The sequence below is a fragment of the Caulobacter sp. AVps18 genome (assembly GCF_058681425.1).
In genome coordinates, this window is record NZ_CM178737.1 from 449831 (window position 1) to 564399 (window position 114569).

General features: G+C 67.0%; 98 protein-coding genes, 1 tRNA gene and 4 pseudogenes (1 of these 103 cut by a window edge). 56 read left to right on the top strand and 47 right to left on the bottom strand.

From position 1 onward, the window contains the following. The first annotated feature begins 85 nt into the window (after positions 1-85). The 3 genes from ACW179_RS02100 to ACW179_RS02110 all read left to right on the top strand — a co-directional run bounded on the left by ACW179_RS02100 (position 86) and on the right by ACW179_RS02110 (position 3742). Complete coding sequence (locus tag ACW179_RS02100; protein ID WP_492062489.1) at positions 86-1228, top strand: epoxide hydrolase family protein; 1143 nt, start codon at positions 86-88, stop codon at positions 1226-1228. Between the two features lie 121 nt (positions 1229-1349). Next, positions 1350-2645: an O-acetylhomoserine aminocarboxypropyltransferase/cysteine synthase family protein gene (locus tag ACW179_RS02105; RefSeq protein WP_492062491.1), complete on the top strand. Its 1296-nt coding sequence runs from the start codon at positions 1350-1352 to the stop codon at positions 2643-2645. A 71-nt stretch (positions 2646-2716) separates the two neighbouring features. Next, positions 2717-3742 (top strand): beta-eliminating lyase-related protein, encoded by a 1026-nt coding sequence (locus ACW179_RS02110; RefSeq protein ID WP_492062493.1) that lies wholly within the window; start codon positions 2717-2719, stop codon positions 3740-3742. A 44-nt stretch (positions 3743-3786) separates the two neighbouring features. On the opposite strand, the gene ACW179_RS02115 is transcribed toward ACW179_RS02110, so the two are convergent. Then, on the bottom strand, positions 3787-5973 hold the full coding sequence (locus tag ACW179_RS02115; RefSeq protein ID WP_492062495.1) for a putative bifunctional diguanylate cyclase/phosphodiesterase: 2187 nt from the start codon (positions 5971-5973) through the stop codon (positions 3787-3789). Between the two features lie 153 nt (positions 5974-6126). Further along, positions 6127-6483 carry a phage holin family protein gene (locus ACW179_RS02120; protein WP_492062497.1) on the bottom strand — a complete coding sequence of 119 codons (357 nt, stop codon included), beginning with the start codon at positions 6481-6483 and terminating at the stop codon, positions 6127-6129. A 213-nt stretch (positions 6484-6696) separates the two neighbouring features. Between ACW179_RS02120 and rpoH the strand changes: the two genes are divergently transcribed. Beyond that, positions 6697-7584 carry an RNA polymerase sigma factor RpoH gene (rpoH, locus tag ACW179_RS02125; RefSeq protein WP_492062499.1) on the top strand — a complete coding sequence of 296 codons (888 nt, stop codon included), beginning with the start codon at positions 6697-6699 and terminating at the stop codon, positions 7582-7584. Positions 7585-7703: 119 nt separating this feature from the next. On the opposite strand, the gene ACW179_RS02130 is transcribed toward rpoH, so the two are convergent. Further along, a complete protein-coding gene (locus tag ACW179_RS02130) occupies positions 7704-9632 on the bottom strand; it encodes a TonB-dependent receptor domain-containing protein (protein ID WP_492062501.1) in 1929 nt (642 codons plus the stop codon). Between the two features lie 323 nt (positions 9633-9955). Between ACW179_RS02130 and ACW179_RS02135 the strand changes: the two genes are divergently transcribed. After that, positions 9956-10675 (top strand): alpha/beta fold hydrolase, encoded by a 720-nt coding sequence (locus ACW179_RS02135; RefSeq protein ID WP_492062503.1) that lies wholly within the window; start codon positions 9956-9958, stop codon positions 10673-10675. Positions 10676-10755: 80 nt separating this feature from the next. On the opposite strand, the gene ACW179_RS02140 is transcribed toward ACW179_RS02135, so the two are convergent. The 5 genes from ACW179_RS02140 to ACW179_RS02160 form a co-directional block, all read right to left on the bottom strand. Next, positions 10756-13446, bottom strand: a complete 2691-nt coding sequence (locus tag ACW179_RS02140) for a TonB-dependent receptor (RefSeq protein ID WP_492062505.1) — start codon at positions 13444-13446, stop codon at positions 10756-10758. 175 nt (positions 13447-13621) lie between these two features. After that, the gene (locus ACW179_RS02145) at positions 13622-14431 is read right to left on the bottom strand and encodes a response regulator (RefSeq protein ID WP_492062507.1); all 810 of its coding nucleotides are present in this window, start codon (positions 14429-14431) and stop codon (positions 13622-13624) included. An 87-nt stretch (positions 14432-14518) separates the two neighbouring features. Further along, positions 14519-15658, bottom strand: coding sequence for a hypothetical protein (locus tag ACW179_RS02150; protein WP_492062508.1), 1140 nt, complete (start codon positions 15656-15658; stop codon positions 14519-14521). Between the two features lie 215 nt (positions 15659-15873). After that, positions 15874-17160, bottom strand: coding sequence for an adenylosuccinate synthase (locus ACW179_RS02155; RefSeq protein WP_492062510.1), 1287 nt, complete (start codon positions 17158-17160; stop codon positions 15874-15876). A gap of 123 nt (positions 17161-17283) precedes the next feature. After that, positions 17284-17892 carry an acyloxyacyl hydrolase gene (locus tag ACW179_RS02160; protein ID WP_492062512.1) on the bottom strand — a complete coding sequence of 203 codons (609 nt, stop codon included), beginning with the start codon at positions 17890-17892 and terminating at the stop codon, positions 17284-17286. A 101-nt stretch (positions 17893-17993) separates the two neighbouring features. Between ACW179_RS02160 and ACW179_RS02165 the strand changes: the two genes are divergently transcribed. The 3 genes from ACW179_RS02165 (at position 17994) to ACW179_RS02175 (ending at position 22178) form a co-directional block, all read left to right on the top strand. Then, positions 17994-18971: a threonine ammonia-lyase gene (locus tag ACW179_RS02165; protein WP_492062514.1), complete on the top strand. Its 978-nt coding sequence runs from the start codon at positions 17994-17996 to the stop codon at positions 18969-18971. Positions 18972-19067: 96 nt separating this feature from the next. Then, on the top strand, positions 19068-20315 hold the full coding sequence (locus ACW179_RS02170) for an alanine racemase (protein WP_492062516.1): 1248 nt from the start codon (positions 19068-19070) through the stop codon (positions 20313-20315). Positions 20316-20525: 210 nt separating this feature from the next. Beyond that, the gene (locus ACW179_RS02175; RefSeq protein WP_492062518.1) at positions 20526-22178 is read left to right on the top strand and encodes a M28 family metallopeptidase; all 1653 of its coding nucleotides are present in this window, start codon (positions 20526-20528) and stop codon (positions 22176-22178) included. Between the two features lie 43 nt (positions 22179-22221). Here the strand turns inward: ACW179_RS02175 and ACW179_RS02180 are convergent. Next, positions 22222-22305, bottom strand: a pseudogene (locus ACW179_RS02180) (hypothetical protein); the annotation flags it as partial. A 46-nt stretch (positions 22306-22351) separates the two neighbouring features. On the opposite strand from ACW179_RS02180, the gene ACW179_RS02185 reads away from it, so the two are divergent. The 4 genes from ACW179_RS02185 to ACW179_RS02200 all read left to right on the top strand — a co-directional run bounded on the left by ACW179_RS02185 (position 22352) and on the right by ACW179_RS02200 (position 26088). After that, a complete protein-coding gene (locus tag ACW179_RS02185) occupies positions 22352-23740 on the top strand; it encodes an L-serine ammonia-lyase (RefSeq protein WP_492062520.1) in 1389 nt (462 codons plus the stop codon). Positions 23741-23901: 161 nt separating this feature from the next. After that, positions 23902-24897, top strand: coding sequence for a hydroxyacid dehydrogenase (locus ACW179_RS02190; protein WP_492062522.1), 996 nt, complete (start codon positions 23902-23904; stop codon positions 24895-24897). A gap of 67 nt (positions 24898-24964) precedes the next feature. After that, on the top strand, positions 24965-25720 hold the full coding sequence (locus ACW179_RS02195) for a DUF72 domain-containing protein (protein ID WP_492062524.1): 756 nt from the start codon (positions 24965-24967) through the stop codon (positions 25718-25720). Between the two features lie 71 nt (positions 25721-25791). Beyond that, on the top strand, positions 25792-26088 hold the full coding sequence (locus tag ACW179_RS02200; protein ID WP_492062525.1) for a hypothetical protein: 297 nt from the start codon (positions 25792-25794) through the stop codon (positions 26086-26088). Between the two features lies 1 nt (position 26089). Here the strand turns inward: ACW179_RS02200 and yihA are convergent, their stop codons facing one another. The 5 genes from yihA to ACW179_RS02225 form a co-directional block, all read right to left on the bottom strand. Further along, complete coding sequence (gene yihA, locus ACW179_RS02205) at positions 26090-26776, bottom strand: ribosome biogenesis GTP-binding protein YihA/YsxC (protein WP_492062527.1); 687 nt, start codon at positions 26774-26776, stop codon at positions 26090-26092. Next, the gene (yidC, locus tag ACW179_RS02210; protein ID WP_492062529.1) at positions 26776-28626 is read right to left on the bottom strand and encodes a membrane protein insertase YidC; all 1851 of its coding nucleotides are present in this window, start codon (positions 28624-28626) and stop codon (positions 26776-26778) included. Before yidC ends, yihA begins: the two co-directional genes overlap by 1 nt. A gap of 7 nt (positions 28627-28633) precedes the next feature. After that, a complete protein-coding gene (rnpA, locus tag ACW179_RS02215) occupies positions 28634-29095 on the bottom strand; it encodes a ribonuclease P protein component (RefSeq protein ID WP_492062531.1) in 462 nt (153 codons plus the stop codon). 114 nt (positions 29096-29209) lie between these two features. Further along, positions 29210-29344, bottom strand: a complete 135-nt coding sequence (rpmH, locus tag ACW179_RS02220) for a 50S ribosomal protein L34 (protein WP_012284717.1) — start codon at positions 29342-29344, stop codon at positions 29210-29212. Between the two features lie 240 nt (positions 29345-29584). Further along, a complete protein-coding gene (locus ACW179_RS02225) occupies positions 29585-30571 on the bottom strand; it encodes an NADPH:quinone oxidoreductase family protein (RefSeq protein WP_492062533.1) in 987 nt (328 codons plus the stop codon). A gap of 22 nt (positions 30572-30593) precedes the next feature. Between ACW179_RS02225 and ACW179_RS02230 the strand changes: the two are divergent. Beyond that, a pseudogene (locus ACW179_RS02230) lies at positions 30594-30683 on the top strand (hypothetical protein); the annotation flags it as partial. A 39-nt stretch (positions 30684-30722) separates the two neighbouring features. Here the strand turns inward: ACW179_RS02230 and ACW179_RS02235 are convergent. The 3 genes and pseudogenes from ACW179_RS02235 to ACW179_RS02245 form a co-directional block, all read right to left on the bottom strand. After that, positions 30723-31790 (bottom strand): annotated as a pseudogene (locus tag ACW179_RS02235) (alpha/beta hydrolase); the annotation flags it as partial. 10 nt (positions 31791-31800) lie between these two features. Next, complete coding sequence (locus tag ACW179_RS02240; protein ID WP_492062534.1) at positions 31801-32436, bottom strand: TetR/AcrR family transcriptional regulator; 636 nt, start codon at positions 32434-32436, stop codon at positions 31801-31803. A 129-nt stretch (positions 32437-32565) separates the two neighbouring features. Further along, positions 32566-33945: a flavin-containing monooxygenase gene (locus ACW179_RS02245; RefSeq protein WP_492062537.1), complete on the bottom strand. Its 1380-nt coding sequence runs from the start codon at positions 33943-33945 to the stop codon at positions 32566-32568. Between the two features lie 189 nt (positions 33946-34134). Here ACW179_RS02245 and ACW179_RS02250 point away from each other — a divergent pair, with 189 nt between their 5' ends. After that, on the top strand, positions 34135-34632 hold the full coding sequence (locus tag ACW179_RS02250) for an ASCH/PUA domain-containing protein (protein ID WP_492062539.1): 498 nt from the start codon (positions 34135-34137) through the stop codon (positions 34630-34632). A 61-nt stretch (positions 34633-34693) separates the two neighbouring features. On the opposite strand, the gene ACW179_RS02255 is transcribed toward ACW179_RS02250, so the two are convergent. The 4 genes from ACW179_RS02255 to ACW179_RS02270 all read right to left on the bottom strand — a co-directional run bounded on the left by ACW179_RS02255 (position 34694) and on the right by ACW179_RS02270 (position 38181). Beyond that, positions 34694-35146 carry a chemotaxis protein CheW gene (locus ACW179_RS02255; RefSeq protein ID WP_492062541.1) on the bottom strand — a complete coding sequence of 151 codons (453 nt, stop codon included), beginning with the start codon at positions 35144-35146 and terminating at the stop codon, positions 34694-34696. Between the two features lie 187 nt (positions 35147-35333). Further along, on the bottom strand, positions 35334-35453 hold the full coding sequence (cydX, locus tag ACW179_RS02260; protein WP_419252411.1) for a cytochrome bd-I oxidase subunit CydX: 120 nt from the start codon (positions 35451-35453) through the stop codon (positions 35334-35336). 10 nt (positions 35454-35463) lie between these two features. Next, the gene (gene cydB / locus ACW179_RS02265) at positions 35464-36612 is read right to left on the bottom strand and encodes a cytochrome d ubiquinol oxidase subunit II (RefSeq protein ID WP_492062543.1); all 1149 of its coding nucleotides are present in this window, start codon (positions 36610-36612) and stop codon (positions 35464-35466) included. Positions 36613-36624: 12 nt separating this feature from the next. Beyond that, on the bottom strand, positions 36625-38181 hold the full coding sequence (locus tag ACW179_RS02270; protein ID WP_492062545.1) for a cytochrome ubiquinol oxidase subunit I: 1557 nt from the start codon (positions 38179-38181) through the stop codon (positions 36625-36627). A 123-nt stretch (positions 38182-38304) separates the two neighbouring features. Here ACW179_RS02270 and cydD point away from each other — a divergent pair, with 123 nt between their 5' ends. The 7 genes from cydD (at position 38305) to ACW179_RS02305 (ending at position 46855) form a co-directional block, all read left to right on the top strand. Beyond that, positions 38305-39957 (top strand): thiol reductant ABC exporter subunit CydD, encoded by a 1653-nt coding sequence (gene cydD, locus ACW179_RS02275; RefSeq protein WP_492062547.1) that lies wholly within the window; start codon positions 38305-38307, stop codon positions 39955-39957. Continuing rightward, the gene (locus ACW179_RS02280) at positions 39954-41573 is read left to right on the top strand and encodes an amino acid ABC transporter ATP-binding/permease protein (protein WP_492062548.1); all 1620 of its coding nucleotides are present in this window, start codon (positions 39954-39956) and stop codon (positions 41571-41573) included. Before cydD ends, ACW179_RS02280 begins: the two co-directional genes overlap by 4 nt. Positions 41574-41878: 305 nt before the next feature. Next, complete coding sequence (locus ACW179_RS02285) at positions 41879-43357, top strand: PAS domain S-box protein (RefSeq protein ID WP_492062550.1); 1479 nt, start codon at positions 41879-41881, stop codon at positions 43355-43357. Continuing rightward, positions 43354-43959, top strand: coding sequence for a response regulator FixJ (gene fixJ, locus ACW179_RS02290; protein WP_492062555.1), 606 nt, complete (start codon positions 43354-43356; stop codon positions 43957-43959). Before ACW179_RS02285 ends, fixJ begins: the two co-directional genes overlap by 4 nt. Before the next feature lie 132 nt (positions 43960-44091). Continuing rightward, on the top strand, positions 44092-45144 hold the full coding sequence (locus ACW179_RS02295) for a sensor histidine kinase (protein WP_492062557.1): 1053 nt from the start codon (positions 44092-44094) through the stop codon (positions 45142-45144). Further along, positions 45141-45755: a response regulator transcription factor gene (locus ACW179_RS02300; protein ID WP_492062562.1), complete on the top strand. Its 615-nt coding sequence runs from the start codon at positions 45141-45143 to the stop codon at positions 45753-45755. The genes ACW179_RS02295 and ACW179_RS02300 overlap by 4 nt, the downstream gene beginning before the upstream one ends. Before the next feature lie 110 nt (positions 45756-45865). After that, positions 45866-46855, top strand: coding sequence for an alpha/beta fold hydrolase (locus tag ACW179_RS02305; protein WP_492062566.1), 990 nt, complete (start codon positions 45866-45868; stop codon positions 46853-46855). Between the two features lie 112 nt (positions 46856-46967). Here the strand turns inward: ACW179_RS02305 and ACW179_RS02310 are convergent, their stop codons facing one another. Next, positions 46968-47816 (bottom strand): aldose 1-epimerase, encoded by an 849-nt coding sequence (locus ACW179_RS02310; protein WP_492062568.1) that lies wholly within the window; start codon positions 47814-47816, stop codon positions 46968-46970. Positions 47817-47922: 106 nt separating this feature from the next. On the opposite strand from ACW179_RS02310, the gene ACW179_RS02315 reads away from it, so the two are divergent. Further along, the gene (locus tag ACW179_RS02315; RefSeq protein WP_492062571.1) at positions 47923-49128 is read left to right on the top strand and encodes a winged helix-turn-helix domain-containing protein; all 1206 of its coding nucleotides are present in this window, start codon (positions 47923-47925) and stop codon (positions 49126-49128) included. 28 nt (positions 49129-49156) lie between these two features. Here ACW179_RS02315 and ACW179_RS02320 read toward each other — a convergent pair whose 3' ends face one another. Together ACW179_RS02320 and ACW179_RS02325 are read right to left on the bottom strand one after the other, a co-directional pair. Continuing rightward, the gene (locus ACW179_RS02320; RefSeq protein WP_492064242.1) at positions 49157-49285 is read right to left on the bottom strand and encodes a hypothetical protein; all 129 of its coding nucleotides are present in this window, start codon (positions 49283-49285) and stop codon (positions 49157-49159) included. A 108-nt stretch (positions 49286-49393) separates the two neighbouring features. Further along, positions 49394-50842 carry a protein adenylyltransferase SelO gene (locus ACW179_RS02325; protein ID WP_492062574.1) on the bottom strand — a complete coding sequence of 483 codons (1449 nt, stop codon included), beginning with the start codon at positions 50840-50842 and terminating at the stop codon, positions 49394-49396. A 256-nt stretch (positions 50843-51098) separates the two neighbouring features. On the opposite strand from ACW179_RS02325, the pseudogene ACW179_RS02330 reads away from it, so the two are divergent. Together ACW179_RS02330 and ACW179_RS02335 are read left to right on the top strand one after the other, a co-directional pair. After that, positions 51099-53595: pseudogene (locus ACW179_RS02330) on the top strand (TonB-dependent receptor). 156 nt (positions 53596-53751) lie between these two features. Next, complete coding sequence (locus ACW179_RS02335) at positions 53752-56169, top strand: M20/M25/M40 family metallo-hydrolase (protein WP_492062577.1); 2418 nt, start codon at positions 53752-53754, stop codon at positions 56167-56169. 6 nt (positions 56170-56175) lie between these two features. Here the strand turns inward: ACW179_RS02335 and ACW179_RS02340 are convergent, their stop codons facing one another. Then, entirely contained in the window at positions 56176-58053 is a 1878-nt protein-coding gene (locus tag ACW179_RS02340; protein WP_492062579.1) for an AMP-binding protein, read from the bottom strand. 208 nt (positions 58054-58261) lie between these two features. Between ACW179_RS02340 and ACW179_RS02345 the strand changes: the two genes are divergently transcribed. Further along, on the top strand, positions 58262-58573 hold the full coding sequence (locus tag ACW179_RS02345) for a DUF3892 domain-containing protein (RefSeq protein WP_492062581.1): 312 nt from the start codon (positions 58262-58264) through the stop codon (positions 58571-58573). Between the two features lie 790 nt (positions 58574-59363). Here the strand turns inward: ACW179_RS02345 and purD are convergent. Next, a complete protein-coding gene (gene purD / locus ACW179_RS02350) occupies positions 59364-60647 on the bottom strand; it encodes a phosphoribosylamine--glycine ligase (protein WP_492062584.1) in 1284 nt (427 codons plus the stop codon). A 216-nt stretch (positions 60648-60863) separates the two neighbouring features. Here purD and ACW179_RS02355 point away from each other — a divergent pair, with 216 nt between their 5' ends. Both ACW179_RS02355 and ACW179_RS02360 read left to right on the top strand, forming a co-directional pair. Next, positions 60864-61130 carry a type II toxin-antitoxin system Phd/YefM family antitoxin gene (locus ACW179_RS02355; RefSeq protein ID WP_492062586.1) on the top strand — a complete coding sequence of 89 codons (267 nt, stop codon included), beginning with the start codon at positions 60864-60866 and terminating at the stop codon, positions 61128-61130. 6 nt (positions 61131-61136) lie between these two features. Next, on the top strand, positions 61137-61565 hold the full coding sequence (locus ACW179_RS02360) for a hypothetical protein (RefSeq protein WP_492062588.1): 429 nt from the start codon (positions 61137-61139) through the stop codon (positions 61563-61565). 39 nt (positions 61566-61604) lie between these two features. Here ACW179_RS02360 and ACW179_RS02365 read toward each other — a convergent pair whose 3' ends face one another. Continuing rightward, positions 61605-61973 (bottom strand): energy transducer TonB, encoded by a 369-nt coding sequence (locus ACW179_RS02365; protein ID WP_492062590.1) that lies wholly within the window; start codon positions 61971-61973, stop codon positions 61605-61607. Positions 61974-62774: 801 nt separating this feature from the next. Here ACW179_RS02365 and ACW179_RS02370 point away from each other — a divergent pair. Together ACW179_RS02370 and ACW179_RS02375 are read left to right on the top strand one after the other, a co-directional pair. Then, positions 62775-63974 carry an IS256 family transposase gene (locus tag ACW179_RS02370; RefSeq protein WP_492059584.1) on the top strand — a complete coding sequence of 400 codons (1200 nt, stop codon included), beginning with the start codon at positions 62775-62777 and terminating at the stop codon, positions 63972-63974. A 445-nt stretch (positions 63975-64419) separates the two neighbouring features. Beyond that, a complete protein-coding gene (locus ACW179_RS02375) occupies positions 64420-65664 on the top strand; it encodes a serine/threonine-protein kinase (protein WP_492062592.1) in 1245 nt (414 codons plus the stop codon). Between the two features lie 54 nt (positions 65665-65718). Here the strand turns inward: ACW179_RS02375 and phoB are convergent, their stop codons facing one another. From phoB to pstC, 5 genes are all read right to left on the bottom strand, one after another. Further along, positions 65719-66411 (bottom strand): phosphate regulon transcriptional regulator PhoB, encoded by a 693-nt coding sequence (gene phoB / locus ACW179_RS02380; protein WP_421736339.1) that lies wholly within the window; start codon positions 66409-66411, stop codon positions 65719-65721. Between the two features lie 10 nt (positions 66412-66421). Beyond that, positions 66422-67111 carry a phosphate signaling complex protein PhoU gene (gene phoU / locus ACW179_RS02385; protein ID WP_492062594.1) on the bottom strand — a complete coding sequence of 230 codons (690 nt, stop codon included), beginning with the start codon at positions 67109-67111 and terminating at the stop codon, positions 66422-66424. Between the two features lie 95 nt (positions 67112-67206). Then, the gene (pstB, locus tag ACW179_RS02390; RefSeq protein ID WP_492062596.1) at positions 67207-68049 is read right to left on the bottom strand and encodes a phosphate ABC transporter ATP-binding protein PstB; all 843 of its coding nucleotides are present in this window, start codon (positions 68047-68049) and stop codon (positions 67207-67209) included. Between the two features lie 50 nt (positions 68050-68099). Beyond that, positions 68100-69422 (bottom strand): phosphate ABC transporter permease PstA, encoded by a 1323-nt coding sequence (pstA, locus tag ACW179_RS02395; RefSeq protein ID WP_492062597.1) that lies wholly within the window; start codon positions 69420-69422, stop codon positions 68100-68102. Next, positions 69415-70857, bottom strand: coding sequence for a phosphate ABC transporter permease subunit PstC (gene pstC / locus ACW179_RS02400; RefSeq protein ID WP_492062599.1), 1443 nt, complete (start codon positions 70855-70857; stop codon positions 69415-69417). Before pstC ends, pstA begins: the two co-directional genes overlap by 8 nt. A gap of 250 nt (positions 70858-71107) precedes the next feature. Between pstC and ACW179_RS02405 the strand changes: the two genes are divergently transcribed. Continuing rightward, positions 71108-71599: a cupin domain-containing protein gene (locus ACW179_RS02405; RefSeq protein ID WP_492062601.1), complete on the top strand. Its 492-nt coding sequence runs from the start codon at positions 71108-71110 to the stop codon at positions 71597-71599. 9 nt (positions 71600-71608) lie between these two features. Here ACW179_RS02405 and ACW179_RS02410 read toward each other — a convergent pair whose 3' ends face one another. Then, positions 71609-72160, bottom strand: coding sequence for a TetR/AcrR family transcriptional regulator (locus ACW179_RS02410; RefSeq protein WP_492062603.1), 552 nt, complete (start codon positions 72158-72160; stop codon positions 71609-71611). 65 nt (positions 72161-72225) lie between these two features. On the opposite strand from ACW179_RS02410, the gene ACW179_RS02415 reads away from it, so the two are divergent. Both ACW179_RS02415 and ACW179_RS02420 read left to right on the top strand, forming a co-directional pair. Next, a complete protein-coding gene (locus tag ACW179_RS02415; RefSeq protein WP_492062605.1) occupies positions 72226-72639 on the top strand; it encodes a hypothetical protein in 414 nt (137 codons plus the stop codon). Between the two features lie 2 nt (positions 72640-72641). After that, entirely contained in the window at positions 72642-72986 is a 345-nt protein-coding gene (locus ACW179_RS02420; protein WP_492062607.1) for a hypothetical protein, read from the top strand. A 4-nt stretch (positions 72987-72990) separates the two neighbouring features. On the opposite strand, the gene ACW179_RS02425 is transcribed toward ACW179_RS02420, so the two are convergent. Continuing rightward, a complete protein-coding gene (locus ACW179_RS02425; RefSeq protein WP_492062609.1) occupies positions 72991-74397 on the bottom strand; it encodes a sensor histidine kinase in 1407 nt (468 codons plus the stop codon). A gap of 260 nt (positions 74398-74657) precedes the next feature. On the opposite strand from ACW179_RS02425, the gene ACW179_RS02430 reads away from it, so the two are divergent. The 11 genes from ACW179_RS02430 (at position 74658) to ACW179_RS02480 (ending at position 88151) form a co-directional block, all read left to right on the top strand. After that, on the top strand, positions 74658-77828 hold the full coding sequence (locus tag ACW179_RS02430; RefSeq protein ID WP_492062611.1) for an autotransporter outer membrane beta-barrel domain-containing protein: 3171 nt from the start codon (positions 74658-74660) through the stop codon (positions 77826-77828). Positions 77829-78210: 382 nt separating this feature from the next. Beyond that, complete coding sequence (locus ACW179_RS02435) at positions 78211-79740, top strand: OprO/OprP family phosphate-selective porin (protein ID WP_492062613.1); 1530 nt, start codon at positions 78211-78213, stop codon at positions 79738-79740. A 28-nt stretch (positions 79741-79768) separates the two neighbouring features. Further along, positions 79769-80821 carry a sulfate ABC transporter substrate-binding protein gene (locus ACW179_RS02440; RefSeq protein ID WP_492062615.1) on the top strand — a complete coding sequence of 351 codons (1053 nt, stop codon included), beginning with the start codon at positions 79769-79771 and terminating at the stop codon, positions 80819-80821. Positions 80822-80974: 153 nt separating this feature from the next. Then, complete coding sequence (gene lovK / locus ACW179_RS02445) at positions 80975-82108, top strand: photosensory histidine protein kinase LovK (protein ID WP_492062617.1); 1134 nt, start codon at positions 80975-80977, stop codon at positions 82106-82108. Positions 82109-82126: 18 nt separating this feature from the next. Further along, positions 82127-82591 (top strand): response regulator, encoded by a 465-nt coding sequence (locus tag ACW179_RS02450; RefSeq protein ID WP_492062620.1) that lies wholly within the window; start codon positions 82127-82129, stop codon positions 82589-82591. Positions 82592-82734: 143 nt separating this feature from the next. Continuing rightward, positions 82735-83649 (top strand): acetylglutamate kinase, encoded by a 915-nt coding sequence (argB, locus tag ACW179_RS02455; protein ID WP_492062622.1) that lies wholly within the window; start codon positions 82735-82737, stop codon positions 83647-83649. Further along, positions 83646-84323, top strand: a complete 678-nt coding sequence (locus ACW179_RS02460; protein WP_492062624.1) for a pyrimidine 5'-nucleotidase — start codon at positions 83646-83648, stop codon at positions 84321-84323. The genes argB and ACW179_RS02460 overlap by 4 nt, the downstream gene beginning before the upstream one ends. Further along, on the top strand, positions 84320-85168 hold the full coding sequence (dapD, locus tag ACW179_RS02465) for a 2,3,4,5-tetrahydropyridine-2,6-dicarboxylate N-succinyltransferase (RefSeq protein WP_492062626.1): 849 nt from the start codon (positions 84320-84322) through the stop codon (positions 85166-85168). The genes ACW179_RS02460 and dapD overlap by 4 nt, the downstream gene beginning before the upstream one ends. A gap of 4 nt (positions 85169-85172) precedes the next feature. Then, positions 85173-86450 carry a leucine-rich repeat-containing protein kinase family protein gene (locus tag ACW179_RS02470; protein ID WP_492062628.1) on the top strand — a complete coding sequence of 426 codons (1278 nt, stop codon included), beginning with the start codon at positions 85173-85175 and terminating at the stop codon, positions 86448-86450. Between the two features lie 44 nt (positions 86451-86494). Then, positions 86495-86980: a transcriptional repressor gene (locus ACW179_RS02475; protein WP_492062630.1), complete on the top strand. Its 486-nt coding sequence runs from the start codon at positions 86495-86497 to the stop codon at positions 86978-86980. Positions 86981-87203: 223 nt separating this feature from the next. After that, positions 87204-88151, top strand: a complete 948-nt coding sequence (locus ACW179_RS02480) for a thioesterase family protein (RefSeq protein WP_492062632.1) — start codon at positions 87204-87206, stop codon at positions 88149-88151. A 192-nt stretch (positions 88152-88343) separates the two neighbouring features. Here ACW179_RS02480 and ACW179_RS02485 read toward each other — a convergent pair whose 3' ends face one another. Together ACW179_RS02485 and ACW179_RS02490 are read right to left on the bottom strand one after the other, a co-directional pair. Further along, complete coding sequence (locus ACW179_RS02485; protein WP_492062634.1) at positions 88344-88637, bottom strand: GIY-YIG nuclease family protein; 294 nt, start codon at positions 88635-88637, stop codon at positions 88344-88346. 340 nt (positions 88638-88977) lie between these two features. Next, positions 88978-89367: a response regulator transcription factor gene (locus ACW179_RS02490; protein WP_492062636.1), complete on the bottom strand. Its 390-nt coding sequence runs from the start codon at positions 89365-89367 to the stop codon at positions 88978-88980. A 163-nt stretch (positions 89368-89530) separates the two neighbouring features. Here ACW179_RS02490 and fixK point away from each other — a divergent pair, with 163 nt between their 5' ends. Continuing rightward, a complete protein-coding gene (gene fixK / locus ACW179_RS02495) occupies positions 89531-90172 on the top strand; it encodes a transcriptional regulator FixK (protein WP_492062638.1) in 642 nt (213 codons plus the stop codon). Positions 90173-90241: 69 nt separating this feature from the next. Here the strand turns inward: fixK and ACW179_RS02500 are convergent, their stop codons facing one another. Continuing rightward, entirely contained in the window at positions 90242-91558 is a 1317-nt protein-coding gene (locus tag ACW179_RS02500) for an MFS transporter (protein WP_492062640.1), read from the bottom strand. A gap of 121 nt (positions 91559-91679) precedes the next feature. On the opposite strand from ACW179_RS02500, the gene motA reads away from it, so the two are divergent. From motA to mnmC2, 4 genes are all read left to right on the top strand, one after another. Next, a complete protein-coding gene (gene motA, locus ACW179_RS02505; protein WP_492062642.1) occupies positions 91680-92549 on the top strand; it encodes a flagellar motor stator protein MotA in 870 nt (289 codons plus the stop codon). A 161-nt stretch (positions 92550-92710) separates the two neighbouring features. After that, positions 92711-93046 (top strand): hypothetical protein, encoded by a 336-nt coding sequence (locus ACW179_RS02510; protein ID WP_492062644.1) that lies wholly within the window; start codon positions 92711-92713, stop codon positions 93044-93046. Positions 93047-93220: 174 nt separating this feature from the next. Then, a complete protein-coding gene (locus ACW179_RS02515) occupies positions 93221-94930 on the top strand; it encodes a hypothetical protein (protein ID WP_492062645.1) in 1710 nt (569 codons plus the stop codon). Positions 94931-95005: 75 nt separating this feature from the next. Continuing rightward, positions 95006-96823, top strand: coding sequence for a tRNA (5-methylaminomethyl-2-thiouridine)(34)-methyltransferase MnmC2 (mnmC2, locus tag ACW179_RS02520; protein ID WP_492062646.1), 1818 nt, complete (start codon positions 95006-95008; stop codon positions 96821-96823). Between the two features lie 71 nt (positions 96824-96894). Here the strand turns inward: mnmC2 and ACW179_RS02525 are convergent, their stop codons facing one another. Next, positions 96895-98106, bottom strand: coding sequence for an outer membrane beta-barrel protein (locus ACW179_RS02525; RefSeq protein WP_492062647.1), 1212 nt, complete (start codon positions 98104-98106; stop codon positions 96895-96897). Positions 98107-98371: 265 nt separating this feature from the next. Between ACW179_RS02525 and ACW179_RS02530 the strand changes: the two genes are divergently transcribed. Continuing rightward, positions 98372-99649 (top strand): flagellin N-terminal helical domain-containing protein, encoded by a 1278-nt coding sequence (locus ACW179_RS02530; protein WP_492064243.1) that lies wholly within the window; start codon positions 98372-98374, stop codon positions 99647-99649. 116 nt (positions 99650-99765) lie between these two features. After that, positions 99766-100887 (top strand): 2OG-Fe(II) oxygenase family protein, encoded by a 1122-nt coding sequence (locus ACW179_RS02535; RefSeq protein WP_492062649.1) that lies wholly within the window; start codon positions 99766-99768, stop codon positions 100885-100887. A 91-nt stretch (positions 100888-100978) separates the two neighbouring features. Here the strand turns inward: ACW179_RS02535 and ACW179_RS02540 are convergent, their stop codons facing one another. The 6 genes from ACW179_RS02540 to ACW179_RS02565 form a co-directional block, all read right to left on the bottom strand. Next, complete coding sequence (locus ACW179_RS02540; protein WP_492062651.1) at positions 100979-101821, bottom strand: class I SAM-dependent methyltransferase; 843 nt, start codon at positions 101819-101821, stop codon at positions 100979-100981. A 53-nt stretch (positions 101822-101874) separates the two neighbouring features. Further along, the gene (locus tag ACW179_RS02545; RefSeq protein WP_492062653.1) at positions 101875-102498 is read right to left on the bottom strand and encodes a class I SAM-dependent methyltransferase; all 624 of its coding nucleotides are present in this window, start codon (positions 102496-102498) and stop codon (positions 101875-101877) included. A gap of 235 nt (positions 102499-102733) precedes the next feature. Continuing rightward, the gene (locus tag ACW179_RS02550; RefSeq protein WP_492062655.1) at positions 102734-103999 is read right to left on the bottom strand and encodes a TolC family outer membrane protein; all 1266 of its coding nucleotides are present in this window, start codon (positions 103997-103999) and stop codon (positions 102734-102736) included. After that, the gene (locus tag ACW179_RS02555) at positions 103996-104199 is read right to left on the bottom strand and encodes a YgaP family membrane protein (RefSeq protein WP_492062657.1); all 204 of its coding nucleotides are present in this window, start codon (positions 104197-104199) and stop codon (positions 103996-103998) included. The genes ACW179_RS02550 and ACW179_RS02555 overlap by 4 nt, the downstream gene beginning before the upstream one ends. Positions 104200-104201: 2 nt before the next feature. Continuing rightward, a complete protein-coding gene (locus ACW179_RS02560) occupies positions 104202-104663 on the bottom strand; it encodes a thioredoxin domain-containing protein (protein WP_492062659.1) in 462 nt (153 codons plus the stop codon). A 17-nt stretch (positions 104664-104680) separates the two neighbouring features. Further along, positions 104681-105961: an NAD(P)/FAD-dependent oxidoreductase gene (locus tag ACW179_RS02565; RefSeq protein ID WP_492062660.1), complete on the bottom strand. Its 1281-nt coding sequence runs from the start codon at positions 105959-105961 to the stop codon at positions 104681-104683. Positions 105962-106182: 221 nt separating this feature from the next. On the opposite strand from ACW179_RS02565, the gene ACW179_RS02570 reads away from it, so the two are divergent. Genes ACW179_RS02570 through ACW179_RS02585 form a run of 4 tightly spaced genes read left to right on the top strand, consistent with a single transcriptional unit; the run spans position 106183 to position 111164 of the window. Further along, positions 106183-106512, top strand: coding sequence for a rhodanese-like domain-containing protein (locus ACW179_RS02570; RefSeq protein WP_492062662.1), 330 nt, complete (start codon positions 106183-106185; stop codon positions 106510-106512). A 30-nt stretch (positions 106513-106542) separates the two neighbouring features. Further along, entirely contained in the window at positions 106543-107577 is a 1035-nt protein-coding gene (locus ACW179_RS02575) for an efflux RND transporter periplasmic adaptor subunit (RefSeq protein ID WP_492062664.1), read from the top strand. After that, positions 107574-110783: an efflux RND transporter permease subunit gene (locus ACW179_RS02580; protein ID WP_492062665.1), complete on the top strand. Its 3210-nt coding sequence runs from the start codon at positions 107574-107576 to the stop codon at positions 110781-110783. The genes ACW179_RS02575 and ACW179_RS02580 overlap by 4 nt, the downstream gene beginning before the upstream one ends. A gap of 45 nt (positions 110784-110828) precedes the next feature. Further along, the gene (locus ACW179_RS02585) at positions 110829-111164 is read left to right on the top strand and encodes an ArsR/SmtB family transcription factor (RefSeq protein ID WP_492062667.1); all 336 of its coding nucleotides are present in this window, start codon (positions 110829-110831) and stop codon (positions 111162-111164) included. Positions 111165-111261: 97 nt separating this feature from the next. Here ACW179_RS02585 and ACW179_RS02590 read toward each other — a convergent pair whose 3' ends face one another. Continuing rightward, positions 111262-112251, bottom strand: a complete 990-nt coding sequence (locus tag ACW179_RS02590) for a TauD/TfdA family dioxygenase (protein WP_492062669.1) — start codon at positions 112249-112251, stop codon at positions 111262-111264. 125 nt (positions 112252-112376) lie between these two features. Here ACW179_RS02590 and ACW179_RS02595 point away from each other — a divergent pair, with 125 nt between their 5' ends. Beyond that, on the top strand, positions 112377-113420 hold the full coding sequence (locus tag ACW179_RS02595) for a hypothetical protein (RefSeq protein WP_492062671.1): 1044 nt from the start codon (positions 112377-112379) through the stop codon (positions 113418-113420). Between the two features lie 49 nt (positions 113421-113469). Here ACW179_RS02595 and ACW179_RS02600 read toward each other — a convergent pair. Both ACW179_RS02600 and cpdR read right to left on the bottom strand, forming a co-directional pair. Continuing rightward, positions 113470-113544 (bottom strand) — tRNA-Val (locus ACW179_RS02600). Positions 113545-113643: 99 nt separating this feature from the next. Continuing rightward, entirely contained in the window at positions 113644-114000 is a 357-nt protein-coding gene (gene cpdR / locus ACW179_RS02605) for a cell cycle two-component system response regulator CpdR (protein ID WP_492062673.1), read from the bottom strand. Positions 114001-114144: 144 nt separating this feature from the next. Between cpdR and ACW179_RS02610 the strand changes: the two genes are divergently transcribed. Further along, on the top strand, positions 114145-114569 hold the beginning of the coding sequence (locus ACW179_RS02610; RefSeq protein WP_492062675.1) for an N-formylglutamate amidohydrolase. It continues 496 nt past the right edge of the window; 425 of the gene's 921 nt are visible here — the first part of the coding sequence; it begins with the start codon at positions 114145-114147; its stop codon lies beyond the right edge, outside the window.

Sequence of the window (114569 nt, forward strand, 5' to 3'; positions counted from 1 at the left end):
CGCGCGGGACGCAGAGCGCGGAGTTCGCCTTGACCTCCCCCACGTCACCCGACTGACCCTCTGCGCAAAACAGGGAGAGAAGGCCATGGCCACGCCGTTCAAGGTCGAGTGGAGCCCGCAGGCCATCGACAAGGTCCGCGACCAGATCCGCGCCTACGAGTTCCCGCCTGCGCCGGTCGGCGGCGGCTGGAACCATGGCTGTGACGCCGACACGCTGAAGCGCCTGACCGCCTACTGGGCCGACGGGTTCGACGCCGGCAAGGCGCAGGAGACCCTCAACCGCCATCCGCAGTTCACGGCCAAGATCGAGGACCTCGACATCCACTACGTCCACGTGATCGGCGAAGCAGGCGGCAAGCGGCCCCTGCTGCTGACCCACGGCTGGCCCGGCAGCCACTTCGAGTTCTGGGACGCCATCGAGCCCCTGGCCTTCCCCTCGCGCCATGGCGGCGATCCGGCCGACGCCTTCGACCTGGTGATCCCGTCCCTGCCCGGCTTTGGCTTTTCGGGAAAGCCCAAGGCCCCGATCGGCCAGCGCGCCACGGCGCGGCTGTTCAACACCCTGATGACCCAGGAACTCGGCTACGACCGCTATTTGGCCCAGGGCGGCGACTGGGGCGGTCTGGTCACCTCGTGGCTGGGGCTGGACCACGCAGCGCACGTGAAAGCCATCCACCTGAACATGATCGGCTTTCGCCCGGCCGGCCCGCCGCAGGGCGAGGCCGAGATCGCCTGGATCCAGCGCACCGGTTTCGCCATGGACGTGATGGGGGCCTATTTCCGGCTGCAGGCCTCCAAGCCCCAGTCCCTGGCCTGGCTGGGCGCGGGCAATCCGGTGGGCCAGGCCGCCTGGATCCTGGAGCGCTTCCACGACTGGGCCGACCTGTCGGGCAAGCCGTTCGAGGAGGCCTTCAGCGACGACCAGCTGCTGACCAACATCATGCTGTACGTGATGACCGGCAGCTTCACGACGGGCGCCTGGTATTATCGCGGCCTGATGGAGGAAGGCGGCATCGTCCTGCCGGCCGGGACCCGTTGCGAGACCCCCACCGCCTTCGCCAACTTCCCCGGAGAAGCCCTCTATCAGGCCCCGCCGCGCAGCTGGTGCGACCGCGCCTACAACATCATCCGCTGGACCGACATGCCGCGCGGCGGTCACTTCGGCGCGATGGAGGAGCCGGGGCTGTTTGTCGATGATGTGCGGGCATGGGGACGGGAGGTGGGCTGACGGGGCCAGGTCGCGGGCCTCAAATTTTCTGAGGCGCCGACAAGAATATTCGGCGTTTTGCCTCAGCGCAGCCGCACTAGGGTCACTCAGTCCTTGTCAGGAAAATGAGCAGGAAACGCCGATGTCTGACCGCAAGCTTCACCCCGAAACCCTGGCCCTGCACGCCGGCTGGCGCGCCGATCCCGCGACGGGGGCGGTAGCGCCGCCGATCTATCAGACCACCTCGTACCAGTTCGAAAGCACCGAGCACGCCTCGGACCTGTTTGCCCTGCGCAAGCTGGGCAACATCTATACGCGCCTGGGCAACCCGACGACCGACATCCTGGAACAGCGCCTGGCGGCCCTGGAAGGCGGCGCCGCAGCCCTGGCCGTCGCCTCGGGCCAGGCGGCCTCGGCCTTCGCAATCCAGAACCTGGCCCGGGCCGGCGACAATATCGTCAGCTCGACCGACCTCTATGGCGGCACCTGGAACCTGTTCGCCAACACCCTGCGCGATCAGGGGATCGAGGTGCGCTTTGTGGATCCGCAAGATCCGCAGGCCTTCGCCCGCGCCACCGACGAGCGCACCCGCGCCTACTATGCCGAGACCCTGCCCAATCCGAAACTGACCGTCTTCCCGATCGCTGAGGTGGCCGAAATCGGCCGCAAGCTGGGCGTTCCCCTGATCGTCGACAACACCGCCGCCCCGCTGCTGGCCCGGCCGCTGGAGCACGGCGCGGCGATCGTCGTCTATTCGACCACCAAATATATCGGCGGCCACGGCACCTCGATCGGCGGCATGATCATCGACGGCGGCAATTTCGACTGGACCGCCCATCCTGAGCGCAGCCCGACGCTGAACACCCCCGACCCCAGCTATCACGGCGCGGTCTGGTCGGAGGCCGCCAAGCCGCTGGGCCCCATCGCCTATATCCTGCGGGCCCGCACGGTGTTGCTGCGCGACCTGGGCGCGGCCCTGTCGCCGTTCAACGCCTTCCAGATCCTGCAGGGCGTCGAGACCCTGCCGCTGCGCATCACCCGCCACAGCCAGAATGCGGCGGCCGTCGCCAAGGCGCTGTCGGCGGCGGCGGGCGTGACCCGCGTGATCCACCCCAGCGTCCAGACCGGGCTGCAGCGCGAACGCGCCGACCGCTATCTGTCGGGCGGCTATGGCGGGCTGGTCGGGTTCGAACTGGCCGGGGGCCGCGAGGCCGGACGCAAGTTCATCGACAGCCTCAAGCTCTTCTATCACGTGGCCAATATCGGCGACGCCCGCAGCCTGGCCATCCATCCGGCCTCGACCACCCACTCGCAGCTGAGCGCCGACGAGCAGCGCGCGACCGGGGTATCGGACGGCTATGTGCGCCTGTCGATCGGCCTGGAGCACATTGACGACATCCTGGCCGACCTGACCCAGGCCCTGGCGGCGGCTCAGTAGGAGGCCGCGAGGCCGCTTGCGACGTGGGTTCCGGCTTGCCCGGAGCCCACGCCTGCCCCTATCCAGAGGGCATGACACACGCCCGCTACGACTTCGCCTCCGACAATGTCGCCGGCGCCATGCCCGAGGTGATTGAGGCGCTGATCGCCGCCAATGCCGGGACGGCCTCGGGTTATGGAACCGACCATGTCAGCGCTGCGGCCGCCGATCGCATCCGGGCGCTACTGGATGCCGACGCCCAGGTGCGGTTCACCGCCTCGGGCACGGCGGCCAATGCCTTTGCCCTGACGGTCCTGGCCCAGCCGCACGAGGCGGTGCTGGCCCATGAGCACGCCCATATCTGCACCGACGAGACCGGAGCCCCCGGCTTCTTTGGCCAGGGCGTCGGCCTGATCGGCCTGCCGGGGGCCTCGGGCAAGATCGAACGGGCCGGGCTGGAGGTGGCGCTGGCGCGGCCTGAAGTGTCCTACAACCAGCCGGCGGCGGCCCTGTCGCTGACCACGGCCACCGAGTACGGCACGGTCTATGATGCGGCGCACCTGGCCTCCCTGATCGCGCCGGTGAAGGCCAAGAGTTACGGCGTCCACCTGGACGGGGCGCGGCTGGCCAATGCGGTGGCGGCGGGCTTCGACCTGAAGTCCGTGGCAAAGATGGGCGTCGATATCCTGGTGATGGGCGGCACCAAGGCCGGCTCGACCCCGACCGAGGCTGTGGTCTTCCTCAATCCCGATCATGCCCGCAGGCTGGACGCCCGGCTGAAGCACGCCGGCCAACTGGTCAGCAAGGGCCGGTTCCTGGCTGCCCCCTGGCTGGGCCTGCTGGGCGAGGCCGATGACGGCGGCCCGTGGGTAGCGCGGGCGGCACACGCCAACGCCATGGCCCAAAAGCTGGCCGCCCTGATGCCCTTCCCCATCCGCCACCCGGTCGAGGCCAACGGCGTTTTTGTCGACATGGATGACGCAGCGCTGGCGCGTCTGCAGGGTGAAGGCTGGTTCGTCTACCGCTTCCTGGACGGCACAGCGCGGTTCATGTGCTCGTGGGCGACGACGCCGGAGATGGTCGAGGAGTTGGGCGCGGCGCTGAAGGCCATCGCCTGATCACCGACTACCGGCGCATCAGCGCGAAAACCGTTTCCAATGGCTCAGGCGGACCGCTTCAGACGGGGTGCCTGCGGCTTGGCCTGGACCTTAAGCGATACTACGGGCGCGGCCGGCCCCGGCGTCGCCACCGTCACAGCCAGCATGCGGGCGATCTCGCTGGCTGGAGACGGACGGCTGATGAAATAGCCCTGGATCTCGGCGCAGCCCTGTCCGCGCAGAGCTTCGAGCTGTTCGATCGTCTCTACGCCCTCAGCCGTGGTCACGATGCCCAGGCTGGCGCCCAGATCGAGCACCGCCTTGATGATGGCCAGGGCGTCGCTGTCCTTGAGGATGTCGCGCACAAAGGTCTGGTCGATCTTGATCTTGTCGAACGGAAAGCTGCGCAGATAGCTGAGGCTGGAATAGCCGGTTCCGAAGTCGTCCATCGAGATGCGCACGCCCAGGGCCTTGAGGTCGTGCAGCATGGTCATGTTGGCGGCATTGTCCTGCAACAACACCGACTCGGTGATCTCCAGTTCCAGGCGTTCGGCAGGCAGGCCGGACGTGGCCAGGGCCGAGATCACAGTGCTCACCAGGCCCCGGTCGCGGAACTGGGCCGGCGACAGATTGACCGCCAGCCGCACGTGGGCCGGCCAGCCGGCGGCTTCGGCACAGGCTGTGCGCAGAACCCACTCGCCCAGCGGCACAATCAGGCCGATCTCCTCGGCCAGGGGGATAAAGTCAGCGGGCGAGACCATACCGCGTTCCGGATGCTTCCAGCGCAACAGGGCCTCGCACCCCGTCACCCGCTCATGTCCCAGATTGTAGAGTGGCTGGTAATGCAGCTGAAACTCGCCGGCCGCCAGGGCCCGGCGCAGATCAAGCTCCAGCGCCCGGCGTGCCTGAAGCTGCTCGTCCATCGCCTTTTCAAAGAAGTGAAACGCGCCGCGGCCGTCGGCCTTCGCACGATAGAGGGCCATATCGGCCTTTTTCAGCAACTCGTCGGCATCCTCGCCGTCAGAGGGTGCCACCGACACGCCGACGCTGGCACCGATCATCACCTGGTGACCTTGCAGCTCAAACGGGGCGGCCATGGCTTCGACAATCCTCTGAGCCAGCCGCGTGGCTCCGGTCAGGTCCGTCAGCCCCGTCTGCACCACCGCGAACTCGTCGCCGCCCAGACGGGCCACGGTATCGCCGTCGCGCACACAGCCGCGCAAACGTTGGGCGGCAGTCCGCAGCAAGGCGTCGCCCAGGGGGTGACCCAGCGTATCATTGACGGTCTTGAAGCGATCCAGGTCGACGAAATGTACGGCCAGGCCGTCGCCGGCGCGGCTGCGACGCGAAAGGGCCTCGCCCAGGTGCTTTTGGAACAGCACCCGGTTGGGCAGCTCGGTCAGCGGATCATAGTGGGCCATTCGGGCAATCTGCGCCTCGGCCCTTTTGCGCTCGGCGATATCCTCAGAAACCCCCAGGAGGTACTCAGGTTTGCCATCGACATCGAGAATGGAAATTTTCTTGGTCCGGAGGATTGCCGTTGATCCGTCCCTGCGCGGCACCAGGTCTTCCTCAATCACCTGCACCACGCCGGACATGACGACCTCCCGGTCGCGGGCGGCATAGATCTGCGCCTGCTCGGGTGCGTAGAAGTCGGCGTCGGTGTGACCGATCATCTCCTCGCGGGAAAAGCCCAGGGTCTTTTCGCCGGCCCGATTGAGCAGGACATAGCGGTGATCGTCTGCACGCTTGACGAAGACCATCGATGGCATGGCCTCGACGACGGCGGTCATGAAGGTTTCGGCGCGCTCGGCGGCGGCCTTGGCCCGGGCCAGTTCGGCAACGCCGCGCCGGTTGCTCTCGTTGGCCGCCTGCAGCAGCGCCAGCACCGTGCCGACCCCGAGATAGCGGCCACCGTCCGTGACGATGAACCCCCGCAGCAGATCTGACGCGCAGTAGGACAGGCTGTCGCTGGTGAATTCGGCCAGGGCCATGCCCGCATCGACCACCAGGGGCGCAGCATCCATCAGGGCGGAGATGGGGCGGTTGGCATAGAGCGCCCGACCATATTCGGCCGCCATGCGCAGGATGAAGGCGTTTCGCTCGACCAGACCGATGGGCCGATCCTCGTCGTCCAGTACCGGCACGATCAGGGTATCGGGCTCCTCGCGGAAGCGCTCATAGAGCATCTTTCCCAAATCGTCACGCCGCACCGGCGCCAGGAAAGAAACGGTGTCCCGCAAGGTCAACATTGGTACGCCTCCACTCAGGAGACAGAACCATTTCCGACCTAATGGCTCCCTAATTTGCGTATTGCACGTCCCGATTTCGTCAAAACTTCATGAGGGCGTCACAGTGATTTCCCGGCGTTCACCATGACTTGCTTGATGATCCAGTCTACGGCGCTACTCTTTTGAATTTCCGTCGCCGATAAGGACCTGGCCCGCCCAGCTGACCGTACCCACGATGATCGAGCCCAGTACCCCGGCCAGCAACCCCCGAACCACCAGGCCGTCAAGTAACCAGGCCACCAGGCCCAGCATGGCGGCGTTCACCACCAGCAGGAACAGGCCCAGGCTGAGGATGGTGATCGGAAAGGTCAGTACCACCACCACCGGCTTGACCACGGCGTTGACAATACCCAGCAGCAAGCCGGCGAAGATCAGGGTCATCCAGCCGTCGGCCGAAATACCGGGCACCAGACGGTCCGCAAGCCACAGGCCAACGGCGGCGAACATCACCCGGAAGATGAAACGGACCATCGCGACTCTGCCATCCTTGAGAACTTTCGAGGCGAAGATCGCCGCGATGAGCGTTCGGTACAAGGCAAGAGCCCTGCCGTTCAATGCCCCAGCCCGGCGCTCGGACATTACAAATGCGTTACCGGACTTAACTTGGCCGCAACCGCTTCCTATCTCAGCTGTTGTGAGGGGATAAGGCGGGCGACCCGCCAGCCCAAGGGGATCGTATTTCGAATGGCCGTTAGCTCTTTGTCGGTGATGTCGCCTGACGGCGGCCTGTCGCGCTACCTCACCGAGATCCGCAAGTTTCCGATGCTTCCCAAGGACGAGGAGTTCATGCTCGCCCAGCGCTGGAAGGAGCATCAGGATTCCGAAGCCGCCCACAAGATGGTCACGTCGCATCTGCGTCTGGTGGCCAAGATCGCCATGGGCTATCGCGGCTACGGCCTGCCGATCGGCGAAGTGATCTCCGAAGGCAATGTGGGCCTGATGCAGGCCGTCAAAAAGTTCGAGCCCGACAAGGGCTTCCGTCTGGCCACCTACGCCATGTGGTGGATCCGCGCTTCGATCCAGGAATACATCCTGCGCTCGTGGTCGCTGGTGAAGATGGGCACGACGGCCGCACAGAAGAAGCTGTTCTTCAACCTGCGCAAGGCCAAGAGCCAGATCGAGGCCTTCCAGGACGGCGACCTGCGGCCTGACCAGGTCAGCGCCATCGCCACCAAGCTGGGCGTGCTGGACAGCGAGGTCATTTCGATGAACCGGCGCCTGTCGGGCCCCGACGCCTCGCTCAATGCGCCCCTGCGCAGTGACAGCGAGAGCGAATGGCAGGACTGGCTGGCCGACGACGACCAGGTCTCGCAGGAGACGGTGGTCGCCGAGAACGAAGAGAAGTCCCTCCGCATGGGACTGCTTGAGGAGGCCATGGTCGAACTGACCGACCGCGAACGCCACATCCTGACCGAGCGCCGCCTGAAGGACGACCCCACCACCCTGGAAGACCTGGCCACCCACTACGGCGTCAGCCGCGAACGGGTTCGCCAGATCGAGGTGCGGGCGTTCGAAAAGTTGCAGAAGACCATGCGCCAGGCGGCCATCGCCAAGAACATGGTCGAGGCCTGAAGCGACCACTAAGCTCCGGTCTCGGGGCGACGATGACGATCAAGGGAGCGCCGCAGCGCTCCCTTTTTTGTTGGCCCCGTTTGCCGGTCCCTGATGAAGCCATCAGGTCGGGAAGGGCTCTAGAAGTCGACGGTCAGGAATACCGTCGCCGTCCGGGGGGCGTTGACCTCGAAGGCACCGCTGCTGATCACCTTCCAGTCGAAGGTGTCGGCAAGATTGGTCACCTGGGCGCGCAGCAGGGCCGGCTTGTCGCCGATGTCGAAGCGGTAGCGCAGGCCGGCGTCCAGGATCGTCGCCGCCGGCGTATGGGTCCGGTTCAACTGGTCAGCGGCGCGGCGGCCGTGGTTGTTGGCCGCGAAGGTAAATGCCAGCCCCTCGACGGGCAGGGCCCAGGTTCCGCTGAGGGTCAGCACCCGCTGGGTCTGGCCAACCGGCTCACGGCCGATCCGCCCTTCCCGCACCGGCGCGCCAGTGACGCGCGGCCGCATCAGCACCGCCCCGGCCACCACCGACAGGCCTTCGACAGGCGAACCGGTCAGGCTGACCTCGACGCCGCGATGGCGAACCGATCCCATCTCGCGAAAGACGTTGGCGTCGTCGGCCGCGAAATAGGGCTTACGCACCTGGAAGCCGCCCGCCACCATGCGCAGATTACGCGGCAGCACCCAGCGCACGCCCGCGTCCCACTGGTCGGTGATGATCGCCGGCAGGGCCTGGGTGCGATTGGCCGCGCTGTCGGGCGCGACGCCGCTCTCTTCCAGGCCTCGGGTCACGCTGCCATAGAGCGCCAGGCGCGGCGACACAGTCCACGAGGCGGCGGCGTTGTAGAGCCAGGCCGGGTCATGGGCCACAGCGCGGACGCCGTCAGGGCGCTGGACGGTCTTGCGATAGTCGGCCCGCTGCAGGCCCAGGCTCAAGGACCAGCGTCGGCTCCAGCGCAGATCATAGGCCAGCCCGCCCGTCCATTGCTCGACCTCGTCCCGCGTCCGCGTGCCCAGGGCAAACACGGGCTCGACGATGTCGACGCGATCTTCGACATGGGTCGCGCCCAGGTTCAGACTGGCCCCGCCGCCATAGAGGCTTTCCCGCTGGCGGCCGCGCAGGGACGCGTGAAGGGCGTGCGCCCAATCGCCCCTCACCAGCGCGCGGCTGAGCCGGATCTCCCCGCTGGTCGAGGCCAGCTTCTGGCGCGGATCGCGGCTGATCCGTCGCAGTGCCGACCCGTCGGCCTGAACATTGGTCAGCACCAGGGCATGGTTCTCGCGCGTGTCGTTCACCGACCGGAACAGCCCGGCCGCGAGATCGAAACCGCCCGGCAGCGCCGCGCGGGTCAGAACGCCGGCGTTCGTCGCGATGTTTCGATAGTCGGCCCAGGCCGGTCCTGCATAGCGACGACGGGCGACGGGCTCGGGGAGGACGCCAGGCGCGGCGACATGGAGAGCCGTGGCCTCGCGATCCCAGGTATCAACCCGGCTCCAGAACGGCAGGACCAGCACCTTGTCCATCGGTCGCCAGCGCGCGGCCAGGGCGTAGGAGCCGTAGACCGCGTCCGCCCCGCTGGCGAACTCGTCGTCGAAGCCGGCGATGCCGGCGACCAGGCTGAGGGTGTCGCTCAGCGGGAGCTGGCTGTCGATCTCGATCCGCCCGCCGCCCATGGGCCCATAGCCAGCCACTAGGCTGACCACGCGCTGATCGCCCGCCGGACGAATGCGGTAGTCGACGATGCCCGTCGGCGCGGGGAACAGATAGTTCTGGGCGGCCAGGCCCACACGCACCACATTGCTCTCGACCAGCCGGTCGGTGAACGAGGCCGGACGGTCCATGTACAGCCCCTCCATCCGGATGTTGCCCGCCGTGATGGGCGAGAAGCCCCGAACCTCGCTGCTGCTGTAGAGGCCCACCCGCTCGTTGCCGATGCTGGCGCCGAAGGCGTCCTCGGCGCCGGCCACGGCGTTGTCATTGACCCGCTGGGCCATGGCCTCGCCAGGCGCACCGAGGGCGCAAGCCGCCAGAACGACCCGCACGGGAGCCAGCTTCAGGAAACGCATCGATCTTTTACTCAGGCTTTGGGAGAGTGACGACGGACCGGCCAGGCGTTTCCACCCGCCGGATCGCTGTTGGCGGACATCCCGTCGAAGGGGCCTCCAGGAACCAGCGCGTGCGCCCAGACGTCACCGACCGTGAAGGGCGAAACAGACAGGCGAGAAGTCGGCGGTCGGGCCATTCCGGGTCGATTCTGTGACGTTACGATATAACATCTCCGATGCAAGATCGGCAACGGCTTGGCAAGGCCCGGGCACTGCCCGCTTTGGGAGAGGCCCGCCTGCTTTGGGAGAGGAAAGGCGGCGGGGCATGATGCTATGATCGGTCGATGACCGCCGCCGCTCTCCCCCAGCTCATCCTCCTGCCCGGCCTGCTGAACGACGCCGAACTGTGGCGCGACCAGATCACCGGCCTGGCCGATGTCGCCCGACCGCACGTACCCGATCTGACTCGCGGCGAAACCCTCGGCGAGCTGGCGCGGCAGGTGCTGGAGATCGCCGAACCGACCTTCGCCCTGGCCGGCTTTTCGATGGGTGGCTATGTGGCCCAGGAGATCGCCCGGATCGCGCCGCAGCGGATCGAGCGTCTGGCCCTGCTGGACACCTCAATCCGCGCCGACAGCCCCGAACGTGCCGCGCGGCGTAAGGCCCTGACGCAAGCCGCTCGCAAGCCCGGCGAGTTCCTTGGCATCAGCCACACGATTCTGAAGAGCTATATCGACCCCTCGCGCCTGGACGACGCCGACCTGACCGGCCGCATCATCGCCATGACCCAGCGCCTGGGCCGCGAGGTATTCATCCGCCAGAACAGCCTGGAGCGTTTCGACGGCGAGGCGGCGGTGAAGGCCCTGCGCTGTCCCCTGATCATCCTCTGCGGCGAAAGCGACCAGATCACGCCCGCCACAGACCATCGCGAGATGGCCGCCGCCATCGGCTGCTCGCACCTGCTGGTGATCCCGAACGCCGGTCACATGACGCCGATGGAGGCACCAGGGCCGGTCAACGGCGCCCTGCGACACTGGCTGGAGCGCCCGGCCGGAACCCGATAGTCCGATCACGGATCTATAAAACATCAATGGCCGGCTGATTGCTCAGCCGGCCATTTTCTGTCGCGCGTTAGGGATCGGACTTAGAAGTTGAAGCGCACGCCCGCGATATAGCGGCGGCCGAAGGTTTCATACTCGATCGGATAGCGCTTCTTGTCGGCATAGCGACGGGCGCCCTGGTCAGTCAGGTTGACGCCGTCGAGATACAGTTCGAAGTGCTTGTTGACCTGGTAGCGGACCGACAGGTCGAGCTCTTCGTCGGCATCCCAGAAGACGTCGCCGTTGTCGGTCGGATAGATGCCGCCGTTCACGTCGCGATAGGTGCCGACCGATTCACCCCAGGGGGTGCGGTACTGGTAGGCGAGACGGACGGTCAGGCCGTACTTTTCGTAGATGGCCTGCAGATTGTAGACCGCGTCAGAGGTGCCCAGGACGCTGATCGTGCGGGCAGGAACGGTGCCCACGGCCGGCAGGGTCACTTCCGAAGTGGTCCAGGTCCCCGACAGACGGGTGCCGAAGCCTTCCATCCATTCCGGCAGCTTCAGGTCGCTGACCAGTTGCTTGGCCGTGCCGGAGAAGAACAGTTCCAGGCCCTGCAGGTGGCCGTCGCCGCCGTTGTCGATGCGGGAGAAGACATAGCTCGAGCGGTCCAGACCCGCGACGTCAAGGGTGTCGAGGCCGAAGGTGTTCGACTTCTGAACCAGCACGTCGGAGATGTCCTTGTAGAACACGCCGGCCGAGAAGAAGCCCTCGGGCGTCATGTACCACTCGACATAGGTGTCCAGGCCGATCTGCTTTTCGGGCTTGGCCAGGGGATTGCCGCCCGAGATGGTCTGGGCCGAGTCGTTGATCGAGAAGTTCGGACGCAGGTCGTCGAAGTCGGCGCGCGAGGCCGAGGTGGTCACGCCCACCCGCAGCTTGACGTTCTCGCGGACGTTCCAGTTCAGGTGGACGCTGGGATAGACCAGGGTCTCGTCGCTGGAGGTGTTGACCAGGCGGGTCTCGGCCGCCGTGGTGCCGACGGCCGGGAAGTTCACATAGGCTTGGCCGGTGTTCTCGATCATCTCGACGCGGGCACCGTAGACAACGTTACCCCAGTCGAATGTCGTGGTGGCCATACCGTAGGCGGCAGTGATCTTTTCCGACACCTTCCAGAAGTTGCCGCGGGTGTCGTTGCGAACTGCCGCGCCGCTGGCCACCTGGGCGTCCATATAGGCCGTGGTCGCGCCCGCATTGGTGTAGCGGAAGCTGTAGTTGAGGTTCTGGGTGCCCATATAGGCGTCGTCGATGGCGAAGAACGACCAGGGCAGCGCGGTGCTGGAGGTGAAGCTGCGCGTGTAGCTGGTCTCGCGCGACTTCTTGGTGCGGTCGGTGAAGAGGCCGCCAAATTCCAGCTTGGTGGGCAGGCCGAAGAACTCGGTCTCGTGGTCCAGATCGAACTTGCCGGTCCAGGCGCTGGTGATGTCGCCGCCGGTGAGGTTGCCAATGGACTGGGCGGGGAACTGGAAGGCTTCGATATTGGTGACCTGCGCGCCCTGGGTACGGGCCGAGGTCGTGCCGCCGGTGGTGAACAGCTTGATGGTGTTCACGTCGCCGTTGCGGAAGTCATATTCAACGGTCGGACGCAGCAGGAAGCTGGACGGGCTCTGGAACGCTGCCGTCACCGGGGTGTCGCGGCCGTCGTCGGTGAAGGTGTAATTCAGGCGCCAGGACGCGTTCCAACCCGACAGGGTGTGCTCGCCACCCACCGTATTGGTGGTCATGAACTCCTTGGTGTCGCGATAGTCGACGCGTCCGTTGATCCGCGCGCCATACACCGTGCCGAAGGTCGGGTTGTTAGCGTTGATGTAAGCGGCGGAATTGTACGCGTTACCCGCAGCATCCGTGCCCTGGTCCAGACGGAAGATGAAGTTATCGCGCAGTTCGTCATCATGATAATAGGTGTTGATGGTGCTGGCGAAGATCGAGTTGTTGTCGTCGAACTTGTAGTCAATGCGGGTCGAGCCCGAATAGTTCGATCGGTTCAGACGGTAGTGCTTATTCTCGTGTTCACGCGCGAAATGCTTGGTCGGATCCGTCGTGTTGGTGATGTAGGGATCGGTTTCCCAGTTATTGGTGACCATGTCGCGGCTGTAGAACGAACCCTGGGCCACGATGCCCAGCTTGCCGTCCATGAAGATGTTCGAATAGACGAGGTTGGTGTCCCACTCGGTGCCGCCGCCCAGCTCGACCTTGCCGACCCCGACCTTGCCGGTCAGCTTTTGGCCTTTGTAGTCAAAGGCGCGGCGCGTACGGATGTCGATATTGCCGGCCACGGTGTCGCCCGGCATCGACGGCACGATGGCCTTCTGAACCGTGATCTGGCTGGCGATGGCAGAGGGGATGTTGTCAAAGCGCGAGTCGCGGCCCTGCGGGCTCACCACGCTCAGACCGTCGAAAGACAGGGTGGTCCAATAGACCGGCGCGCCGCGCAAGTTGATGTAACGGGCTTGGCCCTGGTCGCGCTGGACGGCGACGCCCGGCAGGCGGCCTACGGCGAAGGCGATGTTCTGGTCGGGCAGGTCGCCGACGGCGTCGGCCGAGAGGACGCTGACCAGCGAGTCCGAGTTGCGCTGCACCTGAAGGGCGGTGGCTTCGCTTTCCGCGAGCGGGCGACGGGCGGTGACCAGCAGCTCGCTGACTTCTGCGGTTTCAGCACCTGCAACCTGGGCGTTGGCCATCGACGCCAAGCCGAGCGCCGAGACGGCGCCCATCAGAAGAACCCGGAATTTCATTGTAGTCCCCTCAGTGAGTTGGGGGACCGTTAGTTAGGCTCTGTGAAACATTTTTAGGATTTGCATTGTCGAATTGTGACGGTCGAGTGATAGCCAAGCCCTGTCACACGAGGGACACACCCGCCTCGCCCGGCAGATCTCATCGATCCACCCTTGAACCGCGCCACTCGGCCAACTAGGCCGCGCCGCGACCGCCGTTGTCATCGGCGCCCATGAAGCCCATCAGGGCGTCGATGCGGCCCAATAGCTGAGCGCGGACTTCAGCGCCGGAGAGATCGCTGAGCATGCATTCCTCAAGGGCCGCAGCCGCAGCGACCAGACGCGGCTCCTTGACCGCCTCACCGACCTTGCGCAGTTCCACAGCCTGAGCAGCCAGAGCGCGGCGGGCCTGGGCGGGGTCGCTGTCCAGCGCCTGGGAAGCCGAGCGAACGATACGCAGGGCCTGGGACAGGCGCGCGGCGATCGAGCCCTTGGCGTCGGCCTTGCGCTTGCGAGGCCCCTTGTAGTCGGCCGAGTTGAACCGACGACGGTCGGGGCCGACATACTGCACCGCCTCGACCCAGTCGCGAGGCTTGAGCGCCACGGCCTCCAGGCGGCGCTCAAGGTCACCGATGGTGAAGGGCTTGCGCATGAACTCGTGAACCCCGGCGTCGCGGGCCCCGAAGATCAATTCAGCGGTGGCGTCGGCCGTGCACATGACGATTGGCGCCATACGGCAGGCCAGGTCGCTGCGGCGAATTTTGCGGGTCAGCAGCAAACCGTCGAGACCCGCGCTGGCCTGCTCAACGAAGATCAGTTGCGGATCCATTGTACGGGCCATGGCATAGGCCTTCTCAATGGTCGGTGCGGCATAGATCTGCACGCCACCCAACCCGCGCATCTGGTCAGCCAGCAGGCGCCCGGTCGCCGGATTGGGGTCAGCGACCAGCACCCGCTGTGTCTTGGCAGCGACGCGGTTGATCGTGCGAAGATTGCCGTCAAACACCGGACCAATCAGCTCCTACTCTGGTACGCACTCTACACTAGAGCGCGATCGTAAAAATCAGTTTGACGACGTTTGCGTAAAGCCACGTCAGTTTGAGAGCGTGACGCTGAGGCCGCCCTCGAAATCTTGCAAGATATCGATGGCTTCATCCACATCGGCGGTCGGTGTCTGGCCCGCGGCGAACCGATAGCGCCAGAAACTGGCGATGTGCGACACCACGCCGAGCTTCTCGCCCAGCGAGATGAACATGTCGGGTGCCCGCAGCAAAAACTCGCGGAAGGCCTGGGGTCGGCCATTGTGGATAAGGTCCTCGAAGGCGTCATCATACACCTTGATAGCCCGCTGAACTGCCGCGCGTTCCACCATGACACCGTTCTGCAGGCGCCGGCGGGTCTCATCGATATAGCGGGCGGTCTCGGCATCGCGCGCGCCGGTGATGACCATCTGGCCGATCTCGGCGCTGACGACGGTCAGTTGCGGCCACAGCTTGGTGAGCATCCACTTGTAATAGAGGAAGCCCTTCCAGCTGAAGACGCCTTCCTTGAAGCTTTCGCCCTCCATGACCAGCGTATGGCGCAAGGGCTCAAGGCGCTCGTCGACATGGGTCGACAGCAGGGCCTCGACAAGGCGGGCGACATGCGTGCCCGAGGCCCGGCCGGTATCACGATAGGCCAGCTCGATCAGGCGCGAGATCTCATAGGCGACAAAGCCCATCATCTGCTCCAGATCGCCGGGCGAGATGGCGAAATAGCAGGGCGCCACGTTCAGAGCGTGGCGACGCAGATGCTCGCGGAGCAGGAACGGGTCCAGCGACGGCAGGCTGTCGATCAGCCGCAGGGTCTGCAGGTCGCGCCCCATGTCGGAGTGGTCGTTGCAGGCCTCGCGCAGCAGATCCATCCAGCCGCGCTGACCAACAAAGAACGACTGGCCGCCCAGACCAAGATCAGAGCGATCGAACGGGATGATGATCTTGGTCGCCGTCGGGCGCGCCTCGTCGAACAGGAAGATGTCGTCGTTGCGGAGGCGATGCTTGACCACCAGGGCGCTGTTCAGCACCCGGTTGCGGAAAAGGGGATGCTGGCCGTGCTCAGGGCGGTGGCCGCTATCGGCCTGGATGGCCAACAGGTTGAGCACCCTGCTGGTCGAAGCGGTGCGCTCCAGCGCACGAAGACTGCGGGTGACCCGGTCGGTCTTGCGCACTGGTTTCAGTTTGCGACGCGCTGACACGACGGGGCGATCCTTGCAGGAAGAGACCCCCTGTATGCGCGCAGCTTGCTAAACAAACGCTAACTGAACCGCGATCTCTCACGAGAGCTCAACCTTTAGGATTTTCCACAACATCCTGTGGCTGCATGCTTTTCCGGGCTGCGAGGGCTTTGTGCTGATCCGGCGCGTACCCAAATCGGGCAAGCGCCGGATCGCAAGCTCCAGAGCTGAGCGCCTCAGCCCTGGAAGGGATCACGCATCAGAATGGTGTCGTCCCGCTCGGGGCTGGTCGACAGCAGGGCCACAGGGGCGCCGATCAGTTCCTCGACCCGGCGCACATATTTGATGGCGTTGGCATTGAGGTCCTTGAATGAGCGGGCACCGGCGGTGCTTTCGCTCCAGCCGTCCATCTCTTCATAGATCGGCACAGCGGCGGCCTGGTCGCGCATGCCGGCCGGCAGATAGTCGACCTCGCGGTCGCCGATCTTGTAGCCGACGCAGATCTTCAGGGTCTTGAGGCCGTCCAGCACGTCCAGCTTGGTCAGGGCGATGCCGTCGATGCCATTGATGGCCACCGACTGGCGCACCAGCACCGCGTCGAACCAGCCGCAGCGGCGGGCGCGGCCGGTATTGACCCCGACCTCGCGGCCGACCGTCGACAGGTGCTTGCCGACTTCATCATCCAGCTCGCAGGCGAACGGCCCCTCGCCGACGCGGGTGGTGTAGGCCTTGACGATGCCCAGCACATATCCCGGCCCCTTGGGACCCATGCCCGAACCGGCGGCGGCCTGGCCGGCGACGGTGTTGGACGAGGTGACGAACGGATAGGTGCCGTGGTCAACGTCCAGCAGGGCGCCCTGGGCGCCTTCGAACAGGATGCGCTTGCCGGCCTTGTAGGCCTGGTCCAGCAGGCGCCAGGCGGGCTGGGCATAGGCCAGGATCTGCGGCGCGATCTCCATCAGCTGGTCGAAAAGCGCCTCGCCGTCGGCCTCGGGCAGGCCCAGGCCGCGACGCAGGGCGCCGTGGTGACTGAGCAGGCGCTCGATCTTGGGCTTCAGGGCTTCGGGGTCGGCCAGGTCGGCGACCCGAATGGCGCGACGGCCGACCTTGTCTTCATAGGCCGGGCCGATGCCGCGGCCGGTGGTGCCGATCTTCTGGCTGGAGGCGGCTTCGCGGCCCTGATCCAGGTCCTTGTGCAGCGGCAGGATCAGGGTGGCGTTGTCGGCCAGAACCAGCAGGTCCGGACCGATGATCACGCCCTGTTCGGCAATCTTGGCGATCTCGCCCAGCAGGTGCCAGGGATCGACCACCACGCCATTGCCGATCACCGAGAGCTTGCCCTGCACGACGCCCGAGGGCAGCAGGGCCAGCTTGTAGACCTTGCCGTCCACCACCAGCGTATGGCCGGCATTGTGGCCGCCCTGGAAGCGCACGACGACGTCTGCCCGGTTGGACAGCCAGTCAACGATCTTGCCCTTGCCTTCATCGCCCCACTGGGCGCCGACGACGGTCACATTGGCCATGGTAGAGATATGCCTTGTCACCTGCCCGGTGACGTCCAGCGGCCCTTCGACAGGACTCGGCCGCAGACGCTTATTCAGTTTTGGGCGGCGACACGAGGACGGTCAAAGCCGGTCCCCGCGAAGTCAGAAGGCGTAGACCAGCCGAACCCCCACGTCGTCAAGTCCCTGGTTCTTGCCCTGGTGGAAGATCTGGCCGTTCGACAGGTGCGTATAGGCCAGTTCGCCGGACCAGCGGTCGTTGAACTGGTAGCCCAGCGCCAGTTCCGGCTCGAACAGTACCTTCGAGCCGAAGTCGATACGGGTGTTGTAGAGCACCAGGCGGCGGTCGATCTCGGCCTGACTGATGCCCGGCTCGTTGACCGGCGGCAGCTGGGTCTCGCCGTCCGTATAGGCCAGGCCGAAGCCGGGGCGCAGGTAGAAGCCGCCCTCCTGGCCGAAATCGATCTTCCAGTTGAAGCCGGCAGCGACGAAGTTGGAGGTGTTCTCGCTGTTGATCGAGACCATGGCGTGAACCTGCGGCCGGCCGAGCCAGGTCAGGTTTTCCAGCCGTTCGGTGCGGTAGCCGAGATGGATGTCGACGCCGTCTTCGCGCCCGGCGGCACCGAGGCCGACCGCCTCGCCGATGAAGGTGACGTCGTGCTTGAGGGCTCCGACATAGACTTCCCCGGCCAGGGCGGGCGAGGCTGCGCCCAGAACGGCGGCGGCCGAGGCGGCGAGCAAGGCGATTTTCATCGAGACGTCCTGAGCAGCATGATCCCGGGGCTGTTATGGCGTGATCGTCGCGCCGCGCAAAGGGTCTTCAAGGCGCGGCCGGAACGCCCTAGCCTCCGGTCATGAGCATCACCCTCGCCGATATCCAGGCCGCCGCCGACCGTCTCCGGGGTCAGGCCGTCGAGACCCCCCTGATCGAGAGCCCGGCCCTGAACGCACGGCTGGGCGGGCGGATCTTCCTGAAGCCGGAGACCCTGCAGCGGGCGGGGGCCTTCAAGTTCCGGGGGGCCTATAACCGGCTCAGCCAGCTGACGCCCGACGAGCGCCGCCGCGGCGTGGTCGCCTTTTCGTCGGGCAATCACGCCCAGGGCGTGGCCCTGGCGGCCCAGCTGGTCGGCTGTCCGGCCCTGATCGTCATGCCGTCCGATTCGCCGGCCGTGAAGGTCGAGGGCACCCGCGGCTTCGGGGCCGAGATCCGCTTCTACGACCGCTTCACTGAGGACCGGGTCGCCATCGCTGACCAGATCGCCGCCGAGCGCGGCTGCGTGGTCGTGCCCTCCTATGACGATCCGCACATCATTGCCGGCCAGGGCACACTGGGCCTCGAGATCGTTGATCAGGTCCGCGCCCGGGGCGTCGAACTGGACCGCCTGCTCTGCTGTGTTGGCGGCGGCGGGCTGATCGCCGGAACCTCGACGGCCGTAAAAGCCCTGTCGCCCGGCACCGAGGTCTGGGGCGTAGAGCCCGCCGGTTTCGACGAGACCCGCCGATCGCTGGAGAGCGGCCGCCGTGAAACCATCGATCCGGAGGCCCGCTCGATCTGCGACGCCCTGCTGACCCCGATCCCCGGCGAACTGACCTTTCCGATCAACCAGGCCAATCTGTCCGGGATCGTCGCGGTCACCGATGCCGAGGTCGCTGAGGCGATGCGCTATGCCTTCTCGGTGCTGAAACTGGTGGTCGAGCCCGGCGGCTGCGTGGCCCTCGCGGCGGCCCTGGCCGGCAAGATTGAGGTGGCCGAACAGACCAGTGCCATCGTGCTGTCGGGTGGCAATGTCGATCCGGACCTGTTTGCCCGGGTACTGGCAGGCGAGATCTAGCAACAACAAATCCCGTCATCCCGCGACTTGTTCGCGGGACCCATGGCTCAGCTTGCATGGGCATGTTCCATTGGGCGCTGCACCTGTGGCGGACAAATGGGTCCCGTGAACAAGTCGCGGGATGACGGTCAAGGGAATGGGAACAGCATGAACTTTCCACCGCACACCGCCCTCCCCCAGACCCCGCTCCTCGTCATCGACAAGGCGGCCCTGCTGCGCAACCTCGACCGCATGCAGGTCCTGTGCGACGCGGCCGGCGTCCGGCTGCGGGCCCATGGCAAGACCCACAAGTGCTCGATCCTGGGCCGGCTGATCATCGAGCGCGGGGCCGTCGGCCTGTGCGCCCAGACGGTGGGCGAGGCCGAGGCCTTCGTAGCCGGGGGGATCACCGACGTCCTGGTCACCGCTCCGCCGCCCGCCTGGGCTGGGCCGCGTCTGGCGGCCCTGGCCCGGAGCGGCGCCACGGTCGGCGTCACCGCCGATGACGAGGGCCAGATCGACCGGCTGTCGGACGCCGCCGTCGCGGCAGGGACAACGCTGGATCTGGTCGTTGACCTGGACCTGGGCACCCACCGCACGGGAGCCTATCCACACGAGGCCCTGGCCCTGGCCCGCGCCGCCGACGCCGCTCCGGGCCTGCGCTTTGCCGGGATCCAGGCCTATCTCGGCCACCTGCAGCATCTGGACGACGGGGCGCTGCGCCGCTCGGCCGACGAGGCCGCCTTCGCGACCCTCAGGAGCCTGGTCGCTGACCTGACCGCCGCCGGTCTGCCGCCGCCCGTGGTCACCGGCGGCGGCACCGGCACCCACGCCTTTGACCTGGCCTCGGGCGTCTTCACCGAACTGCAGGCCGGTTCCTACGCCGTGATGGATGTCGAGTACGACGCCTGCGGCGCGCCAGGCGGCGGCGACTGGCCGTTTGAACCGTCCCTGTTCATCGCCGCCAGTGTCGTCTCGGCCCGCCACAAGAGCCATGTCGTTGTCGACGCAGGGTTCAAGGCCGTGTCGATGGACGGCCCGCCGGCCCGCATCGTCGCCGGTGCGGCTCCGGGCTCGCTGTGGCGGCCGATGGGCGACGAGCATGGCATGATCGCCCACCCGGCCCTGATCGACGTGCTGAAAGCCGCCGGCCGCGATCCCCTGGGCTTTGACCGCGCCGTCAGCGCCGCCGACGCCGATCCGGCCCGCGCCTTCCCGGCCGATGCCCCGGCGGTGGGCGACATTGTCTGGCTACAGCCGGGGCACTGCGATCCGACGATCAATCTCTACGACGCCCTGCATGTCTGGGACGGCGAGACCCTGGAGCGGTGGGCGGTGGATGGGCGGCGGGTCTCCAGGACCTGACATGACTTGCCCCCTCCGCGCTTCGCGCTCCTCCCCCGTAGGGGGAAGATGAAGGGCGGCGATCTCATCTTCCCCCTACGGGGGAGGACGGCTGCGAAGCAGCCAGGAGGGGGCAAGTGAGCCGGCAAACACACGCCCCCTAGCCCTCGCACAAGACCCCGGATACGGTCCCGCTCCAACGACAAGATCTGACCCCAAAGAGTGTCACTGATGAAACGTCTTCTGCTCGCCACCGTCCTGTTCACGGCCCCCATGCTGGCCCACGCTGCCGATGCGCCGAAGATCGACCCCGGCAAGCTGACTGCCCACATCAAGACCCTGTCGTCGGACGCGTTCGAGGGCCGGGGTCCTGCCACGGCCGGCGAAACCAAGACCGTCGCCTATATTGTCGAGCAGATGCAGGCTGCGGGCCTGGAGCCCGGCGGCGATCTGAAGGACGGCAAGCGCGCCTGGACCCAGGACGTGCCGCTGGGCATGTTCGAGATCAAGGGCCCGGTCAGCGCCCACATGATGGTCGGCCCCAACCACATCATGTTGAACCAGGGCGAGCAGATCGCCATCCGCGCTGCCATGACCAATGTCGACAAGGTGTCGATCCAGAACGCTCCGATCGTTTTCGCCGGCTATGGCGTGAAAGCGCCTGAACGGAACTGGGACGACTTCAAGGGCCTGGACGTCAAGGGCAAGATCGTCGTCGTGCTGATCAACGACCCGGACTTCGAGACCGGTTCCGGTGACTTCGGCGGCAAGGCCATGACCTATTACGGCCGCTGGACCTACAAGTACGAGGAAGCCGCGCGCCTGGGTGCTGCCGGCCTGCTGATCGTGCATGAAACGGCCCCGGCCTCCTACGGCTGGGCCACGGTCAAGAACTCCAACACCAACACGATGTTCGACATTGTCCGCAAGGAGCCGAGCAAGTCGCACCCAGCTCTGGAAGGCTGGATCCAGCGCGACACCGCCGTCGAACTGTTCAAGGCCGCGGGCCTGGATTTCGACGCCCTGAAAAAGCAGGCTCAGAGCCGTGACTTCAAGCCTGTGGAACTGAAAGGCGCGACCTTCTCGGCCAACTACGCGGTCGAGCCCAAGGTGATCGTCTCCAAGAACGTGGTCGGCAAGCTGACCGGTGCCAAGCGTCCGGACGAGACGGTGTTCTTCACCGGCCACTGGGACCATCTAGGCGTGGGCCTGGCCGACGCCAAGGGCGACACGATCTATAACGGCGCCGTCGACAACGCGACCGGCATCGCCGCCATGCTGGAAATGGGCCGCGTCTACGCCCAGGCCCCGCGCACCGACCGCACCCTTGTCTTCCTGGCCGTGACGGCCGAGGAAAAGGGCCTGCTGGGCTCGGAATACTATGCGGCCAATCCGCTGTATCCGCTGGCCAAGACGGTGGGCGTGATCAACACCGACGCCCTTGACCCCGCCGGCCCGGCAAAAGACTTCACCATCTCGGGCAGCGCCAAGCTCGGCTTGCTGGATGACCTGATCGCCCACGGCAAGAAGGTCGGCCGCAGCTACACGCCCGACCCCGCGACCGAGGCCGGCTACTTCTATCGCTCGGACCACTTCCCGTTCGCCAAGCGCGGCGTGCCGGCCATCTCGTTCGGCTCGGGCGAGGACCTGGTCGAGGGCGGGGTGGCGGCCGGCAAGGCCTTCGCTGACGCCTATCGCATCAACGCCTACCACCAGCCCGCCGACGAGTGGAACGACAGCTGGCGGGTCGACGGCATGACCGCCGACATCACCCTGCTTTATGGCCTGGGCCGCGACCTGGCCACCTCGACCCGCTGGCCCGAATGGGGCGAGGGCTCGGAGTTCAAGGGCACGCGCGACGCGACCAAGGCAGAGCGCAAGTAAGCCGCACCTCTATCTTGTCATCCCGGAAGCCTCGCAGAGGCTATCCGGGACCCAGGAGCCGGAGCATCGCGGTTGCCCCTGGGTCCCGGCTCTCCGCTACGCTGCGGCCGGGATGACAAACATGTTTTGAACCGGATAGCGCTCACCGCAACGCGGGCGTGCGGGATGCTCTTATGACAGCCTCGGTCTTCGACCTCTTCAAGCTCGGCGTCGGCCCGTCCAGCAGCCACACCATGGGCCCGATGACGGCGGCGGTGCTGTTCGTCGGCCGCCTGCGTGAGGCCGGAAAGCTCGCGATCACAGCGCGCGTCGAAACGCGGCTCTACGCCTCCCTGGCCCTGACCGGACGCGGCCACGCCACGGATCTGGCGGTGATCCTGGGTCTGATGGGCTTGGTGCCGGCCGATCTCGATCCTGACGCGGGCGAGGCGGCCCTGGCGGAGACCCGCGCGACCCAGTGGCTGAAGCTGGGCGGCGAGACCGGTGTCGCCTTCGACGAGGCCCGCGACATCGTCTGGCTGGGCCACGAACGCCTGCCCCAGCACCCTAACGGCCTGACCTTCGTCGCATTCGACGCCGCCGGCGTCGTGATCTCAGAACGCACCTATTTCTCGATCGGCGGCGGCTTCGTGCGCGACGAGAGCGAGATGGGCCGCAACGCCCCGCCGGAAGACGGTCCGGCCATCCCCTTCCCGTTCGAGAGCGGCGCCGATCTCTTGCAGCGCGCCGCCGATGCTGGCCTGACCATCGCCGGCGTGATGGGGGCCAACGAGTTGGCCCGAATGTCGCTGGACGACATGAACGCCGGTATCGACCGCATCTACGGGGCCATGGAAGCCTGTATCGACCGGGGCATGCGGCAGGACGGCGTCCTGCCCGGCGGTCTATCGGTGAAGCGCCGCGCCCGCCAGATCCACCAGACCATCCAGGGCCGCATGGAGCGCCAGATCAGCGATCCTCTGGCGGCCATGGACTTCGTCAATCTGTGGGCCATGGCGGTGAACGAGGAGAACGCCGCCGGCGGCCGGGTGGTCACCGCCCCGACCAATGGCGCGGCCGGGCTGGTGCCGGCGGTGTTGCGGTTCTTCGTGCGCTTCTACAACGGCACGCCGGAGCAGATCCGCGTCTTCCTGCTGACCGCCGCCGCCATCGGCGCGCTCTACAAGCGCAATGCCTCGATCAGCGGCGCCGAGGTGGGCTGCCAGGGCGAGGTCGGCGTCGCCTGCTCGATGGCCGCCGCCGGGCTGTGCGCCGCTTTGGGCGGCAGCAACGCCCAGATCGAGAACGCCGCCGAGATCGGCATGGAGCACAATCTGGGCCTGACCTGCGATCCGATCGGCGGCCTGGTGCAGATCCCCTGCATCGAGCGCAACGCCATGGGTGCCATCAAGGCCATCGACGCCGCCCGCCTGGCCCTGCTGGGCGACGGCCAGCACTCGGTGAGCCTCGACAAGGTGATCGCCACGATGAAGCGCACCGGCGAGGACATGAACGAGATCTACAAGGAAACCTCGATGGGCGGTCTGGCCGTGGGGCTGTCGGTCAACCGGGTGGAGTGCTGATCACTTGCGCCCTACGGGTCGCTTCGCGACCATCTTCCCACTCTGGGGGAGGAGCGCCGTAGGCGCGGAGGGGGCAAGGGCTGCGGTCACCCCTTAGCTGCATCTGACAATCCCGCGCGTTATCCCTGCGGGCGCCGATCGCCCGGCCGGGAGCGCATGCCATGAACATCGTCATCTTCGAAGCCGAGGACTGGGAACGCGCCGCAGTGGCCGGCCTTGGCCAAGATCACGCCGTGACCTGTGTGAGCGAGGTCGCCGGCCCAGGCTTCCCCGAAGCCGAGGTGATCTCGACCTTCATCGACTCGCGGCTCGACGCCGCGACCCTGGCGCAAATCCCCAAGCTGCGCCTGATCGCCACGCGCTCGACCGGCTATGACCATATCGACCTGGGCTACTGCAAAGCCCACGGCGTGACCGTCTGCAACGTGCCCGACTATGGCGACCCGACGGTGGGAGAACACGCCTTCGCCCTGCTGCTGGCCCTGGCCCGCAAGATCCCCGAAACCGTCGACCGCACCCGCCGGGGCGACTTCTCGCAGGACGGGCTGAGGGGCTTTGACCTCGGCGGCAAGACCCTGGGCGTGGTCGGGACGGGCCAGATCGGCCGCCGGGTGATCAAGATCGCCAGGGGCTTCGACATGGAGATCATCGCCTTCGACATGAAGCCGGACGTCGAGGCCGCCGAGGCCCTGGGCTTCCGCTATGTGCCGCTCGAGACCCTGATCGCCACCTGCGACGTGCTGACCCTGCACATTCCCGGCGGTCCGGCGACGGAAGGCCTGATCGGCGCCGCGCAGCTGGCCGCGATGAAGCCCTCGGCGGTGATCGTCAACACCGCGCGCGGCGGGGTGGTCGACGCCGAGGCCCTGCTGCACGCCCTGCTCACCGGCCAGATCGCCGGGGCGGCACTCGACGTGCTCAGCCAGGAGCCCTGGCTGCGCGACGAGGCCCAGATCTTTCGCTCGGCGACGCCGCCTGCGCCGGAAGGCCTGCGCGCCCTGGTCGCCAGCCATGCCCTGCTGAAACTGCCCAATGTCATCGTCACCCCGCACGTGGCCTATGACACCCGTGAAGCCGTGGGGCGGATCATGAGCGTGACCCTGGGCAATATCGAAGCCTTTGCGGCCGGCACGCCCCGCCACGTCGTCACGGCCTGAGGTCTCCCCCTTGCCGAGCGCCGCCGCGATCTTCTAGGGTGCGCAGCGGAACAGGAAGGGAACAGACATGTCGGACAGTGTCATTCGAACCGGCATCGGCGGCTGGACCTTTGAGCCCTGGCGGGGCGTTTTCTATCCCGACACCCTGCGGCAGAAGGACGAGCTGGCCTATGCCGCCTCGCGGCTGACCAGCCTCGAGATCAACGGCACCTACTATTCCACCTTCAAGCCCGACAGCTGGCGCAAGTGGCATGACGAAACGCCGAAGGACTTTGTCTTCTCGGTCAAGGCCAGCCGGTTCTGCACCAATCGCAAGATCCTGTCGGCCAATGGCGAGTCGCTGGAGAAGTTCCTCGGCCAGGGCCTGACCGAACTCGGCGACAAGCTGGGCCCGATCAACTGGCAGTTCATGGGCACCAAGAAATTCGAACCGGAAGACTTCGAGGGCTTCCTCAAGCTTTTGCCGCGCGAGATCGGCGGGCGGCCGGCGCGTCATGCCCTGGAAGTGCGCAACCCGACCTTCGCCACGGCCCAGTTCTATGACCTGGCGGCGCAGTACGGTGCGGCCATCGTCTATGCCGTCGATGACGAGGAGCCGACCTGGCCCTGCATCGACCAGACGACCGCCGACTTCACCTATGCCCGCCTGATGTGCAGCCGGGAGGACGAGCCCACGGGCATGAGCTCGCAGGAGCTGGACGGGATCGTGACCCAGACGCGGGCCTGGGCCCAGCGCGGCGACGTGTTCGCCTACTTCATTTCCGGCGCCAAACTGAGGAACCCGGCGGCGGCGATGGCGCTGATCGAGAAGCTGAAGGGCTGAAGGCCGGAGGGGGCGTCTGAAGGAAAACGTGGTTAGCCAAACCTTAAGGCCCGCGCCCTAGGCTCAGCGCCATGCTCCGCTTCCTCGCCCTGCTGGTGATGACCCTGGCCCTGGCCTCACCAGCCGGGGCCAGGCAGAGCGGGCGCGGGACAACGCCGGCCCCCGCCGTGGCCTTGCCCCAGACCGTGCTGCCACCGCTGATCCCGCTGGCCCAGAGCCGGCCCGGCGGCGATGCGAGCCAGTGCCGCAGCAGTTGCGCCCGCACCTATTATTTCTGCAAGTCGGGCACGGAAGACGACAGCTGTCCCGGCCAGTTCGCCCAGTGCAACGCCCGCTGCACGGCCACCTACAGACGCCCGGGTTCCTGACCTATTCGTCCAGACAGACCCGCTGGATCTCGGCCCGCAGCTCGGGCATGCCCAAGCCCTTTTCCGATGAGGTGGCCAGAACGCGCGGGAAGGCGGCGGGGCGCTTGGCGATGGCCTTCAGCGTCTCGGCGGTGACCTTCTCGACCTCGTGCGGTTTGATCTTGTCGGACTTGGTCAGGATGATCTGGTACGAGACCGCCGCCGTATCCAGGGCGTCCAGGGCTTCCTGATCGACCTTCTTGAGACCGTGACGGGCGTCGATCAGCAGATAGACGCGGCGCAGGGTGGCCCGGCCGCGCAGATAGGCGCGACCCAGGTCCTGAAACTTGCTGACCGTGGTCTTCGACGCGCGCGCGAAGCCGTAGCCTGGCAGATCGACCAGGCGCAGCTTCTCGGCCAGCAGGAAGAAGTTGATCTCCCGCGTGCGGCCCGGCTCGTTGGAGGCCCGGGCCAGGTACTTCTGCCCGACCAGCCCGTTGATCAGGCTGGACTTGCCGACATTGGAGCGGCCGGCAAAGCACACTTCCGGCGCGATGGGATGGGGCAGGCCGTCCATGTTGACGGCCCCCATCATGAAGGCCACCGGCTGGGCGAACAGCACCCGCGCCGCCTCGATCTCTTCCTCGGTGAAGACGGGATCCCCCGAGGGTAAGAAATTGGGCGACGGCGCGAAGTTGGGTTCAGTCATCAGGTCGCCGTCACGGTTTTGCCCTTGAAGCGGGCGATGATCTGATCGATCGGGTTTTCGACCTTGTAGCGGCGCATGATGATGTACTGCTGGAAGATGGTCAGGACGTTGGACCAGCACCAGTAGATCACCAGACCCACGGCGAAGCCCGAAAGGGTGAAGGTGAAGATCACCGGGAACCACTGGAAGATCTTCTGCTGGATCGGGTCGGCGGCCGGCGGGTTCATCGCCGTCGTCAGCCACATGGTGAAGCCATACAGCAGCGGCCAGATGCCCAGGTGGGCGATCATCGCGCCGACCATCGGCAGGCTGCCCGGATCGTACGGGATCAGGCCAAACAGATTGAACAGACTGGTCGGTTCGGGCGCCGAGAGATCCTGGATCCAGCCGAAGAACGGCGCATGCCGCATTTCAATGGTAACCGTCAGCACCTTGTAGAGCGAATAGAACACCGGGATCTGCACCAGCATGGGCAGGCAACCCATCATCGGATTGATCTTTTCCTTGCCGTACAGCGCCATCATTTCCTGCTGCTGTTTGGCGGGATCGTCCTTGTGCTTGACCTTCAGTTTTTCGACCTCGGGGGCGATCTTCTTCATCTTCGCCATCGACTCGTAGCTCTTGTCGGCCAGCGGATAGAGCACCAGCTTCAGCGCTACGGTCAGCAGCAGGATGGCGACGCCGAAATTGCCAACCAGCTTGTAGAACAGCTCCAGGATGTTGAAGATCGGGCGGGTGAAGAAGCTGAACATGCCCCAGTCGACGGCGTCGTCGAAGCGCGGCACTTCCGCCTGACGCTTGTCCCAGAACTTCCACCAGACGGGCGGCTGGCCGCCGTACTCATAGCTGCGCAGCAGCGGTACGGTCTTGGCGCCGGCGAACAGCCGGGTGTTCTGGGTCAGGGTCTGGCCAGGAGCCAGGACCTTGGTCGGTCCCACGAAATTGACGTCATAGATATCGACCGCGCCGGGGGTGACCCGGTACTGGGCGGTAACATTCTCGGCCTGGTCGGGGATCAGGGCCGCCAGCCAGTACTTGTCGGTGACGCCGGCCCAGCCGCCCTTCGAGGTGAAGGTTTCCAGCGGCTTGTCCTTCTTCCACTTGCCGTACTTGGACAGCTTCAGCTCGTGGTTCTTGCCGTCGGCGCCGCCGAACACGCCGATGGCGCCTTCGTGGACGATCTGGTTCTTGCCCAGCATCGGGTCGACGCCCTGGCGCTGCACGGTGGCGTAGGCCGCCAGCGAAAGCGTCTGGCCGCCCTGGTTGCGAACCGTGTCGGCCACCTTGAACATCGCGTTCTCGTCGACAGAGATGGTGCGCGTGAAGATCAGGCCCTGGCCGTTGTCATAGGTCATGACGACCGGCGAAGTCGGACGCAGCACCTGGCCCGGCGCGGCGGTCCAGACGGTGCGGCTGTCGGGCAGGCCCGGCAGATTGGCCCCGGCCCAGCCGAAATCGGCGAACCAGGCGTGCTCGGCGCCCTCGGGGCGGAACAGCTCGACCGGCGGCGAGCCTTTCTTGGTCGTCTGATCGTACTTCTTGAGCCACAGGTCGTCGATCCGAGCGCCCTTCAGGGCGATCGAGCCCGACAGCGACGGAGTGTCGACTGCAAGGCGCGGGCTCTGGGCCTTGGCGGCGTCGCGCGACAGCTTCAGCGGCGCGGGCGTGCCGTCCGGCCCCAGAACCAGACCCGGCTGGGTCGCCATCATCCTGGCTTCAGCAGCCTTCTTGGCCTTCAGCTCGGCGTCGGCCTGCTTCTGCTGCGGACCCAGGACGAAGAACTGGTACCCGATCAGGATCGCGAACGCGCTGACGATGAACATCAACGTGTTTTTGTTGTCGTTCTGCATGGATGACTTAACCGGAAACGGAGGGATCGGGCGCCGAGGCGTCGAATGTGGGGTCTTTGGGATGATCAGCGGATTGAGCCTGACGGGCCCTAGCCTCCGCGCGATCATGTTCGGCCGCGAGGCTTAACAGCGCGGTTTTCACATCGTCAAGCAAACGCCCCCATTCGCGTGTACGGGTGCCGCCGCGCGCAATGAACACATAGTCGCACATGGGGCGGCCATGAAGGGGTAACAACAATCTTGCGGCCTCGCGAAGGCGCCGCTTGGCTCGATTTCGCTCGACCGAGCCACCGACCTTTTTGGTGGCCGTGAAACCCACACGGATCAGGGGATCTTCGTCCAGCCGGGCGCGCATCTGCATGAACACCGCCCCCCGCGACAGGGCCGGGGCCTTGGCGGCCTTCAGGAAATCGGGGCGCTTTTTCAGGCGCTCGATCTTGACCACATCCGCAGGCTGGTTCGCGGTCATGAAAAAAGCCGCCCTTTCCGGCGAAAACCTGAGGTCAGGCTCTGGGAAAAGGCGGCTTTTGTCATGGTCTACTGCCTCCCGCGAACGGGAGAAAAGAGCGGGCTTAAGCCGCTCTTAGGCCGTCAGGCGCTTACGGCCCTTGGCGCGGCGACGCGCAACGATCTTCTGGCCGTTCTTGGTGGCCATACGTGCGCGGTAGCCGTGACGGCGGGCTCGCACGAGCTTCGACGGCTGGAATGTCCGCTTCACGAGGTGGCTCCGAATACAAAAGTGAGACGCGAGAGCCGTGCGGCCTCCGCGAGTGAGGGGCGGTGGATAAGGGATGGGGCGCTGGCTGTCAACCTGAGTCGACTCCGGGAGTTGCAAGCGGCACTCGCCCCCTCCGCGCCTGCGGCGCTCCTCCCCCGTAGGGGGAAGACGGGGATCGCGCTCTTACCTTCCCCCTGTGGGGGAAGACGATCGCGAAGCGATCAGTAGGGGGCAAGTGGCTTACAGACCCGGCACGATCACCGCCTTGCCTACAACCTTGCGCTCTGCCAGGAGGTCGAAGGCCGCACGCCAGTCATCGAGGCCGAACTCAGCATGGACGTGCGGGCGGATCACCCCCTCATTGGCCATGCGCCAGACCTCGTCAGCGTTCTCGCGGCCCTTGTCGGGAAACTGCCGGCCATATTCACCGGCCCGCACGCCCATCACCGAGAAGCCCTTGATCAGCGGCATATTGACCGAGACCGTCGGGATCCGCCCCGAGGTGAAGCCGATGACCAGCAGCCGGCCGTCAAAGGCGATGCAGCGGACGCTCTCGTCGAACACGTCGCCGCCCACGGGGTCATAGATGATGTCGGCCCCACGCCCGCCGGTGATGGCCTTGACCTGCTCGCGGAAACCGCCGGTGACATTGACCAGGGCGTCTGGGGCGTAGAGCGCCTGGATGGCCGCAAGCTTGTCGTAAGAGGCTGATGCGGCGATCACGCGGGCGCCCAGGGCCTTGGCGAGGTCCACCGCCGCCAGCCCCACTCCGCCGGCCGCGCCATGCACCAGCACCCAGTCGCCCGGCTCGACCCGCGCCCGGCGTACCAGAGCGACATAGGCCGTCAGATAGGCGGCCCCATAGGCCGCGGCCTCGCCGAACGACAGCCGCTGCGGCTTGGGCTTGAGGGCCTCGGCGTCAAGAACAGCATACTCCGCGAACGCCCCCAGCCGGGCACCACCAACCACGGCGTCGCCGATCTGAAAGGTTGTGAAGCCGTCGCCCAGGGCCGCCACCTCGCCGGCCAGATCCAGGCCGGGCGTGAAGGGTGTGGGCGGCTTGAACTGGTACTCGCCGCGCGTCATCAGCAGGTCAGGGAAATTGACGCTGGCGGCGCGGACGCGAACCAGCACCTGACCGGGCCCGGGCGCAGGAGTGGGGACTTGCCGCACCGCGCAACCGGCGAAGTCGGGGGCGAGGGTTTCGACGACGAGGGCGCGCATCATAAGGACCATCCCCCAACCTCTGATGCGCCCCACTTCTTGTCATCCCGGCCGCAGCGAAGCGGAGAGCCGGGACCCAGGGGCCAAGGCGAGGCGGTGGCCCCTGGGTCCCGGATAGCCTTTGCGAGGCTTCCGGGATGACAAGCTTTTGGGATCATTTTGCCGCGCCGGCAGGTGCTGCCTCAAACGCTGCCCGCACCAGGCGTGCGATGTCGCGACAGGCTGCATCGGCCGCCGGCACAGCCCCGGTGAAGGCCGTGAAGCCGTGGGCCAGGCTGTCGTGACAGCGATAGGTCACCGGCACGCCGGCCGCCTGCAGGCGCTTGGCATAGGCTTCGCCCTGGTCGACCAGGGGATCGAAGCCGGCGGTGATCACCACCGCCGGGGCCAGCCCTGACAGGTCTTCGGTCTTGTTCGGCGACAGGCGAGGATCAGCCGGATCGGCCTCCGGCCCCATATAGTGGCCCATGAACCATTCCATGATCGAACGGCTAAGCGGATAGGCATCGGCATAGGTGGCCATCGAGGCCGTCTCGCTGGCCACATCCACGGCCGGATAGATCAGCAGCTGCAGGGCCGGCTGAGGCTCGCCCGCGCGCTGCATTTCCTGGGCGAGGATGGCGGCGAAGTTTCCGCCCATCGAGTCGCCGCCAATGGCCGGCGGCAGAGCCGCCGCGCCGAAGCGGGCGGTGTTGTCACGCGCCCAGCGATAGGCGGCCAGCACGTCGTCGAGCCCCGCCGGGAACCGGTGCTCGGGCGCCAGCCGATAATCGACGGATACGACAGCGGTGCGCGCGATCCGGGCCAGGATCCCGCAGAAGGCGTGGCAGGTCTCCAGATCGCCGATCACCCCGCCGCCGAAATGGGCAAAGACGATCAGGGGCGCAGAAGCGTCCTGGTCGGCGGGCCGGTAGGCGCGCAACGGCAGGGAGCCACCCGGGCCGTCAATGGTCAGGGCCTCGGTGGCGACACCCGGCTCGGAGGGGCCGGAGACGGCTACCAGGCCCTGGGCGCTGGCCGCGCGGGCCACATCCGCCGGCAGGGTGGTGATCGATGGCATCTTCCTGGCCGCATGGGCGAAGAACTGGAAGCGCGGATCCAGGGTGCGGCCCCCGCGGTAGACCACCCCACCGCCGGACATGGCCCGCAGGATCGGGCTGGGCAGCGACAGGATGGTCTTCAGAATGAACTTCTGGACAGCGATGTCGGCCATGCGGGCTCCGGGTCGTGGACTAGAGTTTGGGAAGGGCGGGCAGTCCGCCCAAGATCAGCTTTACGGCGAAGTCGGCGGCGCCGGCGGTGTCGACCGGACGGCGTTCCAGCATCTTGTCGCTGACCTCACGGGCCACGGCGATGCAGGCGGCAGTCAGATAGTCCAGATCGACGGTCGGGGCGTGTTCCAGTTCCAGAACCTTGGCAAAGCCGGCCCGAACCTCGTCGAACACCGCCACGATCTCGGGCGTGGCGCGGGCGTGGGGAATCTGCTCGCCGGCCGGCCGGTTCAATCGCCAGTTTTCCTGTTCGGTGGCCACGAACTCGAAATAGGCAGTGATGGCGCCGCGCAGGAACGACTCGAAATCGACAGCCTTCTCATTGGCCTGACGCAGCAAAGGCCGAAACCGTCGCGCACCGTCATCAGCCAGGGCGTCGAACACCTCTTCCTTGGACTTGTAGTAGTTATAGAAGGTGCCGGAGGCGAGACCTGTGCGGCGGATGATGTCGCGCACCGTGGCCCCATCATAGCCAAGCTCGCCGAACACCTCGCGGGCGGCATCAAGGATGGCCTGGCGGTTGGCGACCTTGGTCCGTTCCCGCTTGCCCGGCCGCAGGTCTTCGGCGGCCTTGGGGAAATAGGCGATATTCGACATCGAACGCGACTCACAGGCGAGGCCATCATGACGCCCCGTCAGGATTTGAGCCTGATTACGCGCCACGGGGCAAGACCTCGGTCAGGGCCGGGGCCCCTGGACGACCTGATCCAAAGCCGCATGATCCGGTCACGCCACGACCTGAGCCGTCGCCTGCCCTGCCCGGGCCGGAACCGGCAGGGCCTTGCCCCTGGCCGCCGCCCGCTTCTCGCCGCGCGCGATCTCCTTCTTCAGGTCTGCGCAATAGACGTTGAAATCGACCTGGATGGTATGGCGGGCCGAGGCGTAGAACTGGCCCAGATGGCGCTCCTCGTCCCGGGCGGTGATGGCGGTCATCTCGGCGGGCGACGGCGGCGCATATTGACCGGCCAGATAGGCGGCCGCCAGCTTGGCCTGCTGCTCGGCGAAGTTCAACAGGGTCGGCAAGGGCTGGGCCAGGCCCATGAAGAAGAGGTTGGCCACATCCGGCTTCATCATCCGCTTGAACAGCGGGAAGCGGTGATCAGCCCCCGGCTGGATGGCCGGATCGTCGAAGAACGGAAAGCTGATCTTGTAGCCGGTGGCAAAGACGATGGCGTCGACCTGTTCCACGCTGTCGTCAGCGAAGCGGACATTGCGGCCCTCCAGCGCCTTGATCGCCGGCTTGAACTTGATGTCGCCACAGCCGGCCCGGGTGAGGAACTCGCCGGAGACCGAGGGGTGAGCCTCCAGCGGCTCATGATCGGGCTTGGGCAGGCCGTAGTCCTCCATCTTGCCGATGCTCTTCTTGAGCACGCTGCGCGTCAGGGCCAAGCCCAGCTTGCGCGGCATCCAGGCGGGCAGCGCCGATTTGTCCGCCGGCTTGCCATTCAGATATTTCGGGAACACCCAGACCCCGCGCCGGGCCGAAACCCAGAGGTTTTTCGCGATCGGCCGCTGCGAGAGCTCGCTGGCGATGTCCATGGCCGAATTGCCCATACCGACCACCACGACATTTTTGCCGCGCATATCGACGGGATCGAACGGGTCGCCATAGGCGTGGGCGTGGAAGGCCGGACCGTCGAACTCGCCCGGATATTCCGGGATGCGCGGGTCCCAGTGGTGGCCGTTGCAGACAAACAACACGTCGTAGAGCCGCGTTTCACCGGTCGACAGGGTCACCGACCACAGGCCCTCCGCCGTCCGGCGGGCGGTCTCGACCCGGGTGTTGAAGGTGATGGTCTCGCGCAGGCCGAAATGATCGACATAGTCCTTGAAGTACTGGTGCAGTTGGGCGTGGTGGGGGAAATCGGGCCAGTCGGCGGGCACCGGGAAATCCTCGAAAGCCAGGCGCCACTTGCTGGTGTCGATGTGCAGGCTCTCGTAGCAGGCCGACAGTCCGTTGGGGTTCTTGTAATACCAGTTGCCGCCGATCTCGTCGGAGATCTCGAAGCAGTCATAGGGAATGCCGTAGTCCTTCAGCCGCTTGGCCGTGGTGAAACCGCTGCAGCCCGCACCGATGATGCACGCCTTGGGAAGCTTGCCCGTCATTTCCGCCCGCCTGACTTATCGTTGTTAAGGTGAGCGTATCAGCGTTATTCGACCCGTCAAACGCCTCCCCTGCGTCAACCCTATCCACAGGCCGATACAGCGGGCTTAATGCTCCGGTAGGATATGCGGTAGACACCCGCCCTCCCCCGTTTCATTCGACTCGCTTCGCTGATCCAAGGCTGCCCGACCATGACCCGCCACGAACTGAAGACCTGGCCGCAATATTTCGCCGCCGTCCGCTCGGGCAAGAAGCGGTTCGAGATCCGTCGTAACGACCGCGACTTCTCGGTGGGCGACATCCTGGTGCTGCGCGAGTTCGATCCCGATAGCGACGCCTATACGGGCCAGGTCGAGGAGCGCCAGATCACCTTCCTGCTGTCGGAAGAGGACTACGGTGTCATTCACGGCTTCGTGGCCATCGGCTTTGGCGAGGTGATGCCCCATCCCGACGCCCTGGCCGAAGGCGTGCTGAGCGCCGAGCAGTTGGCCACCTGGCACGAGATGCAAGCCTCCAATGCCGCCCTGCGCGGCCAGGACGCCCGCAAGGTCTCGGCCAGCTACGCCGCCCCGACGACGGGCCGCGCGCCAATGAGCGTCGCCGCCGAGCGCCACGCCGCCGTCGCCGCTGCGGCTGAAGCCGAAGCCAGCTTCCACGCCGCTGCGGCGCTGATCGTCCGCAAGGGCTGAAATGAAAAAGCCGCCGCCCGCTTGAGCGGACGGCGGCTTTTCAGGTTCGAAGGTTAGCCGTTTAGGCCGCTTCGCTGATCTGGGCGGGGAACACGTCGTTCATGCGCAGATAGGTGATCAGGCGGTTTTCCATCGAGATGATCGCCTGGATGTAGCGCAGCTCGTCGACACCGATATCGGGAGCCGGCTGCAGGTGTTCGCGTGACACGGTGAAGGTCTCGCTGACGGCGTCAACCAGGATGCCGGCCAGGCGGTCCTGGCACTCGACCACCACGATGACGTGGCGGGTTTCAGGAACGGTGACGCCCAGGCCCAGGCGGTTGCGCAGGTCGATGACCGGCATGATCGCGCCGCGCAGGTTGATGACACCCTTCAGATAGCTGGGCGCGTGCGGGATCGGCGTCGCCGGGGTCCAGCCGCGAATTTCGCGGACCGTCTTCACGTCGATGCAGAATTCCTGCTCGCCGATGCAGAAGGAGATCAGCTCCAGGGCGGGCTCGGCTTGGTCGGACATATCGATTTTCCCCGGGATGGTCGTTTAGGCGTGTGTCCCGGGTCGCATGTGCGACGCGCCCCGGGCCATACTGACACAAGACGCGATGGGCTCTTTCACATTGGTTAATGCAGCGCTCTGAAACGCGCGCCGGATTGTCGCAATGGGTACAGGACGGTCGCCGGCGGCGACCGTCCCGTGAAGGTTGTCAGGGCTCCGACAAGCCCTCGTCTCCGTCGTCAGACAGGTTGAACTCGTACCAGACGCCGTTCAGCACACCGAAGGCGACGGCCAGGCCAAGGCCCAGGATCCAGGCGAAATACCACATGGTCAGTTCCTCAGTAGAGGTCGGGGTTGGTGGCCAGGGCGGCCGTGCTGGTCCGGCCCCACAGCACCTTGTAGACCCAGGCGGTGTAGAGCAGCACCAGCGGCAGGAAGATCACCGTCACGATCAGCATGATAAACAGCGTCAGGTGGCTGGATGAAGCGTTCCACACCGTGAGGCTGGAGCGCGGATCGATGGCGCTGGGCAGGATGAACGGGAACATCGACAGGCCGACGGTGGAGATGATTCCCAGCGCCGAGACAGACGAACCGCTGAACGACAGGGCCGCCTTGCCCGTCCTCAGGCCCAGCAGGGCGACCGCCGAGCCGACGAAGCCGAGGACCGGAGCGATCAGCATCCAGCCGTGACGGCTATAGTTGTCGAGCCACGCGCCCGAAGCATGGACCGCCACGGCGCGCAGGGGATTGGAGGGACCCGCTGCGTCCGCCACGCCTTCCAGCCGATAGCCCAGCCCGCCGAACGCCACATAGAAGCCGCCGGCCGCGAACAGCACGATGCTGGCCAGGCCCGCCGTCTCGCCCAGCTTGCGGGCGCGCTCGGTGACCGGGCCTTCTTCGCCCTTGACGGTCAGCCAGGCCGCGCCGTGCAGCACCAGCATGGCGACCGACAGCAGGCCGCACAGCAGGGTGAAGGGCGTGAACAGGCCAAAGAATGCGCCCTCGTAGAAGGACCGCAGGTCACTATCCAGACGGAAGGGCGCGCCTTGCAGCACATTGCCGACCGCGACACCGAACACCAGCACCGGCACAAAGCCACCGGTGAACAGCGCCCAGTCCCAGAAGGACCGCCAGCCTGGCTCGGGCCGCTTGGAGCGATACTTGAAGCCCACGGGCCGCAGGATCATCGCCCCCAGCACCAGGAACATGGCCAGGTAGAAGCCCGAGAAACTCACCGCATAAACGAAGGGCCAGGCGGCGAAGATCGCGCCGCCGCCCAGGATGAACCACACCTGGTTTCCTTCCCAGGTGGCACCGACGGTGTTGATCACCATGCGGCGCTCCGCGTCGGTCTTGGCGACAAACGGGAGAAGCGCGCCAACCCCCATATCGAAGCCGTCAGTGAGCGCAAAGCCGATCAGCAGGACGCCCATCAGGGCCCACCAGATGATCCGCAGGGTCGCGTAGTCGATAGGTAGTTCCATCACGCGTTCCTTTTAAGCGACGGCCGGTTCGCCGTCGGCGGGGGCGAAAGCCTCCTGCTCGGCGAAGGGGCCCTTCTTGATGTGACGCAGGATCAGCCCGACCTCGACCACCGCCAGGCCGCCATAGATCAGGGTGAACAGCACGATTGTGATCCACAGCTGCGCGACGCTGAGGCTGGAAGCCCCCAGCGCGGTCGGCAGCACGCCCTCCACGGCCCAGGGCTGGCGACCGACCTCGGCCAGGATCCAGCCCAGTTCCGCGGCGATCCAGGGCAGCGGGATCGCCGCTACGGCCAGGACCAGGAACCACTTGGTGTCATGCTTGCGCAGGGTGACCAGCACGAAGGCCGTGGCGAACAGGGCGATCATCAGCAGACCGATGCCGGCCATCAGGCGGAACGACCAGAACATCACCGGCACATTGGGAACAGTGTCCCAGGACGCCTTCTTGATGGTCGCCGCATCAGCCATTCGGGGGTCGGCGACATAGCGCTTGAGCAACAGGCCGTAGCCCAGGTCGCGGCGGTGCATCTCGAAGGTGGCGCGAGCCGCCATATCCTTGGGATTGGCCTTCACGGCTTCCAGCGCGCCATAGGCGATGACACCCGACTCGATGCGATCCTCAGCCGTGGCCACCAGTTCGAAGATGCCCTCGACAGGGGTGTCGATGCTGCGGGTAGCGATCAGGCCCAGCACATAGGGGATCTTGACCTCGTAGTGGGTCTTGCGATCGGCGAGGCTGGGGATGCCGAAGGCCGCCAGACCGGCCGGCGCGGGTTCGGTTTCCCACATGGCTTCCAGAGCCGCCAGCTTCATCTTCTGGTTGTCGGTCAGGGTGTAGCCGCTCTCATCGCCGAGCACGACCACCGACAGGGCCGAGGCCAGGCCAAAGGCGGCGGCCACGGTCATCGAGCGCTTGGCCACACCCACATACTTGCCCTTCAGCAAGTAGAAGGCCGAGATACCCAACACGAAGACAGCGGCGATGGTGTAGCCCGCGCTGACCGTGTGAACGAACTTGGCCTGTGCCACCGGGTTGAACAGCACGGCACCGAAGTCTGTGACCTCCATCCGCATGGTGTCGGGGTTGAAGGCCGCGCCGACCGGGTTTTGCATCCAGCCATTGGCGATCAGGATCCACAGGGCCGAGAAGTTGGTGCCGACGGCGACCATGAAGGTCACGAACAGGTGGCCGACCCGCGAGAGCTTTTCCCAGCCAAAGAACATCAGGCCAACGAAGGTGGCCTCAAGGAAGAAGGCCATCAGGCCCTCGATCGCCAGGGGCGCGCCGAAGATGTCGCCGACATAGTGCGAGAAGTAGGACCAGTTCATCCCGAACTGGAATTCCATGGTCAGGCCGGTGGCGACGCCCAGCACGAAGTTGATGCCGAACAGCCCGGCCCAGAACCGCGTGACCGTGCGCCAGATCGGGCGCTTGGTCATCACATAGATGCTCTCCATGATGACCAGCATGAACGAGAGCCCAAGAGTCAGAGGCACGAACAGAAAGTGGTACAGCGCAGTGAGCGCGAATTGCAGCCTCGAGAGATCGACGACGGCGGGATCCATGAGACACTCCAAGACGAACGGCGAATGAGCGCGCCGACCGAGAGCTCTGCCCTAGGCCGGTCGGGTCGCCCCGTCGTTGATCCAGATCAAGGACGGCAGGGAAGCTCAGCCTACACTCAAGCCATGCAAGCTCGTCCAGCCTTTCTCGCCGACCTCGCCCAGGTCGCAAGGAGACTGAAGGGCCTGGAGAAGGCCGGCGCGGCCCCCCTGCGCCGCGCGCGACTTATGGTTCTGCTGGACGGGGCGGCGGCGGCCCTGTTCGCCGCCGCCCTGGCTTGCGCCATCGACGCTCTTGCCGGCGGGCGCGGACTTGCCGCAGCGACGCCCTGGCTTGCACTCTTGATCCTCTCCGGCGTCGCACGAGGCCTTTTGACCAAGCTGGCAGGCGAGGCCGGGGCGAAAGCCGCCGCCGCCGTCAAGGCCACCGCCCGCACTGACGTCGCCGCCGCCCTGACCGCCCGCGCGCCGGGTGCCGCCCTGTCGCGCGGCGCGGCGACCACAGCCGTCGTCGAGGGGGTAGAGGCGCTGGACGGCCATGTGTCGCGCTTCCTGCCCGCCCGCTTTTCCGCCACCGCTACGCCACTGGTCCTGATCGCCGTGGCGGCCTTCGCCAGCCCCATCGCCGCCGGCATCCTGCTGTTCGCCCTGGTTCCGTTCATTCTGGCCATGGCCCTGGCCGGTACGGCCGCCGCCGCCCAGTCGCGCGCCCAGTTCACGGCGCTTGAGCGATTGTCAGGCCTGTTCCTGGACCGCGTGCGCGCCCTGCCCGTGGTGCTGGCCTTTCAGGCGGAAGGCCGCGTGACCCGCGATCTTGGCCGCGCCGCCGATGACCTGGCCGAGCGGACCATCAAGGTGCTGCGGGTAGCCTTCTTCTCGTCGGGGGCGCTGGAGTTCTTCGCCGCCCTGTCGGTGGCCCTTGTGGCGGTCTATTGCGGTTTCAACCTGCTGCGGCTGCTGCCCTTCCCAGTTCCCGAACAGCTGGACCTGAAGCGGGCGATCTTCGTGCTGGCCCTGGCGCCGGAGGTCTATCTGCCGATGCGCCGCCTGGCCGCCGCCTATCACGACAAACAGGCCGCCGAGGCCGCCGCCCTCAGCCTGATTGCCCTGCCCGCCCCCACGCCCCGCCCGGCGACCCAGGCCCTGACCGCCCCGCCTGCCATCGCGTTCGAGCGCGTCACCATCCGCTATCCCGACACCGACGCCCCCGCGCTGGACGGCCTTGACCTGAGCGTACCGGCCGGACAGATCACCGCCCTTCTGGGTCCCAGCGGATCGGGCAAGAGCTCGCTGCTGAACCTGCTGCTGGATCTGGCACCGCTGAGCGGCGGCGTGGTGCGGATCGACGGCCATGAGGTGGGTGATCTGACCGGACAGATCGCCTGGGCGGGCCAGCATCCACTGATCGTCGCCGGCTCCATCGCCGACAATATCGCCCTGGCCCATCGGCAGGCCACCCGCGCCCAGATCGAAGCCGTGGCTCAGCGCGTCGGGCTTGCCGGTGCCCTGGCGCTGCGCCCCGGCGGGCTCGACGCCCTGCTGGACGAGCGCGGCAGCGGCCTGTCGGGCGGCGAGCGGCGGCGCCTGTCCCTGGCCCGCGCCCTGCTGAAACCCGCCCCGATCCTGCTGATGGACGAGCCCACGGCCAATCTGGACGCCGCCGCCGAAGCCCAGCTTCTGGCCGTCCTGGTCGAGGCCGCGCGGGGCCGTACCACCCTGATCGCCACCCATTCGGCGGCCGTGGCGGGCATCGCCGATCACGTCGTGAGACTGGCATGAGCATCTCGCCCCTTCAGGTTCTGATCCGCGACCAGCGGCGACGGCGGGCCGAGGGCCTGGTGGTGTCGGCGCTCTGCGCGGCCGGCGTGGGCGCGGCCTCAACCGTGCTGCTGGGCCTTTCGGGCTGGTTCATCACAGCCTCGGCCCTGGCGGGACTGGCCGGTCTGGCCACGGCCCAGGCCTTCAACGTGCTGCTGCCCAGCGCCACCATCCGCCTGCTGGCCATCATCCGCACCGGGGCGCGCTATGGCGAGCGGCTCAGCGGCCACGCCGCTGCCCTGCGGGCCCTGGCCGCCATCCGGCCGGTGCTGTTTGCGTCCCTGGCCGCCGCCCCCGCGCGCGAGGCCCTGGCGATATCCGGCGGCGAGGCCTCGGCCCGACTGGTGCAGGATGTCGATGCCGTCGAGACCCGCTTCGTGCGGCTGTCGGCGCCCTGGGGCGCGGGCGCGGCGGTGCTGTCGGGCGCAGGCCTTGCGGCGCTGTCGGGCTGGCCTGCGGCCGTGGCGATCCTGCTGGCGGCGCTGATCGCCCTGCTGGTCGCACGCGGGATCGCCCGGCGTCTGTCGTCGGCCGCCGGCGCCCGTATCCAGATCCTGATGGGCGAACTTAAGGACGAGGCCGCCGGTCTGTCGGCCGCTGCGCCGGAGCTGCGGGCCTATGGCCTGGAGACCTGGGCCGGCGAACAACTGGCCCAGCGCGGCGCGGCGCTGGATGCCGCCCGCCTTGAAGCGGCGCAGGCGCGGGGCTGGATCGCGCTGTCCCAGGCCGTGATCCAAGGCCTGACCGCCAGCGCCGCCATAGCTCTGGCCGCACCGGCCGGCGCCGCCCTGGCCGCCCTGGCGGGCCTGGCCGCCATCATGGCCGTGGACGGGCTGGCCGGCGTGGTCGCCGCTTTCGACCAGGACGGCGCTGCCGATCAGGCGGCTGAGCGCCTCGACACGATCCTGCGCCACACGCCCCGGCCCGCCCTTGCCCCCGCTTTTACCGAAGACCCGTCCGCCGCGCCGAGCCTGACCCTGCTGGGCCAGACCCTGGCTCCCGGCGAGCGGGTCGCCATCATCGGCCCGTCGGGCGTCGGCAAGACCACCCTGCTGGAGCGCCTGCTGGCCCTGCGCCCCTCTCAGCCAGGTGCCATCGCCTTGGGCGGCCTGGACCTGTCGAGCCTGGAGCCCGCCGCCACCCGCGCAGCCTTCGCCCACGCCCCGCAGGACGCCGCCCTGATCGTCGGCACCGTGGCCCAGAACCTGCGCCTGGCCGCGCCCGAAGCCAGCGACCAAGCGCTATGGGAGGCTCTTCGCGATGCGGACCTGGACAGCCGCATCGCCGCCGCGCCTCAAGGCCTGCACACCTGGCTGGGCGACAATGGCGAGCGCCTGTCGGGCGGCGAGCGGCGGCGGCTGTCGCTGGCGCGGGCCTATCTGCGCGCCGCACCCTGGCTGCTGCTGGACGAGCCGACCGAAGGTCTGGACACCGCCACCGAGGCCCTGGTGCTGGAACGGCTGGCCGCGCGGCTGGACCGCACCGGCCAGGGCCTTCTGCTGGTCAGCCACCGACCGGCGCCGCTGACCCTGTGCGGCCGCCGGATCGCAATGAACGCCTTGACGGACCCCGCATGAAAAAGCCCGGCGAAGTCTCCGCCGGGCTGATCGCCATGCCGCTGATGTCAGCGCTATTTTCGGTTGGTGTAGATATAGCCGCCCATCAGCACCACGCCGAAGGCCGTGAAGGCCGAAATGACCAGAATGAGATACGCCAGTTGCCCGCCCGTCATGAGACCTCTCCCGTGTTGAAGGCCGCAGGATCGTCTCTCGCGATCCGTCTTGCCTTGATCCACGTCAACGGAGCCGTGGGATTTTACGGCGATGGCGGCTCTTGTCCCCAGACTCGGCTATAGGATGCGGGTGACGGAGACGACGATCCCATGAAGGCTGGCAGGGGCGCGACCTTAGGCGCAGGCAATCCGCTGTTCAGCGATCCACGCCCGGGGCCCTACCTGCTGGCGGCGGCGCTGGTGGGGGTGACCTTCCTGGCGCGCCTTGGGCTGGGCGAGAGCTTCACTGCGCCGGCGGCCTTCCTGCTGTTCATCCCCGCCGTGCTGGTCAGCGCCGCCATCGGAGGCCTGTTTTGCGGCCTGTTCGCCACGGTCTGCGCCAGCCTGGCGATCCGCTGGGTCACGGATGGTGACGTGGCGAACCTGGCCGGGGCCCTGAGCGCGGTGATCTTCCTGCTGGTGGGTATCGGCATGGCCATCGGCGGCGGCTGGTTCCACGCCGCGCGGCGGCGCGCTGCGGCGACCAACGCCCACCTTCAATCGATCCTCGACACCGTCCCCGAAGCCATCGTGGTGATCGACCAGCAGGGGATCATGACCTCATTCAGCCCGGCCGCCGTGCGCCTGTTCGGCTGGACGCCGCAAGAGGCCATCGGCCAGAACGTCAACCTCTTGATGCCCAGCCCCTATCGCCAGGCGCATGACGGCTATCTGCACCGCTATGCCCGCACCGGCGAAAAGCGGATCATCGGGGTGGGCCGGGTGGTGGTAGGCGAGCGCAAGGACGGCTCGACCTTTCCCATGGAGCTGGCGGTCGGCGAGACCAAGGGCCCCCAGCCCTTCTATACCGGCTTCATCCGCGACCTGACCGACCGCCAGCAGACCGAGACGCGGTTGCAGGAGCTGCAGAACGAACTGGTCCACGTCTCGCGCCTGACAGCCATGGGCGAGATGGCCTCGACCCTGGCGCACGAGCTGAACCAGCCCCTGTCGGCTATCGCCAACCTGCTGACCGGCTCGCGGCGGCTGATCGACCGGGGGCGCGAGGCCGACCAGGCCAAGGTGCGCGACGCCATCGACCGCGCCGCCGCCCAGGCCCTGAGGGCCGGCGACGTGATCCACCGCATGCGCGACTTCGTGCGCCGCGGGGCCAGCCAGCGCGAGGTGGAAAGCCTGTCCAAGGTGGTCGAGGAGGCCAGCGCCCTGGCCCTGATCGGCGAGAAGGAACGCCAGGTCGATGTGCGCCTGCAACTGTCTCCCGCCGCCGACACCGTCTTCGCCGACCGGGTGCAGATCCAGCAGGTGCTGCTGAACCTGATCCGCAACGGCATCGACGCCATGCAGGACATGCCCCGCCGCGAACTGGTGATCGCCAGCGACCTGACCGAAGAGGGCTGGACCCAGGTCAGCGTGGCCGACACCGGAGCCGGCATCGCCGACGACGTGCTTGAAAAGCTGTTCCAGCCGTTCATGACCACCAAGCCCCAGGGCATGGGGGTAGGCCTGTCGATCTCGCGCTCGATCATCGAGGCCCATGGCGGAAGGATCTGGGCCCAGGCCAATCCGCGCGGCGGCGCCATCTTCAACTTCACCCTGCCCCCCGCCGAACTGGAGGATCACGCCCTATGACCGACGCCGTGGTTTATGTGGTCGACGACGACGAGGGTGCCCGTGAATCCCTGGCCTTCCTGCTGGAGTCGGCCGATCTGCACGTCGAGACCTATGCCAGCGCCCCGGCCTTCCTGGCCGCCCTGCCCGACGCCCGCCCCGGCTGCGTGATCACCGATGTGCGCATGCCCGAGATGAGCGGCCAGGAACTGGTCGCACGGCTGGCCGCCCTGGACGCCCGCCTGCCGGTCATCATGATCACCGGCCATGGCGACATCCCCATGGCGGTCGAGGCCATGCGCTCGGGCGTAGTCGACTTCATCGAAAAGCCCTTCTCGGAAAGCCGCATCCTCGACGCCCTGAAACGCGCCCTCAGCACGATCAGCCAGGCCCCGGCCGTGTCGGGCGATCAGGCCCAGGTGCTGCAAAGGCTGGAGACCCTGTCGGAGCGCGAGCGCCAGGTGCTGGACGGCGTGGTGGGCGGCCATCCCAACAAGGTCATCGCCCGCGACTTAGGCATCAGCCCCCGCACCGTCGAGATCTACCGCGCCAAGCTGATGACCAAGATGCACGCCGACAACCTGGCGGCCCTGGTGCGAATGACGCTGTCGGTGCGGGGTTAGGCTGGCGTAGTCGCGGCGGACGGTGCCGCAAGACAGCGCTAAGAGCTGCTCTGGGCCTATGCCATAGGCTTTGTCTGCGAGCCCGATATGGCCCAGCTTGACCACGCTTGAGCAAAAGCGGAGGCTCAATCCATGCGAAGCTATGCCCGATGGTGGGATGGTCCCTGGCCCTGGCTGGCCTATATCGTCACCTATGGCATCCCTTGGCTGTGGACCCCGCCTACATCTCACCAACTCCTGCTGTCCGCCGCCGCGCTCGGCCTCTTTCTGACGGTCTATTTCCGGTCTTTCCATCTGACCGGAAAGGCGCTGGCGGGATCGGTCGGGCTGATGGCCGTGATCGGTGTCGCGCTGGTTCCGGTGGGAGGCGGATGGAGCGGGCTTGCGGTCTATCCCGCCATGCAAGCCGCGCGCCTTCGCCCACAGCGCGCGGCTATTGGTGCCATCTTGCTGTGTTTGCTAGCCTTTCTTGTCGCCGGCGTTGTCTCGCGGCAACCGCTGGTCTGGTGGCTTCCCAGTCTGATCATGCCAGCCTTGATCGGCGGGGCGTCGCTGTCGCGCGAAGCCTTCTATGACCGGACGCGCGCTTTACTCGCGACGCAAGAAGAGGTTAGGCGGCTTGCTGGCCTCGTCGAACGCGAGCGTATGGCGCGCGACGTTCACGACGTGATTGGCCGCACGCTGACGCTGGTCGCTCTGAAGGCCGATCTTGTCGAGCGGCTGGCGGTCAGGGACGGAGAGGCGGCCTCGAAAGAGGCTCGAAGCATCGGCGAGCAGGCACGCGCCGGCTTCGCCGAACTCCGCGCCGCACTCGACGGTTACGCTGGAGGTAGCCTCTCTGGCGAGATCACCGCATCAATCGCGGCGCTGGAAACCGCGTGTATCCAGGTCGAGATTCGGGGCGACCCAACAGCGATCCCGCCCGACGCCGGGGCGATCCTCGCCATGACTCTGCGCGAAGCGGTGACGAACATCATCCGCCACGCGAACGCGAACAGATGCGTGATCGAACTGTCGCATCAGGTCGATCAATTGACGCTGACCGTAATGGATGACGGCGCTGGAACGACGATCGCAGAAGGAAAGGGCCTGACCGGGATGCGACAACGGTTGGCGGCGGCCGGCGGCGCGTTGGTCATCCGGCAGGACAGCGGCCTGTCGCTCGTCGCCAGTGTACCGGCATGAGCGAGCCGATCCGCATCGTCATCGCCGAAGATCAAACGCTGGTGCTGGGCGCGATCGCCGCCCTGCTCGCCCTTGAAAACGATCTTCATGTCGTCGGCCAGGCATGCGATGGCCAGAGCGCCTTGACGATGGTGCGCGCGCTGCGCCCCGATATCCTTCTGACCGATGTGGAGATGCCGGGTCTTTCCGGCATCGCACTGGCTCACGCCATCGAGGCGGAGAAGCTTCCGGTTCGGGTCATCGTCGTCACGACCTATGCAAGGCCTGGCTATCTCACGCGGGCGCGCGCGGCGAACGTCTCTGGCTATCTGTTGAAGGTCGCACCGGCGCAGTCTCTGATCGAGGCGATCCGTACGGTCTACCGCGGAGGTGTTGTTGTCGCCGCCGATCTTGCCGAGGCGGCGCGCCAGGCCGGCCCCGATCCGCTCACGGATCGCGAGCGCAACGTGTTGCGGTTAGCCGAAGAGGGGATGGCGAACAGGGATATCGCCCATCGCCTGGGCCTGTCGCCGGGCACGGTCCGCAACTACCTCTCTGAGGCGGCCTCAAAGCTATATGCCGTCAACCGGGTCGAAGCAGTCCGAATCGCCCGCAGCAACGGTTGGCTCTGATCCCCCCAGGCGACGCGAGGGGTGACATTCGTCACTACGGCGCAGGCCACCGTCGCGGCACGAAGCCGTCCGATCAATCGCCCGTTCGGGCGCTTCGGAAGGATGCGTCGATGCTTAAACTTGCGATCCGCTTTGCCCTGATCGCCGCCGCCCTCTGTTTTGCCGGCGGCGGGGCGCTGGCCGCGCCTTCACACCAGATGGCCGCGCCTGCGCCGCCGCCGACCCGTTTCACCGTCGTGGACCAGGGTGCCCTTGGAAAGCCGGATGTGATCCTGCTCCCGGGCCTGACCAGCGGACGATGGGTCTGGGAAGCTCAAGCGGCCAGGCTGACTAATGACTACCGCCTACACCTGCTCCAGGTGAACGGCTTCGCCGGTCAGCCCGCCGGCACCAATGCTGCGGCGGATCCGCTCTTGCCGGCGCTCGTGGAAGACCTTCACGCCTATATCGCCGCGCGCCGGATGCGCCCGACCATCGTTGGCCACTCTCTGGGCGGCCTGCTCGGATTGATGTTGGCGGAGAAGTATCCGCAGGACGTCGCCAGGCTCGTGATCGTCGATGCAACGCCGTTTTGGGGGCTAATGTTCGGTCCAAATATGACGGCAGAAAGCGTTCGACCGATGGCGCAAGCCATGCGAGACGGTGCCTTTTCATCGTCGCCGGCGCGTCGTGAAGCCTCGCAGCGCGACATTGCCGCCTCGCTTGCGCTTGATCCGCAAGCCCGCGCCCGCATCGTAGAGGATGGATTGGCAAGCGACGCTCAAGTGGGGGGGCGGGCGCTCTACGAAGACCTGACCACCGATCTTCGGCCCAAGCTCGCCACCATCAAAACACCGGCGCTCGTTCTCTACGCCTATGATCCGACGCTGGTCTTTCCAGGCGGAACAAAGCCGACAGCGGAAATGGCCGACGCCGTGTTCCGGGGCAGTTATCGGACCATGCCGAACGTGGAGTTGGTGCGTATCGACGACACCCGCCATTTCATCATGTCGGACCAACCAGAACGGCTGAACGAGGTGTTGAGGCGGTTCCTTTCCGATCCGGAAGCGCCGTCATCAGCGATGAGGACGAAACCTGTGAGCGCAAAGCCTTCCCGGTAGGGATCGGCTTTCAAGCGGACCCCGCGAACGTCTGAGAAGGCCCGCATGCCGGCATTGCCATCTGCTCAAGAGGCAGACCGAGCCCGCTCTCAAAGAGGAAGGGCGCAGCCCCCTACCCGGCCACGATCTCCATCCACACTGCGTGGTTCTGCCCCGGAGCCAGGGTCACCATGCCCGTCTCGCCCGGACCGAACGGATGAGGTCGGCTGGCGCAGGGTTCGACGCAGTAGAAATCTTCGCCCGGCGGCACATAGACGTGCAGCCAGCGGCAGTCGGGCGATGCGGTGATCGTCGTGTCGGGCAGGCCCGGCGCCGACAGCACGGCGGTCTGGGTCCAGCCCGTGTAGCAGTGGTCGATCAGGCCCGGATGCCCCTCGACTGCCGCGCCAGACGCCCAGTCGGGACCCCAGACGCCGGTGTGATGCACCGTGGGCAGCACCTCGTCGTCGATCATCCAGACGCCGTCGACCGGCGCAGTCAGCCCCTCGCCCGGGCGGCGCGGGAAATAGGGGTGGAAGCCCAGGCCCGCAGGCATGGGCGTCGGGCCCGTATTGGTCACCGACAGCTCGATTCGCAGGGACGCGGGCCCCAGCACGAAGCGCTGCTGCGCGCGATAGGCCCAGGGCCAGTCGCCGGGCGGGTGGTCGTAGGAAAGCACGGCCTGCCCGCCCTCGGCCCGGTCCACCGTCCAGGCACCGCGCCAGCCCTGGCCGTGCAGGGCATGGGGGTGGTCGCCGAGATTGGGCGGCAGCACGACGTCCACGCCCCCAAATGCAAAGCGACCATTCGGAATGCGGTTGCAGAACGGGACCAGCGGGAAGCTGGCGGTATCCAGGGCGTCAGTCGCCCCGTCAGGGCCGGCGCGCATCACCTCGCGCCCAGCGACGCTGAAGGCCCGCACGGCCCCGCCGACAGCGGGAAGAAGCTCAAGGCGCGCCGCGCCGGTTTCGAGAACGATCATGGCCGCATCGGTAAGACCGATCCGCAAACCGAGGCAAGCCCTTCTGGTAGCGCTATCCCCATCGACGGGCTTGCGCACTATCGCCGCCCAAGGCTTAGGCTGGGCCATGGTCGAAAAACTTTCCGCCGCCGCAGCGCGGCGCATGGCGCTGGCGGCGCAGGGCTTTGGCAAGGCGCGACCCACCGCGCCGGGGCTGCGTCATGTGCTGTCGACCATAGAGACCCTGGGCCTGCTGCAGATCGACTCGGTCAACGTCGTCTCCCGCTCCCACTACCTGCCGCTGTTCTCGCGGCTGGGCGACTATCCGCGCGCCCTGCTGGAGGATCTGGCCTGGGGCAAGAAACCCGTCCTCTGCGAATACTGGGGCCACGAGGCCTCGCTGATGCCGCGCGACCTGCACCCGTTGTTCCGTTGGCGGATGGCTGACGCCCGGGCCGGGGTGGGCGTCTGGAAAGGCGTGGCGAAGTTCCTCGACAGCCACCCCGAGGTGATCGCGGGGGCGCTGGACGAGATCCGCCGACGCGGCCCGCTGTCGGCCGGCGAGCTGGAAACCGGCGCCAAGAAGGGTCCCGGCGGCTGGTGGGGCTGGAGCGAGGCCAAGCGCGCGGTCGAATGCCTATTCTGGGCGGGCGAGCTGACGACTGCCACCCGCCGCACGGGCTTTGAGCGGGTATATGGCACGCCGCAGCAGGTGCTGCCGGCCGCGATCCTTGACACCCCGACACCGACGCGAGAGGACGCCCACCGCGCCCTGATCACCCGCGCCGCCAAGGCCATGGGCGTGGCCACCGAACGCGATCTTCGCGACTATTTCCGCATGGGTCCGGCCGAGAGCCGCGCCCGCATCGCCGAACTGGTCGAGGAGGGGGTTCTGGTTCCGGCGGCGGTCGAGGGCTGGGGGCAGAGCGCCTACATCGCCGCTGGCGCGGCGCGGCCCCGCAAGGTCGAGGCCACCGCCCTGCTATCGCCGTTCGACAACCTGATCTGGTTTCGCGAGCGCACCGAACGGATCTTCGACGCCCGTATCCGACTGGAGATCTACACCCCCGCCCACCTGCGCACCCACGGCTATTATGTGCTGCCGTTCCTGCAGGGCGATACGCTGACCGCGCGGGTCGATCTGAAGGCCGACCGCAAGACGGGCAGGCTACTGGTCCAGGCGGCGCATGCCCAGCCCGCCGCTGACGATCAGACGCCGGCACGTTTGGCGCAGGAGTTGCGGCTGATGGCGACCTGGCTCGGGCTGGGCGCGGTCGAGGTCAAACCCAGCGGCGACCTTGCAGCAGCGCTACAGGATGCCGTAGCGTCCTAGTCTAAGCGCGTTAGCGACAAGATCGCCTTCAGGCGACTTCGCGGCGCTCGTTGAGGCACTCGCTGATGGCGCGGGCGCAGCCCGGTATGCCCAAGGCACCGACAAAAGACATGGCGACGGCACCCACCAGCATTACGGGCTGAAAGATCAGCGTCATCCACTGGAAGAATCGCATGGGGTCTCTCCGCAAAGCCTCACCGATCGGCACGATGCAGAAGCACTAAGCCGGAACCGTGACAATTGTTCCGGACTCGAACGGAAAAATTCAGGGCGCGGCGCTTTGGTCCGCGGCGGCAGCAAGACCATAGGCCTGCCGGGTCGCTTCAATGCGGTCCAGCTTGGCGTAGAGCGCGCTCCAGTCGTCCCGGTCGGCGATGGGGGCCCACAGGGCCTCGACCTCCTCGATCAGCAGTTCCTCGGGCTCGTCGCGAGCGAAGACCGGGCTTTCCAGACGCTCGGGGCGGTCGGGCTCGAAGCCGGCCAACTGCTGGCGGAAGGCGAGGAACGGTGCCTCGCCATAGAGGGCCGCGCGCGGGCCGGCCAGGGCGCGGGCCTGCGAGGCCTCGCCGCCGAACCAGTCGAAGAAGAAGGGCTCCCAGCGCAGCGATTCGCCGCCATGGGCCAAGGCCCCGAAGGCCGCCGTGACCAGGGCGATATCGGCCGCCTCGCCGCGCGACCTGACCGCCAGCCGACGCAGGATCGCGCCCCGCAGCGCCTCGCGATAGGCGTCGGAGAAACCGTTCAGCGCCGCCAGCAGGCCTGACTGATCGGTGACCAGGGTCAGGCAGGCGGCCAGCTGTTGCAGGTTCCAGAACACCGCCTCGGGCTGGCGGCCAAAGCTGTAGAGCCCGTTGTGATCGAAATAGGCAGCGGTGAAGTTGGGATCATTGCGCGGCAGGAAGCGCCAGGGGCCGTAGTCGAAGCTCTCTCCGGTCACGACCATGTTGTCGGTGTTGAGTACGCCGTGCACGAAGCCCGCCGACATCCAGCCGGCCAGCAGCCTGGCGCTGGCGGCAACCACGGCGGTCATCAGGGCAGCGGGACGGTCGGGATCGTTGGCCAGATGCGGATAATAGGTCTCGACCGCATGGTCGACCAGCGTGGTAATGTTGTCAGCCCGCTCCAGCCAGGCCTGGCGCTGGAAAGTGCCAAAGCGGATGTGGCTGTGCGACAGCCGGGTCAGCACCGCCGAGCGGGTGGGGCTGGGCTCATCGCCGCGCTGCAGGGCCTCGCCGGTCTCGATCAGCGAGAAGGCCCGCGAGGTGGGCACGCCCAGGGCCTCCAGCAGGCCAGCCGCCAGGATCTCGCGCATGCCGCCCTTCAGGGTCAGGCGACCGTCACCCTGCCGCGACCACGGGGTCTGGCCCGAGCCCTTGGTGGCCAGGTCCAGAAGGCGATCAGTGCCCTGCTCCCGAAGCTGGGCGAACAGAAAGCCGCGCCCATCCCCGAGGTCGGGATTGTAGCTGCGGAACTGATGGCCGTGATAGCGCATGGCCAGCGGCTGGGGCTGGTTGCCCGGCAGGGGCTGGAACCGGCCGAAGGTCGCGATCCATGCGGCGTCGTCCAGCCCGTCCAGCCCGACTGTGGCGGCGGCGCGATCATTGCGGAACCGCAGGAGAGTCGAGGGGAAGTCCGCCGCCGCGACCGGATCGGCGAACTCGCCGCCCAGGGTCATGAATTTCGGATCGGGGCGATAGGCGGCGCGCAGGTTCATAGGAGGCAGATGAGGCCGCAGATCCCGTCTGGCAAGGCGCGCCGGACGATTTCAGAGGGTCGGGAATGCCGGCGCGGGCCTGTCGCTTCTGGGCAACAGCCGTTTCCGTTCCGTTTGCCCACAAGGGTTTCCCCTTGCCCTGCCGCAGGACGCTCCCTAATTCTTCGATGTCCGTTCGAACAATCGTTCGATTGAGACCAAACAAAACAGTCGAGGGCGATGCAAGCGCTCACGGCATAACGAACCGAGGTAGGAAATGCGCTTTACCCAGGTGCTTTGCGGCACGGCGTCAGCCGTCGTGCTCGCCGGTCTGTCCGCCGCTGGCGCCGCCCAGGCCCAGGACACCGACATCCCCACCGTCGACAGCATCGTCGTCACCGCCCAGAAGCGCGAGCAGAACCTGCAGGACGTGCCGGTCGTGGTGACCGCCGTCAGTGCCAAGCTGCTGCAAGACACAGGCGTCAAGGACATCAAGGATCTGACGATCCTGACCCCCGGCCTGACCGTGACCTCGACCTCGTCGGAAGCCTCGACCACCGCCCGTATCCGCGGCGTCGGCACCGTCGGCGACAATGCCGGTCTGGAAAGCTCGGTCGGCGTCGTCATCGACGGCGTCTATCGCCCTCGTAACGGCGTGTCGTTCGGCGATCTGGGCGAAATGGATCGCATCGAAGTCCTGAAGGGCCCGCAGGGCACCCTGTTCGGCAAGAACACCTCGGCCGGCGTCATCAATGTGGTGACCAAGGAGCCCGAGTTCGGCTTCGCCGCCAATGCTGAAGCCACCATCGGCAACTTCAACGCCCATGGCCTGGCCGCCTCGGTGACCGGCCCGCTGTTCGACTCCGAAAAGGTGGCCGGTCGCATCTTTGTGGCCGCCCGCGAGCGCGACGGCTTCAACGACGTCATCAACGGCAAGAAGCCCAGCAGCAACCGCGACCAGGACGCCGATCAGGGCTTCTACACCGTGCGTGGCCAACTGCTGTTCGTGCCGGACGACAACTCGACCTTCAAGCTCATCGCCGACTACACCAAGCGCGACGAGAACTGCTGCGGCGCCGTGCAGATCCGCACCGGTCCCACCGCCGGCATCCTGAACCTGGTCAGCGGCCAGACCGCCCTGGCCCCCGTCGCCAAGCCCTATGACCGCGTGGTCTATTCCAACCGCGGCGCACCGTCCTCGATCGAAGACATGGGCGTCTCGCTGGAAGGCAAGATCGACCTGCCCTTCGCCGAACTGACCTCGGTCACCGCCATTCGTAACTGGCGTACCGACAACGGCCAGGACAGCGACTTCACGACCGCTGACCTCGCCTATCGCGTCAAGGACGGCACCAACTTCAGCGAGTTCACCACCTACACCCAGGAACTGCGCCTGGCGGGCAAGACGGGCAATCTCGACTGGCTGGTCGGCACGTTCCTGGCTGACGAGAAGCTCGAGACCGGCGCCAACTTCCTCTATGGCAACGACTACGAGCAGTATCTGGGCCGTCTGCTGTCGCGCTCGGCCACCAATCCGGCCGGCGTCGCCAACTTCATCGCGGCCCTGACCGGCCGCGCCCCGGGCACGACCTTCACCCCCGGCCAGGGCCTGCGCGACACCTATTCGCAGCGCGCCAAGACCATCGCCCTGTTCACCAACAACAGCTACCAGGTGACCGAAGCCTTCAGCCTGACGGCCGGCCTTCGCTACACCTCGGAAAGCAAGGACGTCGACAGCTACCAGTTCAATACCGACGGCGGCGTCGGCTGCGGCATCGGCCTCACCCCGGCCGGCCAGGCCCGTATCGCCGGCATCGTCGGTGCAGCGGCCACCCCGACCATCGTCGGCAACCTCTGCCTGCCCTGGGCCAACCCGCTGTTCAGCGGCCGCGGCACCCACCAGGAGCGCAAGGACAAGGAATGGTCGGGCACGATCAAGGCGGCCTATCGCTTCACGCCTGAAGTGTTCAGCTACGCCTCGTTCGCCCGCGGCTACAAGGGCGGCGGCTACAACCTCGACCGCGCCCAGTCGTCCAACGGCCTGCCCAGCGGTGGTTCGGGCGTCCTGCCGGTGCTCGACACCTCGTTCCCGGCCGAGTTCGTCGACAGCTATGAAGTCGGCGTCAAGAACACCCTGTTCAACCGCTCGGTGCTGCTGAACTTCACGGGCTTCTACCAGAAGTTCACCGACTTCCAGCTCAACACCTTCCTGGGCACGTCGTTCGCGGTGCGCTCGATCCCGGAAGTGACCTCGCAGGGTATCGACGCCGACTTCCTGTGGTTCACGCCGGTTCGCGGCCTACGCCAAGACCGAATACGGCAATCAGAAGATCCCCAACGATCCGACGAACGCCCTGTCGCAGCTGCCGGGCGCTCGCCTGTCGCTGGCGCCGGAATATTCGGGTTCGGCCTCGGTTACCTATGAGCGGTACGTGGGCGAAAGCTACAAGGCCCGCTTCAATGTCGGTGCCAAGTACTCGTCCGACTACATCACCGGTTCGGACCTGTTCAAGCCCAAGACCCAGGACGCCTATACGGTCGTCAACGCCCGCGTCACCTTCGGCAATGCGGACGACAAGTGGGCCGTCGAACTGTGGAGCCAGAACCTGCTGGACGAAGAATACACTCAGGTCGGCTTCAACGGCTTCCTGCAAGGTTCTTCGGGCCTCAGCGCCACGAACACCACCTATGTTCCGGCCAATGATACGATCACCTATGACGCCTTCCTCGGCGCGCCGCGCACCTATGGCATGACCCTGCGGGCAAAGTTCTAACCGGGAGGGGATCCGGGACGGGGCTCGACCCCGTGTCGGCTTTCGGATGAGGGAAGGGCGATCCGGGCAACCGGGTCGCCCTTTTCCTTTTGCGCTTCCGGTCGCACGCCGCTCGACGCACCCTGTAGGAGGGATTCGCGAGCCATCGAGGCGACCATGAAGACGATCAGGTTACTGGGCTTCTGGATCTGCCTGGCGCTGGGCCTTGGCCTTGGAGTGCTGGCCCAGAAGGCCCCGACCCCGCTGGCGGCCTCAGCCCCTGCTGACGCATTCTCGGCTGGCCGCGCCATGGACGACGTCCGGGCCATCGCCCAGCGGCCCCATCCCACAGGCTCGGCTGACATCGCCAGGGTGCGCGACCATCTTCTGACCCGCATCAGCGAGCTGGGGCTGGAGGTCTCGATGCGGCCGGGCGAGGGCTTAACGCCCTATTCCCGCGATGGCCGCGACCTGGGTGTGGCGGCGGTGCAGAACGTGGTCGGGGTGCTGGCCGGCGCGGACCGCGAAGCCCCGGCCGTGCTGGTCATGAGCCACTATGACTCGGTCCACAACTCGCCCGGCGCGGCCGACGACGCCCTGGGTGCCGCTGCGGCGCTGGAGATCGCCCGCGCCCTGAAGGCCGGCCCGCAACCGGCCCGCGACGTGATCTTCCTTTTCACAGACGGCGAGGAGGCGGGCCTGATGGGCGCCGATGCCTTCTTCGCTCGCGATCCGCTTGTGAGCCATTTGGGCGTGGTGCTGAACATGGAGGCGCGGGGCGACGCCGGCCGCGTGGCCATGTTCCAGACCGGTCCGGAAAACGGCGCCCTGCTGGCCCTGATGGCGAAGACCGCCAAGGGCCCGTCGGCCAATTCCCTGGCCTCGACCGTCTATGAGAAGATGCCCAACGATACCGATTTCACCCCTGCGGTGAAGGCGAAACTGCCGGGCCTGAACTTCGCGCTCATCGACAACCAGCTAGCCTATCACACCCCGTTGTCGACGCCGGAGCGGCTGGACCAGGGCGGGCTGCAGCATATGGGCGACCAGGTCCTGCCCATCGTCAGGGCGCTGGCGACGCAGCAGGCCCTGCCGGCCAGAGCGCCCAACGCCATCTATTCCGACGTTCTGGGCCTGACCCTGATCCACTATTCCACCGGTGTGGGCTGGGGGCTGCTGGCGGTGGCTGCCGGGCTGATCGGCTTCAGCGCCCTGCGGGCCGTGCGCGGCGGCGGCACGAACCTCGTCGAGTTGGCGAGGGGCCTGGCGGGTGTGCTGCTGCTGACCCTGGCCGCGGCCCTGGTGCTGCACCTGCTGGGCCGGCTGCTCAATATCACCAGCGGCCAGAGGCTGTATGACGTACTGGGCCGCTTTGATCTGCTGCTGTGGGGTGCGGCGGCCCTGGCGATCGGCGCGGGCCTCTTCGTGCTGACCGCCCAGGCCCAGGGCCTGAAGCGACGGGTTCCCAGCCTGATCGCCCTGCTGCTGGGCGGCGCCTGCAGCCTGGTCGGCGGCTTTGACCCCGTGGGCCTGGGCCTGGGTGTCGCGGTGGCGGTCCTGGTCTGGGCAGCGCTGGGCGGCAAGACCGGGGTGCTGGGCGCCTGGATCGGCGGGCTGATCCTGCTGCTGCTCCTGTCCGTGACGGCCCAGATCCTGGCACCGGGGGCCACGGTGATGCTGGTCTGGCCGCTGCTGGTGGCCAGCCTGGGCGCGGCCCTGATCCTGGGTCTGGGCGGCACGCGAAACCGCCGGGTCGCCCTGCTGCTGACGTTCGCCATCGGCCTGCTGGCCGTGCTGACCCTGGCCCAGCTGACCGCCTGGGGGTCGTGGACCTTTGCGGGCATCGGTCTGATGGAGCCGGCTATCCTGGCAGTGTTCGTGCTGCTGGCCGCCCCGGCCCTGGCACCCCTGGCCTTTGACTTCGCCGAGTCGCCCTGGGCCTGGCGTGGGGTGGCCCTGCCCCTCGTCGCCGGGCTTGGCCTGTGCATTGCCGCCGGCGTGCCCCACGCCACGGCCGAGCGGCCCAATCTGACCGAGGCCCACCACGTGGCCGATCCGGGCGCCGACAAGGCCTGGCGCGTCTCGACCCTGCCGCAGCTGGACGCCTGGTCGCGGGCCGTACTGGTCGCCGACGGGGGCCTGGACCCGAAGAAGCAGGCCCTGGAACCTTTCGCCAGGGATCCGATGTGGATGTCGGAAACCCGCATCGTCGAGGTCGACCCGCCGTCCCTGACGGCGGAGCGTTCGGGCGAGCGGCTGCTGGTGCGGGTGCTTCCCGGCCCCGGCGCCGAGGTGCTGGTCCTGAAGGTCAAGGCCGACGCCGAACTGGCCGATCCCCGCCTCAATGGCCGGCCGATCACCCTGACCTCAAGGCCGGGGCAGTGGTCCAGCGTCACCTATCACGCCCCCGATCCCAACGGCGTGACCCTCAGCTTCACCACCGGGGCCAAGGGCCGGGTCGAGGCCACCGTGCTGGAATATCGCGACGGCTGGCCGGCCGGCGCCCTGCCACCTGCGGCCAAGCCGGCCGAGCTGATGGCCACCGGCATGTCCGACAAGACCGCCGTCATCGCCCGGGCCGGGCTGGCCTGGTAGGGAGCGTCACACCGTGACCACGCCCTCGCCCGGCTCCCGGGCATACAGGGCCTCGACCAGCGCAGCGCGGCGCTCCAGCGTGGCGCGCTGGTTGACATAGCCCTTGTCGGTGATCTCGCCCGCATCGATGGAGGGCGGCTCGGTCATCACGGTGAACCGGCCAATCCGTCGTGATGAGCCACCGGCCGAGGCGTTAAAGGCGGCCAGCCGGTCCTTGAGAAAAGCGACCAGCTTTTCCATCGGCGTGCCCGGCCCCGGATCCGCGACCAGCGCCGCCAGACCGGCAGGAGAAGGCCAGAACAGCGCGCCGATGAAGCCCCTGTCCTGCCCGCAGATCACCGCGTCGGCGATATAGGGGCTGCAGGCGGCCACCAGATCGGGGCGCAGCACCCCGACGCTGACCCAGGTGCCGCTGTCGAGCTTGAAGTCCTCGGTCACCCGGCCGTCGAACACCAGCCCCTTGGCCGGATCCTCGGGATCCACGAAGCGCGCCGCGTCGCCCAGCCGATAGAAGCCGTCCTCGTCGAAGGCGGCCGCCGTCTTCTCGGGATCCTTGTGATAGCCGCTGGCGACCGTCGGTCCCTTGACCCGCACCTCGAACTTGCTGCCGCTGGGGGCCAGTTTCAGCTGGATACCCGGCAGGGGCAGGCCCACCAGACCGACCCGCTCGGTAATCCAGTGGGTGACGGTGATGCCTTGAGTTTCGGTGGCACCGTACATGGTGGTCAGCGGGATGCGGTGGCCGGTCTCCGCCACGGCCAGGGCCTGGATGCGGGTATAGACGTCGTTGGACAGCGTCGCCCCGCCATAGCCCATATAGCGCAGGTTCCTGAAGAACGCGGCGCGCAGCACCGGGTCGCCCTCCAACGCCTCGGCCAGCATCGAAAAGGCGATCGGGGCCGAGCCGAAGACCACGGGCGAGACCTCATAGAGGTTCTTGATCGTGGTCTCGAACATCCCCGGCAGGGGCTTGCCCTCGTCGATATGCAGGGTGCCGCCGGCCCAGATCACCGCATTGAAGCCGATATTGCCGGCCGAGATGTGGCTCCAGGGCATCCATTCCAGGCTTTGGGGAACCTCGTCTGTCTCGGGTTCGTCCAGCTTCAGCCCGTCCTGGCCGGCGATCACGCCGGCCATCATGCCGTGGGTCTGGGGCACGGCCTTGGGCATGCCGGTCGAGCCGGAGGTGAACAGGTACTTGGCCACCGTCTGGGGCCCCAGCGTCTCGCGGGCGGCCTCGACGGCGGCGGTGGGGAGCGTGGCGGCGATATCGGCAAAGGCGATCGCGCCCTCGCCTGCACCATTGCCCGTGCCTTCGATCGTGACCACGGCGATCGTCGGATCGATGGCCCGCAACGTGGCCAGGGCCCGCTCGAACATCACCCCGCTCTGGGCGAAGACCACGCGGGGTGCCACACGCTCGAAACAGTGCCTCAACTTGGCATGGTCGGTCGAGATCAGGCTGTAGGCCGGGCTGATCGGGGCCACCGGCACGCCGGCCGTATAGGCGCCCAGCATGATCAGGGCGTGCTCGATGGAATTGCCCGACAGCACCATGACGCTGTCATCGGCGCCCAGGCCCTGGTCCAGCAGCCACTGCGAGACGCCTTCAGCGGCTCTCAGGGCCTGACCATAGGTCACGCCCCGCCACGGCCCATGGCCAGGCTCGCGCTGCTTCAGATAGGGCCGGTCGGGGTGCTCGGCGGCCTTTTGTGCCAGCAGATGGGCGATGGAACGCGGCCCATCGCCGGGGGCATGGTTGGAGGTGATGACGATGCAGCCGTCGGGCCGATGCTCGACGCTGACATCGGGTCCCTTCATCGGCAGGGGCTTGAAGGCAGCCTCGGCGTCGCGCAGCGGCGACGCGCCATCGGGCGGCGTCATGGTCTCACTCCCTGGGTTATCATTGTTCTCTTTGAGCCCGACGTTAACCCAAAGCGGCGGCACGGCAAGACGGTCCGCAGCCGAACTCGCACGTGGCGCCCCACAAGAGGCTCGAAACGTGCTAGGATGCGCCGTGCGCTGATGACGGCGTCCCTACCCGCCCCGCGATGCTCACTCTGGCGTACCGGGCGACTGCAAGAAAAAGATCATGACCCAGCGCGCCGAAATCACCTGCGTCGCCCAGAACGGGCGCCATAGCCCTTATGAGCGTATCACCCATATCGGCGGCGGCGTGGCCAAGCCCTGGACCCTGACGATCAAGGAAGCCATCAAGCTGGTCGACAGCGGCAAGTGGCGCTTTTTCGTCCGCGACGGCGAGACCGAGCTGCGGGTCGAGGCCGTGACCAGCCGCACGGGCTCGCGCTATCTGAAGACCGTCAATGAACGCACCGAGCCGCATCTGCTGCTGTCGCTGCCCAACTGCGTTCTGGCCGAGGTCGCGCCCAGCCAGGCGGTCTGAGGCGCTTAGGAGCGCGTTCCGAAAAGTGGGAACCGGTTTTCGGAATGAAACGCGGGTGAAAACAAAAGACTAGAGCGCGCATGCGTTCGCCGCCTCACGCGGATCACCGCTGAAGGGTTGGGAAGGGTCGCGGAGCGCCCGGGCCTCGCCCGGATGTGAGTGTTTAGAAGTACCGTTTCGACGAAGACGAGCGCTCCGCGTAGTCCGTTTTCCGGTGAGCCTTGGGGGCGCGGGGTTTTAACCCGCTCCCAATGAGGCCCCCGGCGGGCGGAGGATTGGCATCCTCCGGACCGTCCAGGCGATTTCAGCCCGGACCTGTTGCGTTTCCGCCGGTCCGCCGCCTGGGGAATTGATCCCAAACCCCGATCCGAAACGCCCGCCTTCCCTGGAGGGACAGGCCACATCTTGCAAACCGGGCGCTTGAGGCCCCAGATGACGGCCGACGGAACGCTTCCCGCTCGACCACCCCCAAAGGCCCATCAGGTCGCCGGCCGACGTCCCTTCCCTTGCCTCTGGGTGACATCAGTATGGGGGGCGTTTTGAGCGCGTCTGACGGCGCGGTGCGAGATTTTTTCAGGGCGTTGATTTAGCTTGGGTTTGTGGGCGATGCGCCGGGGATGGAGAGCGCTGCCTCCCCGTACTTGCCCCCTACGGGTCGCTTCGCGACCGTCTTCCCCCAGAGGGGGAAGATGTGATCATCCGCCTCCATGCTCCCCTTCGGGGGAGCTGTCGGCGAAGCCGACTGAGGGGGGCGGGGGGCGGACGGCCAGCGGCGCTGGCCGATCAGGCCTCAGCCCTTTGTCAGGGCTCGCCAGCCGATGTCGCGGCGGTAGAAGCCGCCCTCAAGGCTGATGGCCCCCAGCGCCGCATAGGCCACGTCGCGAGCCTCGTGCAGGGTGGCGCCCAGGGCGCAGACATTGAGCACCCGGCCGCCGGCGGCCACCAGACGGCCCTCGAACTCGCGCATCGTGCCGGCGTGGAAGACCACGGCCTCGTCGCCGAAATCGGCGTCGGCGCCCTGGATGCGGCCGCCGGTCTTGGGGGCGTTCGGATAGCCCTCGGCGGCCAGCACCACGCAGATCGCTGCCTCGTCGCGCCACACCGGCGCGGGGGCCGAGGCCAGGTCGCCCTTGGCGGCCGCCAGCAGGATCGGCACGATGTCGCTCTCCAGGCGCAGCATCAGGGTCTGGCACTCGGGATCGCCGAAGCGGGCATTGTATTCGACCAGCCTGGGCCCGGTGGGCGTCAGCATCAGGCCGGCATAGAGCACGCCCACATAGGGATTACCCTCGGCGGCCATGCCTTCGACCGTGGGAACCACCAGCTCGCGCCAGGCCTGGTCGATCAGGTCCTGGGTCAGGACCGGAGGCGGCGAATAGGTGCCCATGCCGCCGGTATTGGGGCCCTCATCGCCGTCATAGGCGCGCTTGTGATCCTGGGCCGCGCCAAAGAACATCGCCGTCGTGCCGTCGCAGATCGCAAACAGCGAGGCCTCCTCGCCGTGCATGAACTCCTCGATTACAACCCGCGCCCCGGCCGCGCCGAACCGGCCGCCCAGCATGTCGAGCACGGCGGCGTCCGCCTCGGCGCGGTCAGCGGCGATCACCACGCCCTTGCCGGCCGCCAGACCGTCGGCCTTGATCACGAAGGGGGCCTGCAGCGTATCGAGGAAGGTCCCGGCGCTGCCTGCGTCGGTAAACACGCCATAGGCGGCCGTGGGCAGGTTGTGGCGGGCGCAGAAGTCTTTCGTGAAGGCCTTGCTGGTCTCCAGCTGGGCCGCGCGCCGGCTGCCGCCGAAACAGGGGATGTTCAGTTCCGCGAGGCGGTCGGCGAGCCCGACCTCCAGCGCCGATTCCGGGCCGACGACGACCAGATCAGCGGCCATCTCCTGGGCCAGGGCGACCAGCCCCTCGACGTCGGTGACCTTCACCGCCCTGAGCTGCGCGACAGCGGCGATCCCCGGATTGCCCGGCGCGGCGACCAGCCGTCCGCACAGCGGCGACTTGGCGATCTTCCAGGCCAGGGCGTGCTCGCGCCCGCCGGACCCGACGAGGAGGATTTTCAGCTTTTCCATGAGGCCGGGGTGTGGCGCGGGGGGCGCGTGGGGTCAAGGTGGAAGGCGCTTGATCCCAATTCCACCGCCCCACGCTGCACATCATTCGCCTCCGAAGATGAGCAGCCTGCGCCGACGCCCATAGACGCCAAAAGCGCTCCGGTGCCCGGTTCAGCGAGGATCCAGCCTTGCCAAGATCCCGGATGTTCCGCATGTTACGGAACAATGGAGACCAACATGCTCAAAGTGCCGTCCACTGAGATCGCCAAGCGCTTTTCGCAGTATCGCCAGGCCGCCCAGCGCGAGCCTGTGGGCGTAACCCACTATAACCGGGTCACCGAGGTTCTGATTTCCAAATACGACTACGACGAATATGTCCGCCTCAAGAGCCTGGCCACCCGCGCCGTGCCGGTTGCGGAGCTCTCGGATGAGACGATCGCTGCGCTTGCGATGGCCGAGATGGACGCTCGGCACGCCCCCCTCGACGCTCTGATCGACGACTAATCCGGGATGACGGCGATCCCCAGTCCAGAACCCGGTCTCGTCGTCCATTTCAACTATCTCTGGAGCCGCGAGTTCGACCGGGGCCGCGCGGAAGCCCGTTACGCTCGACCCTGCGCGATTGTTCTGTCGCATCGCCGCACGGTCGATGGCGTCACGATCGCTCTGCTGGCGCCGATCACCCATTCCGAGCCACGCCCTGGCGATCACGCCGTCGAAATCCCCTTGGCGGTCAAAACCCACCTTGGCCTGGACGAGCAACGCTCGTGGGTCATGGTCGACGAAGTGAATGAAAGCGCTTGGCCAGGTTATGACCTGCAGGCCAACGCACAGGGCCAATATGCCTATGGCTTCATCCCGCCCATTCTGTTTGGGCGGATCAAGGCCGAGATGATGCAGGTGCTGAAGGCCAGCCGCCTGAGACGCGTTCCGCGCTGAGGCACCGGCCTTGCAGACTTCGGTGTGATGATCGCCGGTTCAGGGAGCCTTGAAAACGATCGGAATGCTGATGGTCGCGCCCGCGACCGGCTGCCCGTCAGGCATCACCGGCTTCAGCCGAAACTTCGGGGTCAGGCGCAGGGCCGCATCGCCAAAGCCCCAGCCCTGGGGCGTTTCCTCGACGGTCGAGCACCTGGTCAGCTTGCCGGTGGCCAGCACGCTGCAGAGCACCGTGGCCCGACCGTCAATCCGGCTCTTGCGCGCCGCCTTGGGGTAGACGGCCGCCATGTTGCTGCCATTGGGGCGCTTGTCCCAGTCCGAGCGCGGGATCACGATCGCCCGGATCGGGGGCGGCGGGGTTTGGGCGACGGCCTGAACGGTCATGGCGACGACAAGTGCGGCGAACATCGATTCCCTCAGGGGTTATGGGCTGAGGTTAAGCGCTCAAGGGTTGCATCGTCCAGCGGGTTGAAGGCCGGCTTCGGGCCGGAGGGGGCCGTCCTTACATCTCACGGCTGGACGCCGGCGGTCTGGGCAGGCTGCGCACCGCCCGCGCCCCGCCACACACCGGGATGACGGGGGATTATAGATTCTGAGTGCGAAGCCACCGCCCCTCGGGCAGAGCCCTCCTTACATCTCACGGCGAGACGCGGGGCAGCGGCGTCAAATCAGGGTCAGGTGTCCCACGTGATCGGGGCCCAAGGTTGTTTCTCGGCCCATGCCTTGGCCTGCTTAAGCGTGGGATAGTAAGGACACTGCGCCCCGCTGACTGAATAGAGGCGGCCATCCGCTCCCAAAGGGACCGGATCGTAAGAGTCGCCGTGAAACTCCGGCCCCTCATAAAGGCAATCGTCGAGCCATTGGGCGTGAGCAGGGTCATGATCGTACGCGACGATCACGACACGTTGTTGGACGGCTCCGTCATAGAGCCACCAGCCAGCGAGAACCGGTTCACCTTGATAGTCATTTAGCGCCATGGCCGAACGCTAAAGGCCAGGCCCAAAGGGAACAACCCTCTGCGCCGGAGGGAGCCCTCCTTACATCTCACGGTCGTGTCCCGGGACGTGGTGTAGCTCGTTGGCGATAGCGTAGCCGCTCGCGACGCGCGCCTTCCCCATGGCGCCGTAGCGAGCGAGCGGCGTAGCGGTGGTCATCCACGATCTTCGGTAGGGTTGGGTTGCGAAGCTCAACCTGAACCAAGGACCGAAGATGACCGAAGACACAATCGCCCTTCGCGGGCTGATGGAGAAGAGCGGCGACAGCGATTTTCTACGCGAGATGATCGGGTTCGCCGCCCAACGCCTTATGGAGCTGGAGGTGGGCGGCCTGACTGGGGCTGCGCACGGCGAGAAGAGCCCCGAGCGGCTGGCGCAGCGCAACGGCTACCGCGATCGCGACTGGGAGACGCGGGCGGGCACGGTGGAACTGCGGATCCCAAAGCTTCGCAAGGGCTCCTACTTTCCGGGCTTCTTGGAGCCGCGGCGGCTGGCCGAGAAGGCACTGACCGCGGTGATCCAGGAGGCCTACATCCAGGGGATCTCGACCCGCTCGGTGGATGACCTGGTCAAGGCGATGGGCATGAGCGGCATCTCCAAGAGCCAGGTCTCGCGGCTCTGCGAGGAGATCGACGAGCGCGTCCAGGCCTTCCTGACCCGGCCGATCGAGGGCGACTGGCCCTACCTGTGGATCGACGCCACCTATGTGAAAGACCGCACCGCCGGGCGTATCGTGTCCAAGGCCGTCATCGTCGCCGTGGGCGTCAACGCCGATGGCCGGCGCGAGGTGCTGGGCCTGGCGGTGGGCCCTTCCGAGGCCGAGACGTTCTGGACGGACTTCCTCAGAAGCCTGGCCCGGCGCGGCCTGCGGGGCGTCAAGCTGGTGACCTCCGACGCCCACGAGGGTATCAAGGCGTCGGTCTCCAAAATCATGAACTGCACTTGGCAGCGTTGCCGCGTCCACTTCATGCGCAATGTCATGGCTCACGCCGGCAAGAGCGGTCGCGCCATGGTCTCGGCCTTCATCGGCACGGCCTTCGCCCAGGACGACGCCCAGGCCGCCAAGACCCAATGGCGCGGCGTCGCCGACCAACTGCGGCCCAAACTCCCCAAGCTGGCCGGCTTCCTCGACCAGGCCGAGACCGATGTCCTGGCCTACATGACCTTCCCCGCCGCCCACCGCACCAAGTTGCACTCCACAAACTCCCTGGAGCGGCTCAATGGCGAGATCAAACGCCGGACAGAGGTCGTAGGCATCTTCCCCAACGAGGCCGCCATCATCCGGCTCGTCGGCGCCATTCTGCTCGAGCAGAACGACGAATGGGCCGTCCAACGATGCCGCTACATGACCCTGGAAAGTGTCGCTCCCTTGAGCGATGATCCCATCGTCAGCCTGCCCATCATGGCGGCCTGACCAATCCGGCTCAGCCGGAGAGCGCGGTGATCACGCCGACGCAGTTACACCACGCGATGGGACACGACCCATCTCACGGCGAGACGATCGCCGGTCTGTCCAGGTCACTCAAGGACGGCGCGCCGCGCCGCCGCCACGCGGCTGGCCACAGGCCAGTCCTTGACTGACCTGGACAGACCGGCACGCTACAGCCTCCAAGAGATGTAAGGCTTGGCGCGACGCAGGGGCGTCGGGCTTCGGGCTTCGGGCTTCGACCGGAGGAAACGCCCAGCATTTCCAGTTCATCGAGCGTCGCTTCGAACCGGTGGAAATACCTCTTGGGTCATCAGCGCCAAGTAGACCAAGCGGCTGGCTAAGCGCACAATTTCAACGGCAGCGCTGGCGCGCGAATCACGCTGGAGGTTCAAATGCCTTACCTGAGTCCCGCCCGTCGATTGGAACCAGCATGCAGCCCCTCAAGAAGCCAGTTACGCTAAACACAGCATTTGCAGACTATAGCTTGACCCACATTATCGGAGAGGGAGGAGCGGGGCGCGTGTATCGTGCCGATAACCTGGGCGGGGGTAAACCAGTGGCAATCAAGCTGCTGACGAACTCCAGCAGTGAAAAGCGCAAGCGTTTCAGAAATGAAATCGGCTTCCTGCTTCGCAACAAGCACCAAAATTTAGTTGAGGTGCTCGACCATGGAATGGCATCTGGCGAGTTATCAGGACCATTCTATGTAATGCCCTTGTATACCGGCAGCCTGCGTAAATTGATGCAGAGCGGGATTGCTCCTGATGATGCGCTACGGATTTTCTCTAAGATTCTTGATGGGATCGAGGCAGCGCATCTGCTCAAAGTCACCCATCGTGATCTCAAGCCCGAGAATGTGCTCTATGGCGATGGAGGCCTCGTATCAATCGCGGATTTCGGCGTAGCCAGCTTCACCAGTGAAATGGCCACAACGCTGATTGAAACCAAGCCGACAACTCGATTGGCTAACTTTGCTTATGCCGCACCCGAGCAACGTGCGTTAGGACAGCCTGTGGGCACTGCGGCCGACATTTGGGCGCTTGGCCTTATGCTAAATGAGCTCTTCACGGGCGAGGTTCCGCACGGAAATTCTCATAAGCTAATTCAAGCAATTGCGCCCGAATACGGCTTTCTGGACCGCCTCGTCGGCCAGATGATGCATCAATCTGCAGGATCTAGACCCGCGTCGATCGCTGCAGTGAAAACCCATATTGAGGCCTATCGCGAAGAATTCATCACTCAGCAGCGGCTCGACGCCCTTCGGCGGGAAGTAGTTCCCGAAGGCGAGATCACCCAACCAATGGCTTTACGACCACCCGAAATTACGGGGGTGGAGTGGAGTTCTGGCTTGTTGCGGATCAAGCTCGATGTAGATGTTGATCAAGACTGGGCCCAAGTTTTACGATTTGAACTTGGAATTTACAGCTCAATTCTGGGCCTGGGGCCAGAGCGCTTTACATTTAATGGAAGAACCGCTTCAGCTTCAGTGCCAGAATATTCAGCACAAGATGCTATAAATTACTTTAAATCTTGGCTGCCTTTAGCAACGCAACGCTACCGGAGTAAAATCGAGCAACAGCTCCAAACTCAGAGACGCTCAAGGGAGCTGACGCTTCGCCAAGCGCGCGAAGCCGAAGAGAAGCGGCTCGCCGTTAACAGCCGGCTCACATTTTAGCGGCGCCGATAGGCGACGTGACGGAGGGGGCGTCCGGCGCTTGCCGCCTAACCCCTAAGCCGCCTCAACATCCAGTGAGTACCCCGCCGAACGCACCGTCCGGATCGGATCCCCATCCGCCGAGCCGTTCAGGGCCTTGCGCAGGCGGCCGATATGCACGTCCACGGTGCGCGCCTCGACATAGACGTCCGAGCCCCAGACCGCGTCCAGCAGCTGTTCGCGGCTGAACACCCGGCCGGGGTGCTGCATCAGATAGTCGAGCAGGCGGAACTCGGTGGGGCCCAGGTGGATTTCCTTGCCCTGGCGCTTCACCCGGTGGGCGACGCGGTCGATGATGATGTCGCCGACCGTGATGCGGTCGTCGGCCAGGCCCGGGCGGATGCGGCGCAGCACCGCGCGGACGCGGGCGGTCAGTTCCACCATCGAGAACGGCTTGACCACATAGTCGTCGGCCCCGGTGTCGAGCCCCCGAATCCGGTCGCTCTCTTCACCGCGCGCGGTCAGCATGATGATCGGCACATTGCGGGTCTCGGCCCGGCCGCGCAGGCGGCGGCAGACCTCGATGCCCGACACCTTGGGCAGCATCCAGTCGAGGATCACCAGGTCGGGCGCGCGTTCGCTGGCCATGGTCAGGGCTTCCTCGCCGTCACCGGCGACCCCGATCTGATAGCCCTCTTTGTCGAGGTTGTAGTGCAGCAGGGTGGCCAAGGCGTCTTCGTCCTCGACCACAAGCACGTAAGGCGTCATGGCCATATCCTTAGCGCGGCGTATCGAGCTTGGGACGCTTGGAGAGGATCTCCTCGCCCGTGATCTCGAAATGAATGATTTCGGCGATGTTGGTGGCGTGGTCGCCGATGCGTTCCAGGTTCTTGGCCACGAACAGCAGATGGGCGCAGGCGTTGATCGTGCGCGGGTCGCCCATCATGTAGGTCAGCAGTTCGCGGAAGATGGCGTTGTAGTGCTCGTCGACCTCTTCGTCGCGGCTCCACACGCCGATGGCGCGCTCCAGATCCGAGGCTGAATAGGCGTCCAGCACGTCCTTGAGGCGGCCCTGGACCAGCTTGCCCATGCGCTCGATCGAGCGGGTCAGGGCGGTCATGGGTTCGGCGTCGGTCAGGATCAAGGCGCGCTTGCCGATGTTCTTGGCCATGTCGCCGCAGCGTTCCAGGCTCATCGAGATCTTCAGGGCGGCGACGGCGTGGCGCAGGTCCACGGCCATCGGCTGGCGAAGGGCGATCAGCTTGAAGGCCTTGCGCTCGATCTCGCCCTGCAGGGCGTCGAGGCGTTCGTCGCGCGCGACGACCTGCTGGGCCAGGGGCGCGTCGCGGCGGGCGATGCACTCGACGGCGTCGGCGACCTGCGCCTCGGCCAGGCCGCCCATGCGGGTGACCTCGGCGGTCAGGTGGCTCAGTTCTTCGCCGTAGGATTTGACGGTATGTTCGGTCATCTGCTGGTCCTCCTAGAGCTGCGCTCTAGTCCACTTCCTGTCTGGCGCATTTTCTTCACGCGAACCGGTGTCCGCTTCGCTTGAAAATGCCCGGCCTAGCCGAACCGGCCGGTGATGTAGTCCTGCGTGCGGCTGTCGCGAGGATTGGTGAACATGTCCTCGGTCGAACCGCTCTCGACCAGCTTGCCCAGGTGGAAGAAGGCGGTCTTCTGCGAGACCCGGGCGGCCTGGGCCATCGAGTGGGTGACGATGACGATGCAGAACTGGTTGCGCAGTTCGTCGATCAGTTCCTCGATCCGGGCCGTGGCGATGGGGTCGAGCGCCGAGCAGGGCTCGTCCATCAGGATCACTTCGGGGCCCACGGCGATGGCGCGGGCGATGACCAGGCGCTGCTGCTGGCCGCCGGACAGGCCGGTGCCGGGCTGGTGCAGACGGTCGGCGACCTCGTTCCACAGACCGGCCTTCTTGAGGCTGCTCTCGACGATGGCCTCAAGCTCGGCCTTGCCGGTGGCCAGGCCGTGGATGCGCGGGCCGTAGGCGACGTTCTCGAAGATCGTCTTGGGGAAGGGGTTGGGCTTCTGGAACACCATGCCGACCCGCGAGCGCAGGATCACGGGATCCACGCTCTTGAGATTGACGTCATTGCCGTCGATCTCGATGGCGCCCGACACCTTGGCGCTGGGGATGGTGTCGTTCATCCGGTTGATGCAGCGCAGGAAGGTCGACTTGCCACAGCCCGACGGGCCGATGAAGGCGGTGACCGACTTGGCCGGGATGTCGATGTTGACGTCGAACAAGGCCTGCTTGTCGCCGTAGAACACATTGACGTCCTTGGCGCGGATCTTGATCTCGTGCGTCGAGGCGGGCGGATAGATCTGCGGCGCGGCCGTCTTGATGACGGGAGCGGACACTGAATCGTCGGGGCTGCGGGTGGTCATGGCGTGTCCCTGGACGAGGGGAAGGGCGGAGGGGTTCAGGTTCATGATTTCTACCAGCGACGCTCGAAGCGGCGGCGCAGGATGACGGCCGCAGCGTTCATGACGATCATGAAGACCAGGAGGACGATGATGGCGCCGGCGGTGCGTTCGTGGAAGGCGCGCTCCGAGGCGTTCTCCCAGATGAACACCTGCACGGGCAGCACCGTCGCGGCGCCGGTGAAGCCTTCGGGCACGCCGGGCACGAACGAGACCATGCCGATCATCAGCAGCGGCGCGGTTTCGCCCAGGGCGTGGGCCAGCGACAGGATGGCACCGGTCATCACGCCGGGCATGGCCAGCGGCAGCACGTGGTGGAAGACGGTCTGGGTCTTGGAGGCGCCGACGCCCAGGGCCGCTTCGCGGATCGAGGGCGGCACCGCCTTCAGCGCCGAGCGGGTGGCGATGATCACGGTGGGCAGGGCCATCAGGGCCAGGACCAGGCCGCCGACCAGTGGCGAGCTTCGCGGCACATGCAGCCAGTTGATGAACAGGGCCAGACCCAGCAGACCGTAGACGATGGAGGGCACCGCCGCGAGGTTGTTGATGTTGACCTCGATGATGTCGGTCCAGCGGTTCTTTGGCGCGAACTCTTCCAGATAGACCGCCGCCATCACGCCCATCGGCACGGCGATCAGGGCGGTGATCAGCAGCATCATGGCCGATCCGACCACGGCGCCCAGCACCCCGGCCTGTTCCGGCTCGGTGGAGTCAGAGTTCTTGAAGAAGGCGAAGTTGAAGCCAGACTTGACCGAGCCGTCCTTCTTGAGTTGGTCCAGCCAGTCGAGCTGCTGGTTGTCGAGCTTGCGGTCTCCCTCGACGGTGGACCGCTTGATCTCGCCCTTGAAATAGAGGTCGGCATCGGCCTTGAACGGGCCGGTGACGGTGACGGTCTTGCCGATCAGCGACTTGTCAGCCTTGAGCTGGTTGAGCAACTGGAAGCCGAAATCGCGCGAGATCAGGTCCATGACCTTGCCCGAGACCAGGCCCAGGTCGTCGTCCTGGACGCCCAGCTTCTTCATGGTCGCCTCGGCGACGATGTAGTCGTAGTTGACGCCCTCCAGATCGGTGACGTCGATGCGTTCCGGGTTCAGATAGACCGGGATGCTCAGCGTGTGCGTCTGGAACGTGGTGTAGCCCTGGCCGACGATACGGCCGACCAGCACCACCAGGAAGATCATGGCGATGGTGATGGCCATCAGGCCCTGGGCCTTGAACCAGGTCTCGGCGCGGTGGCGCTTCTTGAGGCGAGCTTCCATGGCCACCTGTTGGGCGGTCAGCGATGCGGGGGCGGCGGAACCGGCAGGCCCGACGGGGGGTGCGACGGCGTCAGTCATACTGTTCCCGATACTTCTGGACGATGCGCAGGGCGATGATGTTGAGACCCAGGGTCACGACAAACAGGGTCAGGCCCAGACCGAAGGCCGCGAGGGTCTTGGGGCTGTCGAACTCCTGGTCGCCGGTCAGCAGGGTGACGATCTGGACGGTCACGGTCGTGACGGTGTCTAGCGGGTTGGCGGTCAGCTTGGCCTGCAGACCAGCGGCCATGGTGACGATCATGGTCTCGCCGACGGCGCGCGAGATGGCCAGCAGCATGGCGGCCATGATGCCCGGCAGGGCGGCGGGCAGAACCACCTTCTTGACGGTCTCGGACTTGGTGGCGCCCATCGCATAGCTGCCGTCGCGGAGCGACTGCGGCACGGCGTTGATGATGTCGTCCGACAGTGAGGAGACGAACGGGATCAGCATGATGCCCATCACCACCCCGGCCACCAGGGCCATCTGGTTCTGCACTTCCATCAGGTACTGGCCGATCCCGTCCAGCGGGCCGCCGACCATGGTGGCACCCAGGGCATTGAAGCCGGCCCGGAACAGCGGGCCTACGGTCAGGGCGGCGAAGAAGCCGTAAACCACGGTGGGAACACCGGCGAGCACTTCCAGCAGCGGCTTGATGGTCGAGCGCACCGGGCGGCTGGCATATTCCGAGAGGTAGATGGCCGAGTAGAGGCCCACCGGAGCGGCCACGGCCATCGAGATCAGCATGATCAGGAAGGTGCCGGCGAACAGCGGCACCGCACCGAACGCGCCTTCCGAAGCCACCTGGTCTTCGCGCATGGCGATCTGCGGGCTCCACTCGGTGCCCAGCAGGAACGAGAGCGGCGAGACGCTCTGGAAGAAGCGCCAGCTTTCCCAGACCAGCGACAGAACAATGCCCAGGGTGGTCAGGACCGCGAGGATGGAGCAGGCCATCAGCAGGCCGCCAACCCAGCCCTCGACCTTGTTGCGGGCCCGGAAATCAGCGCTGAGGCGCGGGAAGGCCAGCAGGAACCCGGCCAGGGCGACCACGCCGGCCAGTCCCAGCACGCTGTAGCGGATCAGGTTTTCAATGCGGCGGGCTTGGGCCACCTTGACGTCGAGGGCGGCTTTCAGCTCGCCTTCATAGGTCACGTCGCTGGGAGCGATCCCTTGGGCGATGGCCTGGGCGTCACTGAAGAACACCGCCTGGCGATCAACCTCCAGGGCCTGGACCACTGCAGGGCGCTCGGCCTGCAGCATGGCGTCCTCGACCCGACCGCCGAACATCGCGCCCAGCAGCAGCAGCGCCGCAGCCGGCACACCGGCCCACAGGGCGGCATAGCCACCGTAATAGCCCGGAAGGGAGTGAAGGACGCGCGCAGCGCCTCCAGCGGTCTTCACGGCACGGCGCTTACCGAGCATGAAGGCGGCGCTGGAGAACAGCGCCAGAAACAGGAGCGAGAGCCAGGTCAGCATGCGTGCGGCGGGGTCTTGCGCGAAGGGTTGCGGAGGCGTCGCACAGCGCGTCGTCCCGCCCCGGTCGAGCTATGCCCGCCAGGCGCTGTGCTTATGCGACATTTCAATGACAGTTTCACGACAGCGCCCGGCCCTCCCCAAACTCGGGTCAGCTCTGCTTGTGCCACCTCGCGACCGCACCTTAGAATGTCTGAGGCGGGGCTTTGATCCAGGCCAAACAGCGTGTCCTGCCTGATCGACGGAGTCTTCCATGAGTGCCGCCTCAAATCCCCTGCTCGGTGCGGGCGGTCCTCTGCGCGGTCCTGACGGAAAACCCCTTGTTTTTGTCGCCGCCCACGTCGGGGATGTGGTGTTCCAGGACGCTCCCATCGCACCGGACTGGATCCTGAGCGGCACACCCCGAGCCCGCGCCGCGCCGCACTCCAGCAGCATCGACGCGGCGGCCAGCACCACGGTGTGGGAATGTACCGCCGGCAGCTTCCGCTGGCGCTATGGCTGGGAAGAGACGGTCATGATCCTTGAGGGACAGGTCAAGGTCACCGCCCAGGACGGTGTGGAGCGGGTGCTGACGGTCGGCGACATCGCCTTCTTTGCGGCCGGAACCACCGTCCTCTGGGAGATCGAGACCTATGTGCGCAAACTGGCCTTCTGCCGCCGCGAACTGCCGCCTTCGATCATGAAGATTCTGACGCTGCGTGATAAGGCCCGCGACTTGGCCAAGGCCATCCTGCGCCGGTCTTGACCTGCTGGGCTATAGCCCGTCGCGCTCCAGCATCCTGACTGCGGCCAGGGCCCGGTCGCGGCCGGCGCACACCTCGACCAGGGCCAGACCGTCGACCAGGGCCAGGATCATGGCGGCGACGCCCTCGATATCCGGCGTGGTCGCCGGATCAAGATGCGCCTCGATCCAGGCCAGGAACCCCGCCGTCACCTGCCCCGCGATCTCGGCGAACGGCGCGGCGTCTCGGGCGGCGGCGGCGGCCACCTCGATCCAGAGCCGCATATAGGGCCGGAACGTGTCGTCGATGACCATGCGGGCAGCGCGGGCAATCAGTTGGGCCGGCGACAGGATCGCGCCTTCAGGGATGGTCTGGTCCAGATGGGCCGCCATCTCGCCGGCCAACCGCTGCATCACGGTCGCCAGCACCTCGGCCTTGTCGGTGAAATAGTAGAGCAGCATGCGGTCGCTGACCGCCGCCGCCGCCGCCAGCTGCCGCAGGCTGGTCTGGGACAGGCCCGTGGCCAGCAGATGCAGCGCCAGGGCCTCGACCACGCGTTCCCGTTGTTCGTCTCGACCGATCATCGCGTTTCCACTTGTAGCGACCGCTACAGACTACTAGCCTGTAGCAATTGCTACAGGAGCTCCGGATGGACGTCGCCCTATACGACATCGTGCCGATTGTCGCTGCGCTGAGCTTCGTCGCCTTCGGCCTTTCCCAGGCCGTCACCACCCCGCGTCCCGGCCAGGGCTGGCAAGTCGCGGCCGCCCTGTCAGCGCTATTTCTGGCCTGGTCGGCGTGGGCCGTGTGGCGCGAGGGACCGCTGGGCTTCTGGACCCAGCATGTGCAGGACGCCTGGGGCGTACAGATCTGGCTGGACCTGCTGCTGGGCGTAGGCCTGGCCGTGGCGCTGCTGGTGCCCCGCGCCCGCGCCGCAGGCATGCGACCCCTGCCCTGGTTCCTGCTGGTCGCCTGCACCGGCAGCGTCGGCCTGCTGGCCATGCTGGCCCGCTGCCTGTTCCTCGAAGAGCGTGCCGCCGTCAAACCCGTACAAGGATCATAGAGATGACCCTGTTTCGACTGTTCCTGCTGATCTGCTTTGTGACCATCACCGCCTATACCGGCGTGACCATCGCCCACCATGGATGGGGGCTGCTGCCGATCTTCTTTGGCGACATGGCGGCCATGACCTGGCCTGGCCAGTTCAATCTGGACTTCATGGGCTTCCTGCTGCTGTCGGCCCTGTGGGTCGCCTGGCGGCACCGCTTCAGCCCGGCCGGCCTGGCGCTGGGCCTGGTCGCGTTCGGCGGCGGGATGCTGTTCCTGTCGGTCTATCTACTCGTGGTCACGACTCGGGCTCGCGGCGACACGAAGGTGGTGCTGCTGGGTCCGCAACGCGCGGCAGAATAGAGCCTCAGGCTTCAGCCCCCACCGGCGCGGCCTGCTGGGCGCCCACCTTGGCCATCGGCAGGTAGACGCCGAACGTCGCGCCCTCGCCCTGGATGCTCTCGACAGTGAGACCGCCCCGGTGGCGGTTCATGATGTGCTTGACGATGGCCAGGCCCAGGCCGGTTCCCGACCGGTCGCCGCTTTTCTGGCCCTCGACGCGATAGAACCGCTCGGTCAGGCGCGGCAGGTGCTCGCGGGCCAGGCCGGGGCCCCTGTCCGTGACCCGCAGGGCGGCATAGCGCTCGCCCGCCGCATGATCGGGGGTCAGCAACGACATCCGGGCCGCCGCCGCTTCGCGCGGGGCGGCGGCCGAATCGGCGGTCAGGCCCGGGAAGATCTCGACCCGCACCACCCCGCCGCGGGGCGTATATTTGATGGCGTTGTCGATCAGGTTCTGGATCACCTGGATGATTTGGTCGCGGTCGCCCTCGACCACGGCTGCGCCGCGCGGCGGCAGGACAGGGTCAAAGCCCACCAACTTCTCGCGCGCCTGGGGGCCCAGGGCGTCGATCACATCAATGGCGGCCATGGCCAGATCCACCCGACCCAGGGGCGCAATGTGCTCGTTCAGCTCGATGCGCGACAGGCTCATCAGGTCGTCGATCAGGCGCGACATCCGCTCGGCCTGGGCCAGCATGATGCCCAGAAACTTGTCGCGGGCCCCCGCATCGTCCTTGGCGTGGCCCCGCAAGGTCTCGATGAAGCCCGACAGCGACGCCAGGGGCGTGCGCAGCTCATGGCTGGCATTGGCCAGGAAGTCGGCCCGGGTGCGTTCGCTGCGGCGGGCGTCGGTCTCGTCGCGCAGCACCAGCAGGGCCAGGCGCGAGGCACCCTGGGCCTCGCCGAGTGGCCGGGCATAGGCGATCCACGACCGCCCCTGGGTCCCGCCCGTCTCATATTCCACGGCCCGCTCGATATTGCCGAACAGGGCTTCGTCCACCGCCTCCAGCACCTGGGGGTTGCGAACGGCGGTGACCAGCAGCACGCCGTCGCGCTGAATGCGGAAAAGCTCGCGGGCTGCGGCATTGGCGAACACGAAGCGGCGGCCGGTCAGGTCGTCGGCCTCTTCGGCCGCGATCACCATCAAGGGGTCAGGCAGGCGCTCCAGGATGGTGGCGAACGGCGGCGCGTCGCCCTTGGGCGCCGGCTCCAGCAGGGCGGCGGGCCTGGCCTCGTCCTGCAGGCGACGGGTGCGGGCGCGAAGATAAAATCCGCCCGCGCCAGTGGCCAGGGCGGCCAGCACGGCCGCAACCGGTTGCGCGGCCCCCACGGCGGCCAGACCCAGAATCGCCGCCGGACCGATCAGGACGGGTGCCAGGGCCCCGCCCACCGCGAGTGGCCCGCTAAATAAGGATTGTTTCGCCGGCGACATGGATTCAGAGGCCTCGTTTCTCGCCGCGTCGGGATTCGTCCAACCAGATATGGCGCCCCGGGATGCCATGCGATAGACGGATGGCCGCTCTAATGCGTGTCCGTCGCGTCGCTCACCGCAATTTCGCCGCAACGTGACGCAAGTTAGGGTCTGGGTTCTTATCCGAGGTATCGTACGTAATGCAGCGCAAGGTCCTGGTCGCGACGGTCGCAGCCGCTCCTCTCCTGGCTATGGCGTTCGGCGCTTCGGCTGAAGTCTCCGTGTCGACGGCACGGACGACGCCCATCGCCACGGCCACGGCTACGACCGCAGGCGGCGCTGACGACGTGCGGGTGACCGCCGACGGCTCGATCAAGCTGACCACGGCCGGGCCCCTTATCACCCTGAACAGCAACAACAAGGTCACCAGCCTTGGGGCCCTGTCGACGGTGGGGGTCAACGACTCGACCGGCATCCTGATCGAGGGCGGCCGTACAGGCTCCGTGACCAACTCGGCGTCGATCGGCCTGACCGAGGACTTCACCCCGACGGATACCGATTCGGACGGTGATCTGGACGGTGCCTTCGCCCAGGGCTCGAACCGCTACGGCATCCGCCTGACAGGCGCCGGTGCCTTCACCGGCGACATCCTGGCCGACAGCGCCAGCGCGATCTCCGTCGAGGGCAACAATTCGGCCGGCGTGTCGCTGGAAAGCCAGCTGATCGGCAACTTCACCAACAGCGGCTCCATCACGATCCTGGGCAACAACACCGCCGGCGTCCGCGTGGCGGCCCCGGTGACCGGCAAGGTCACGATCAATGGCGGCGTCTCCGTCACCGGCCAGAACGCCGTCGGCGTTGCCGTCGATGACAACATCACCGGCGCCTTCGTGGTGCAGGGTGGCGTCAGCGCCACCGGCTATCGCTACACCACACGCCCCAGCCTGGCGACCGACCGGGCCAAGCTGGATGCCGACGACCTTTTGCAGGGCGGCTCGGCTGTCCGCGTGACCGCCAATGTCAGCGGCGGCGTGCTGCTGGATGCCCCGCCGGTAGAGAGCGACTCCACCAAGACCGATGATGACGGCGACGGCGTGGTCGACACGGCCGAGGGCACGGCGACGCTCAGCGTCAGCGGCGGCTCCCCGGCCCTGCTGATCGGTTCGGACACGCGCGCCATCACCGTGGGCGCGGTCGGCACGGGCGACAACGCTTTTGGCCTGGTCACGCGCGGCTCGGTTACCGCCGCAGGCGTCTATGACGGCGTGGCGGCCACCGCCATCCAGCTGGGCGGCAACACCGGCCAGACCACAACCCTGGCCAATGGCGCACGCCTGGCCTCGACGATCAGCGCCAGCGCCTTTGAGGCTAACGCCACGGGCGTCAGCCTGAAGTCCGGCGCCAGCGTGCCCACGCTCTGGAACCAGGGCTCGATCACCACCTTCACCGTTTCGGAAGGTGCCTTCGACGCGCGCGGCGTGGCCATCGAAAGCGGTGCCACCGCAACGACCTTCCGCAACGACGGCGCGATCTCGGTCAGCGTCGGCGGCGAAAAGGGCAACGCCTATGGTGTGATCGACTTCTCCGGCGGCCTGACCAATATCCAGAACAACGGCAGGATCTCCGCCAACGTCGTCGCCACCGACGATGCCGACGACAAGGACGACGCCGACCTGCTACCTGGCAACGAGACCGTCACCGGCAAGGCCGTGGCCATCGACGTGACCCGCAACACCAGCGGCGTGACCCTGGTGCAGAACGGTCGCAACGACGGCGACGACGGTGCCGACGGCGTAGCCGATCCGGATGCCGACGCTGACGGCGTCGACGACGCCGACGAACCCTCGATCGTCGGAGCCGTGAGATTCGGTTCGGGCGCTGACACCTTCCGGGTGATGAACGGCTCGGTGATCGGCGACATCGCGTTCGGCGCGGGCGCAGACACCTTCGTGATCGACGGCGGCGCGCTGGTACTGGGTGCCCTGACCGATTCGGACGGCCGGCTGGATGTGACCATCGGCAAGGGCAGCCTGGGCATCTCCAATGCGGCCAACATCAATATCAGCAGCCTGAATCTCGGCGCGACCAGCAAGGTCCTGTTCACAGTCGACCCTACGGCCGGGACCTCGACCCGCCTGGTGGTCGCCGGCACGGCCACGATCGCAGACGGTGCGCAACTGGGCCTGCGGCTGACCAGCCTGGTCAAGCAGCCAACCTCCTATACCGTGATCACGGCCGGAAACCTGACCGTCGGCACGCTGGGCCAGAGCCTGCTGCAGGACTCGCCCTACCTTTACGTGGCCTCCAGCCGCGCCGACGCCAACAATGTCTATCTGGACGTGCGCCGCCGCTCGGCGACCGAGATCGGCATGACCCGTTCGCAGGCCTCGGCCTATGACGCGGTCTTCGCAGCGCTCGGCTCGACCGACGCCGGCACGCTGGCCTCGACCTTCCTGGCCCAGAACGGCAAGGACGGCTTCCTGAACCTGTATAACCAGATGTTGCCTGACCAGGGCGAGGGCCTGTTCGCTTCGCTGCAGTCGGCCAACCAGCTGATCTCGGCCGCCACCGCCGTGAAGCCCGATCCGGGCGAGCGCTATGGCCCTGACAGCGTCTGGATCCAGGAGATCAATTCGCTGGTCCGCCGCGACGACGGCGACACCCTGGGCTCGGACAACCAGGCCTTCGGCTTCGTGGGCGGCTATGAGGCCATGGGCGACGCCGGCGGCGCGCTGGGCCTGACCCTGGCCTATGTCAATGTCGAGGAACACGACACCCGCGCCCAGGTCGGCGAGCAGACCACCGCCTCGTTCGTCCAGGCCGGCGGCTACTGGCGCCGGTCGGCCGGCGGCTGGCGCATGAACGCCGGCGGCAGCGCCGGCTACGGCTGGTTCCAGGGCGACCGACGCCTGGTCGCGCCCGATGCCAATGGCGACGGCATCGCCGACCTGATCCTGGCCAATACCGCCGACTGGGGCGGCGCGACCCTCACCGCCTTCGGCGGCGTGGCCTATGAGGCCAAGCTGGGCCGTTACTTCATGCGCCCTGAAGGTCGCATCGACTATGTGTGGCTGCGCGAAGGCAAGCGCACCGAAAAGGGCGGCGGCACGGGCTTTGACCTGACGGTCGAGCAGCGCACCTCCAGCAATCTCAGCGGCGAATTCGGCATCGCCTTCGGCGCCGACTACGGCAAGGAGCTGTGGTATCGCCCCGAAGTGCGGGTCGGCTATCGCCAGACCCTGGCCGGCGAGGTCGGCGACACCACCGCCCGCTTCACTGGCGGCAATCCCTTTACCCTGGCCGCCCTGAACGACAAGCAGGGCGCGGTGACCCTGGGCTTCTCGGTCAAGGCCGGCACGCCGATGTCGTACCTGGCCCTCGAGGGCGGCGTCGAAGCCGCCAAGAAGCAGAAGCGCTATAATCTGCGCCTCGCCGGTCGGGCGATGTTCTAAACCTCACCCTCGCCTGAGGGCGACGGGAGTAGCGGCGGTCGAGGGCGCTCCACGCCCCGGCCGCCGTTTTTGTTTGAGGGCCGGGCGCACTGCCGGCCAACCGGACAGACCGCCGGGTTTTCCCGGCCCGCGCCGGAAATATTGCGGTTTTTTCGACAGTCCGCGCTGCCCCTGTGACGAAATGTCCGGGCAGGAATAATGCCGCCTTAAGCTCCGATCCCTTTGTGTCTGCTGAAGTTTCCCGGTTTGCGCCGGGAGGCCGAACCGCGCCTGCAGTTTTTCTCACGGCCGGTTTTCCTAATCTCTATTCACGAACTAGGGATAATCGTCTTCCCTAGCTCAACCAGAACGGCCCGCTGTGGCGGGACGAGAGGGGACGACAATGAAGACCAACACCACGTTGCGCGCAGCGCTGATCGCCGGCGTTTCGCTGATGACGATGGCCGGGGCCGCCAACGCCCAGACCAGCCCGGAGGCAGAAGCGCGCATCGCCGCGCTTGAGGCCCAACTCGCGGCCCTGTCTGGCCAGATCGCCGACCTGAAGGCCGCGACCGCCGCCAACGTCAAGGACGTCCGCGCCGCCCAGTCGGCCACCACTGTCACCCTGGCCAACGCCCGCCCAACCATCGCCAGCGGCGACGGTGCCTTCTCGGTCTCGTTCCGCGGCATCTTCCAGGCCGACGCGGCCCTCTATGACCAGCGCGACGCCGGCCCCCTGGCCACCGACTTCCGTCGCGGATCGTTCAACGACGCCGCCGAGAATGACCGCGCCCGCGACCTGGGCGATGGAACCAACATCCGCCGCGCCCGCATCGGGCTCGAAGGCAAGGCCTTCGGCGCTTTCGACTACAACATGATCTATGACTTCGGCGGCTCGGGCACTGAAGAGGCCGGCAAGATCTCGTCGGCCTGGGTGCAGTACAGCGGCTATCCGGTGAAGATCCGCGCGGGCATCTACGCCCCGGTGACCAGCCTGGAAGACGCTTCCAACAACACCGGCTCGCTGTTTGTCGAGCGCGCCTCGGTCGCCGAGACGGTGCGCGGCCTGGCCGGCGGCGACGGCCGCGCCGCTATCGGCCTGCTGGCCAATGGCGAGCGCTGGAACGTGTCGGCCGCCCTCACCGGCAACACCGTCACCACCCAGACCTATGATGAGCAACTGGGCTTTGTCGGCCGCGTCGCCTATGTGCCCTTCAAGGGCAAGGACTGGCTGATCCATGTGGGCGCCAACGCCAATCTGATCATTGATCCGGCCGCCGGCGGCCCCGACGTGGCCTCGGCCGGCGGCGCGGTGACCAATATCCGCCTTCGCGACCGACCGGAACTGCGCGTCGACGGCACGCGCCTGATCGATACCGGCAACATCGACGCCGACGGCGTCACGGCTCTGGGCCTGGAATTCGGCGCCCAGCGCAAAAACGTCTTCGTGCAGGCCGAGTACTTCAACATTGATGTCGAGCGCCGCAACAGCACGCTGCGCGATCCCTCGTTCGACGGCTGGTATGTCCAGGCCGGCTGGACCCTGACCGGCGAGCCGCGTCGCTACAGCACCGTCACCGCCGGCTTCGACGCCCCCCGCCCGACCAAGCCGTTCAACCCGAAAAAGGCCCAGTGGGGCGCGGTCGAACTGGCTGCCCGCTACTCGACCTTCGACCTGGACTACCTGCCCGGCGCGGCCGGCGTGGCCGCCCCGACCGGCGGCGTGCGCGGCGGCGAGCAGAATATCCTTTCACTGGGCGTGAACTGGTACCTCAATCCGGTCGTTTCGATCTCGGGTGCCTATCGCAACGTCGAGGTCCGTCGCCTGTCGCCGGGCGGCAGCGCCTTTGTCGCGGGCTCGACCCCGGCGGCCGGCGTCCAGGTCGGCCAGGACCTGGATATCTGGTCGCTTCGAACCCAGTACGCTTTCTAACGCCAACCAAGATCCGAGGACGTCCCACATGACCCGTAGTTTCGACAAACCTACCCGTCGGGGCGTCCTCAGCGCAGCGTCGGCCGGCGCGGCGGCCCTTGCCGCGCCGGCCCTGTTCGCCAGCCAGGCCCATGCCCAGCGCGTCAGGCCGCTGACCCTGCTGAACGTGAGCTACGACCCCACCCGCGAGCTCTACAAGGACATCAACGCCGCCTATGCGAAGTACTGGAAGGAAAAGGTCGGCCAGACCCTGACCATCAACCAGAGCCACGGCGGTTCGGGCAAGCAGGCCCGCTCGGTGATCGATGGCCTGCAGGCCGATGTGGTCACCCTGGCCCTGGCCTATGACATCGACGAGATCGCGACCCGCGCCAAACTGCTGCCGGCCAACTGGCAGTCGCGCCTGCCCAACAACTCCACGCCCTACACCTCGACCATCGTGTTCCTGGTCCGCAAGGGCAATCCCTGGAAGATTCGGGACTGGAGTGATCTGATCAAGCCGGGCATCGACGTCATCACCCCCAATCCGAAAACCTCGGGCGGAGCGCGCTGGAACTATCTGGCCGCCTGGGCCTGGGCGCTGAAGCAGCCCGGCGGCAACCCGGCCAAGGCCCAGGCCTTTGTCGAGCAACTGTTCAAGAACGTACCGATCCTCGACACCGGCGCGCGCGGCGCGACCACCACCTTCACCCAGCGGGGCATCGGCGATGTCTTCCTGTCCTGGGAGAACGAGGCCTACCTCGCGCAGGAAGAGCTCCCGGGCAAGTTCGACATCGTCTATCCGTCCCTGTCGATCCTGGCCGAGCCGCCGGTGGCCATCGTCGACAGGAACGTCGACCGCCACAAGACCCGCCTGGCCGCCGAGGGCTATCTGAACTTCCTCTACAGCCCCCTGGCTCAGGACCTGATCGGCAAGCACCATTACCGCCCGCGCAATGCAGGCGCGGCGGCCAAATATGCCGGCAAGTTCAAGAAGCTGCAGCTGGTCACCATCGACGACACCTTTGGCGGCTGGAAGAAGGCCCAGGCCACGCACTTCTCCGACGGCGGCGTGTTCGACAAGATCTACCAGCCCAAATAGGCGGACCGCCGGCGGTCATCCTCCCCTTTCCGTCCGGCGCGCGCGGCGTGACTCCAGAGCGGGTTCACGCCGCGCCTGTTTTAGGCGCATGTTGGGCAACCGACACTCTGCGGAACCGGCACAAGGTCGGTACGTTGAGGCGGATGGGGGTAGATGGATGTCGGGTCGGGCGGTCGCATGACGGACTATTCGCAATCCCTGCGCGCGGCCGACGCGCTGGCGGTCTCTCATGGGTCAGACGATCCGTTCGCCTCAGCGATCCGGGCCACCCGCCTGGCCACGATCATCACCGACTCCGCCCAGGCCGACGATCCCATCATCTTCGCCAATGACGCCTTCCTGCGCCTCACCGGCTATGGCCGTGACGAGGTGATCGGCCGCAACTGCCGGTTCCTGCAAGGTGCCGATACAGATCCGCTGGAGCTAGCAAGGCTGCGTGCGGCGATCAGCGCGGGCCAGGAGATCGCCTGCGAATTGCTGAACTATCGCAAGGACGGGTCGGCGTTCTGGAACGCCCTCTTTCTCAGCCCGGTGCGCGATGGCAGCGGCACCATCACCCACTTTATCGGCTCCCAGCTGGATATCAGCGACAAGAAGCGCTTCGAGCTCCAGTGGAACGAAAGGCAACACGACCTGCAGCAACTGGTGGCGGATCGCACCCAGGAGCTGTCCCAGGCCCTGGAGCAGAAGACCGCCCTGCTTCACGAGGTGGACCACAGGGTCAAGAACAACCTGCAGCTCATCTCGTCCCTGCTGCTGCTGCAAAACCGCCGGGTTGCCGACCCCGCCGTGAAGGGTGCCCTGCGCGGCATGCTGGAGCGGGTCAACGCCATTGCCACCGTGCATCGACGACTGTTCCAGAGCGAGGACGTCGAGCGCTTCGATGTCTCGGCCTTTGTGCGCGACCTGGTGGCCGACACCATCGGCTCTTCGGGCCGCAACGACATCCAGTTCAAGCTGGACCTGGAACGGGTGGACGTGTCCGCCTCCAAGGCCGCCCCTCTGGCGCTGGTGGTCAACGAACTGCTGTCCAACGCCCTGCGCCATGGCTTCCCGAATGCGCGGCCAGGTCAGATTTTCGTCGGCATCGGCAAAATCAATGAGGATTTCCGGATCGAAATTACCGACGACGGCGTTGGTATGGAGAATACGGCGACGTCGTCCGGCTTTGGCCTCACCATCGTGCAGCTGCTGTGCCAGCAGTTGAAGGCCCGGTGCGAGACAACGGACGCCCAGCCAGGAACGCGCGTCGTGATCCACTTGCCCGTCAGCGACGCGCGCCCATGAACCGGGCGAGGATCCGCCATGTGCAAGCCACCGCTCGATGTCCTGATTGTCGAGGATGAGGTCCTGCTGGCCACGGAACTGGAGTTCCTCCTGGCGGAAGCCGGTTGCCGCCCGGTGGGACATGCCATGGATTCCGACGAGGCCATAAGCCTGGCCCATGATCTCAGCCCGGACCTGGCCCTGGTCGACATCCATCTCGGTGACGGGCCGACGGGCGTCGAGGTGGCCCGGCGCATCCATGCCGACTGCGGCGCGGTGGCGCTTTTCATGACCGCCAATGTCAAGCGCCTGCCCGACGACTTCGCCGACGCCTGCGGGGTGATCGGCAAGCCCTATTCGGGCCATGGCGTAAAGGCAGCTCTGGAATTTCTGACCATTTGCATGCGCCAGGGCCAGGCCCCGGGCGCGCCGCCGGTGGGGCTGACCCTGTCACCGGGCTATGCCCGGCTGTGGGGCCTGAACGATCAGCCCGGGGTCGGTTGACCCTCGCCGCCGGCGTGCCGGCCCTCAAAGGGCGCTTTGACCGCACGGCGGCCTGACCATCCTTCCGCCTCGCCTCGTTTTAAGTGACAGGGGGGACGGGCTCGGCTATCGAGACGCGCCGTTTTTCGCATAGGACAGCCGCCTTGACCGACGCCGCCGAGGAAGCGGGCTGGGCCACCGCCAAGACCCTGGCCGAAGCCCTGCCCTACATCCAGATCTATGACCGCGAGACGGTCGTGATCAAATACGGCGGCCACGCCATGGGCCAGGAAGACGTGGCCAAGGTGTTCGCCGCCGACGCCGTGCTGCTCAAGCTGCTGGGCGTCCATCCCGTGGTCGTCCACGGCGGTGGCCCGCAGATCAGCCGCATGCTGGAGCGGGCCGGCGTCAAGTCGACCTTCATCGACGGCCTGCGCGTCACCGACGAAGCCACCATGGAAGTGGCCGAGATGGTGCTGTCGGGCGCGATCAACAAGGAAATTGCCAACTGGATCACCCTGGCCGGGGCCGAAGCCGACGTGCGCGGCGTGGGCCTGTCGGGCAAGGACGCCCGGATGATCACTGCCGAGAAGGTGACCCGCACCAAGCGCGACCCGGACAGCAATATCGAACAGGTTGTCGACCTGGGCTTTGTGGGCGAGCCGACCAAGGTTGATCCGCACATCATCCAGGCCCTGCTGTCGTCGGAAACCGACTACATCCCGGTCATCGCCCCGATCGGCGTGTCCGAGGCCGGCCAGACCTTCAACATCAATGCCGACACGGTGGCAGGAGCCCTGGCCGGCGCGCTGAAGGCCAAGCGGATGCTGATGCTGACCGACATCGCCGGGGTTCTGGACGCTGAGGGTCAGTTGATCCGGCAAATGACCATCGAGGAGGCCCGCGGCCTGATCGAAAGCGGTGTCGCCAGCGGCGGCATGATCCCCAAGCTGGAGAACGCCATCCACGCCGTGGAGTCCGGTGTCGAGGCCGTGGTCATCCTGGATGGCCGCCGCCCCCACGCCATGCTGGTGGAACTGTTCAGCGAGCACGGTGCCGGCACGTTGATCTCGAAATGAGTCCTGTCCTGTCCGCAGACCTGACGCACGTCGAGACCTGGCTGTTCGACCTCGACAACACCCTGTATCCGGCCGAATGCGAATACATGGCCCTGATCGAGGGCAAGATGACCGACTTCATGGAGCGGGCCACCGGCCTGCCCCGTGAAGAGGCCCGGGCGATCCAGAAGAAATACTACCACGAGCATGGCACCACCCTGGCCGGGCTGATGGCCAACCACGGCATCGCGCCCAAGGCCTTTCTGGACGAGGTGCATGACGTCTCGATGGATCGGCTGATCCCTGATCCCGTGCTGCGCTCGGCGATCGACGCCCTGCCCGGCCGCCGGCTGATCTTCACCAACGGCTCGCTGGGCCATGCCGCGCGGGTGCTGGGCCATCTGGGCCTGGACCATCTGTTCGAGGACGTCTTCGCCATCGAGACGGCCGACTACCTGCCCAAGCCGGCGATGGCGACCTTCGAGAAGATCGTCTCGTGCCATGACCTGTCCGCCCCGGCCACAGCCTTTTTTGAGGACAGCGAAAAGAACCTGGCCCCGGCTGCCGTGCTGGGCATGACCACGGTTCTGGTCGGGGCCCATGCGGCCGCCTCGACCGCCGACTTTGTCCACCACCGCACGCACGACCTCGCCGGGTTCCTGACCTCGGCCCGCCTGAAGGACACCAGCCAATGACCGCCACCGTCAGCCTTTCTGATCTGCAAACCGAAGTCGAAGCCGCCTGGGAAGCCCGCGACGGCGTCTCGACCGCCACCACCGGCCCCGTTCGCACGGCGGTGGACGAGTCGCTGCTGCTGCTCGACAGCGGCAAGGCGAGGGTCTCGGAAAAGGTGGACGGCGAGTGGGTCACCCACCAGTGGCTGAAGAAGGCCGTGCTGCTGTCGTTCCGCCTCAACCCCAACACCGTGATGCGGGCCGGAAGCCTCGGTGGCGGCGTCGGGCCCTGGTGGGACAAGGTGCCCAACAAGTTCGACGGCTGGGAGGCTGCGCAGTTCGAAGCCGGCGGCTTCCGCGCCGTGCCCGGGGCCATCGTGCGTCGCGGTGCCCATATCGGCCGCAACGTCATCCTGATGCCGTCGTTCGTGAACATCGGCGGCTATGTCGACGAAGGCACCATGGTCGACACTTGGGTGACGGTCGGTTCGTGCGCCCAGATCGGCAAGCACGTCCACCTGTCGGGCGGCGTCGGCATCGGCGGCGTTCTGGAGCCCCTGCAGGCCAACCCGACCATCATCGAGGACAACTGCTTCATCGGCGCCCGCTCGGAAGTGGTCGAGGGCGTGATCGTCGGCGAGGGCAGCGTGCTCTCGATGGGCGTGTTCATCAGCGCCTCGACCAAGATCGTCGACCGCAAGACCGGCGAAATCCATATCGGCAAGGTGCCACCCTACAGCGTGGTGGTGCCCGGCAACCTGCCTGACCCCAAGGGCGGCCCGGGCCTCTACTGCGCCGTGATCGTCAAGACGGTCGACGCCCAGACGCGATCGAAGACCAGCATCAACGACCTGCTGCGCGACTAGGGCCATGGCCCAGACGCTGGACGCCCTGCGACGCGGATCCCTGGCCGGGGTCCGCGAACTGACGCTCCGCGAGGGGCTGAAGGACTTCCCGCGCGAAATCCTCGACCTGGCCGACACACTGGAGGTGCTGGACCTGTCGGGCAATGCCCTCAGCGACCTGCCGCACGACATCGGCCGGCTCAAGAACCTCAAGGTCCTGTTCTGCTCGGGCAACCGGTTCGAGCGCTTACCCGAGAGCCTCCGCGACTGCAGGGCGCTCAGCCAGGTGGGATTTCGCGGCTGTGGCCTGGGCGAGATTCCCGCTGATGCCCTGCCCCCGGCCGTGCGCTGGCTGACCCTGACTGACAACGCAATCGCCACCGTGCCCGAGGCTCTGGGCGAGCGGCCCGCCCTGCAAAAGCTGATGCTGGCCGGCAACCAGCTGGAGAGCCTGCCCGGCAGCCTGGCGGATCTGGCCCATCTAGAACTGATCCGCCTGTCGGCCAATCGCTTTGAGACCCTGCCCGGCTGGCTGGTCGAGCTGCCGCGCCTGGCCTGGGCGGCCTTTGCCGGCAACCCGTTCGACACCGCGCAGGCGCCGGACGTCACCGCCGCGCCATGGTCGCAGCTGGACGTCGGGCCCATGCTGGGCGAGGGCGCTTCGGGCCAGGTGCATCAGGCCCTCTGGACCTCGCCCGGTGCCGCGCCGCGCGAAGTGGCCCTGAAGCTCTTCAAGGGGGCCATGACCAGCGATGGTCTGCCCGAGCGCGAAATGGCCGCCTGCCTGGCGGCCGGGGCCCATCCCAACCTGACCGGGGCGCTGGGCCGGCTGACCGGGCATCCCAACGAGGCCGACGGCCTGCTGATGGCCCTGCTGCCGCCCGATTGGCGGATCCTGGCCGGGCCACCCAGCCGCGAAACCTGCAGCCGCGACGTCTATGATCCGGCCCTGCGCCTTCCCGTCGAGGTGGCCCTGCGGATCGCCCGCGAAGTCGGTGCCGCCGCCGCCCACCTGCACGGGCGGGGCCTGACCCATGGCGACCTTTATGCCCACAACATCCTGTGGGACGGGACGGCGGGCGCTGCCGTGCTCAGCGATTTCGGGGCCGCCGCCTTCATGCCCGCCGATCTGGTGCCTGGCCTTGAACGGCTGGAGGTGCTGGCCTGGGGCCTGCTGCTGGGTGAACTGCTGGACCTGACCGACGCCCCCCCCGCCGCCGCCCGCGCCGTCCAGGCCGCCTGCACGGCGTCTGACGTCATGGCGCGGCCTCGCTTGGTCGAGGCGCTGGACGCGCTACGCTGAGGCTGAAGGTTGCGCTTGCGCCGCGCCGCCTCTACCTGTTGCACATGGCCCATCACGCCGCTTGCGATCACGATCACGACCACAATGGCGTCGCCGGACCGGCCCTGGAGGCCGAGCTGGCTGCGGCAGAGGCCCGCTGCGCGGCCGCCGAGCAGCGCCTGACCGCGCCGCGTCGCCGGGTTCTGGAACTGCTACTGCAGGCCGGACAGCCGGTAAAGGCCTATGACCTGATCTCGGCCTTTGCCGTCAATGGCCCGCCGGCCAAGCCGCCGACCATCTATCGCGCGCTCGATTTCCTGGAAAAACAGGGCTTTGCCCACCGGATCGAGAGCCTCAACGCCTATGTCGCCTGCCGCAAGGAGGCCGACGGCCACGCCGCTGCCTTCCTGATCTGCGACTGCTGCGGCGCGACCCGCGAGATCGAGCCCAAGGCCAGCGCCGAGATCATCGCCGCCGGGGCCGCCGCCGGCTACGCCCTGACCGGCGTCACCATCGAGGCGCACGGGCTGTGCGCGGATTGCCGGGGCTGACGATGGATGCTCCCCCTCAGGGGGAGCTGTCGCGGAGCGACTGAGGGGGCAGCGCAAGCCTAGGCGATGTTGAACGCCATCTGGACGAGCGCCTCGCCGCCCCCTCCGGCCCTTTGGGCCACCTCCCCCAAAAGGGGAGGATCTACGCGATCCGCCCTAGCGCGCCGGGCAGGAACCCATCTAGACTCTCGAACACCTGTTCAAGCTCCCGGAACCCGCCGCCATGACGACCGCTGAGACCCTGCCCGGCGTCGAGATCTGGCGCGGAGGGGTGAATACCTGGGACTGCGACGAGATGGGGCACATGAACGTGCGCCACTATGTCGTGCGGGCCATGGAGGGTCTGGCGGGCATGGCGGCCGAGCTGGGCCTGCCCCACGCCTTTACCCCCTATGCCAACGCCACCCTGCTGGTGAAGGAACACCACATCCGCTTCCTGCGCGAGGCCCATGCCGGGGCCACCCTGCACATGCTGGGCGGGGTGATCGAGATGGGTGAGAGCGAGGCGAAGATCCTGCAGCTGCTGGTCCACTCGGCCACCGGCGAGCTGGCCGCCACCTTCCAGACCACCGTGGTCCACGCCACCCCGCGCGAGGGCGAGGCCTTCCCCTGGCCGCAGGTGGCCCGTGACCGCGCCGCCGCCCTGGCCGTCGAGGTTCCCGAAAAGGCCCGAGCCCGGAGCCTCGACCTGTCGCCGTTCGAGACCACGGCCAGTCTGGAGCGCGCCAAAACGCTGGGCCTGACCCGCATCGGCCTCGGCGCCCTGTCACCGGCCGAGTGCGACGTGTTTGGCCGCATGCGCACCGAGCAGTTCATCGGCCGGGTGTCGGACGGCATCGGCAGCTTCATCGGCCCGTTCCGCGACACGGTGGTGGCGCATAGCGACTATTCGCCGGCCCGGGTCGGCGGGGCGGTGCTGGAATATCGCATGGTCTATCTGGCCTGGCCGCGCACGGGCGACCGCATCGAGCTGCGCTCGGGCCTGATCGGCAGCGATCCGCGTACCCTGCACGTCGCTCACTGGATGCTCGACCCCGCCACCGGCCAGGCCTGGGGCACCTCCGAAGCCAAGGCCATCACCTTCGACCTCGACGCCCGCAAGGTGGTCCCGATCACCCCGGCGGCGCAGGACGCGCTGAAGGCATTCGGCGTGGACGGGTTGGGACTTTAGGGGGGGGCTGCGGGGGCGGTTTGTGGGCGACGTTCGAAGCAGACATTCCCTCACGCCACAAACTCTTGTCATCCCGGCCGTACCCCGGCGAAAGCCGGGGGGAGAGCCGGGACCCAGGGGCAACCGCGTTGCGCAGGCTCTTGGCACCCCGGTCGGCCACGCTGCCCGCATGACGAGTTGGCCCCTGACATGTCAGCCGTTCAGGGTCAGATAGAGGTCCAGCCACTGCGGATTGTCCGCCTCTATCAGCTGAAGCTTCCAGGCCCTTCGCCATCGTTTGAGAGCTTTCTCACGACGGATCGCGTCTCCGACATCCTGGAAACCTTCATAGTAGACGAGTCTTGCGACGCCGTATTTTCGCGTGAAGCCGCTGGGCGAACCTTCCCGGTGCTCCCAGACCCGTCGCGACAGGTCGTTGGTCACGCCGACGTAAAGGGTCCCGTTGCGCTGACTGGCCAGGATGTAGACGAAGTATTCTTTGGGCACATCGCAACCATAAGATGCAATCAATCTCCTGTCACCTCGGAACGTCATCGTGGGTGCCAAGAGCTGCCGCAACGCGGTTGCCCCTGGGTCCCGGCTCTTCGCGTCGCTACGGCCGGGATGACAAGATTTTTTGCGCGAGACGGAGGTCCAAGACGCGAGCCTTTTGAAGTCACTCTCAGGGCCGCTTACGGAAACTGGGACCTATCCGAGAGTCAGGCCGTGCCCCTTTTCCCTTTGGACGAGGGACTTGGAATCCGCTCGGGCGGGCCCTTCCCTCTGCAGCCAATCTGAACCCGACAGCGCCACGCCCACGAGGCCCAGAGCTGCAGTCTGCGAGCGCCTAGCGACCCGCGCCCGCCAGGGCCGCAGCGATCTGGCGGCTGAGGGCGTCGGTCATCAGCGGTTTCTCGACGACGGACGCCTGCCGGCCCCACCGGGCGGGGACGCTCAGGTCTGGACGCCCCGACAGCAGCACCACGGGCGTCCCGCTCACCTGTGCCCACTGCGAGAGTTTCGGGTCCTGGCAGGCCTCGTCGACGACGAAACAGGCCGGTGATCGGCAGTCCGGGCAGCCCAGGAGAGCCTCGGCCGCGCCGAAGACGCTGACCCGGTAGCCCTCGGTCTCCAGGCAGAAGCGCAGGGCCTCGCGCAGGGCCTCGTCCTCGTCGAGCACAACGATCAGGGGATGCCGGGCGCTATCGGCGTCAGAAGGGCTGGATGGACCGCACATGGACCACATCCCAGCACGCTTGGCGCGCCGCCGCCTTGATCCATCGCAAACCGAGCGAAAGCGGCCTCCGCAGCCGCGCTTACGTAAGGCCCCTTAGGCGTCGCCCCCGAATTTACCGCGCCCCTCGCGCGTTCCAGAACAGTAACCAACGAGGGACCCGCTCATGCTTTCGCCGCTCCGCCAGACCGACACCCAGCCCACCACCGCGCCGTTCGGCTTTACCGGCCCTTGCCTGCGCCATGCGCGCGACGAGGAGATCTTCGGCGAAGGCGAGACCGCCGACTATGTCTATCAGGTGATCTCGGGCGCAGTGCGCACCTTTCGCATCCTGCGCGACGGGCGCCGGCAGATCGACGAGTTCCACTTTGCCGGCGACTATTTCGGCATTGAGGCTGGTGACCTGCACCGGGTAACCGCTGAGGCCATGACCGACTCCAGCGTTCGGATGGTGCGGCGCGGAACGCTCAGCGACCTGGCCGGCCAGCGCGGCGACGTGGCCCAGGCCATCTTCCGCCTGACGGTGGAAGGCCTGCAGCGCAGTCAGGACCACGTGCTGATGCTGGGCCGCAAATCGGCCTGCGAGCGGGTGGCCGGCCTGCTGGTCGACCTGGTCGATCGCACCGGGGCCCGAGGTGAACTGGACGTGCCGATGTCGCGCCAGGACATGGCCGACTATCTGGGCCTGACCATCGAGACGGTGTCGCGCACCCTGACCCAACTTCAGGTCGACGGTGTGATCGCCATCCCCACCACGCGCCACATCATCCTGCGCGACCTGGCGGCGCTGCGCCGCCTGCATGACTAGAGCGCGTTCCGAAAAGTGGGAATCGGTTTTCGGAATGAAACGCGCGTGAAAACAAAAGACTAGAGTGCCTCAGCCGCCGCTTTCGTCGTTGCGTTCCAGGCCCGCCAGGGTGGCCTCTTCCTGGGCGTCGGCGTCGTCGCTGACCTTTTTCAGGGTGCTGTTGCGCAGGGCATAGACCAGCATGGCCAGCAGGATCACGGCGTTGAGGACGAACGGGCCCCAGCCGATCTGCTGGTAGAGCAGCACAAACAGCGGCGCGACCACGACATTGAGGCCGTTGATCGCGGCGATGGCCCCGGCCGCTCCGGCCTGGTCCTTGGCACCCACCGACAGCGAGGCCCCGGCCGTGAAGCCCGGGCGCGCAAAGCCATAGCCCAGACTGGCGATGGCATAGCCGATGGCCACGGCCGCATAGTCGGGCGCGAAGGCCACCACCACATTGCCCAGGGCCGCCGCCGCCACGCCCCAGCGCATCAGCTCGCGCGGGCCCATCGAGAACATGCGGATAAAGCCCCACTGGGCCAGCAGCCCGGCCACCGCGCCAGCCGCCATGGCCAGGGTGATGAACCCCTGGGCCTGGACCGGCGGCAGGCCCAGCTTGTCGATGATCAGAAAGCCCAGGGTCTGGGTCTGGGCCGTCTGGCACGAGGCGACCAGGAAACCGAAGATCAGGAAGGGCTTGAGGCGCGGGTCCTTCCAAAGGTTGACGCCGTCGCCCCTGAGCGAAAAAGCCATGCGCCGCCGGGGCGGTGTTTCGCCGCGATTGGGCTTGAAGGTCTCGGGCAGGCCGCGCTGGACCACGATCATCATGGCCCCGGCCAGGGCGGCGAAGGCGAACATCGGTCCCGCCAGGCCCACGCCGGGCAGCACGAACAGCGGGGCCATCAAGGGTCCCACCACCGTGCCCAGGCCAAAGGCCCCGGCCAGGGTGGCCATGGTCTGGGTGCGCTCCTCGCGGCTGGTGCGCTCGGCCATATAGGCCTGGGTCGCCGGATTGGCCGCCGATCCCAGCAGGCCAAACAGCGCCCGCGCCAGCAGGAACAGCACGAAGATCACCATCGGCGGCGCCAGATGATGCAGCCCCGCACTGACCACGAAGGCGCACAGGGTCATCGACAGGCAGAACCCGCCCAGGCCCAGCAGGATCAGCGGCTTGCGCCCGCGCAGATCGGACTGGCGCGCCCAGAACGGTGAGCTGATCGCCCACAAGACGGCCGACAGCGAGAAGATCGCCGCGACCATGGCGTCGGGAATGCCGATCTGGCGACCGATGGTGGGCAGGACCGACAGCATGCCGGTATTGCCCAGGGCCGTGGCGACGGACACCGCGAACAGGATCGCGAAAGCGCGCCGGTCTATCCGGCTTTCTGGAGCTGCGGTCGACATCAAACAACTGTTAGGCCGGTCGTCGCGTGCACGCAACCGAGCCGAACACCCGGCGCGGGAACGTTGGCTTAAGCATTAATCGCCATGATGCGGCATCAAATTTCGAGGTCGGCCTCACGTCATGTTCCAGATCATCGGCATCGTCCTGCTGTTCGCCCTGGTGTTCGGCAGCTACATCATCTCCGGCGGCAAGATGGACGTGATCATGCACGCCGCGCCGCACGAACTGATGGCCATCGGCGGTGCCGGCGTGGCCGCCTACCTGATCTCCAACTCGATGACGGTCATCAAGGGCACCGGCGGCGCGTTCGGCAAGATCTTCGGCGGCCCCAAGTGGAAGGCGGCCGACTATCGCGACCTGCTCAGCCTGCTGTTCCTGCTGACCAAGACCATGAAGTCCAAGGGCGTGATCGCCCTGGAAAGCCACATCGAAAAGCCGCACGAAAGCTCGATCTTCTCGCGCTACCCCAAGATCGCCAAGGACCACTTCGCCGTCGACTTCATCTGCGACACCCTGCGCATGATGACCATGAACCTGGAAGATCCCCACCAGGTGGAAGACGCGATGGAGAAGCAGCTCGAAAAGCACCACCACGAAGCCCATGGCCCGGCCCACGCCCTGACCAACCTGTCGGACGGCCTGCCCGCCCTGGGCATCGTCGCCGCCGTTCTGGGGGTCATCAAGACCATGGGCTCGATCACCGAGCCGCCGGCCGTTCTGGGCGGCATGATCGGCGGCGCGCTGGTCGGTACCTTCATGGGCGTGTTCATGGCCTATGGTCTGGTCGGCCCGATGGCCACCCGCCTGGGCGCCGTGATCGACGAGGATCACGCCTTCTACAAGATCATCCAGGCGGTTCTGGTCGCCCACCTGCACGGCAACGCCGCCCAGATCAGCGTCGAGATCGGTCGCGGCAATGTGCCCAGCACGGCCCAGCCCAGCTTCCTGGAACTGGAGCAGACCCTGCAGGCCATCCCCAACGACGCTTGATCCCTGGGCCATCGCCCTTGAGCGCCAACCTGTCGCCGATGTAATCACGGACGCGTGAACTGACGCTTGCGTGGCTGTTGAAACCGGTATTCCCTCACGGCTCAACGAAGCGCCCCGCAAGGCCAGGGTGCTTCACCGACATCAGCCGCAAGGGATTTCCCATGAACACCGCTGTTCTTCGCAAGCTTCTCATCGCAGGCGTGGCCGTGTCGGCCCTCTCGCTGGTCGCCTGCGGCAAGAAGGATGAAGGGGCCGACGCCTCGACCGCCGCCGCCGAAGCCGCCGCCGCCGGCGCCAGCACGGTGACTGACGCCGCCGCCGCCCAGGACCAGGCCACCGCCGACGCCAACAAGGCCGCCGCCGACGCTGCTGCGGCCCCGGCTGACGAGGGCGACACCGTGGCCGCCACCGGCGCGACCTCGGCCGAGGCCCCCGCCGCCGCCAAGCCCGCCGAAACCCCGCCGGCCGCAGCCCATGACAAGCCCGCCGCGCACTGAGGGTTCGTCTTTCCCACACGACGAAGGGCCGCCTGCAAGGGCGGCCCTTTTTCGTTGAGGCCAGGCGGCTATTTCCGCAGGGCCCCTTTCGCCGAACACCGTGCGCCGGCATCTCGACGTTTGCCCCCGCGAAGGTGATAGTCGATGCTCGAAGCGGGCGAGGGGAACAGGATCATGCGCAGATCGATGCTGGCCATGACAACGGCCGTGGCCCTGATGGTGCCCATCGCCGTGGCGGACGCCACCACCCTGACCCTGACGATGATCGCCAGCCTGCAGATCTGCGGTCGCGTCGATGCTGTCGGCGACGTGCAGCCGACCGCTGACATGGTGATGGTCGATGGCTTTGGGACCGGCGGCTTCAAGGCCGACACCACCAACCCACAGGCCCAGGCCTGGTTCGACCATGGGGTGCGCCTGCGCTGGGCGTTCGAGCATTCCGAATCCGTGCGCGCCTTTCGCAAGGCGCGGCAGCTTGACCCGCAATGCGGCGCCTGCGCCTGGGGCGAGGCCTGGGCGATCGGGCCCAACCTGAACGGCGGCGGCTATGACCCGGCGTCCGTCGCCACCGGCCTGAAGGCGGCGCGTGAGGCCAAGACCCTGTCGGCCGACGCCACCCCCTTGCAGCGCCAGCTGATCGACGCCCTGATCCAGCGCTATTCCGGTCGTGAAAAGAGCCGGAGCAAGCGCTTCGCCAAGGCCATGGACCGCATCTCGCGGGAAAATCCCGATGACGTGGGCGTGTCCAACATCACCGCCGACGCCTGGATGCTGCAGGTCGAGGACGAGTGGTGGAGGGACGGCAAGGCCACGGATCCAGGCGTCACCCGGGCCATGGACCTGCTGGAGCACGCCCTGAGCGTGCAGCCGAACGACACCGGCGCCATCCACCTCTACATCCACCTTACAGAATGGTCGGACGACCCGCACCGCGCCCTGGCCTATGGCGAGCGGCTGGCCAAGCTGGCGCCGGGGGCCAGCCATCTGGTCCACATGCCCTCGCACACCTTCTACCGCGTGGGCCGCTATCGCGACGCGATGCTGTCCAATGTCGAGGCTGTTGGGCTGGACCGGCGCTATGACCGTCTGGCCAGCCCGCCGGGCGGGATCAAGGCCATGCGGCTGCACGCCCACAACATCCATTTCGGCATGGGCGGGGCGCTGATGGCCGGCGGGGCCAAGGATGGCCTAGCCCTGGCCGACTGGTATCGCGAGACCTATCCCAATCTCTATGCCGCGCCGGGTGCCGACGACGACACCATGGTGGTCTATCGCCAGATCATGGCCGCCGACGCCTATGCGCTCTACGGCCGGTTCGGCTCGGCCGCCCAGGTCGCCGCCCTGGCGGAGCCCGACGCCGGCCGGCCGCTGATGCGGGTGGGCTGGCGCTATGCCCGGGGCGAGGAAGCCGCGCGCCGGGGCGACGCCGCCGCCGTGCGGGCTGAAGCCAAGGCCATCGACGCGCTGATCGTCGAAGACAAATTCGCCGGTGCGATGGCAGAGCGGCAAAGGGATTTCGCCAAACTGTTCCGCAAGGTGCTGGAGGGCCGCGCCGCCATGCTGGAGGGTGATCCCGCTGCGGCCAGGGCCGCCTATGGCGAGGCGGCTGCGATCCAGGCCAAGCATCCGGAAGGCGGCGATCCGCCGCTGATCTGGTATCCCACCCGCCGCAGCCTGGCCGCCGCCATGCTGGCTTCGGGCGACGCCGCCGGGGCCAAGGCCAAGATCGAGGCCCTGTTGAAGGACTGGCCAAACGACCCCTACAGCTACTTCGTCCTGTCCCGGGCCGAAGCGGCCCTGGGTAACGCGGCCGCAGCGGCGGACGCCGCCAAAAGGTCGAAAGCCGAATGGATCGGCGGCGCAATGAGCCTGAACGCCGCCTAAAGCGCACTGTTCAAAAGCGTGGACAGCCTCGCCTCTGATTGACAGCCCCCCCGCCGTCGGGGCTCTAAGCGGGCCATGACTCCGCCCGCCTCCGCCGATGAGCCTGACGACGCCTCGCCCCTGATCTGGACGCAGGACGGCCTGCCGCGCTCGAAGCTGTATGGCGACGTCTATTTCTCCAGCGCCGATGGCCTGGCAGAGACGCAAGCAGTGTTCCTGGCGGGCTGCCATCTGCCGGAGGCCTTCGCCGGTCGCGAGCATTTCGTGGTCGGCGAGTTGGGTTTCGGCACCGGGCTGAACATCGCCGCCCTGCTGGACCTGTGGCGGCGCGAGGCCCCGCCGACGGCGCGGCTGCACATCTTCTCTATCGAGGCCCACCCGATCACGCGGGAAGACGCTGCCCGCGCCCTGGCCGTCTGGCCGCAACTGGGCGAGGCGGCCCAGGCTCTGCTGGACGCCTGGCCCGGCCAAGCGCGGGGCTTTCACCGGGTGGACCTCCCCGCCTTCCGCGCCACCCTGGACGTGGCGGTGATGCAGGCGGCCGACGCGCTGGCGGGTTGGGACGGCGCGGCCGACGCCTGGTTCCTGGACGGCTTCTCCCCGGCCCTCAATCCGGCCATGTGGTCGGAAGAGATTCTGGCCGCCGTCGCCGCGCGCTCGGCCCCCGGGGCGCGGGCGGCCACCTTCACCGTGGCCGGGGCCGTACGACGCGGCCTGCAGGCGGCGGGCTTCGAGATTGCCAAGCAGCCCGGCTTTGGCCGCAAGAAGCAGAGGCTGGAGGCCTGGCTGCCCAGCGCGCGGGTCGAAACGCGGCGTCCCGCCAGCCTGGCCATCATCGGCGGCGGGATCGCGGCAGCGTGCCTGGCCCGGGCCGCACGGGCCCAGGGGCTGAGCGCGACGATCTTCGACGACGGCCAGGCCCCGGCCTCGGCCAATCCCGCCGCCCTGGTCACCCCGGCGCTGGACGCCGGCGGCGGCCCGCGCGCCGCCCTGCCCGCCCAGGCCTTCGCCCGCGCGACGGCCCTTTATGAAACCCTGCCCGACGCCATTGTGGCGCGCGGTGCCTTGCAACTGGCCCTCGATGCCAAGGTAGAGGGCCGCTTTGCCGCCGTCGCGCAGCAGGACCTGTTCGAGCCGGGTGCCATGGTCCTGCTGGAGCCCGAGGCAGTATCGGCGGCGCTGGGCGAGCCGGCCGGCGCAGCCCTGGCCATGGAGAGCGGCCTGGTGGTCGAGCCCGCCGCCGTACTGGCCGCCTGGCGCGGCGAGGTCGTCGCGGCCGACGTGGCGCGTCTTGACCGCGACGAAGCGGGCTGGCGGTTGCTGGACGCCGACGGCACCCTGATCGCCCGCGCCGACGCCGTGGTGCTGGCGGCCGGGGCTCGTCTCGACACCCTCGCGCCGCAGATCGACTGGCGCCCCGTACGCGGCCAGGCCAGCTGGACCACGCTGGAGGGGACGCCGGTCGCCCCGGCCGCCTTTGGCGGTTACAGCGTGCCCACCCGCGACGGCGTGCTGTTTGGGGCCACCCATGATCGCGGCGACCGCCAGAGCGACACGCGCGCGGCCGACCATCAGCGCAATCTTCAGGCCCTGGCCCAGGGCCGGCCCGAACTGGCGGCGAGGCTGGAAGGCCTGGCCGTCAGCGGCCGCGCCGCCGTGCGCGCCACCACCGCCGACCACCTGCCCCTGGCCGGCGCTTTGGAGGCGGGCCTGTTCATGCTGGGCGGTTTGGGCGGGCGCGGCTTTTGCCTGGCGCCGCTGCTGGCCGAGCATGTGGTGGCGCAGATCCTGAACCTGCCCTCGCCCCTGCCTCTGGGCCTGTCCTATCTTGTGCGGACCGAGCGCTTTGACTCGCGCCGACCGCACGCGGATGGTTCGGCCACGACCTTGTGAGCTGAGGCCGACGCGAAAAAGGGGCCCGGTCTTGCGACCGGGTCCCTCTCTTCAGAGCGCTGTTTCGATCTTTAGAAGTTGATCGAGATCGCCGAGCGGCGGTTCAGCGGTTCCTTGACGCCATCGCCGGTAGCGACGGCTGGAGCGCTTTCGCCCTTCCAGTCGACCACCAGGCTGGTGGCGGCGACGCCCATCCCGACCAGACCGTCAGCGACGGCCTTGCCGCGACGTTCCGACAGGCGGGCATTGTAGCGGTCCGAACCCGACGTGTCGGTGTGACCCGTCACGGTGATCTTGGTCGCGCCGCCGCTCTTGGCGTAGTCGGCGGCCTGCTGGACCACGGCCTGGGCTTCCGGCGTCAGGATCGACTGATCGAACGGGAAGTAGACCACGAACTCGCGCGCCTCATAGGCGACCGGAGCCGGGGGCGGCGGGGGCGGCGGGGGCGGCGCGGGCGGAGCCGGGGGCGGCGGCGGGGGAGGAGGAGGCGCCGGCGGGGCCGGCGGCAGTGGCGGCGAACCGAAGGTGTAGCGCAGGCCCAGGGTCACCGAAGCGTCCTCGTACTTGCCTTCGAACGTGCCGACATCGGTGACCGAACCGCCGGCGGGGCCGACGTTCTGGGTCAGCGAGCCCCACTTCAGGTCCTTGGTGGCCAGGTAGCGGCCGGTCAGGTCCAGGCTCCAGTTGGGCGACATTTCCCAGGCGACGCCCAGCAGGCCCTGATAGGCGAAGGCCTGGTCGGTGTCGTCGAAGCTGGTGTTCTGATACGGCGCGGCACCGGCGGGCACGCCGCTGAGCTGGCCATAGACCTTGTTGTGGACCCAGGCCGAACCGGCACCCACGCCGATGAACGGGCGGATGGTTGCGTCGGGCATGAAGTCATAGATCAGGTTGGCCATCGCGGTGGTGGCCGTCATCTCGCCCACCGGTTCGCCACAGGCGGGGTTGGCCGCCGTCCGGATCGGCCCGGCGGTGCACAGGCCCAGAGGCTGTGCACCAGACTCGCCGCGCACCGACGTGATGTCGGAACCGCGATAGCCGTACTCGCCTTCGACGCGCCAGTTGGGGCTGAAGCGATAGCCCAGACGACCAAAGGCCGCCCAGTCTTCTTCGCTCGAAACCGTCCAGTCATAGCCGGCCGACGAGGTGGCCTTGATGTCCTTGGGCATGTGGTAGCCAGCGTCACCGGCGACGTACCAACCGCTCGTGGCGCTTTGGGCCGAAGCGCCTGAGGCCGCGCACAGCGCAACCACCGCGACGCCGGCCAGCAATTGGAATCTCATGGTTTGCACCCTTTTGTGGAATTGTCCTGGACCCGACACAGCGAACCCAAGACGGCAAACGCGCTGAACTCGAATATGGGTGTGGCCAAAGAGCAACAAGGCGGTTCGATCTGTAGCAAATCGCAGATGGCGGTTCTGAAAGCGCTCAAAATCCGGACCAGGCCGGGCCTCATCGGGGCACAACCCGAACCTGATCCTTTACAACCCAAGAGCGGCGATTCAGCCTCACCGCGGCCGAATCGGAGAACGTTGTCTTTTGCGCGCCGTGAGCACCAACCGGCTGGCCTCGTTGGCGGCCCAGGCCCTGACCGCTGCCGGGGCCAGCCTGGCCATGGCCCAGCGCCGGGTGGCGACCGGTCTGCGCGTGGCCACCGCCAAGGACGACGGCGCCGTGTGGGGCATGGCGCGCATGATGCGGGCCGAGACCGATAGCTGGCGAGTGGCCAATGACAGCCTGTCGCGCGGCGGCTCGATGCTCGAGGTGGCCGCGGCCGGGACCGAACGCATCGTCGATCTGCTGGGCAAGGCGCGGGAGAAGGCCGTAGCCTTCCGTGACCCATCCCTGGGCACGTTCGCTCGCGCCGCGCTTCGCGCCGACATCCAGGCCCTGATCGCCCAGGTCGACCAGGCCGCCCTGCTGGCCGAGTTCGACGGCCGCAAGCCGCTGGCCGACAAGCTGGTCCAGACCACCGTGATCCAGACCCAAACGGCCTATTCCGGCGCCCCGTTAAATGCGCCTCTTACGCCGGCCTCTCTGGCCGCCAACCTGCCCAGCACCTCGGGCGGGGCCTCGTCCACCTTCGTGCGCGACGGCGGAACCAACCCCGGCCGGCTGGACCTGTATCTCGACGCCTATAGCGCGCCGGACGTTCTGGAAATCTGGCAGGGCGGCACGCGGGTCGCCGCCACCGGTCAGGCCTATGTCCCCGGCGGCGCGGCCGTGGGACCGGGCGCGGCGGTGTCAGGCCAGCAAATCGTCAGCTTCGACTACAATCCTGCCAGCGGCCAATCACTGGAGTTTCGCTTCAATGAGGGCGTCAACGCCTCGGGCTCGGTGTGGAACGTGGGCGGGGTGGCGTTGCTGAACCTGGGCGCGCCCGTCCCTTCCCTGACCACCACCAGCACTCCCGTGACGGTCACAAGCTCTTCGGCCACCAGCTACGACTTCGTCAGCGGTGCGGCGGGCGAGATCGAGTCGGTGGCCGCCCGCCCCCTCACCGTGGAGGCCCTGGGCCTCAACCAGATCGACTGGAATGACCCCGCGCCCTTGCTGGGCCTGATCGACTCCGCCCTGGCCACGACCCTGGACGCAGGCGCCTATTTCGGCGAACGCCAGAACGCCCTGGCCCAGATCCGCGACCAGAACAGCAACCTGGCCGACACGCTAGAAGCCGGCGTGGGCAATCTGGTGGACGCCGACCTGGCCAAGGACTCGGCCACGCTCGAGGCCGCCCGGATCCGGACCGAACTGGCAACCCAGTCCCTCGGCCTGGCCAATGGGCAAGCGAACTGGCTGCTGACCCTGTTTCGCCCCCGCGCCTGACCGGGCGAGACCCTCGACAACCTTGGGACGACCTTTACTGCGCTATGCCCCTCCCCGACCGGCCAAAGACCCTGTAGCCTTGCCATCCGGACAGGCCGCGAAGGAAAACGACCCCCATGCCGTTGGTCATCGGCGACGCCGCGCCGTTCTTTCGCGCCGCCACCCCCGCCAATCCCGACTACGCCTTCGATTCCGTGGCGGGCCGCTATGTGGTGCTGGCCTTTTATCCCAGCCACGACATGGCCGCCGCCGTGGCGATCTCGGCCGCCGTCCAGGCCCATCGCCCGCTGTTCGATGACGAGAAGGTGACCTTCTTCGGCGTGCTGCGCAGCGAGACCGTCATTCGCGGCGCCCAGAACAGCACGCCGGGCGTGCGCTGGTTCCTGGATCCCGGTCGCGAGGTCTCGCGCCTCTACGGCATGGAAGCCCCCAACGGCAGCGAGCTGACCGGCTGGCTGGTGCTGGATCCCATGCTGCGGGTCATCGCCATCGCACCGCTGGAACACACCCCGCGCATCATGCAGCTGCTGGGCAGCCTGCCCCCCGTCGACGACCATGCCGGCGCCACGCTGTTCGCGCCCGTACTGCTGCTGCCCCGGGTGTTCGACCGCGACCTGTGCGCCCGACTGATCCAGGCCTATGACACGGGCCTGCAGGAGCCCTCGGGCTTCATGCGCGAGATCGACGGGCGCACGGTGGGCGTCTTCGACAGCGCCAACAAGCGGCGCACCGACCATGTGATCGAGGACGGCCCGTTGCGCGCCGAGGTCCGCGCCTGCGTCACCCGCCGCCTGATTCCCCAGATCCAGCGGGCCTTCAGCTTCAAGGCCACCCGCATGGAGCGCTATATCGTCGCCTGCTATGACGGGGCCGAAGGTGGCTTCTTCCGGCCCCACCGCGACGACATGTCCAAAGGCACCGACCACCGCCGCTTCGCCGTGACCATCAACCTCAATACCGAGGACTATGAGGGCGGCGATCTGGTGTTCCCCGAATTTGGCAGCCGCACCTATCGCGCGCCCACGGGCGGGGCCGTGGTGTTCTCGTGCAGCCTGCTGCACGCCGCCGAGCCGGTGACCGCCGGCAAGCGTTACGCCTTCCTGCCGTTTCTCTATGACGAAGCCGCCGCCCAGCTGCGTGAGCAGCACGCCCGGTTTCTGGAACCCGACAAGGCCGACTATCGCGCGGCGACGGCCCAGCTCGCCGAGGCGGCAGAGGTCAAACCCGCCACGTCCTGACCCAGCGAGGCTTTCGCGGGCGACGAATCCGTCAACGACTGGATCTTGGCGGCGCCCCGGGACTTCAGCTTCCCCCGCCCGGACGCTGAAATCAGCGTCGCGCCTGGACAAGCCACACGGCCGCCGGCATCTCGACCCCCTGAGGCGTCTGGAAACGCTCCAGGACGGCGCGGACGGCATCGCCGACCACAGCCGCTAGCTGTGGCTCCGCCCGCAAGGCCGAGCCCAGCGGGCCGACCTGAAAGGTCAGCCTGAGCGTATCCGCGATCGATGCCCCGCCGATCAGCGCGTCGAAGGGATCGATTGTCACATCGTCATAGCCGGCGCTCGTGAGGATCGACCTGACGCGCTGCGGATCGGCGAAGGCGAAGGGACCGGGCGCGGCGGGGTCGGACGCCGGCATCGGCGGCAGGAACGGCTGAGCTGCCTCCATGGGAGCCCGCATCCAGAGGTTCTCCGCATAGGGCCGCCAGCAGACAAAGGCCAGCCGGCCGCCGGGCTTGAGCGCGGTACGAAGGTTGGCGAAGGCTGCGGCCGGATCGCTGAAGAACATCACGCCGAACCGCGAGAACACCGCATCAAAGACGCCCTCGCCCAGATCGGCGGTCTGGGCGTCAGTTCGGATAAATTCTGGCCGCGCGGCACCCTGGGGAATTTCACGCCGCACAGCCACGTCCAGCATCGGCTCGGAGATGTCGACACCGGTCACATGGCCTTCGGGCCCGACCCGGGCTGCAAGATCCAGGGTGGTCTGTCCGCAACCACAACCGACATCCAGGACCCGCTCGCCGGCCTGGGGGGCGAGCACGCGCAGGGCCTCCAGCCCCAGAGGCGCGATCTGCCGATCCAGTTGCTCCTGGAACTGCGCCCAGGTCCGGCCAACCGTCGTATTCCAATAGTCGATCTGGGCGGCGTTCGAAGGGGTCTCGGACACGATGGCTCCCGGGGCGATGCGCGCCGCTGGTTATGAGAGGGAAAGGATGTCGCTCAGGCGACGCGGGCCGAGCCCAGTTCGCACCAGCCCAGCGGCCTGGGTGCCTTGGGCATGTAAAAGGCCTCGGCGTCATCGACGACGAATCCAGCAGCGATGATCGCCGCGCCGACCGGGCGGGTCAGGCGGCAGCCGCCGGCCAGCGGTGTCCAGAACGGCTCGATCCGCCCCTGCCAGGCGGCCACCTTGGGATCGGGGGCCCGGCCATGCTCGCAAAAGAGAAACCGGCCATCAGGCTTGAGCACGCGGCGCGCCTGGGCAAGCACCGCTTGAGGGGTGTGCACCGAGCAAAGCGTGAAGGTGCAGACGACGGTGTCGAAGCTGTGGTCGTCAAACTCCAGTTGCTCGGCCTCGCCCGGCAGGACCATGACATTCAGGCCGTCAGGGCGCGGGGCCGCCAGGGCTCGAGCCCTCAGGCTTTCCGAGGGATCGACCCCGGTGACGCTGGTCACACGCGCCGGATCATAAAAGGCCAGATTCAGTCCGCCGCCGATCCCGAGTTCGAGAACCCGCCCTTGCGCCTGCGGCACGATCTTGGCGCGCTGCTTGGCGATCGCCCCCGCACCGCAGGCGCAACCGATGAACCGGGGCAGGATGTGGCGATCATAGAAGGACGTCATGACTGCTGTTTTCCCCGCCAGGTGACAAGTCGTAGGAGCTCCTCGACGGGGGTCAAGGTCCCGTGGTCACCGCTCCGCTCGTCAAAAGCCTGATCCAGCCTTAAGCCAACGGCCGTTGAGCCTGATCTGAGAGGGTCCAAATCTGAGAATACCCCGTCACCCCGGGACTTGTTCCCGGGGTGACGAGACATACAGAGCGCAAGGAGTCGAGCTCAGCGGCGCTTGGTCTCAGTGCCTACTGGCCCTGCAACAGCGCATCGAGCCGGTAGGACGAGACCGTCACCTCACCGCGCGCGGCGACCAGACCACTTTGCGCCTGCAGGGCCTCGCGTTCAGCGTCCAGGAGATCCAGCACGGGCTTCTGCCCCACCCGGACCTCATTGCGCACACTGTCCAGCGCACTGGCTGCGGCGGCCGCCTGATCGCTCGCCGCAAGCATGACCGCCCGCGCCGTGACGACATCGCCCCAGGCGCCGATCACAGCCTCCCGGACCTGAGCCTGCGCTGCATTCAGACCTGCTTGGGCAGCGCGAAGCTCCGCCCCGGCCTCATCGATGCGGCCGCTCACCGCGCCGCCCGAAAACAGCGTCCAGCGCCCTTGAACGCCGACGGTCACGCCATCGGCGCTGTAGCCGGGAAAGAACTGGTCGCGCGCCGTACTGGCGGTGGCGGTCAGGGCCAGGCTGGGCAACCGATCGGCGCGGGCGTAACGGACGCCTGCCAGCGCTGCGCGTTCTGCCGCCTGGGCGGCCAGCACCATCGGACTGGACCGAGCCGCCTGCGCCATGGCCTCATCGAGCGACGGGGGAGTCGCAGGGGGCGCGATCAAAGCCTCAAGCCCGTCCGGCTCAGCCCCGACGACCGAAACGAAATGGGCGCGGCTCCTGGCCAGCTGACCTTCGGCGCGCGCCAGACCCGCGCGGCTCTCGGCCTGGCGGGCCGTGGCCTGGTCAAGATCGGTCCTGGGGATCTCGCCGCCCTTGAAGCGCAATTGCGCCTGGCTGGTGATGGTCTCCATCTGGGCGAGTTGGGCCCCTGCCAGGGCCACCATGTCCTGGGCCGTCAAGACGCCGACATAGGCCGACGCGACCTCGACGCTCAGTGCGGCCGTTGCACCGCCGACCTGGGCCAGGGCTGCGGTCTTGCCCTCCCCGGCCTGATCGATCGCGGCGCTGACGCCACCGCCGGAGAACAACGGCTGACGCAGTTGCAGCGAGGCCGCGCGGGGCGAGACATCGCTCTGACCAAAGCCGAAGAAGCCGCCAAGATCGGTCGTTCCGCTGGCGCTTTCAGCCGACAGGGTCAGGCTGGGCAAGCGGCCGGCGCGCGCCTGGGCCAGCCGGGCTTGGGCCGCATCTGAACGGGCCCGTGCCTGGGCCAGATCGGGATTGGCGCGCCGCGCCAGGGCGATGGCCTCTGGCAGGCTCATGGCCGACGCGCCAGGCGGCGTGGCGATGCTGGCCAGCAAGGTCAGGGCGAGGGCGGCGCGCAGGCGGTTCACTGGAACGCGACCCCCGGCTTGACGCCGAGTTTCTTGAAGATCATCGCGGCCGGGCAAAAGCCGGTGAAGGCCGCCTGGATCATGTTGAGTCCGGCGAAGATCGACAGCGCGATCCACCAGGGATGGACGAACTGGGCCAGGGCGACGCCCAGCAAGACCACAAAGCCGGCAAAGGCCAGAACCATACGGTCGACGGTCATGATCAACCTCCTTCAGAGGCCGGGGTATTGGCCCGGGCCAGGGCCTGGTGCGTCCAGGCGACGATCTGTGCGGCGCTCATCAGTCCGGCGGACCGGGCGATAACGGCGCCGTCGCGATAGAGCAGCAGGGCGGGAATGCCCGAGACGCCCAGCGCCCCGGCCGCCTGCGGCTCGGCTTCGGAATTGAGCTTCAGCAGGCGCACGTCCGGCTCAAGTCGAGCGGCCGCAGCGGCGAACTGGGGAGCCATGGACCGGCAGGGCCCGCACCACGGCGCCCAGACATCGACGAGCACGGCGACGCCCCGGCTCTTGCCGGCATGGGCGGCCAGTTGCGCGCCGCTGACCTCGGTCGGAGCGCCGGAGAACAGGCGCTCGCCGCACCGTCCGCACTTGGCCGCCAGGGCGTTCCTGTCCTCCGGGGCGCGATTGGTCGCGCCGCAGGCGGGGCAAACAAGCTGCCGCATCATCGCGCCTTTCACCCTCAGGGCTTGATCTTGTGGATGCCCATCACGTCCAGGGCCAGCTTCTCGTAGAAGGGCTCGCTCTCGCCGCGTTTGACCTTGGCCAGGAAGTATTTTTCGAACCCGACCTTGGCCAGATGCACCCACTTGCCGCTGGCCGACCAGTTGACGTTGCGCGGCGGGATCTGGGGCTGGGCGATGAACACCACGCCGCCGTCGCCGAAATCGGCCAGGCAGATGGCGTTCCAGGTCGCCTCGTGGGTGGTGGGCTTGCCATCCAGGATCTCTTTGAAGTTCTGGGCGATGGCCGAGACCATGCTCTCGATCATGAAGCCGGTCTTGGGCACGCCCACAGGCACCGGCGTCTTGCCGGTTGGGGCTATGGCGACGCACACCCCCAGGGCCATGACATTGGGATAGGTCGGGTTGCGCTGGTGCTTGTCGACCAGGATGAAGCCGCGCGGATTGGTCAAACCGCTGATCCCGTGAACTGCGGCCACGCCGCGGAAGGCCGGCAGCATCATCGAATAGGAGAACGGCAGGTCGTGGGTCGCCTTGACGGCGCCGTCGTCGGCGATTTCCTCGACATGCATCATGCCGGCCTCGACCGAGGCGACCTTGGCGTTGGTGATCCACTTGATGTGCCGCTGGCGCATCTCGCTTTCCAGCAGGCCCTTGGTGTCGCCCACCCCGTCCAGGCCCAGATGGCCGATATAGGGCTCGGAGGTCACGAAGGTCATCGGCACGCGGTCGCGCACCTTGCGGCGGCGCAGTTCGGTGTCGAGGATCAGGGCGAACTCATAGGCCGGACCAAAGCAGGACGCGCCCTGCGCCGCGCCCACGACGATCGGGCCGGGGTTTTCGACGAAGCGGTCAAAGGCGCTCGCCGCCGTCTCGGCGTGATCGACGTGGCAGATCGACTGGGTGAAGCCGCCGTGCGGGCCAAGGCCGGGGATCTCGTCAAAGGCCAGCTCGGGCCCGGTGGCGATCACCAGATAGTCGTAGTCCAGCAGCCCGCCGTCGGTCAGTTCCAGCTGGTTGCGCTCAGGCATGACCTTGGCGGCACCCACGCCCCGGAAGGCGATGCCCTTCTTCTTGAACACCGGCGGCAGCTTGACCTCGATGGCCTCGCGCTTGCGCCAGTGAACCGCGACCCAGGGGTTTGAGGGCACGAAGTGGAAGGTGTCGCCCTGGGAGACCACCTCGACCACAGCCTTGTCGCCCACGGCCTGCTTGATCTCGAAGGCGGCGATGGCGCCGCCCAGTCCGGCACCCAGAATGACGATGCGTGGCCTGGTCATGATCCCGTTCCTTCAACGCCGCAGTTTGAAACCGAGACTGGGCCCGTTCCATCCGGCTCACTTTGATCAGGATCACATTCGCGCTCGCCCCTTGGGGATAGCGTCGCCCTGTCGATGCTTGACTTAATATTTGAAGAAACGCATATACGCAACTATAAATTTTAGCTCGATGCCCTGACGGCCCCTGCGGCGGTCGCCGGTGCGTTTTTTGAGGAGACTCCATGATGTTCGGATCCCCCAGGACCAAGGACCTCACCGCTGATCAGGTGAAGACCGCCCTCGACGCCCAGGAAATCCTGCTGGTCGATGTGCGCGAGCCGGCCGAGTTCGCCGCCGAGCGCATTCCCGGCGCGGTCAATGTTCCGCTTTCGAGCTTTGACCCCAAAACCCTGCCCGATGCCGGCGACAGGGCCGTTGTGTTCAGTTGCGGGTCGGGCAAGCGCTCGGCCACCGCCGTCGGCCACTGCCAGAAGGCCGGCCACGCGCTCGATACCCACCTGACCGGCGGCATCATGGCCTGGAAGGCCGCCGGCCTGCCGACCGTTCGATAGACGACACAGACATCACCTGGAGGGGACGCCATGACGGCGCGGCCATATCTGATCAGCGCCCTGGGCGCCGCCCTGCTGCTGGGCGCCTGCGGCGAGTCCCGGGAGGCTGCGGCACCGGCGGTCAAGACGGCACCGGCGGCCGATCGCCTGACGGTCCGGGCCCAGGTCGTCGCCGACATGAAGCCGGTCCCCGCCACCCTGACCACGCGCGACATGGCCGAGGCGCGGGCGCGGATCTCCGGAATCCTGATCGCGCTCAGCGTCAGGGAAGGTGATGTCGTCCGCCAGGGTCAGGTGATCGGTCGGATCAAGGATGACCGGCTGACCCTGCAGACCGGGGCGTTCGACGCCCAGGTGGCCGCCGCCGCCGCCGAGGCCGCCCGCGCCCAGGCCGATCTGGCCCGCACCCGCGACCTGTTCTCGCACGGGGTCTATGCCCAGGCCCGGTTGGACCAGGTCGAGGCCCAGGCCAAGGCCGCCAATGCCAATCTCAACGCCGCCCGCGCCCAGCGCGGAGCCAGCGCCGAGTTGGGCGCCCAGGGCGCGATCCTGGCGCCGGCCTCGGGGCGGGTTCTGCTGGCCGATGTGCCGGTCGGCTCGGTGGTCATGCCCGGCCAGTCGGTCGCCAGGATCACCGCCGGCCCACTAGTGGTGCGCATAGAACTGCCGGAAGGCCAGGCGCGCGCCCTCAAGGTCGGCGACACGGTTGATCTGGCGGCCGAGGACCTGCGCGGCGCGGCCGCGCGCGGAACCCTCACCCAGATCTATCCGTCGATCACCGGCGGTCAGGTCACCGCCGATGTCACCGCCCCCAACCTGCCCGGCGACCTGATCGGTCAGCGCGTGCGCGCCGCCGTCAAGATCGGCGAGCGTCAGGCGATCATCCTTCCCCGGCGCTATGTCGCTACCCGGTTTGGCGTCGACTACGCCCGGCTGGTCAGCGCCGACGGCGTGATCTCCGAAGCCCCGATCCAGACCCGCGCGGGTGCCACGGCCGACACGGTCGAGGTCCTGTCAGGCCTGCGTATCGGCGACGTCCTGACCCCGGCGGAGGCCGCCCGATGAACCTGGGTCTTTCGGGGCGCCTGACCAAGGCGTCGATCAAGTCACCCCTGACGCCGCTGATCCTGCTGGCGGCGATCGCCGTGGGCCTTCTGGCGCTGGTCTCGATCCCCCGCGAGGAGGAGCCGCAAATCAGCGTGCCCATGGTCGATATCATGGTCGCCGCGCCGGGCCTGCGCGCGCCCGACGCCATCGAACTGGTCGGCAAGCCGCTGGAGACCATCGTCAAGAGCGTGGCCGAGGTCGAGCACGTCTATACCTTCGCCGACGACAATCAGGTGATGGTCACGGCCCGCTTCAAGGTCGGGGTCGATCCCGACGCAGCGGCCGTGCGCATCCACGAGAAGATCCGCGCCAACTATGACCGCATCCCGGCCGGCATCGCCGAACCCCTGATCCAGACCCGGGGCATCAATGACGTGCCGAGCCTGGTCCTGACCCTGTCGCCCAAGCCCGGCGCGGCGGGCCAGTGGACCGATCAGGCGCTGTATGAGCTTGCGGGCAAGCTGCGCACCGAGGTCGCCAAGGTCGAGGATGTGGGCCTGACCTTCATCGTCGGCGGTCGGCCCGAGGAGATCCGCATCGCCCCCGATCCGGCCCGCCTGGCCCAGCACGGCGTCTCGCTGGCCGCCCTGATGGACACCGTGCGTCAGGCCACCCGCGCCTTTCCCGCCGGCCAGATTCGCGGCGGCGGCCAGGCGGTCGACGTCACGGCCGGCCGCAGCCTGACCAGCGCCGTGGATATCGGCCTGCTGGCCCTGCCTTCGGCCAGCGGCCAGGCGGTCTATGTCCGCGATGTCGCCGATGTGGCCCAGGGCCCGCGCGAGGATCAGGCCCGTGCCTGGCGCTATGCCCGCGCAGACGGCGTCTGGAGCCAGGCCCCCGCCGTCAGCCTGGCCATCGCCAAGCGCAAGGGCGCCAACGCCGTGGTCGTCTCCCAGGCCGTTCTGGCCCGCGTCGAGGCCCTGAAGGGCTCGCTGCTGCCGCAGGGCCTGGATGTGGCGGTGACCCGCGACTTTGGCGCCACGGCCAATGAAAAGGCCAATGAGCTGCTGTTTCACCTGGGTCTGGCCACCCTGTCGATCGTGGTGCTGATCGGTCTGGCCATCGGCTGGCGCGAGGCGGCGGTCACCGCCGTCGTCATCCCCACGACCATCCTGCTGACCCTCTTTGCGTCCAACCTGATGGGCTACACGATCAACCGGGTCAGCCTGTTCGCCCTGATCTTCTCGATCGGCATCCTGGTCGACGACGCCATCGTGATGATCGAGAACATCGCCCGCCACTGGGCCATGAACGATGGCCGCAGCCGGATCGACGCGGCGGTGGACGCCGTGGCCGAGGTGGGCAATCCCACCGTGGTCGCCACCCTGACCGTGGTTTCGGCCCTGCTGCCGATGCTGTTCGTCTCGGGCCTGATGGGCCCCTATATGGCCCCGATCCCGGTCAACGCCTCGGCGGCCATGGTGTTCTCGTTCTTCGTCGCGGTGGTCATCGCGCCCTGGCTGATGGTGCGCTTCGCCCGCAAGACGCTGACGGCCGAAGGCCATGCTCACGACGGCGAAGGTAAGCTGGGGGCGCTGTATCGCCAGGTCGCCGGGCGGGTGATCGCCACCCGCAGGAGCGCCTGGACCTTCCTGATCGGCGTCGGCCTGGCCACCCTGCTGGCTTGCGCCATGTTCGCCACCAAGACCGTGACCGTCAAACTGCTGCCGTTCGACAACAAGTCCGAGCTGCAGGTGGTGCTGGACATGCCGGAGGGAACCTCGCTGGAAGCCACCGCCCGCGCCCTGTCGGACGCCGCCGTGATCACCCGCACCCTGCCCGAGGTGACGGCGATCGACGCCTATGCGGGAACCGCCTCGCCGTTCAATTTCAACGGCCTGGTGCGCCACTACTATCTGCGCAATCGCCCCGACCAGGGCGACCTGTCGGTGTCGCTGGCCGAGAAGGGCGAGCGCAAGCGCTCCAGCCACGTCATCGCCCTGGACCTGCGCGAACGGCTGGCCAGGGTGGCCCTGCCGGCCGGCGCATCGATCAAGGTGGTCGAGGCCCCGCCCGGACCGCCGGTCATGGCCACCCTGCTGGCCGAGATCTACGGCCCCGACGCTGCGACCCGCCGCGCCGTGGCCGAGCGGGTCAAGGCCGCCTTCAAGTCTGTGCCCTACATCGTCGATATCGATGACAGCTACGGTCAAGCCCGCCCCGGCCTGCGCCTGGTTCCCGACCGCGACCGGTTGGAAGCCTTGAAGGTCGATGACCGGCAGGTGCTGGACTCGATCGGCGCGGCGTTCGGCGGACAGGTCGTGGGCTACGCCCATCGGGGCCAGGGTCGCGATCCGCTGGAAATCTCAGTGCGTCTGCCGCAGTCGGCGCGCAGCTGGGACGAGGGCCTGGCGGCCTTGCCAGTGGCCCAAAGTCAGGGCGGGCGCCTGGTGGCGCTGGGCGAGGTGGTCACCGCCACCCGGGAAGCCGGCTCGACCCATGTCTTCCGCCGCGACGGCCGCGACGTCGACATGATCATGGCCGAACTGGCCGGCGCCTATGAGGCCCCGATCTACGGCATGATGGCGGTCGACAAGGCGATCAAGGCCGCCGACTGGGGCGATCTGCCCAAGCCCGACATCCGCATGAACGGCCAGCCGACCGACGAGCGCAAGCCGACCCTGCTGTGGGACGGCGAGTGGGAGATCACCTGGGTGACCTTCCGCGACATGGGGGCGGCCTTCGGGGTGGCGATCCTTGGAATCTACGTGCTGGTCGTCGCCCAGTTCAAAAGCTTCCGCCTGCCGCTGGTGATCCTGACTCCGATCCCCCTGACCCTGGTGGGTATCGTCATCGGCCACATCCTGTTCAAGGCCCCATTCAGCGCCACCTCGATGATCGGCTTCATCGCCCTGGCCGGGATCATCGTGCGCAACTCGATCCTGCTGGTCGACTTCATCCGCCACAGCCAGACCGGCGACCGGCCGCTGCGTGAGGTGTTGCTGGAGGCCGGGGCCATTCGCTTCAAGCCGATCGTGCTCACGGCCCTGGCGGCCATGATCGGGGCGGCGGTGATCCTGTTCGACCCGATCTTCCAGGGCCTGGCGATCTCGCTGCTGTTTGGCCTGGCCTCGTCGACGGTGCTGACCGTTCTGGTCATCCCGGCCATCTATGTCGTCCTGCGCGATGACGAGCGCCCCCAAACGCTCAGGCAAGCCAGGTGACGCGCCCTGGCTTGAACCTTGATGCGCATGTTCTAAATTAGGCAGATGAGCATGGTCTCCCCCCTTACGCCCGTCGACGATGTTCAGGATCTCGCCAGCAGCGCGCACGCCGCAGCCCGGCTTCTCAAGCTCCTGGCGAGCGAACAACGCCTGCTGATCCTGTGCCGCCTCATCGACGGGGAGGCATCGGTCGGTGATCTGGCGGCCTATGTCGGGCTGGCCCAGTCGGCGACATCGCAGCATCTGGCCAAGATGCGCGCCGAAGGGCTGGTCGCGACCCGCCGCGAGGCCCAGACCATCTTTTACCGCCTGGCCGATCCCGCCGCCGTGCGGGTGCTTGAAACGCTCTGCGACGTCTACCGCGGTACCGGTGCGCGCTGAGCCGCAATCCAGCCAGCCAAGACCGCGAAGGTCAAACCGGCCGCTTTCTGGAGCATTTTCCGATAAGGGTGAAACGGTTATCGGGTCGGAAAGGGCTCTAGCCTTGTGAAGAGGGCGGCGCGGCGCGGGCGGCCGCAGGCCGAACCGGCGGCCGAAACTGCGACCGCCGCCAGATCGGATCGGCGGGCTCTTCGGAATTGGGCAGGGCGAAGCGCAGATAGCCAAAGTACGAGGCGATCAGGCGCTGGTCGGCGTCAATGATGGCGTTGCGGCCGTGCATGAAGCGGGTGTTGTCCAGCATCAGCATATCACCCCTCTCCCAATGCACGGGGGCTGTAAGCCGGTCGCTGACTTCCTTGACTGCCAGCATCCAGGCGTCGGGAACCGGCTCACGATCCTCGAACACCGGGAACCGGGGATTGCCGAGCAGATAGCGGGCAAACAGCAGGAAATTGCCGAAGGCCGGCGCATCGGTGAACATCGGGACATGTAGCGCGGGGCGCGAGAACCCGCGAACGACCCGATCGCCGATCCGGAAGAAGTCATAGGGACACTGGGCCGGCGGATGGGCCAGCTGGCGGTCGTCCGGTGTCGCCGTGCCCAGCCAGAAGGCCAGCAGTTCAGGGCTCGCGATCTGGAGATAGTGCAGACGGCGGGCCGCGAAGCCCTCGCGTATGGCTTGAGGCAACTGGCGCACGATCTCCACCCCGTCGCACACCGTGGTCTCGCCCTGGTCGCTGGGCGGGTTGAGGCAGCAGAAGAAGCAGACGTCGGGCTTCCACGGCTCGCGCGACAGCTCAGGATGCAGCGGAAAAGCCTGTGAACCACCATTGACCGACTGGATGTTGTGGGCCTCGTCCAGCACCTGGCGATCCGGGCTCTCGTTGAACACCGAACTTGCGCAATAGGTCTCCGTGACGTCGCGAAAGGCCGGGAGATCGACCTGAAAGCCGCGAAACAGCAGGGCGCCGTGGGTCTTGTAGAGTTCGACGATCAGGTCCTGGGGCAGGTGCGCCACACGGGTCTCGCCCCGCGCCAGCACGGTGACATAGGGCCGGCCCGATTCGGGAAGAGCGATCTCAAACATGGTCTTGGAAGTTCATGTGGCGCGGTTCATGCGGAGCGGCTCGCGGGAGGTCTGCGCCTTGAGCATAGCGCGCAACGCGGCGCCGTGCGACATCCGTGCAAGCCCGTACCAGACCTGGTTGACCCATGAAGATCAGCGACCTGTTCGCCACGCCCGACCACTATCTGTTCGCGTTCGAGAACGACCAGGCGGTGTTTCTGGACATGGACCGCAACGCCTACAACCGGTCGATCTTCTTTGACCGCCGGATCAGCCCGGCCAATCCCCGGATGATCAAGGTCGACGCTGCGCAGTTGGCCGCCTTCAACGACCAAAACGGCCGGCCGGGCGCGCAGGTGGCCAGCATCTTCCACGTGGCCCATTGCGGCTCGACCCTGCTGGCCAGGGCGCTGGACAGGCCGGGCGACAATCTGGTGATCCGCGAGCCCATGCCCTGGCGACAGCTGGGCGTCGAGGCGGCCGGTTCTGGCCCCGCCGTCTCGCCCCAAGCCTGGTCCGCACGCCTGCGCCTGGCCAACAGCCTGATGGCGCGGCGCTACGCTCCGGCCGGGCCGGTGATCGTCAAGGCCAACGTGCCCGTGAACTTCATCATTCCGCAGATCATGGCGATCAATCCAGACGCCCCGACCCTGTTCCTGTATTTCCCGCTGGAACACTACCTGATGGCCATACTGCGAACGGCCAACCATCGGCGCTGGGTGGAAAGCGTCACCCGCGAGGTGTGGCGCGGGGTGGAACCCGAACTGCAGGGCCAGATCGACCCAACGCCCGTGCAACTGGCCGCCGCCCTTTGGCTGGCCCAGACCCGGATCTATGCCCAGGCGCTGGAACGCTACCCACACGCCCGCAGCCTGAACGCAGAGGCTCTGTTCAATACGCCCCGGCCCGTGCTGGAGGCCGCCTTCGCCTATTTCGGCGTTCCGGCCAGCGACCAGGATCTGGACGCTATTCTGGCGGGCGAGCTTTTCAGCCGCTACTCCAAGAATCCCGACGTGGCGTTCGACAACGACGCACGCAGGGCGCGACAGGCCCAGCAACGCGATGAGATCGCAGACGACCTGGCGGCGGCGCGGACCTGGGTGACCTCGCGCCTGGCAATACGCCCCTTGCCCCAGCGCCTGCCCCAGCCGCTGGTCGGCCAGAGCCCGGACCTGTTGATGCGCACCTAGACCGGTCGACCCGGAGGCGTCGTCTGAAAAGCGATTTTTAGGAAAGGAATGGTGGACGCGACAGGGATTGAACCTGTGACCCCCTCGATGTCAACGAGGTGCTCTCCCGCTGAGCTACGCATCCGCCAAAGCGACCCTGAAGCACTGTGTTAAAGTGTCCCGGGCGGGAAGGTGACGGGGTATAGCGGCGGCTTTCGCATCACGCAAGCCGCCGAAAAAAGATTTAGGCGGCCATCATCTTTTCGACCTCGGCCACCAGGTCTCGCAGGTGGACGGGCTTGGACAGCACCTTGGCACCGGCAGGCGCGCGGTCCTGGGCCGAGAGGGCCACAGCTGCGAAGCCGGTGATGAACATGATGCGCAGGGCCGGATCACGGGCGGCGGCCTGGCGGGCCACCTCGATGCCGTCCATGCCAGGCATGACGATGTCGGTCAGCAGCAGGTCCCAGGAATGATCCAGATGCTGGACGGCCTCTTCGCCATCGGCGCAGGCCTGAACCTCGAAGCCGGCGCGCTCAAGGGCGCGGGCCAGGAAACCCCGGAGGGAATCGTCGTCTTCGGCAAGGAGGATGCGGGCCATGTCGATCTTTTCCGGCGCAGTTGAGCGGTCACCTTAGCGGCAAGACGGTAAATCGGGGATGAACCGGGCACCATAGTCCACAGGCGACACCCCTTCATCCAAAGATGTTTGACCGCGAGGCGCCACGCTTGCGACTATGGCCCCATGACAGCCTGGCAGCCGCTCGCGACATCGGAGCCGTCGTCGAGCGCCGGAGCGGCGTCGACGGCGCACGAGGTGCTGCGCGCCGCACCCGAACCCGCAGCGCCGCCCACGGCCCTGGTGTTCGCCTCGCCCCATTCGGGCCGGATCTATCCTGACGACATGATGGCGGCCGCGCGGCTCAGTGCCGAGGCCATCCGGGGCTCGGAAGACGCCTTCGTCGACCAGATCATCGCTGGAGCCCCGGATCTGGGCGCAGCCGTGATCCGGGCGCGACTGGCCCGGGCCTATATCGATCTGAACCGCGAGCCGTGGGAGCTGGATCCCGCCATGTTCGAGGACGAGCTGCCGGTCTTTGCCCAGGGGCGCTCTGCCCGGGTGGCGGCAGGGCTGGGCACGATCGCGCGGGTCGCGTCCGAGGGAAAGCC

Coding starts and splice junctions, on each gene's coding strand:
- purD (WP_492062584.1), bottom strand. CDS start 60,647: ATGGAAAAGCTGAAAATCCTCCTCGTCGGGTCCGGCGGGCGCGAGCAC.
- yihA (WP_492062527.1), bottom strand. CDS start 26,776: ATGACTGAACCCAACTTCGCGCCGTCGCCCAATTTCTTACCCTCGGGG.
- fixK (WP_492062638.1), top strand. CDS start 89,531: ATGCTTTCGCCGCTCCGCCAGACCGACACCCAGCCCACCACCGCGCCG.
- ACW179_RS02545 (WP_492062653.1), bottom strand. CDS start 102,498: ATGACGTCCTTCTATGATCGCCACATCCTGCCCCGGTTCATCGGTTGC.
- ACW179_RS02300 (WP_492062562.1), top strand. CDS start 45,141: ATGAGCGAGCCGATCCGCATCGTCATCGCCGAAGATCAAACGCTGGTG.
- cydB (WP_492062543.1), bottom strand. CDS start 36,612: ATGGAACTACCTATCGACTACGCGACCCTGCGGATCATCTGGTGGGCC.
- ACW179_RS02510 (WP_492062644.1), top strand. CDS start 92,711: ATGAACACCGCTGTTCTTCGCAAGCTTCTCATCGCAGGCGTGGCCGTG.
- ACW179_RS02305 (WP_492062566.1), top strand. CDS start 45,866: ATGCTTAAACTTGCGATCCGCTTTGCCCTGATCGCCGCCGCCCTCTGT.
- ACW179_RS02120 (WP_492062497.1), bottom strand. CDS start 6,483: ATGGTCCGTTTCATCTTCCGGGTGATGTTCGCCGCCGTTGGCCTGTGG.
- ACW179_RS02170 (WP_492062516.1), top strand. CDS start 19,068: ATGGGTCCCGTGAACAAGTCGCGGGATGACGGTCAAGGGAATGGGAAC.
- pstA (WP_492062597.1), bottom strand. CDS start 69,422: ATGACTGACGCCGTCGCACCCCCCGTCGGGCCTGCCGGTTCCGCCGCC.
- ACW179_RS02335 (WP_492062577.1), top strand. CDS start 53,752: ATGAAGACGATCAGGTTACTGGGCTTCTGGATCTGCCTGGCGCTGGGC.
- ACW179_RS02585 (WP_492062667.1), top strand. CDS start 110,829: ATGAGCATGGTCTCCCCCCTTACGCCCGTCGACGATGTTCAGGATCTC.
- lovK (WP_492062617.1), top strand. CDS start 80,975: ATGGATGTCGGGTCGGGCGGTCGCATGACGGACTATTCGCAATCCCTG.
- ACW179_RS02310 (WP_492062568.1), bottom strand. CDS start 47,816: ATGATCGTTCTCGAAACCGGCGCGGCGCGCCTTGAGCTTCTTCCCGCT.
- ACW179_RS02195 (WP_492062524.1), top strand. CDS start 24,965: ATGTCGGACAGTGTCATTCGAACCGGCATCGGCGGCTGGACCTTTGAG.
- ACW179_RS02155 (WP_492062510.1), bottom strand. CDS start 17,160: ATGGCCAATGTGACCGTCGTCGGCGCCCAGTGGGGCGATGAAGGCAAG.
- ACW179_RS02370 (WP_492059584.1), top strand. CDS start 62,775: ATGACCGAAGACACAATCGCCCTTCGCGGGCTGATGGAGAAGAGCGGC.
- ACW179_RS02270 (WP_492062545.1), bottom strand. CDS start 38,181: ATGGATCCCGCCGTCGTCGATCTCTCGAGGCTGCAATTCGCGCTCACT.
- ACW179_RS02555 (WP_492062657.1), bottom strand. CDS start 104,199: ATGACCGTCGACCGTATGGTTCTGGCCTTTGCCGGCTTTGTGGTCTTG.
- ACW179_RS02240 (WP_492062534.1), bottom strand. CDS start 32,436: ATGTCGAATATCGCCTATTTCCCCAAGGCCGCCGAAGACCTGCGGCCG.
- mnmC2 (WP_492062646.1), top strand. CDS start 95,006: ATGACTCCGCCCGCCTCCGCCGATGAGCCTGACGACGCCTCGCCCCTG.
- cydX (WP_419252411.1), bottom strand. CDS start 35,453: ATGTGGTATTTCGCCTGGATCCTGGGCCTTGGCCTGGCCGTCGCCTTC.
- ACW179_RS02575 (WP_492062664.1), top strand. CDS start 106,543: ATGACGGCGCGGCCATATCTGATCAGCGCCCTGGGCGCCGCCCTGCTG.
- ACW179_RS02480 (WP_492062632.1), top strand. CDS start 87,204: ATGACGACCGCTGAGACCCTGCCCGGCGTCGAGATCTGGCGCGGAGGG.
- ACW179_RS02140 (WP_492062505.1), bottom strand. CDS start 13,446: ATGAAATTCCGGGTTCTTCTGATGGGCGCCGTCTCGGCGCTCGGCTTG.
- rnpA (WP_492062531.1), bottom strand. CDS start 29,095: ATGACCGCGAACCAGCCTGCGGATGTGGTCAAGATCGAGCGCCTGAAA.
- ACW179_RS02470 (WP_492062628.1), top strand. CDS start 85,173: ATGGCCCAGACGCTGGACGCCCTGCGACGCGGATCCCTGGCCGGGGTC.
- ACW179_RS02490 (WP_492062636.1), bottom strand. CDS start 89,367: ATGTGCGGTCCATCCAGCCCTTCTGACGCCGATAGCGCCCGGCATCCC.
- ACW179_RS02100 (WP_492062489.1), top strand. CDS start 86: ATGGCCACGCCGTTCAAGGTCGAGTGGAGCCCGCAGGCCATCGACAAG.
- pstC (WP_492062599.1), bottom strand. CDS start 70,857: ATGCTGACCTGGCTCTCGCTCCTGTTTCTGGCGCTGTTCTCCAGCGCC.
- ACW179_RS02535 (WP_492062649.1), top strand. CDS start 99,766: ATGCCGTTGGTCATCGGCGACGCCGCGCCGTTCTTTCGCGCCGCCACC.
- ACW179_RS02135 (WP_492062503.1), top strand. CDS start 9,956: ATGACCGCCGCCGCTCTCCCCCAGCTCATCCTCCTGCCCGGCCTGCTG.
- ACW179_RS02340 (WP_492062579.1), bottom strand. CDS start 58,053: ATGACGCCGCCCGATGGCGCGTCGCCGCTGCGCGACGCCGAGGCTGCC.
- ACW179_RS02320 (WP_492064242.1), bottom strand. CDS start 49,285: ATGACGCTGATCTTTCAGCCCGTAATGCTGGTGGGTGCCGTCGCCATG.
- phoU (WP_492062594.1), bottom strand. CDS start 67,111: ATGACCGAACATACCGTCAAATCCTACGGCGAAGAACTGAGCCACCTG.
- ACW179_RS02280 (WP_492062548.1), top strand. CDS start 39,954: ATGAGCATCTCGCCCCTTCAGGTTCTGATCCGCGACCAGCGGCGACGG.
- ACW179_RS02425 (WP_492062609.1), bottom strand. CDS start 74,397: ATGTCGCCGGCGAAACAATCCTTATTTAGCGGGCCACTCGCGGTGGGC.
- ACW179_RS02315 (WP_492062571.1), top strand. CDS start 47,923: ATGGTCGAAAAACTTTCCGCCGCCGCAGCGCGGCGCATGGCGCTGGCG.
- ACW179_RS02345 (WP_492062581.1), top strand. CDS start 58,262: ATGACCCAGCGCGCCGAAATCACCTGCGTCGCCCAGAACGGGCGCCAT.
- cydD (WP_492062547.1), top strand. CDS start 38,305: ATGCAAGCTCGTCCAGCCTTTCTCGCCGACCTCGCCCAGGTCGCAAGG.
- pstB (WP_492062596.1), bottom strand. CDS start 68,049: ATGACCACCCGCAGCCCCGACGATTCAGTGTCCGCTCCCGTCATCAAG.
- ACW179_RS02160 (WP_492062512.1), bottom strand. CDS start 17,892: ATGAAAATCGCCTTGCTCGCCGCCTCGGCCGCCGCCGTTCTGGGCGCA.
- fixJ (WP_492062555.1), top strand. CDS start 43,354: ATGACCGACGCCGTGGTTTATGTGGTCGACGACGACGAGGGTGCCCGT.
- ACW179_RS02185 (WP_492062520.1), top strand. CDS start 22,352: ATGACAGCCTCGGTCTTCGACCTCTTCAAGCTCGGCGTCGGCCCGTCC.
- ACW179_RS02110 (WP_492062493.1), top strand. CDS start 2,717: ATGACACACGCCCGCTACGACTTCGCCTCCGACAATGTCGCCGGCGCC.
- ACW179_RS02175 (WP_492062518.1), top strand. CDS start 20,526: ATGAAACGTCTTCTGCTCGCCACCGTCCTGTTCACGGCCCCCATGCTG.
- ACW179_RS02565 (WP_492062660.1), bottom strand. CDS start 105,961: ATGACCAGGCCACGCATCGTCATTCTGGGTGCCGGACTGGGCGGCGCC.
- ACW179_RS02115 (WP_492062495.1), bottom strand. CDS start 5,973: ATGTTGACCTTGCGGGACACCGTTTCTTTCCTGGCGCCGGTGCGGCGT.
- ACW179_RS02560 (WP_492062659.1), bottom strand. CDS start 104,663: ATGCGGCAGCTTGTTTGCCCCGCCTGCGGCGCGACCAATCGCGCCCCG.
- ACW179_RS02295 (WP_492062557.1), top strand. CDS start 44,092: ATGCGAAGCTATGCCCGATGGTGGGATGGTCCCTGGCCCTGGCTGGCC.
- ACW179_RS02440 (WP_492062615.1), top strand. CDS start 79,769: ATGACCCGTAGTTTCGACAAACCTACCCGTCGGGGCGTCCTCAGCGCA.
- ACW179_RS02245 (WP_492062537.1), bottom strand. CDS start 33,945: ATGACGGGCAAGCTTCCCAAGGCGTGCATCATCGGTGCGGGCTGCAGC.
- ACW179_RS02570 (WP_492062662.1), top strand. CDS start 106,183: ATGATGTTCGGATCCCCCAGGACCAAGGACCTCACCGCTGATCAGGTG.
- motA (WP_492062642.1), top strand. CDS start 91,680: ATGTTCCAGATCATCGGCATCGTCCTGCTGTTCGCCCTGGTGTTCGGC.
- ACW179_RS02130 (WP_492062501.1), bottom strand. CDS start 9,632: ATGCGTTTCCTGAAGCTGGCTCCCGTGCGGGTCGTTCTGGCGGCTTGC.
- ACW179_RS02450 (WP_492062620.1), top strand. CDS start 82,127: ATGTGCAAGCCACCGCTCGATGTCCTGATTGTCGAGGATGAGGTCCTG.
- ACW179_RS02460 (WP_492062624.1), top strand. CDS start 83,646: ATGAGTCCTGTCCTGTCCGCAGACCTGACGCACGTCGAGACCTGGCTG.
- ACW179_RS02105 (WP_492062491.1), top strand. CDS start 1,350: ATGTCTGACCGCAAGCTTCACCCCGAAACCCTGGCCCTGCACGCCGGC.
- ACW179_RS02355 (WP_492062586.1), top strand. CDS start 60,864: ATGCTCAAAGTGCCGTCCACTGAGATCGCCAAGCGCTTTTCGCAGTAT.
- ACW179_RS02165 (WP_492062514.1), top strand. CDS start 17,994: ATGAGCATCACCCTCGCCGATATCCAGGCCGCCGCCGACCGTCTCCGG.
- ACW179_RS02595 (WP_492062671.1), top strand. CDS start 112,377: ATGAAGATCAGCGACCTGTTCGCCACGCCCGACCACTATCTGTTCGCG.
- ACW179_RS02415 (WP_492062605.1), top strand. CDS start 72,226: ATGGACGTCGCCCTATACGACATCGTGCCGATTGTCGCTGCGCTGAGC.
- ACW179_RS02190 (WP_492062522.1), top strand. CDS start 23,902: ATGAACATCGTCATCTTCGAAGCCGAGGACTGGGAACGCGCCGCAGTG.
- cpdR (WP_492062673.1), bottom strand. CDS start 114,000: ATGGCCCGCATCCTCCTTGCCGAAGACGACGATTCCCTCCGGGGTTTC.
- ACW179_RS02375 (WP_492062592.1), top strand. CDS start 64,420: ATGCAGCCCCTCAAGAAGCCAGTTACGCTAAACACAGCATTTGCAGAC.
- rpoH (WP_492062499.1), top strand. CDS start 6,697: ATGGCCGTTAGCTCTTTGTCGGTGATGTCGCCTGACGGCGGCCTGTCG.
- ACW179_RS02435 (WP_492062613.1), top strand. CDS start 78,211: ATGAAGACCAACACCACGTTGCGCGCAGCGCTGATCGCCGGCGTTTCG.
- ACW179_RS02255 (WP_492062541.1), bottom strand. CDS start 35,146: ATGTCCGACCAAGCCGAGCCCGCCCTGGAGCTGATCTCCTTCTGCATC.
- ACW179_RS02250 (WP_492062539.1), top strand. CDS start 34,135: ATGACCCGCCACGAACTGAAGACCTGGCCGCAATATTTCGCCGCCGTC.
- ACW179_RS02365 (WP_492062590.1), bottom strand. CDS start 61,973: ATGTTCGCCGCACTTGTCGTCGCCATGACCGTTCAGGCCGTCGCCCAA.
- ACW179_RS02500 (WP_492062640.1), bottom strand. CDS start 91,558: ATGTCGACCGCAGCTCCAGAAAGCCGGATAGACCGGCGCGCTTTCGCG.
- ACW179_RS02410 (WP_492062603.1), bottom strand. CDS start 72,160: ATGATCGGTCGAGACGAACAACGGGAACGCGTGGTCGAGGCCCTGGCG.
- dapD (WP_492062626.1), top strand. CDS start 84,320: ATGACCGCCACCGTCAGCCTTTCTGATCTGCAAACCGAAGTCGAAGCC.
- ACW179_RS02360 (WP_492062588.1), top strand. CDS start 61,137: ATGACGGCGATCCCCAGTCCAGAACCCGGTCTCGTCGTCCATTTCAAC.
- ACW179_RS02325 (WP_492062574.1), bottom strand. CDS start 50,842: ATGAACCTGCGCGCCGCCTATCGCCCCGATCCGAAATTCATGACCCTG.
- ACW179_RS02200 (WP_492062525.1), top strand. CDS start 25,792: ATGCTCCGCTTCCTCGCCCTGCTGGTGATGACCCTGGCCCTGGCCTCA.
- ACW179_RS02420 (WP_492062607.1), top strand. CDS start 72,642: ATGACCCTGTTTCGACTGTTCCTGCTGATCTGCTTTGTGACCATCACC.
- phoB (WP_421736339.1), bottom strand. CDS start 66,411: ATGACGCCTTACGTGCTTGTGGTCGAGGACGAAGACGCCTTGGCCACC.
- ACW179_RS02515 (WP_492062645.1), top strand. CDS start 93,221: ATGCGCAGATCGATGCTGGCCATGACAACGGCCGTGGCCCTGATGGTG.
- yidC (WP_492062529.1), bottom strand. CDS start 28,626: ATGCAGAACGACAACAAAAACACGTTGATGTTCATCGTCAGCGCGTTC.
- ACW179_RS02225 (WP_492062533.1), bottom strand. CDS start 30,571: ATGATGCGCGCCCTCGTCGTCGAAACCCTCGCCCCCGACTTCGCCGGT.
- ACW179_RS02525 (WP_492062647.1), bottom strand. CDS start 98,106: ATGAGATTCCAATTGCTGGCCGGCGTCGCGGTGGTTGCGCTGTGCGCG.
- ACW179_RS02405 (WP_492062601.1), top strand. CDS start 71,108: ATGAGTGCCGCCTCAAATCCCCTGCTCGGTGCGGGCGGTCCTCTGCGC.
- ACW179_RS02475 (WP_492062630.1), top strand. CDS start 86,495: ATGGCCCATCACGCCGCTTGCGATCACGATCACGACCACAATGGCGTC.
- ACW179_RS02590 (WP_492062669.1), bottom strand. CDS start 112,251: ATGTTTGAGATCGCTCTTCCCGAATCGGGCCGGCCCTATGTCACCGTG.
- ACW179_RS02285 (WP_492062550.1), top strand. CDS start 41,879: ATGAAGGCTGGCAGGGGCGCGACCTTAGGCGCAGGCAATCCGCTGTTC.
- ACW179_RS02580 (WP_492062665.1), top strand. CDS start 107,574: ATGAACCTGGGTCTTTCGGGGCGCCTGACCAAGGCGTCGATCAAGTCA.